The organism is Halobacterium noricense, assembly GCF_021233435.1.
GTDB classification, from domain to species: Archaea; Halobacteriota; Halobacteria; order Halobacteriales; family Halobacteriaceae; genus Halobacterium; species Halobacterium noricense.
Map to the genome: position 1 here is coordinate 277,871 of NZ_CP089469.1, position 90,769 is coordinate 368,639.

Genomic DNA, 90,769 nt, shown 5'->3' on the forward strand with positions numbered 1-90,769 from the left:
TCATTTCAAGTCCCCGAATGTGCCACTGATCTTTCTCTTCGCCTGCTTCCTCGGAATAGAGCATAGCCCCGAGAGGAGCATTAGGATCAAGCCGTTGGGCGAGGGGGTAGAGGTTCCGACGTTGCCGGCGACGGTCAAATTCGTTTGGAGCTGCCTTTCCACCTGGGTGAGTGTGGACAATCAGGAGTCCACCACCGTTGATGCTCTCAGCAGCTCGGCGAGCCCGGCGCTGGTATTCTGGCCGGTACTGCAGCCCGTGTTGCTTAGATTCGCTCGCAATCGGCTCTCCCTCACCGTGCATCGGCCCTCTCCCAGCCCAGTATGTATCGCCCTCGTGAGGCATGATAACGTCTTGAACGAGGTACGTCACTCGGTCTCGGCCATGGACTTGCGTGATTACACAAAATGCGCCTCGCTCGGGTTCCTCTGCGTTTGGTCCCCGCTTCTCTGAGAGTGCCCGCTCGAGGGCTTCGAATTGTTCTCCTGAAATCGCGAAATGGAATTCATCGGCCTCGCTGGGTCGGCTTGATCGTTGTATTGCTACACTCATGGCTTCCCGAGAGATATCGAATTCATCCGTGCTGGAGCATTTCAACCGCGAGGTCGTAGGCGTATTTCAAATCCTCGGGCACTTCCATCGGCACTCCCGGTGCATTGTTGGGATCCCATCCCCAGGAGTAGAACTCGACGGCCTGATCGATGGCCTCGGTGGTTTGCTGTTCGACGCCAGCATTCCAGTTCGAGTTCAGTTGAATCCCTCGATTAGACCGTTGGAGAGGCGGAGCCGTTCCAAACCCCTTGGCATTTTCCCCGCCCCACTCCGGCCAATTCCGGGGCAGTCGAGCAAACACCTCGACCTCGTCGTGGGTGTACTCTAACTCGTGCCCGTTCGTGTCCTCGTTGTACTTGCCGAGTCTGAACATCCCGAGACTGACCACTACGAAGTTCCCGACCCCGACCACGACCTCGATTTCCTGAAGGGGATGTGCATTTCGAAAGCTACCGAGCCCTTCCTGAAGCGGATCGGGGAGATCCCCTTCGTCGATGTCGTCTATCGTTACTGCCACACAGGACCACCCCCCTTGTCTCGAACCGCCTCGAACTCGTCGAAGTCGTCCAGAGGGACGTCTTGTTCGTTGTCCGGGTACCGAGCGTCGGCTTCCTCGTCTACCTCTGACGTATATGCCTCGATCGAGTACTCGGAGGCATCGTCGGGGTCGACAGAGTCTTCGATTAGTTCACCCGCCTTGACTGTTCTCGAGTCATAGAGTAGCGGGATACCGTTGACGCGGGCGAACCACTTGGACTGCTCGACCTGGATGTCTTCGACGTAGTCCTCGACGGCTTCGAGGGCCACTTGGTACTCCTCGAACTCCTCTGTGAGACCATTGGCCTGGTTCGAAATATTGTCGGCCTTGGCTTGGAGGAACTCGATCTGCGCAGGCGCAGCCGCGAGTTCAGTCACGTTGTCGGTGTCCTGTGCGTCGTCGACAGCCTCCTCGATCACGTCGAGGATATCCTCGATCTCTTCAACATCAGCAGCGAAAGTATCGTTGATGCGGTCCTCGATCGGGTCGAGCTTCTCTTTTGCTGTGTCGATTGCGCTCTCGAGCGGCTCGTAATTATGCGTCGGTTCGTCGTCGGAAGAGTCGTTAGCGTTTGTCATAGCGGATCATGCCCGATTTCGGCTCGAGCGGGCCATCGTGAGCAGATAGTCCCGATAGGTGTCCCAGGTCTGCTGAGGGGACCGGTCGAGGGTCTCCCCGCAGGAACCGACGCTGAGCGGGTCCACGTCGATTGCTCGTCCTGCGGCCAGGCAGTCACGCCCATACCAGTTACTAAGGCGATTCGGGGTATTAAAGTCTTTCGAGCAATTAGGGCTGTTAGAGTCGATTGAGTAACCACGGGCTTTATTGCTGGGAGAGTTGATAGAACAGATATAGCGATTGGATGAGCCATGACTGAGGACATACTCACGGACATCAAACAGGAGTTGGAAAGTGGCGGAAACTGGCCACTAGAAGCGGACGAACATACGATTTCGAAAAACCCTTTCTCTGAAACCTGGCCCGACAACCGGTTATTCACCGGATATGAGGACGAACTTCGCGAATTACAGAAGAACATACAACGAAATGTCAATACCTTCGTGACTGGCCCCTTCGGAACGGGAAAAACAATACTGTGCCGGGTGATGTACAATCTTCTCGCCGACATCGAGGGTTTTCACCCCGCCTTCATCCAGGTCCAGAAAGGCCGCTACAGCAAGGCCATGGCGAAGAATATTCTCCGGGAGTTGAACGAGGATGTCGACTCGTCAGCTAGTCAAAGTGAGCTGTATGACCAAATAATGGAGGTATTGGAGGAGCGCTATCAGAGTGGCACCCGAACCGTGCTGTTCTTCGACGAAATCATAGCGGGTAGTGAGGGAACGCTTCGTCAGATACTCCACCTTCAACGGGACGTCGACGATTGGGAGCCAGTGATGATTTTCAATGGAACTACCTATATGATGGACCGCATTCATGCGAAAATCGAACCTCTCTCAGATCGAATTGGTGACGAAATCCGTCTCACGGGATTGGATGCGGAAAGTACGATTGATTTGGTGAATAAACGGCTTCGATACTACTGTACCCAGAGCCAATGGAACAGCGGTGGCGGTTGTTCACACGACGACGGCGATGTCGCTCCCTTCACTCCAGATAGTATAGAACTTGTACATCAAGACGTCACCCCGTATCCTCGCCACCTCTGCCGGGAGTTCAATACGATACTCGAGAGAGCTGCAGAAGAGCAAGTTGAGACTATTGATTTTGACTTTACCAACGACATCTTGGCAGAATCGGCCAAAGAAAAAGTTGGCTCATTATCCGATGGCGGGGCTCTCGATATATTAGATTACCTTACCGAACACGGTCAGAGTAGCATCAACGCTCTGTCTGAAGGACTTGGGGTAAGCTCCTACAATGTTGAGGAAGACCTTGATATGCTCGAAAAGGAGGGATTGGTTCGTGCTACCGAGGTCGGACGAGGGATCCGCTATAAACTGACTGAGCAGGCGCGGAAAGAACTTAGCGACCGCAGGAAAGCCTAGAATGACGAACACCTCGAAATCTGAACTGGCACGACTACTTGGGGATGAGGAACTCGGGGAGCAGGCGTATCGCCTGAGTATCCTCAGCCGATGGCCCAGTCTTAGAGTCCTTGACTTTCTCTTCACTCAGGGACGTTCGACAACCGGTGAAATTGCCCGTGGGGTGAATATGGATATGCGTGAGATTCGTGATACGGTTGATTCACTCTCGGAGATTGGAGTCCTAAGGGAAGTCGACGATGGTGACACTATTTACTGGCTCCCGGCGAGCGAAGAGTTCTTGATTTCAGTCGAGAATCAGGATGGTCTCGAACTCAAACTAGAGACAGAGTCGTCTGATTCGGTCGTTCCCAAAAACAACGAAAAGACTGGCTCGCAGAGCGGGCTTTTTGCGAGCTTAGGAGCTCGCATAGACCGATTCATCGATTCTCTCCGGTAGAACCATCAATTCTAGTGGGTAAATCGACCTGATTCTCCCAATATTCTACGTCGATACGCACTGATACCGTCTCTATGCGTAATACAGACCCTGTGAAATTCACTCATCTTAGTGTGGTCTGTTTACCCCCTGAATGGGTGAGGGGACCACTGTAACAGCGGCTCTCCGGAAATGGTGGAAACATGGCAACTAGAGACATCTACGAAACTGGCTTCGACGAGGACGTCCAGGTAGACTCAAGTCCAAACCAGTGTCCCGAGTGCAACGGACGGGTCACTACGAACGCGGTCGAAACGGTCTGCGAGGACTGTGGGCTGGTCATCGACGAACAGCGTATCGATCACGGGCCGGAGTGGCGGGCGTACGACGACGAGGAGCGCGAGCGAACGGGTGCTCCACTCACTGCGGCTCGCCACGATCGCGGCCTGTCGACGGAGATCGGTCGCGGTACCGACGCGAAGGGGAACGAGATCTCCGGGCAGAAGCGACGGCGACTCGCGCGGATGCGCCGTGAGCAGACCCGGGGCCGCTGGCGGTCGAAAGCGGAACGGAATCTCGCCCACGGATTGGGCGAAGTGCGTCGGTTGGCGAGTGCCCTCGAACTCTCCAATTCGGTCCGCGACCAGGCGTGTCAGCTCTTCCGGAGCGCCCAGAACGAGAATCTGCTTCGTGGCAGATCCATCGAGGCCATCGCCGCGGCCAGCGTGTACGGGGCCTGCCGGTGCAACGGCCGCTCGCGGTTAGTGGACGACGTTAGCGAGATGGCCCGCGTCGCGGAGTCGAGAGTTACGAACGCGTACAAAACGCTGAATGAAGAGCTGGGCCTCCCGGCTGAGCCCGTCTCCCCCAGCATGTTCGTGCCGCGCCTCGCTTCAGACCTCGAGTGTCCGGACGAGATCCGACAGCGGGCCCGAGCCCTCGCAGAGCAGGCCGAAGAGCGCGGCGTGACGACGGGCGTCCATCCGGCCGGGTTCGCCGCGGCCTGCCTCTACAAAGCGGGGCAGGAACAAGGACAGTGGGTGACGCAAAGCGACGTCGCGGAGACAGGGAACGTCACGCCAACGACTGTCCGGACGCATCACGAAACGCTCGATGAACTCGCGGTCTAGACAGGCCAAGTAGGAAGCGACGGCGTCCCGTTCCCCCAGCGAATCGCCTCTACCGCCGCCGGGAACTGTTGGAGTCGGTCATCGAGGACAGCGAGCGGGTGCGCATCGAGAAACGTCGCGCTATGCCGGTCAATCGGCGTGTCTTCATGATTAAGTTGGATGTGACAGGGGCCAAGGTCCGGATGATCGGCGTCCTGGTGGAAACCGAGCATCAGATTCCGGTCCGGTTCGACCCAGTTGATGCGGTAGTATTCGTGGTCGACGCCGGCGGGGTACCAGAAGCGAACCTCGAGTCGTGCGGTCGTCGCATCGTAGGAGTCACTCAGGAACGTCGTCGGATCGACATCCGCGATAACGTACCGGGGGCGGCGTCGAGACGGGCGATAGCGTACGTCCTCACAACCCGGTTGATTCGTCAATCGGTCGTGAACGTCGCGCAGGAGGGTCCGTTGTGTATAGCGGTCGCGACCGGCGAGAAAGATCATTCTGGGAGAGAAAGGATTAGCTCGTGGCGCGGTCGGCCACGTCGGTCATCTGTTCGCGGGCGGCTTCGACGTCAGAGTAGAGTTCCAGTGCGTGTTTGATGAGGCGGCGATCCTCCTCGTTCTCGCGCCAGAACGCGATGACGTCGCGGCGCTCGCGAAGCTCGGCACTTGCGAGGTCACCGTCGGCGAGCGACTGTTCGAGCTCCTCCCACGTCTCGACGTCGTAGGTCGCCTGCCACTCCTCGATCTCCTCGGTGATCGCGGCCAATTCGCTGCGCAGCTCCTCGCGCGTGTTTTCCTCGATGAGCGTGCGGATCTCCTCGAAGAGCAGTCGCGTGTAGTCCGGCTGGTAGCGCGTGGTTTCGCCGGCCTCAACGCGGCGCAGCTGGCCCTGGTCGACGAGATCCTGGAGTTCCTCGTTGGTCGTACTCCAGGCGGCGTCGGCCTGCTCGCTGATCCAGTTGACCGACCGCGGTTCGCGGAGCGTCTCGGCGACCGCTCGAATACGGTCACGGGCACTCATCGACTCACTCCACGACTGGACCCCATCTCGCGAGGATTCGGACATGCTTGGCACCTCTTACGACAGTGTTGGCGCTGGACTCCCATATATGTTTGTACTCTCTCGCATAATCAAGAGTGCGTTGCGAGCGAAGGCGTCCGGACGTTGAAATACGATACCGACAGAAGCTATGAGCCAACCGATGCACAACCGATATTCTGACTTTGCAGAACTGCGGCCGACCGGCGAGGCGTCCCACATTCCGGACACGAGGCTGGACGACGGGGGCGAAGGTGACCCACGGCGGCAACGCGTCGCGACGAGCTCTGGTGGCTACCCTGATGCGCCGACGGCCGCCGATGGCGAGTGCCGGTCCTGTGGGGCGTCAGTCCCAGACGGCCAGACGAAATGCCGGTTCTGTCTCTCTAACCATCTCGGAAGTGACGCCACTAGCACGAACGAGACAGCGTCGACGACGTGCCTCGGCATCGTCCACCTGGTCGTCGAGTCGACCACGTTCTACGGCGCCGTCGCGAAGGGCAGCGCCGCGGCGAACCTCCTCTCCGCTAACGAGGCGGAGCCGGCCGTCGACGACTACACGCTCATCTACGATCTCGACGAGGCGCCGGCGCGCCAGCTGGTCGAGCAATGGCCCTCACTCCCCGACGCGGTACAGGTGTCGTCAGAGGTGGGAGAGCGGCTTCTCAGTGCCGCCCGTGACCGGACTGGGTGGCACGGGCAGGAAGCGTCGGAGCGTCAGGAGCAGCCCCCGACGCGGCTTTACGACCAGCGTGGGGATGGCATCCGCGATGCGTCGCGTCTCGACGCGGTCCTCGACGACGCCGACGACGCGGTGTGGCTGGTTCCAGCGATGGCGCTGACCGTATCTACTGGCGAAGCTGCGGCTGATCGCCAGGCGTCGTCGGTACCGACGACGCAGGAACTCGACTGTCAAACCTGTGGACGGGCAACCGACCATCGGTTCAAGACCCACGAGTCGGTCCCGGATGAGGCGTGGACGAGGCAACCGATCTGGGAGTGCCGAGTGTGTGGCTCGGCTCGCTACGGCCCCAGTCTGGAGTAGCGCAGAGCTGGAAGCATCGATTAACCAACACAGACAAGAAGTGACGAGTACGTTGGTTAATCGAAATCACTACTAGCGTCTCTTCAGTCAGCTCTGTAAATTAGATTTGGCTCAGCAAACAGATTGATCTTGATCTTCTGTGGGCCGGAGATACGTCTTCCCCCACTCCTCGAGTGAGTCGATGACTGGCTCTAAGGACTGACCACGATCAGTGAGCGAATACTCGACGGCGACGGGTTTTTCGCTCACGATCTCCCTGTCGACGAGTTCCTTCTCTTCTAAGTCCTCGAGGCTCTGTGAGAGCATCTTGTTCGTGATGCCACCGACTTCCTCGCTGAGCTCGTTGAACCGTAACGCTCCGTGTTGCAGGAGCCGGTGCACGATGACGGGATGCCACTTCTTGCCGATGATGTCCATCGCACACGTGACTGCACACCAGTCATCGCCCGCGCACCAGACCGCCAAGCACTCGTCTTCTGGGACTGCGTCCGAATCACTCATAGACGTATCTCGAACGGCTGGATTGAAAGAAGTATCTCTTCGATACGTCGTATACAAACGAAACCACGGTTTCGCACATGAAACGTCGTTTCGTAACACATACCTGATACTTATCTGCGGGGCGGCCGTTGGTCGAACTGCAATGACTGAAGTCAACATCGAATACTGTGTCCCGTGCGGGCTCCGTGACCACGCGGTGGAAACGCAGGAAACGCTACTCGACGAGTTCGGGCAGGATCTCGATGGCGTTCGACTGCAACCCGGACACGGCGGCGTGTTCAAAATCCAGGTCGACGACGACCTCGTCTGGGACAAAGACGAGCACGGCGGTGAGATTGACCTCGAGGCCATCACCGAAACCGTCCACGACCGGGTTCACGCCCACGCCTGAGCGCGCTAACTACACGGCCCTCCAGTCACGCAACCATGTTAGAACTCTACCAGGCAGAAGGGTGTGGATACTCAGCGAAGGTCCGCGAGGCGCTGACCGAACTCGGCGTCTCGTACGTCATCCACAACCCCCGCTCTGCCGCCGGCGAAACGCGCAACGAACAGACCCACGACCACCTCCGAGCGCTGGGCGGCGAGGATCAGATCCCGTTCCTCGTCGATCACGAGCGCGACGTGACGATGTACGAATCCGACGACATCGTCGAATATCTCCAGGAACACTACGCATGAGTGGTGCCGTCGAGGAAGACTGTCCGGTCTGTAACTCCTCACAGAGCGCAAAAGAACAGTTTTCGACGGCGAAGGTCGCCGAGCATATCAAGGAGAAAGCGCGCCGAGACGACACCCACCAAGCATGGGTCGAAGAACACACCACGAACGGCACGCTCTCTGAAATCCGAGAGGCACTGACGGAACATAGTCGCCCCCGGAATTGACCGATGAGCCACGAGACTGAGGAAACTGACCTCGCCATCGGACAGCACCTTCGGCCACTCCTCCGGTACGGAATGGCAGGGCTCCTGCTGGCCCCCGGCGCGAGCAAGTTCCTCACCTACGGAACATCGGTCCGGTTTTTCGAGTCACTCGGCCTACCGGCACCATCCATCCTCGTCCCGATCGTCGGCGCACTCGAACTCGGCGCGGCGGCGCTGTTCCTCCTCGATAGAGCCCCGCGAATCGCGGCGCTCATCGCGGTGCCGATCATGGTCGTCGCCGCGGGAACGGCCGGCCCGACGTGGCAGAATGTCGGCGTCCTCGCGGCCGCACTCGTACTGACTGCCCTCGACACTCCGGAGGTACGCCGGTACGCATGACCGCCTGCCGACCCCCTGACGCATCTCTCGACGGGTACCGTTTAAGTCCGGGTACGAATCGATCGGGTTTCCCACCCCGAGAGGGTTGCGTCACCACGGGATAACGTCGATGGCACCATTCTACGGACGACTTCAATCGCTTTCGCCCCTCGTCGAGGACTACCTCCTCGTCTGGGTTCTCCTCGCGGTCGTCCTCGGGCTCACCGTCACGGACCTTGCCGCCGTGACTGACTTCTCGACGGTCATTCTCGCGGTGATGATCGGGAGCATCTCGTTGACGCTCTCGGTTGAGCAGTTCAGCCAGATCGGCGGCCGGGCGGTCGCGCTCGTCCTGCTGGGTCACGCCGCGATGCCCGTTTTGGCGTTCGGCATCGCCCGTGGCCTCGGGCTGTCGCCCGAGTTGACTGTGGGGTTCGTCGTGCTCGGAGCTGTGACGCCGGAACTCGTGACGCCGGTGATGACCGAGCTCGCAGGCGGCGATACAGCGCTCTCGACGACGGCCCTGGTGGTCATCGGCGTCGGAAGTCTCGGGTTCGTTCCCGCGGTCGTCACCGCGCTCGCTGGAGGCGTGACCGTTCCGACGCTGCCGATCGTCGAACAGCTCGTCGTGGCGGTCGTTGCGCCCATGTTACTTGCCGTCGGTCTGCGAGCGCGGTGGCCCGAGCGCGTCGGCGCGTACGACGCTCACTACCCGACCATCTCTGCCACAATGGTGATCCTGATCATCGGCGGTGTCACCGCCGCGAACGCCGCCGTCATCCGCTCGAACCTGGGACTCTTGGGAAGTGTCATTGTAGGCGTCGTAGTCCTGAACGGGCTCGGATACGGCGTGGGCTTTCTCGTGAGTCACCGTGCGGAGCGAGCCACACGTATCGCGTCAGTTCTCTCCGTCGGGATGCGCGATTTCGCAGTTGCGGCCGCACTTGTGATCGCGGCCGGCCTCCCGACGATCGCGTCGCTGCCAGCGGTCGTCTTCGGCGTGGTGGAGATGACGACGAGCGCCGGGCTCGCGAAGTGGTTCGACCGGACAGAGTGAGTCAGGCTGATTCGACGTCCAGCCGGTCGACGAACCCGTCCTGGAACATCTCCGTCGTCCCGTCGGGTCCAGTGACGGTCAGAACCGTTTCCTCGTACGGGAGCGAGACGGCAATCTCGTATTCGGCGAACGAACAGCACTGCAACTCGTTCGACGTGAACGCAGCGAGTGCTTCGAGTGACTCGTCCGTTCCGTCGAAGCGAACGACGACGCCGTTCTCATGTTCCTCGTACCCAAGGTAGTGATCGATGAGGCGGGCCCGAACTTCCTCCCGCCGTTCCGCTTCTTGTTCCTCGGTGAGCGTGCACGCGACCTCGCGCTTGGAGTCGTTCTGACTCATGATGCGTTCATACTTTGAATACGGAACTATTTATGCTGTCAACTCCGAAGTATTGGACAAGGTCTGGTGAACGAAAGCTATGGCAGAAACCCCCGACTCAGCGACTGAAACGACCGACTCGTCGTCTCCCGACCACGACTGCCTCTGTCCATTGGGTGGTGTGATGGATCTCCTCAGCCGCCGGTACGCGATGCAACTCGTCTGCGTGGTCGACGCGATCGGCCCGGCCCGCTACGGTGACATCGAAGCGACGTTCGAGGAGGTGAGCAGCTCGACGCTCTCGACGCGACTCGAGGAACTCGTCGACGCCGGCATCCTCTCCCGTGAGCAATACGACGAAATCCCGCCACGGGTCGAATACGAACTCACAGAGACCGGTAAAGAACTGGGCCAGCGCCTCGAACCACTGCTCAGGTGGGCCGAAGAAATCGACGAGACGGAACTCGCTACTGGCCAGGAGTAAGGAGAGGTAACGTTACAGCGGAATCGTCACGTCACGGATTATGAGCAGCCCCGCTGTGAAGGCGAAGAGGACCGCTGGCACGGCAGTTTTCGATATTGGGTCGCCAGTACGGATGTGCGTGGCCACTGCGCCCACCATCACGCTACTCAGGAGAATTCCACCCGCCACGGTAAACTCGGAGAGCCACACCAGGCCCGCGAGCAACGCGAGACCGGCGCCAATCTCGATAAGACCGGTGAGAATTCGGAACCACGGTGGATATCCGAACCGCTGGAAGTCTTCGACCTGGTCCTCCTGATGGGTGACCTTCGCACCGCCGACGGCCACGCCCACGAGTCCGAGCACGGCCTGGGAGCCGACGAGCGCGATGCTCTCCAGGCTCATTGGGCACCCTCCGACGGAGCGGATGCCGTCAGTGCGGCGGCTATAGGAACGCCGGCGTCGAGGTGAATCCCGACCGTGGTGGCCGCCACGTCTTCCGCCCAGCGCTCGTAGTCCTCGCGAGTGTAGAACGCCTTCACGTACGGACAGACAGCGCCGTAGACATCGGGCGCGGAAGGCGTCTCGTCAGCGGGTACGTCGCTCTCGGTGGTCACCCCGAAGGACATGACCGCGTCTGGCGGCGTGACGTCGACACCATCCGCGGGTGACATCTGGATCTCGATCGGCTCCTCCGTGGGAGTTTCAGTCCGGATTTCGACGGGTTCGTCCACGAGATGCGCGAGCGCGATCCCGTCGTAGAAACACCGGAAGTAGTAGGTTTCGTCCGCCGTCTTCGCGTAGTGCGGGGTCTCGCCGTCGACGTGACAGAGTTCGTCGATAGCAATCCCGTCCCCCTCAACCACGGTGCGGATCGCCGCGACCATGTCGTCGAACGTGTCGATCGAGGCGCCGAAGAACCGGCTCATGTTGTCTGCGACGGGGGTCGGGAATTCTGCGGTCTTCACCGGTCGTGCTTCGATCCAACTGTCTGTTGCGGGGGTCTGTGCGTCACTCTCGCCAACCGAAGGGTCGGTGCAATTGCAGTCTTGGTTTGACATGCGCCTATACATCTATACTCGAAGTAATTATACTGTCAAGTCCGAAGTGTTGAATTCGCTTCGACCAGTCGAAGTTAGTGGCCAGACTAGAACAGACAGGAACCTTGGGGGCCTACACGAACTGAGAAAGCGATCTATTATTGCTGTTAATAGACGCAACGTTGAGTCTTTTCGCGCCGGCGAGCGGTGAGGCGCTTCCGATGGAGCAAGAGTACAAGCAGGGCTACCGGATGCATCGTGTACTCAGCAATCTCAACCGACTCGACGTCGACCGATTGGACGACGCGGATCGAGAGCGAGTCGAGACCGCGAGAGACCTCCTGGAAGAGGTGAGTCTGCTCTCCCAGACGGAACATAGCGGGGACGCCGATACACAGGTCGAGTCCTGAATAGCGTCGCAGGGCGGAATTCAGATGTCTCGTTCCGGTGGCTGTTTATTGCCCCCAGAAGGGGTGCGGGGGAGTGATCCCCGAAGCCAACCAGATGACCCACCTCACTGAACAATTCCATATTCCTGAAGAGTAACAACGAAGGTGAATCACAGATGAACGACGAGCTACGACGCACAGTTCGAATAATGAGGGCGGTGTCCTACGTAATGGGAATCCGCGTCAACCCCTTATTCTGGGGCCTTTGATAAGAAATATATGGAGCGTCGACAGGTGCTCAAGACAGCCGGACTTCTCGCAACAGGTGGCATAACTAGTCTCGCAGGATGTAGTAGTTCAGGGAACGGAGATGGTGGTGAGTCGGCCACGAGTGAGTCACAGGCGACCAGTAGCTCAAGCGGTTCGAATACAGTTATGATGGTTACCGAGGGTAGCAACTATTATTTCGATCCCATCGGCCTATTCGTTGAATCCGGGGAGACGGTCACGTTCGAAATTCAGAGTGGGAGTCACTCGGCGACTGCCTACAAAGAAGGAACAAGTTCGGCATCGGTAACTCGAATACCTAACGGGGCAGAAACGTTCAATAGCGAGATATTGAGTGAACAGGGTGCGACCTACGAGCATACGTTCGAAACTACAGGTACATACGATTACTTCTGTATTCCACACAAACCTATGGGGATGGTCGGTCGGATCGTCGTCGGCGAACCAGGGGGTCCTGCCGAAGGGAGGATGCCGCCGGACGGAGACGTTCCCGAGAGTCAGATCATCGTCGATCAAGAGAGCGTATCGTACAGCGAGTTCTCCGGGTAGATGAGTCGTCGCGGGTACAGTCACCGTTTCACCCCTCGTCCGCGGCGTTCACCTGCACTTGTTCGAACTCGATAGTGACTGGCACGTTCTCTCGAATCAGTTTGAGAATGTTACAGGAACGTTCCGTATGCGTGAGTACTGTCTCTATCTGATCGGCGGGCTGCTTAGTAGCAATCTGTATAGCGAGGTGAATCTCCTCGACGAATCCGGTCTTAGGCCGGGCGTTTGCGGTGATGTTTAAGTGGTTGAAATCGAAGTCGTGTTTCGAGGCTTCCGTGCGAAGCGTTACGGCAAAACACGCGCTCAACGACCCGAGGAGGTGATCGACCGGGGTCGGTGCCGTCGACGAACCACTTCCTCTGGCGGTTCATCGTAGTGCCAGACGTACTCACTCAGTTCAACTCGGCCCGATACGCCGTCTTCAGTCAGCAGCCGTGCCTGACGCCCTGGCATCTCCATCTCATCAAGCCGGTCATTCATATCAGGCTTGTTTGGTTGTTTCGTCGTTGTATCTTCGGGCCAGCGTCGGACAAATCAAGTTGACGTTCGCCCAGTGAGGGTTCGAGCGAACCGACATTCAGCTGGGGAATGTTTCGGCAGACAGTAGTCAATCACCATGCTCGGTTGGGCGAGCGTACGAATCCTCACTGAGAATATCGACGGTAACATGATTGATGTCGAATTCATCGTGGAGCAGTTCCGTGATCGCTCGCTTGAGTGCGTCACGCTCCTCGATTGTTTCGATGTCGCTAGTCACGTGAACTGTTGCCACGTCAAGCCTGCCTGAAAGCGACCAGACGTGGACGTCCGAGACCACAGTCACGTCGTCGATGGCTTCGATGCGTGCTCCGAGGTCTTCGACCGATATCGGGCTGCGCTGGAAGAAAATCGCGCCACTTTCCCGAAGCAGTTTGACCGCCGACCAAATGATGATAACAGCGATGAGCACTGCGGTAATCGGGTCCGCGATGTAGTAACCGCCGAACTCCACGAACAGCATCGAAACAATAACAGCGATAGATGCGCCTGCATCCCCGAGGAGGTGATAGAACGCACCACGCTCGTTCAGCGACATTTCACCGCCCTGAACGACGTACACGGACGCAAGATTCACGACCAGACCCCCAGTTGCCAGAAGAATGGTCATCCGAGGGTTGATGTCTACTGGTGAGAGGTAGCGCTGGTAGGACTCCCAGACCAGGAATAGTACCATCGGGACGAGTAACACGCCGTTCAGGAACGCTGCGAACGGTTCGACGCGGCTCAGGCCGTAACTCCAGTATTCGCCGGGTTCGGATTTAGTTCCGATGTAGGCCGCGATGAGTGCCATCACGTACGCCAGCGAGTCGAACAGCATGTGGAACGCGTCCCCGACGAGCGCGACAGATCCAAACGCCAAACCACCCAAGAGTTCAATAACGAAGCCGGCGAGATTAATAGCTGCTACCGCACCAAGAGTGCGAACACCAGCGTCCTCGCCGTGTTCGTGACTGTGACGCTCGGAATTCATACTCTACCTCGGGCGAGATTCCGGAACGCCTTCAACCCCACCGACAGAAGAAAGTTCGAACTCTTGCTGTGGTAATCGGAATGATAGTTGCGACTGGGCATCAGCAGTTAGTACCGCCAGCAACGAGGCGTTGTCTCAGCCGAGCGTACCGTAAGCAGCTGCGTACGCGATAGCACCAACGGTAACTGCGGCGAGTCCTGTCACGAGCGTTTCACTGCGTCTGTGGCGAGCGAAGGGATGGGCTGGAATCCCAACTCCGACGATGGCGAGCGCGAGAATACTGAAGACAAAGAGTAGAGCCGTGTGAATCGTCGGCGTAGGAATAACGAAGACAGCAGCCGCGTACCCGCTTCCGGCCACGGCACGCGGGCGAAGCAACCTACGGATCGAAATCCGCTGTAACCGCGTATACGCGACTATCGCTAGCCAAATCGTCCCGAGTTCAAGGAGGAACACGGCCAGCAAGTGCACCGTCGGGTCCGGATGCAACGCAATCCGACTGGTCACCAGCACGATGTCGAACGGATAGAGAAAATCGGCAGGACCGCCCGTGAATAGATCTCCGAACGGATGCGATACCAAGCCGATCAGAGCTGCACCAAACAGCCAGCCCGTCGAACTCCTCTTCCGACGTGCCCACTCCCCGATTGCGAGCCCTGTAGCTACGTACACGACTAACACTCCAGCGTTCACGAGGCCGTCGACGACCGCGCCGATAGCGATGATGGACAAGAAGCCCCCGACAGCAGCAATTCGGCTGACGCGCGCTGGAATATTCCATGCTGCGACCGCGGCAGCAAGAATCGCACCAATCACGATCGAATGCGTGGCTCCGCGATGAACCGTATTCGCAGTCCCCCAGAACACATCAGGAGACACCGTCTGTACGGACCGTGCAAGCAATCCAATAGGTGCGTACACGATATCCACGTCAGGGACGAATGCAAACAGTCCGGCGACGATGCCCAACTGTATCGCTCGCTCACGGCTACAGCCCGCCACCGTCGCTAGAAACGCAACGAGTGCGAACGCTCCGAGGCCGTGCCCGACGAACATGGACCTACTACTTCGCTGATAGCAATAAGTGGCGCGTGACACGCGAACACGCGAATCATTCCGGAACTGAGGTTGCCGCCTAAGCTATTTTGCACCCTCAGGACCCGAAAATGTGGTTCCTAGTCGTAATCGTGGAATCAGAACCGTTTCAAACCGCTGGACGATAGCACGAGATAACTGGCTGAGGGCTATGACAACTGTTCAAACTACAGTCCCGACGAACGACTCGCCCGAAGTCTGCCAATACTGCGGTGAGTCCTTCCCGACGGTGGATCGTCTTACCCTTCATCGAGGCCTCGAACACTGGGCTGACATCGATGAGGCAGAACGAACCGCCTTCCACGATGCACGAGCAGATGAACAAGATGCGTTGAGTTCATTCCGGCTACGGGCGCTTGCTTGCCTCGTCGCAGTATACTTCGGGTTCCTCTTCCTCTATGCCATCTTCGCCATTTAACACCGAGAATCCCGACGCCGACGAATCAACGCCGGAGACTGCCAACTCGGACGATGCCGGTTCGAGTATGGTGGGATCTTCCAGAATCCACTTCGGGGTACAAGTACTGGCTTGGGCAGCGATACTAACCGTTCTCGTCGATAGTACCGCCGCCGCAAACGGAATGACACTCTCCAAGCAGCCACGGGAAACGTTAGCCGTTCCTCGCTGGCTGTATCTGGCGACAGGGGGCACTACCATCGGTGCGTCGGCACTTCTCGCTAGTTTCGTCACCGATCGGGCATTCATCTACGCCATCCACTCATGGTCCGTCCGTCTTCCTAGCGTCCCAGCCGTCCGGCGTTGGGCAGGTAGACTCGGCCGACTGCTGGCTCTAACTACCCTCGGTTTCATCGTCTACGTGGGATACACTGGCCCGCAACTCCCGGCTGCGAGCCTCACAGTTCTCGTAACGTTCGTCGGTGTTCGTGGTGGGCTACCTGTCATCACGTATCTCATCGGGAATCTGTGGCCTGCGATCAACCCGTGGCGTGCTCTCACGACGTTCCTTCCAACTCGTTTCATCGAGTATCCCGACTCGTTCGCTCGCTGGCCGGCTGTCGTGGGCGTCCTCACGCTCGTCTGGGTGGAGGTCATCTTCCCGGTCAGTACCGTCCCACGAGTGCTGGCAACAGCAATCCTCGGCTATTCGTTGTACACAGTCACCGGGGCAATCGTATTCGGCTCTAACGCTTGGTTTGAGCACGCAGACCCACTAGCCGTCTTGTTCCGGTTCTACGGGGCGGTCGCACCGATTCAGGTATACGATGGATCATTTGAGGTGTCGCTCCCGGGGAACAACCTTGCAGACTCGGACGTCGTGACCGACGAATCTGACGTCGCCTTCATCATCGCCCTCGTTTGGGAACTCACGTACAGTGGATTCATCACGACGACCGCTGGTGCCCAGACTATCACGGCCGTCGTGGAGTCCCCACTTGGCGGATTGCTGCCCACTGTCCCCGTCGCTGTGATCGCTTATACGATTCTTTTCGTTACGGGGTACGTCGTGTTCCTCGTGGCTTACTGGTACGCTGGCACGGCCGCTCGGCGACTGACAAACACGTACGTTACCAGCCGGTCGATCGCATTACGACTCGCTCCACCGCTCCTGGCTATTGCTGCCGGCTATCATCTTGCTCACTACGCCGGTCTGGTCGTCTCTCTGAGCCCCGCGCTCACGATGGCTGTCGTTTCCCCGCTTACGCCGCCTGCAAATCCACTGGTGCTTTCGCCACCTGGCTGGTTCACCGGCCTTAGTATTGGATTCGTACTTATCGGTCACCTGCTCGCCATCTGGGAAGCGCATGCGTCCGCATACAATCTCTTCCCGAGCCGACTCGTTGCGATCCGGAGCCAGTACCCGTTCATCCTCGTGATGATCGGATATACTGTCATCAGCCTCTGGATTCTCTCACTCCCCGGCGCTACCCCGCCGTATCTCGCCTAGATATTGGCGGAAGCCATCAAGCTGTGAACTGGACGGCGGACATCTGCATGAATGCGGTTTCGTAGCCGTCGTGACGAGACACCTGTGGTGGTGTCTCAATTCGAACAGTGACGATGTCCCCGCGCTTGACTTCCTCAGCTATTGTCCCGTAGTAGTAGCCGAGATTGGGGTCGAGTGTGCCGTCCAGTTCCGTTTCCAGGACCGATTTCCCATCACGCTCAACTACCATCGAGAGCGACATTCCCGGGAGCAGAACGCGGTTATAGGGCGTCCGCGGAGATACGACAAGATACGGTCTATCTGTCCCCGGGAAGCGCTGTTTATTATCGACCAGACTCGCGCAGAACACAGCATCGTCAGCGGACGTCTCACCGAGTAGTCGTCCAGGGAGCTGGTCTTTCGGTGGCGCAACCGGGGCCGGTACACCGTCCATCTGCATCAGGTCTACTGTCCCGCGGGTGCCCGCCTTGCCACCGAGACGGCGAATCGGGAGGTCATACGTTTCTGATGGCTCAAAGGTGAACTGGAGTTGCGCGGTTCGCATCTCCGTAAATCGACCCTTGAACGGGCTGGTCCGTACTGCCTGAACGGGCGCAATCCGGACTGTCACCTCATACTCACCGCTCCCCGACAGTGCCACGTTATCCCCGTAGTGGAACCCCATATTTGGGGAGAGCATCGACCACAGATTCGTCGTTGAGACATTCCCCTCCTCATTTTGAATATCCACTGAGACTGCGGTCGGAAGTACCGTCCCGGACTCGACATCCCAGACGCTCGCCATCAAATGCAGCGAGTCGTCCGACGAGACAACGACTTTTGTTTTGTTCGTCCCGGTCACCCTCCAGAACCGATGGGGGAACGAGTGCATCAACGCGACGCCGATACCATCGACAGTCGTCGTTTCGTACACGCCCATCCCCTCAACAATCGCAGGGTGATAGACACCATCCGGTCGGTCTTCGACGAGCGGTGGATCTCGCCACGCGGACTGTGTCTCGAATCCGAGTCGCTGAAGACACCCGGAGATGCCAGCTACGCCGACCAGCCCACTCGTGGTTTTCAGAAACCGCCGCCGGTCCATGTATTGGAATGCTCTTGGAGGTTGAGTAGGTGTTGCGATTTTCGTTAGGCCGTCGCAATCATCCCTTGATATAAAGAAGACAGCGAGAGTCCCACGGGTCAGGTGACCCGTGGTTGTTTACTTCACGTGCGAATAGAGCTCCCGGAAGTGCTGAATCCCGGGGAAGCAGCAACATCAGCGGGGTCCGTTGGGTAACGTGCCAGCCTAATCAAATCAGAGTGACCTCGGCGGCTAGAATGTGTAATCCCACTCGTCTTCATCGTCGAACTGTCCCGGCGAATGCTGGGTGTCTTCAAGCTGCGCCAATACAGCTGGACGGACCGGATTTGCTCGTGGGGCTTCATCCACGACGCCCCCAAACCGAATCCCCGGCATCGTCTGCTGTAATTGCCGTATCAATTTGAGTGCCGGTGCTCGTGCCAACGTCGGTGCCCCAGCTCCACCGTCTGCGACCATCCCGACCGGTCCTGTCGCACGGAACGACCGTGAGAGTGACCCGTCACCGTCGGTGTCGATACCGGGTGCGCCCCGCCAGTAGTTCCCCTTCCAGACGTGTAACACGTTGAAGCGTGCGGTCTCGGCGTACCGCCGGTTATACGCGATGTCGTTGTCGGTGACGCGGTTCGTCGGAAATAGCGACATCGCTCGAATGCCGACCCGATTGAACGCCGCGACGTTCTCCTCATACACTGAATATTGGCCTTGCACGACGACGCCGTGCTGGTTATGCGTCACAACATTCTCCGCGACGTAGCTCGACCGCCCGAACACAAGAACGCCGTTCTTGCTGTTCGTGACGATATTCCCTGTCACAACGTTTCGGTTCGATCGGTCGTGGATGTAGACGCCGACGTACGTGTCCTCGATATCGTTGTCAGTGGCAAACGCGCCCTGCGCGAACACGCTGAACACGCCGATCATCATCCCCTCCATCGAGGAATCTCGAACAGTAAACGACTGCGTGTCGTGGGCAAACACACCGACTTTCCCACCGTAAAACGTCGAGTTCTGGACGAGTGCGGGCGCGCCAAGAATCGAGACCCCGAGGAACCCATCTTCCCAGTCTCGCGTTCCCCGAACCGTGAGGTTTGAAACGGTGAGATTCGGGCTATTCCGCGCAATAACACCATTTGCGCGCGTTCGTATGCGAACGTCAGAGACCAGCGACCGGGTAGACTCCTCGAAGACGATACCCGCGTCACCGTAGCCATGCGTCGTCCAGTAGCGTTCCCGGAACGACTCATTCCTGACCGGAACACCTGTAATGTTCGCTCGGTCGCGGGTCCGCACTGTGCCGATGCCGGACATCGAAAGATCCGTAATCGCAACGCGTGATGCGTTCACGTAGACGACACTACGGTTTTCGTCCCCGATGATGCGCGTCTGGTTGACCCCATCGCCACGAATCGTCAGGGGTTTGTCCACCGTGACATCGGAGACAGAGTGATTCCCGGCTGCCAGTTGGATGGTCGTGTTGGGCGCGGCACGCCGGATCGCTGCGGTCAGCGACTCGTTTGGTTCTACCGTAGTCGAAACCGGTCGTTCGAGTAGCGACCGCGCACGGGCGGCCGTTCTGTTCGCACGCTCGCTCCGTGCTTCACTCGTCCGCACCCATTCCGTTGAGCTACGGCCCGCACCGCCGACATCTAACTGTTGGACTGCATCCCACTGCTCGACTCGACCACCGTACTGTTGAACGAACGCGGTCGCGTCACTCTGCTTCGAGAAGGGCACCAACGCCTGCTCCCGCGTCGGAATACGGGCAGTACTGTTAACGACGAAGTACGCCGCACTGGCTGGCACCCACTCCGTATCTGCGTACCTCGGTGCTCTGAGCAACCCATCCTCTCCGACGTAGACGCCAGTGCCGGAGAAATCCGAGACGTACACTGCCATCGGCCGCCCAAATTCACGTTCCGTGCTCTCCTGCAATCCCGCGACCATGGATGTGATGCCGTAGTAGCCAACGGTGAATTTGAACTGGGAGAACGAGACCTGCCCGGTCGGCAACGCAATCGTCGAGTCGGCGGCTTGGACGACGACACTTTCCGGAACGCCCGTCGACTTCGTATCTGACATCGGAACCGCTGCTGCCTGCTGACTACCGCTGTTCATGGCAAACGGAGCGACGACCGTCGCGAGCACGAGGAGGGCAGCAGCAGCCACGTGCCAGAATTCCATAGACGGCGATACGGGGGGAGCCACAAAGAATGCTGGGGCAGTACACTTTTTCGCGTGGCACGGAAACCATAATACGTAATGGGTAGTCGTGAGGCACCTAACCGCGGTGACAACGATGCTGCGACGGCCGCGTCAGCCGTCGTCGAAGCGTCGGAACTCTCGAAATCATTCGGTGACGTCGAGGTTCTCTCGGGACTCTCCTTCTCAATTCCAGATGATGCAGTTACGGCGATTATTGGGCCAAATGGCTCCGGAAAGACGACGCTCGCGGAACTCATCACGGATGTGGACACACCGACAGCGGGCGAACTCACACTCTACGCCGGCGGGGAGCGCCCCGTCGGGTATCTCCCTCAAGACCCGCGGTTCCAGCCCTCGGCGACGGTCCGGGAGACGGTCGCATTCTACGCGGCACTGCTCGCCGGAGAGACCGACGTCGATGCCGCACTCGCTCGGGTCGGCCTCGAAGCCGCGGCCGACCGCCGAACGGATGCGCTCTCCGGAGGTATGCGCCGCCTTCTGGGAATTGCGGTGAGCCTCCTGGGGGCACCAGACCTAGTCGTTCTCGACGAACCGACGAGCGGCCTCGACCCGGAAATGACTCGCCACGTGTACGACGTGATTGCGGGGTTGACCGAGCGCGACCAAGCCGTCGTGTTGACGACCCACGACCTTTCGCGCGCAGCAGACGCCGATTACATCCTCGTGGTGTCCGATGGCAGCATCGTCTCGGCTGGGTCCCCAGAAGAAGTGCTTGCAGACACGGAGACGACCACCTTAGAGGACGCATTCGAGACAGCAGTGAGCGGTCGCACGGTCACATCCGAGGGGGGCAATAACCGTGAGTGACGCCACCCAGCAGTTTACTGCGGTCTTCGAACGAGAGTTGCGGGCACTCGCGCGCTCGCGGGCAGTCTGGCTGCTTGCCGTCGGGTTCTTCGCACTTATCGTGGCGATTGCAGTACTCGGCGGACAAGCCGGCTACGTGCCGCTCGTACTGGCGTTGCTCACGCCGGTCGAGGTCTTGGTTCCGGTGTTGGTAGTGGCGCTCGGGTATCGAGCGATTCTCGGCGATCGGTTGCGGGGCGAATTGAAAGTCCTCGATACGTTCCCGATAACTCCCATCCGGTACGGGCTCGGCGTCTACTGTGGCCGACTCGCAGTCGCACTCGGGATTATCGTCGTGACGCTGCTCGCAGCAGGGTTCGTTGTACCACTCTCGGGGGGGACGCCGAACGTGCTCGCACAATCAGGCGGATTAGACTCGCCAGTGTACTACGCGCGGTTCGTCGCGTTGACGATGGTATTCGCGGGCGTTGTTCTCGCCATCACACTATTGATTTCGTCGGTAGCTCGGTCTGCGCGTCGCGGGCTTGTGTCGGCGGTCGGCTTGTTGCTCGTAGTCGTCATCGGCTTCGACCTCGTCGTGATTGCTGGGGTCGGACAAGGCTGGATCGTCGAACGAGGGCTGGCCGGGGCACTCGCAGCCAGTCCGCTAAGTGCGTACCGTGGGCTCGTGATGACGTATGCTGTCGAGCCAGCCGTGACGATGCCGGTTCGTGCAGCCTCGCCGATTGCAAGCGTGTTCTCGCTGGCTGTGTGGACGTCCCTTTCCCTCCTCACTGCCTCAGCGCTGACCGGAATTGAGTGATTACCGAACGGCTCAGTGCTGACGAGGGCGCGTCAATCCAGCGGTAGTATGCAGTGACTGTAGAGAAGGTTAGGTGAACGTGAGATACGCGATTGCGAACTGGACGGCGTTGTACGTGCCGTGAACAACGACCGGCGCGAAGAGGTCGTCTGTCTGCTCGTACGTAGCTCCGAGTACGAGTGCGACTCCGAAGACTCGGGCGAGCGTGACGAGGATAGCGCCCGGTGTGGCACCCGTACCGCCGTACGCGAGGATGTGGCTGGCAGCAAACACGAACGACGCGGTGATAACGGCACTCCGACGTGAATACGCACCGTACAGGTACTTCTGGAGGGCATTTCGTGCGAGTAATTCTTCACCCGGTGCGACAACGACGAACGAAAGGACGATTAGCGGAAGCAGGATTTCGGGGGTTGTTTTTGCTGTCTCGATGAGGGAGTGGGATGTTTGTGGAAGTGAGAATACAGAGACCGTGGCAGCCATTATTGCATGTAGGGTGAAAATTGCGAGTATCCCAGCTGCTGCCATGACCAGGTCGCGCTGAGTCAGCGTGCTCACGTTGATGCTACTGTTAACAGATCTGATGAACACGACGCCAACGCCTGCGTAGGCGATGCTGGCGACGGCAGTGGAAACTGAAACGCGAACCACCGGCGTGGATGGTACAAGGGAAACGGCAACGCTGGTGAGGAAACTCCCAACGACGAGTGCGAGAGCGGACACGGAGAGAGCGAGGAGGGTTCGTCGCTCCCGGGTTTTGACTGCCGGTTGATTCAACCCGGTGATGGAAGCACCACCCGCTCCCAGCGCACCGAAGCCAGCCAGCAGCGAGATAATCGGTCCGAGGGATCCTGCGGTTTGGAGTTCAATGACAGCAGCGGCAGCTCCGAGTGTCAGAAATGCGGCGGCTATCGTTGCGACAGTATCAACCCACGATGGACCGTGTCCGTGACGACGGACAGTGAACGCCAGTACGGCGACCGCTCCGAAGCCACGAGTGGCCGGTAACGTGAGCTCTGCTGTTGCAGGCCACGAAAGGAACGTCCCGGCTAATCCGACCCCAGCGAGTACAACCCCGACTGTGTGCGCGTAGTTTTGCTTCACAAGATGAGAGTCACCGCTTTCTCCGGCAGCACTTAATCCCAGTATTCGTGTGTACCATTCTTGGTTAGGCGAGTCGGAGGACGAATCCTGTGAGGAATAGCGTAAAAACGATGCCTGCGAGAACCACCATCATGAGGGATTTGTCGTTCACGACCGGTCGTTAGGGCCGTATGTATCTCTTCTTTTCGAGATGGTGAAAACCGAGCCGTTTTTGCTGTTGTACGAAGCGCTCATAGAACTACCAACAGTTCTGGTCGCCTCAGAGTAAACGCCCCGGATTCCTTATACGCGGAACAGGCGCAATACCACGGTCTTCAGGCCGTGGATACGCGCCGTCACTCAGTGACAACAATCCACCGACAAATTGCAGAGTCGAGTTTCTAATCCATACGTTGAAGTGCTAAGAACCGCTATACGTCGGTAAGGTCAGGTCGGAACGGAGCGGATTCCGAACCTTCTTTGGAGGCGGCCTACCCGCCCTTGTAACGAGGCAGTATCCGAAAGACAGGCGGTGAACGCCACATTCTAGAAGAGTGTGGTCGCGTGCCGTCTGTTTCAGCAAGCCCACGATACCTCCAAGTCTGTTGACGCTGACTCGGCGTTCGCCGGGCACAAACAACCACGAACGCCGAAGACGCCGAGGATAGGAGTAACAGCCGCTTGGCACGGCTAGCCAGCCACCGACCACGACGACTGGGTTAAACGGGTTCCCGTGAAGTGGCGGCGTCCATGGTTGCGAACCTGGCACTCCCACCGCTCGGGATTCCTCCGCGTTCACGCGGAGGAGGATGTCAATCGTAGATGTAACTTGCAGAAGCTGAGGAGGAACCCCTGTTATCGGGGCGATGGGGGTCGGTCCCGAGACCGCTAGTGACTGACCCGGACCGCTACGAACTGGCACGGTATTCCCCGTGTTTCATTCCGAGGAAGAACGCGATGATCGAAAAGACGATCATCGAGGGTAAGACCATCATGAAGACCGTCGAGGCAGTCATTACAGACGTAAGTGCGACCGCAGCGATGGCGACGATAACGACGAGTGGGACTACCGAGCGCGGGAGGTCGAACTCCATACCTCTCGTTGTAGCCGGACAGGCAAAGTCGTTAAGGTGTCTGTAGCAAGGCCTGGAAACCGGGTTTTAATTATTTGTCTGGGAGGAATCGGTATGTCGCTGTGAAGACGAGCGCAAACACGAATAGAATCAAGGCTAGTGATTGCAGGAGGAAGATTGGAAATTGAGTTGGCCCACCGAAGACATAGAGGGATGCGGCGAACACAGTGAACGATGCCACACTTGCGATACTATACGCCCAATAGAGTCGTTTCATCTTGTTGCACCCTCTTTACCGATTAAGGGGAGTTTGAACAGGGCGACGAAAATTAGAATAAACGAGACCCAAACTGCTCCAACTAGCCCAACAAATAGGAGATTGCGCTGGAAGAACCCGCCAAAGACGGATTGTAACACTCCGAAGATGACGAGCGACCCGATAGTTGCCGCGCTATATGCCCCGTTGACGGGTTTCATTATACAAATCCAACACCTGCTGTACGGAAAAGTACATGGGCCAAGGTGAAGTGCCTCGGGGTCAAGCCCAGAGGCTTCCTGTTTCCACGACGCACTTTGCAGATTCCACGAGGGAATCCACAGGGGGCGCAGTCTCCGCAAGCGTGGGTTCGGCCTCTCCCCCGACCTACTTGGTGGCGACGGCGGAGCGTCTGACCATCCGTGTTTTTCGACTCTAAGCCGGACGCGATAAGTGCCGTCACACCTACCTGTTTTGCACTATTTCGACTTAATGGTCTGGTTCACTGCGTGCCGGCTTCATCCACGGGGTCAAGCCCCATGGCATTCGCTTCGTACCGCTTGTGAAATCCTATGCTCTCATATCATTCGCTTTCATCGATCTGCGCTTTCACTTTTCATGCGGTTAAACCGGTTTGGCAGTTACTGATTCAAGCCCACTAGTTTCGTTGTTGTCAGACGGTAGCGTCGTCATATCGACTAGCATGCGAGATAGCAAGAAGCCCGAGACCGAGAATCCCACCCACCGCAACCAATCCGAAAATTGCCAGATTTGGAGGGTTCAGTTCGAACACAATTGGGCCGATTTTACCGTACTGTACTGCTGGCCCACCGTCGGTAAGCGGTCCCGATGGCCCATCATTCCCGTAGACGATGATCCCCAGCACGTACCCGAAAATACCCGCCACGGCAACCGCGCTGAGATACATCCACATCACGACTCCGCGCCCATTAGTCACCTGGTTGTCTGCCATTCGTCTAGACCCATCGTCGGGTTCCAGGTGCAACAATAGCCCGTTTTCGGTGAACACTCAAGGGGACTTGTCGAGCGTCCCCCCCGAGATATTCAACCCGCTACCAAAAACAGGATCTTAGCGTGTTTCAGACGTTGACAGCATTAGGATGAAATAGATGTGTTTGAGGAGCAAGATTGGGGTGAGAAAAGCAAGCGACACACCAAGTGCGAGACTGCCGGTCTCTGCCCAAGCAACCTGTGCGATAGCGATACTGGGGATTAACACACCATTATACGCGAGGGCGTTGACGACAATACCCGTTTGCTCCGGCGACCATATGATTATGCTAACCCATCTACTGTCGCTCCGACTACTCTTGATCGCGGCCATAAGCCCGGCAGCTCCGACGAACGCCCAACCAAGCAGTCCGGTCACACTCACGTTAAACAACCAGGTAGCAGCGAGGATACCGGTGGTTGGAATTGTGAAAAAGAGCCTTCATCGTTGGTCGCTGTTGGCTGAAGTTCGTTTGCTCCGTTATTTTACACATTAGAATGACTAATCCCGATATCCGAAACCACGAAACAGTGCCGTCGTAGTTACGCCTGACTGTCGGTTGATTTCGTAGCTAAATCCCGAGTCACCATCACTAGAAGGATAACAAGTAGAGCAAGCAATACGACGATGCTGGCTACGACGAACATGCTAGCCAACCCACCTGCGGTATACCCTGGGTTCACGATATGTGTGATCGTAATAGCCACTAGTAGAATCAGCATCGTGACGACAATAGCATCTCCCAGCCTCTTTCTCATATTCGAATACGGATTAGGAGAGGCTATTGAAATGTTTGAGTCGGTGTCCTGAATTTTGGGAATCCGCTTCACACTCATTAGCTGAGACTGCATGTCCCTGAATCAGAGCCACCCAATTGTCGATGCCGAGCTATCCGCGCAACAGTGAAATTCGGGACACTCGTCAAAATGAGATGACAAAATCACCGCAAAATCAGGGCACGGGGGAACGATTAGTCTGCCCGGAGTGTGGTGGACAGATTCGTTATAATGATTCGCAGAGAGAGGCGGCGTGTCAAAGCTGTGGCCTAGTCACCGACGAACAGATGATCGACCATGGTCCAGAGTGGCGGTCGTTTACTGACGAACAACGACAGAATAAGAGTCGGGTCGGGGCACCGACGACGCCGTTGATGCATGATAAGGGCCTCAGCACGACTATCAGTTGGCAAGACAAAGACGCACGCGGACAATATCTGTCCAGTCGCAAACGAGAGCGACTGCAACGTCTACGCCGGTGGGACGAACGATTCCGCACGAAGGATGCCTCTGAGCGGAATCTCAAACAGGCATTCGACGAAATTGATCGAATGGCATCGGCTCTCGGCTTGCCTGAGGCAGTTCGTGAGACGGCGGGTATTCTCTACCGGCGTGCCGTCGAGGAAGGGCTACTTCCGGGCCGTTCTATCGAAGGTATGGCAACCGCTGCACTGTACGCGAGCGCGCGACAGCACCAAACTCCGCGATCCCCTTTCGTCGTCGAAACGGTAAGTCGAGTTGAAAAGAAACGGTTTCAGCGAGCATACCGCTACCTCTCCCGGGAGCTTAGCCTTGAAATCGAACCGGAATCCCCGGATCAACATCTGCCGCGACTCGCGTCGTCGCTTGACGTGACCGACGAGGCACTCCGACGTGCGCGAGAACTGCTCAGCGTTGCCCAACGCAACGCCGTCCACAGTGGGAAAAGCCCAGTAGGCATGGCGGCATCCGCGCTGTACGCAGCAACGTATCTTACAAACGAAAAACTCACCCAAGAGACTGTGAGTTCAGCGGCAGGCGTGAGCAAGGTCACGATTCGAACTCGCTACCAAGAACTTCTCGATGTCTACGCCGAGCACAAGTAATGAATAAGCATACGAGCCAAATAGAGACGGAAATCGTGGAGTTACTTGCTGGTGAATCAGGGACTCACGCGGTTGAAATTGCGGCTACGATAAATCGACACCCAGTGCACGTCGAGCAGGTATGCATCCAGCTTTGCGAACAGGGAGTTCTCAACTCGAACCGACGCGGATTCTACGAACTCACCGATGGTAGCTCCCAACAGTTCGAATGCCGGTAACTCGGATGCCGGTGGGCGATGCGCTACCAGTATGCGTATCAACCAGACTGCCACGAAAAGGCGAAATTATCGACTCACGGCGAACAGTTGCATATTGTCACGTGGAACGGCGGCCGGGAATCACACAACGTATCCCACGAAAAACCGAGGGATTCAGCATGGTGGATGATACAGCGACGTCGGACGATCAGCCATCCCCTGAACTCGTCCTCGACGCGCTGGATGATCCTGACTGTCAATCAATACTCCGCGAAACCGCCGATCCAATGACTGCTACCGAACTCGCCGAAGCGTGTGACATCCCCCGTTCGACGTTGTACCGGAAGCTTGAACAGCTCAGTGACGCCGCACTCCTGCGGGAACACGACAAAATAAACCCTGACGGCGGGCGAACGTCGTACTATCAGCGAAATTTCGAGAACGTGAACATCACGATTGACGAGGACGACACATTCTCCGTGACAATCGAACATGGACGGCAAGGAACTGACGAACGACTTCGAGATATCTGGTCGAAGATGGGTGACGAGCTATGAACGAGATCATGGCTGCGGTTGTCGCCGTGAAAGCGCTCATTCTGGGCCTTGGAGGTGCAATTACGTATATAGCGCACAGAGCGTACCGGCGGACGGGTGACCCCTCACTCGGACTGCTTCGGGTTGGATTCGGGATTGTGACGTTCGGTGCGCTGTTCACTGGTATTGCCAACGTGTTCTATTCGATATCGCTCGCGGTCGGTGTCCTCGTCAACAGCACCTTCGTGGCCGCCGGTCTTGCTGTAATTCTGTATTCGCTGTACGTCCAAGACTGACGACACTTACATACAATCATGCTCCAGGAACCTTTCCAAACCGAACGAATTACCGCCGTTACACAAAAACTGAACGAGGGGATTTCAACTCCCGCACAAAGTGGGGACAATCGAGGAACGGCTCGCTTCGGCTCGCTTCTCGCATTGGTCGTGCTAATAGTTCTGGCACAGATTCCGGTTGCATCAGCTCATGGCGGCGAAGGCCCGCTCGTTATCTCACAACAGGCGAGTATCGCGGTAACTCTCAGCGGAATTGGTCTTGTCGCTGGCTGTGCATTATTGAAGCGTCACGAACACGTCTCGCCCACAACAGCGCTATACGGAATTGGAGTGGGACTGTTCGTCACGGTCCTCGGGATCACCATTTTTAACGGGGTCACACCAGATCCGATCTATACAGCCAGTTCGATGCCGTTCCCCCGCTCGTGGTATGAAGTGCTCGGGCTCGGTGTCGGCGTCAGTGTTGTGATGGCGAGTTTCGGTATTGGGTTACGCCGCTGGCCGACTCGACCCCGGTACACGTTCCTTGGCATTCTCATGGGTTTATGGGTCTCGTATCCATACGTAATCCGTGGATCCGCGAGCTATACCCACCCGCTGGGATATCTCATCGTACTGGGTACACCGGTTCTCGTCACATATGTTATCTGGACGGATCGAGGGGATGTCGTCCGTGCTGCTCTCCAGGATCGTGTTGCACGTCACTTCGGAGCTATTGTTACACTTCTCTCTGGGATATTTTTCCTTTCGTCGAGTGGGTATCTCTCATTCTTCTGGGAGGAAGAATTGCCGCGTGAGCGCGTCATCACGGTCTTACCAGTCAATTATCAGCTTGTCCAGTGGGACACACTCGAAATCGTGCTCCCGCAGATTCCCCTGACGATGGCTCTCTCAATCGGGGTAGTTACGATTGTCGGGTTGTTGAGCGTCCTAATTGGAGTGAACGCCCTCCTGATTGCTTGGCAGTGGCGACTTGAGAAAGCCGCGGGGGTGGCCCAGGGAACAGCCGGTACAGGGTCTGTTATTGGTGCTTGCACGTGTGGCTGCTGTGGTCCGCTCGTCGCCAAAATCGCCTTGCTTGCAGCTGGTCCCTCTGTCGCAGCACCGCTATACTGGGTGTTCGTCGATTCATCGTCCCCACTTAGCGCGTTGTTTATCGTGGCTACGGTGGTCATCTTCACTGCCACGCTCATCCACTCAACTGAAAATATGAACCCGATAGTGTCCTAAACACGGCTTCCACCAGAACGCACTTACACCGAAAACCTTCCTCAACCCGACTGGTTCTTGTCCTGCCCCAGCATCCCTGAAATATGATGTAGGCAGTTAGCGTTCGGAGGTCAAGCATCGATGTGTTATGCCCCCTGCATGTCCATCGGTCGGAGCCAGTGGTACCACACGAATAGTATCATCCCACCGTAGCCCGCCGCCCAGACGATCTGGCCGAGCGTATCCGCGCCAATCTCGGAGAGGAAGTAACTAGCCACGCCTGGGATAGCGACACCTGCGAAGACAATTGCGCCGAATACGACTCGGTCGTCAAGATCCATTATGCGACACCTCGTTCTCGAATCAGTTGAGAGCCGATAATTCCGACTGTAATGCCGATACTCCCAGCGATCAACAGTGACACCCCGCGGAAGTTCGTATCATAGCGAAGTAGTAGCAGTCCTCCTGCTGCTGCAAGCGTACTCAGCATAGCAATCACACGAAGTGGTCGTGTAACATGCTGGGACTCCGTGAGAATCCCAGTAACAGAGCCAATAAACAGCAGCAATCCACCGACAGTTACTGGGCGCAGTCCGAACACAACACCTACCTCCGAGGTAACGAGCCCGAGCGCCACAAGTAGTGGCCACGGACTTGCGCGCGGATAAGCATCACTCAGGCCAGTTTCACTCATGCTGACACCTCGCCAGTACTCTCCTCAGTCGGCGTGATGCGGGAGAGCCGCATCGCGTTCCCGGTAACGCCAAGCGTCATTCCCGCGTCGCCAACGAGAACAGCCGCCCAAATTGGGACCAAACCGAAGGGAACGGCCGCTGCCATCGCGGCCTTCGCCCCAAGGCTTGTCCAGATGTTCTGACGGATGACACTGTTCGCGTCATGAGAGAGTTCGTAGAGATACGGCAGTCTGGCCAGATCATCGCTCATCAACGCAATATCCGCTGTCTCTAGTGCTGTGTCCGTTCCCGCCGCACCCATCGCAACTCCAACTGTCGCAGTAGCAAGCGCGGGTGCATCGTTGACACCGTCACCGACCATAGCGACGCCGTCGTACTGGTTGTTAAGCTCTTGAATCGCTGTGACTTTCTGCTCAGGAAGGAGTTCCGCGCGGAACTCATCGACGCCAACTTCCTCGGTGATCGCACGGGCGGTTCGTTCATTATCGCCCGTGAGCATAATGACGTGTTCCACACCGAGGTCGTGGAGACGTTCGATAGCGAACCTCGACTCCTCACGAATTTCATCGGCAACTGCAATTATGCCCTCCAACTCGTCTTCAGTACCAACGAGGACGACGGTCTTTCCCTCGTTTTGGAGGCCTGGGACAACGTCTTCAAGCAGGTCAAGACAGCTATTTCGCTCACAGAGATCTCGACTCTTCTGGGTGACAACACCACCATCAGTAGCAGCGTGGACGTGGTCCAGGTCGAAGCCGAGTTCCGCGAAGAACCCCGGCTTTCCTGCATAGTGCGTTGTGCCGTCTACGTCAGCACGGACACCTTTCCCGGGAATGCTCTCGAAGTCCGAGATCGACGGTTCGCCGGTAGTACGGCCCGTCGCGTGATCAACGATGGCATCGCCGATTGGGTGTTCGCTTCGAGATTCAAGGCCACGGGCACAACGAAGTACGTCTTCCTCGCTGTTGCCGTTCAGTGGCACAACGTTGGTGACGGTTAGTTCACCCATCGTGAGCGTCCCTGTCTTGTCAACGGCGACGGCTTCGATTTCGCCCATCGCTTCGAGGTGACTCCCACCTTTGATTAGCACGCCGTTCTTGGCGGCACTCGTAATGCCGGAGACAACGGAGACAGGCGTCGAGATGACGAATGCACACGGACACGCGAGCACGAGCAGGGTAAGTCCATAGACCAGCGACTGAGTCCACGAAACGCCGAATACTATCGGCGACGCCAAGGTAACGAGGACGGCAAACACAACGACTGCAGGCGTGTAGTACCCGGCGAATCGTTCGACGAACTGCTCGCGTTCGGTCTTGTTCGCCTGCGCGTCTTCGACCATGTCGATAATCCGCGAGAGCGTATTGTCGCCGGCCTCCGAGGTCACTTCGACTTCAAGATACCCCTGTTCGTTGACGGTGCCAGCGTACACTTCGTCACCAGGAACTTTATCGACAGGAACGCTCTCCCCCGTGATCGGGGCCTGATTGACCGCGCTTTCGCCGTCAAGAACCTCGCCGTCCATCGGAATCTTCTCACCAGGCTTCACCACGACGACATCACCCACACCAACCTCATCGACAGAAATCGTGACTTCCTCACCGTCACGGCGAACGGTCGCTTCGTCGGGTGAGAGGTCCATTAACTCTTGGAGAGAATTCCTGGCTTTATCCATCGAGTAGCGTTCGAGGAGTTCGGCGACGCTGAATAGGAAGGCGAGTGTCGCGGCTTCCATGTAGAGGGATTCGCCGAATCCAAGACTGACACCGACTGCGCCAGCAATAGCGATACTCATCAGCAGGTCGATGTCGAGATTACGGTTTTTCAGCGAGTAGTACCCACCGCGAATGATTTCTTGGCCGCCAGCGACGACTGCCGCGAGGAAAAAACCGTCAGCTGCTGAAAGGGTGAGACTGCTCGTCGCTATGAGTTCAGCGTTAAGGCCGGCGAGAATGAATCCAAGGAGAAGTCCGAGGGCAGTGAAGACGCCGCTAATCCACGTCTTGTAGGCGCGTGTACTCTGCCAGACGCTCTCAGTGGAGGCGACATCGGTTGTTTCGCTGCTCTCAGCTGTTGCTTCGGTTACTTCGTATCCTGCCCCCTCGATAGCGTCCGTGACGTCCTCAGGCGAGGTCCGCGTTCGGTCGAGCGTGGTTGTAATTTTACCAACCGTAGGATGGGTCTGGTAAGTGGTGACGCCATTAAGTTCGCTGATGGCGTTCTCGACTTTGCCCGCGCACGAAGCGCAGTCCATTTCCGGAGCGGTAAATTCCGCCGTGGTTTCACCGATGTCGGACTCGACACTATAGCCGGCCGCCTCAACGCGGTCAACGACGTCACCGGGAGTCGCGTGGTCTTTCTCGAAGGTAACTGTCAGCGTGCCTGTCGTAACCTCCGGATCGATTCTCTCTACCGCGTCGAGTTGTTTGACGCTGTTCTGTACTTTGCCCGCACACGACGGGCAGTCCATTTCAGGAACCGATAGCTGGAGGGTCGTGCTGTCGTCTTGGTTGTGTTCGGTGTCCTGGGTCGAGTTATGGTTGTTGCTGTGTTCATGATCGTGGTCGTGGGGGTGATCATGGCCCGTGTGTTCTTCCGGGACCTCGGTCATTAGGTGGCGGTAGAGACTACAGCGGTATTAATTCGGCTGTTAGTATACCGGTCTTTAGTACAAATGATTAATAAAAATTCTCACCTGAGTTATTAAAAAGTCGAGTGAGGCTAGATCTTCGTCCCGCTTTGCATAGGCTATGGCGAAAGCCGAGGGAAGGAAGAATGAGGCCAATCTGGATATGGAGGCCTTCAACGGGCATGTCGTAAGGAAATTCGAATTCGCCTAAGTTCAGACAGCACATTTACTATGTCGGACCATCGAAATTTTGTAAGAACGGTGTGTCGTTGGTCAATAGACGGGAACCCAGGTTTGTAGGTTCGAATCCTGCTGGGGGCATAACGGCGGTTCGGAGAGTACCGTCCTCAACACCATCCGACAAATGAGCGAAGAAATCATCACTTCCGGCATTCTCGGCACCGTCTTTGCAACGACCGGCGTGGCACTCCCGGTTATCGTAGCGCTCATCGCGTATATCGGCATTCGGCTAAAGAACGTTGCCCTCATTCCTCCGGCCGCTACAGCGTGAGAGGCATCTATTCGATTCGCAGTTCCACTTACCGATTTATCTACCCGGTTTCAGTACCCATCCCGAATAAAGAAGCCTCACTAGCAACTACTGTAGAGTTGTTCGTCCCCCGGGAGGGGTGCAGGGCGATCCAGTCGCGATCGCCCCGTGAGGTGATTGCTCCATGGGACACCGCGCACTCGTTGCGTACGAACGCACAGACGGACAGTACACGCTCCACTACAGCCACTGGGGCGCAGCGGACCTCAAGCTCAAGCACCGAATCTCGGCTGAGTCGCCGTTCGGTGGCGACGACACCGACTCCAAGTGGGCGAAACAGCTGCTGGCTGAACTGGCCGATGGCCTCGAGGCAGATGCGGTCGACGGCTACCTCGCCGGCGAGGATCGACCGTCGACGGTCGTCGAGCCGAAGCCCCGCGCCACCGGGCTCACCCTCGACGAGATCGTCGCGGACCATCTCGACTACCTCCACCACGAGGCGTTCTTCGTGGTGTCGACGACGTTCGAGGTGACCGCCTATCGGACGCTGTGGTTCGGGCTCCAGTACGACTCTGAGACGGTCGAACAGGGAGAGACGGTCGGGAACGGCGCGCTCGCGACGGTGCGCTGGTACGACGGCGAGCCGGTCGGCGACGGCCACCTGCAGGGCCAGTTCGCAGCCCTCAAAGACGTCGTCGGCGACATGCTCGACAAGGGCGTCTTCACGCCGTCGACGGCGAGACAGTACCTGAAACGGAAGCTCGCTGAGCGGGTCGGGGACCGACAGGAGCTGCTCATTCCGACCGGCGAGTCGCAGGCAATCCAAGCGGACTGAGTTGACGGTGTACCACGGTGAGAGAAGCTGGCCGGCCGCTACGCCTCCTCATCTCGAATGACCATCACCTTCACACGCCGAACGCCGTCGAAATCCCGGAGTCGGTAGGTGAGGCCACGAACCCGCTCAGCTGACCCGCGGCAGAAGAGCGACTCAAGACACCACTCCCCTTGGTGCGTGTGACTCGTGTTGAGAATCACGTCTTGGTAGTCGTGTTGGACAGCGTGGAGTTCTTGGATAACGTCGTGGTGTCGATAATCAAATCCGACGAGTGCGACTATCTCGCCGGACGTATCCTCGAGCCGAGAGTGGGCTTCGATATATTCGAGCATTGCCTCCCGAACGGCCCGGGAGCGATTCTCGAGACCCTCGTCCTGCCAGACGCGATCGAACTCTGCGACCACCCCGTCTGGGATATTGAAACTCGTTCGCATACATTCTCCCTCGCCACCAGCCCACAATAGTCCCCCGTCCCGTATGACGAATCCCCGGATTCGGTATTAACAACCGTTATTCACCTCGTTAGCCGAATGTCTCCTACGATGTTACACGGTGAAGCGCTCGGGCTCCTGGTCGGGGCAGTTCTCCTCGGTGCAGTCCACGGGATCGAGCCGGGCCACGGCTGGCCCGTGGCCGCATCGTATGCCCTCGATCAGACGAACAAATGGGTCTACGGGTTTGCGGCGAGTTTCATTCTAGGCCTGGGACACCTCATCAGTAGTATAGCGATGGTGGCGGTGTTCTTCTACGCGAAGGGATACTTCAATCTCACACAGGTCAACGAGCCGATTCCAGTCGATCTGTTTTCGACGACGATTTTCATCGGCGGGCCGGTTAGCCTCGTCGCTGGAGTGTTGCTGATCGCCCTCGGAATCCGCGAATACGTCCACGGCCACTCACACGGCACCCACGGTGAGGGTCACGGACACAACCACGACGACGACCACGAACACGACCACCCGCACGGGCACGACCACGATCATTCACACAACCACGGAGAAGATGGCCTTCTCGCCCGAGTGAAGGGCGTTATCCCGTTCGTGGGAGGCCACTCCCATTCACACGACGACGTCGATCAGGCTGCAGAACGTGGGCTCTTCGGCATCGCATGGTTCGCGTTCGTACTTGGGTTCGCCCACGAGGAAGAATTCGAGATCATCGCGCTGTGTGCCGGGTCAAACTACTGTCTCGAACTGATGAGCGCCTACGCAATCACCGTCATCATCGGCATCGTCGGGCTGACGATGCTGCTGATCGCCGGCTATCAGCACTACGAAGAGAAGGTCAAACAGTACACCCCGTATCTGCCGGCGTTCTCTGCGGCCGTGCTCATCATAATGGGACTCGGATTCATCACCGGATTGTTCTGAGCCTGCCCGGCAAGAAGGTCGCTATCCCCCAGGCGGACATTCAGTCTTCCCCCTCGACACCTGGCGATTACTGACGACCCTGTTTTTCCGGGGCACGAAGGGGTGAGCCCCACATAGGCTCGTGGTTTGATGACCAAAGACTCAGCTGAGGATCCATTCAACGACTGCGAATTAGACCCCGAGGCGATTCTCGGGACACGCACCTTCCACGATGTCCTGTTCACCGACGATACCGAGACGCCGGTAAACGTGCTCACCGGCGAGACGCCCGCACATTCGCACGCGACCGTCAAGGAAGCGAAAGCGTTCGCTGCGAGTATCGACACGGACACACCACAAATCGCGCTCCCGGCCTCTGTCGAGACGCAGATCGAAACCCAGAGCAAGCCCTACACCTCAGCTGCGTTCTTCCACTTCAAGGCGACGGGGTCACCCGAACGACACCGTGCCTACCACGCCGCGTACGACTCGGATGCGTTCACCGTCGACTTCGAGGCCGACTACGCGTCGGGCGATCTAACCATTACAGTCGACCGAGCGAACGAGTCCTAAGAATCGACCGCTAGATCGGGTTTTTCGAGCGCCGGCAATGGGTGCCGGCGCAGCAGGAGTGAGCGAGCAATCATTCCCGGTGCGTCGGCGCTTCGAGGTGTTCGAGATGCACATGGTGATTTACGCTCTGGTAGAAGAATCGACCCACGACGACGCACTGGCCACCGGAAAGACGGTGTTCGACCGCCTGGTCGGCGCGGACCCACATGCCAGCGCCGTCTTCGACTACCACGTGACGTTCGACGAGGAGGACACGTCCGTTGCGGGGAAGGCACGATGGGGTGAACTCCCGACGGCAGCCCCTGTCGACTCTGACGACGGCGAAGACCTGCTCGAGCGTGGCTGGGAGGCGACGAAGGAGGAATTCGAGCGTAATCTCGACCGGGTGAAAGAGGCCATCGACGAACTCTCCGACGAGGAGATCATGCGCGACGAGGACCTCGCCCGGCACGCCTTCCACAAGGTCGGTGCGTACGACGGCCCGACGATCTTCCTGTACACCGAACACGGAACCGGCATTCGCCACCGTGGCCAACTGGACCGACTCCTCGAGGAGAGTGAAGAGCTCTGGATCGTGCCCGCCGACGTCCATTTCTAAAGAATGTCCCGGATCACAAATTGGAAGCGCGAGAGTCGCACACCCACACTCGCATACCGGAATACCGAGACCGGCGCTCGGGCGGTCTTACACCGAGCCCCGGGCTCGTACCGGTACAAGTGGCGTGGCGCAATCCTCGTCGACGGCTACCCGGTGTGGTCGCGGGGGTACGAGACAAAAGACGCGAAATCGTTCAGGAACGTTCTCCGCGACCAACCTGCTCCCGAGATGAGTTGTCGGGAGTGTCTGAACGGCGACGTGGTCGTCGGTGATAAATCGGCTGACGGTGCGAAGGTCCAGCGCTGGTTCGAGTGTCGGAACTGTGGGTACGAAGCGGCCTCAAGGATTGTGTACGGCGCCGAACGTTGAGAGACATACCCACCCTTACCGTGTTAGAAATCGGTCTCAAATTCGTCTTCGTCAGGCAGCATCTCAAGTGCCTCCTCAGCAGAAACAGCTTCAGGAGACCCATTACCGTCTTCGTCTCCGGCTTCTCCGGCCGTGGGAGCGGACATACAAAACCAGATGCAGTATAGTCTGATAAACCTTTACCGGCAGTACAGCACCAATCAACATCCCTGACGACGAAATTCCTGAAAAGTGCGTGCACTCACTCAGACCAACGCCCAGTACAACACGGTCGTGATAGTTAGCAATTGAGAGTCGGATCTATTTTCAGCGGCATCGGTGGCGTTTATTTCTGGGCCGGAATGAGTGGCCCGTCTCAAGCGGGCCAGATCCACAGATGAGTCTGGAAGTTATCGACCGCCACAGCGAAGCACTGTTCGAGTTCCTCTGGTGCCCCGTCTGTGGGCACGAGATATTCAGTCACATTCCGTTCGAAGGGGTGTTCTGCAAGCACTGCAACACACAGGTCGAACTCCAAGAATCCCGAGAGACACGCGGCTACGAGGAGGCCGTCCTCGCCTGCTTCGATACAAGCACGACCTGGAACCTCCACGTCGACGAGAAACTGCGCCGCGACCTGCCTGATGGGTCGGCGCGCGTGAAGATCCTCGGCGCACCGGGCGCCTACAAGGTCGACTGGTGGAGTCCAGACCCGGGTGAGGACTGGCAGCCGGTCGAACGTGGTGAGTTCGACGACGTCGATGAACCTGCAGACGTATCCCATCTTGCGTAGGGAAAATCAGTCCCTGTGGTTGTTTTTCACCCCCTGAGGGGTGCGGGGGTGCTCGAACGAGCAGCTCCCGAACAGACCGATGAGTAGAACTAGCGACACACATTCGATCGAACAGTCACGCCCACCGAACGACTGCGACATCGCCTACGTCGGGTATCGGCAGAGCGGGCAGGCTATCGTCGAGAAACGTCCCGGCCAAGAACGGCTCACACCAGAGCGGAGTCTCGCGCTGGTGAATCACAGTCCCTCGGGATTCGAATGGGGATATGGTGGTAGTGGTCCGGCACAACTCGCGCTCGCACTCCTCCTCGACTACACGGGAGACGAGGCGTTCGCCCTCGACCACTACCAGGAGTTCAAAACCGAGGTCGTGAGCCAGCTGGACTGTGCTGGGTCTGCTGGACGCTGGCGACTCACGGGACCCGAGATCGACGCAGTCCTTCACGAAACACCCGGTGAGCCGGTCGCACCGTCCATCTGAACTAATCACCGAGAGTAACCATGTCAGAACACACCCCACCATCTCGTGTAGATGACGAATCGACCGAAGCCAGTGAACAGCCGACACGAACGGAGTACGTCGAACGCAGTGACGTCGGCGTCTCCCTCACCGTGAAGCTTACTCGCGGGACTGGCACCCGTGATCAGGACAAGATTACGGCCAAAGTGAAGGGCAAGACCCTCGAAGACGCTCGCGAAGACATGGAAACCCTCCGCGAGTATATCCACGACCTCGCTGAGGATACTCGCCAGATCCAACCCGAGGAAGAAGACGGGTAACGGCGAGGGCTGTTTTTTGTCGCCTCAGCAGTGGCGGAGGCGATTATCAGTGAGCAATCCTGACGGTCAATCAACTGACGTAAGCGAGCTTTCACCAGAACAACGGCTCGAACCCCCGAATACGCGACTTCTCAACGCTGGTATCGTGACGATCAACGATATGGAGACGTTGCGAGCCTGCGTCGCCTACGAGAACGCGAATCAGCAACGAATCCCGATTCTTCGCCGGCTCGAACACCGGGCCAACAAGATTCGCGCTGAGGAGGAGTGAGACGACGGTCGTGGGCAGTTTTTCGGAGCCTCCAGTGGGTGGAGGCTCGATTCACATGAACCATCGACCAGAAATCGAAATTCAACAGCAGACCGCGTTCGGAGACGATGGCCAGCTCGAAGTGACTGAGACGAGCGTCGAAACCTCGCTCGAGGACTTCGGTGCGGACGTGGATCACCGCGAACGCGACTCGCGGCTTGATCGGCCAGAAGCGAGTGAGTTCGGCGTCGACGACCGTCCAGAGGTAGAACGATCATCCGAGGGTGATCAGTCGAACCTCTTCGCCGATACTGCCGAGGATCAGCAGACCCTTGCCGGCGATGACGCGGCCGATCGCTGTCTCTTCGTGGAGTAACCAACAGCCAGTTCGTTCGACTGTCCATGTTGGTTAATCGTTGGTGAGAAGTGCGCTATCAACTCGCGAGACCAGTCAATACCCGAATCAAGCGACTGCGAGCCTCCCGAACGCGGGGGCATCAGTACCCATGCCACGAATCACAAATTGGACGAGAGAGAGCCGTACCCCGAAGCTAGCGTATCGAAATACAGAGACCAACGCGCACGCGGTGCTTCACCGAGCGCCGGACTCGTACATCCACAAGTGGCGTGCCGCGATTCTCGTCGACAACTACCCGGTGTGGTCGCGCGGATTCGCGACGAAGGAAGCGAAATCGTTTCGCGACGAACTCCGAAAGCGCCCCAGGCCTGAACTACCCTGTCCAGAGTGTCCGAACGACGACGTCGTCGTCGGCCAGAAGAGTGCCGACGGCGCGAAGGTAGAACGGTGGTTCGAGTGTCGAGACTGCGGCTACGAAAGCCGCTCAGCAATTATCTACGACGCCGAGCGCTGATTCTCAACTGTTAGAGGAAACGACGGAGCATTCAATGGAATCAAATTGATCGGTGGGTTCAAGTCGCTGCGTAAGGAATTCTTACGTAGAACTGCCAATGAGTACTGACGACCCTGAAGTCACGACGGTTACCTCGAAGGGACAGATCACGATCCCGAGTCGGCTTCGCGAACAGTTCGGCCTCGAAAAGGGCACGAAGCTGATGGTCGTCCCGACAGACTACGGTCTGGTCTTGAAGAAACTCGAACTCCCCTCAGTCGAAGAGTTCCAACAGCGGGTCGAGGAGCGATCGGAAGAGGTCGATCTCTCCATGGATGAAGTCACCCAGTTGGTCCACGACGCGCGGAGCGCCGATGAATGAGAGCTGTTCTCGATACGAACGTCCTTATTTCGAGCGTCATCTCAACGGGTGTCCCCCACGACGTGGTCGTCAAGGGGTTCACTAGCGAGTACGAGATTATCGTGTCCGTCGCGACGCTGACTGAGTTTCGAGACACGCTGTTGAAATACCCGGAGAAGTTCCACATGGACGAAGAAGACGTCCAGCAGGAGGTCGAAACAATCCGGTATTACGCGGAGTTCGTCGACCCAGACGAGGACATCACAGCGGTTGACGATGATCCCGATGACGACAAATTTCTTGAGGCCGCCGTAGCGGGTCACGTGGACTATCTCGTCTCTGGCGATCGGCATCTGCTCGATATCGACTCCTTCCAAGGGATCGACATTGTCGACCCGAGAACGTTCTACGAACGACTCACCGCCCAATAGTCAGCGTGTACTGCTGTCGGAGACCTACGCCGCCGGAGAGCAATCGCGTAATCCACGTGCTCTGATACAGCGGGGGTGAAATACTGGTGTTGACCACTCTATAGCCGAACCCACCGAAACTCGGTATATTACCGTCTTATGTAGCGTCGCTGAATTCGTCAAACAGTGCGCTGACGCGCTGTTCGATCTCATCGCGAATCTCGCGCACTCGCTCCATGTCTTCTCCATCGGGATCGTCGAGCGCCCAATCGCGCACCTCGACGTCACTCCCGACCTCTCCAACATCAAGGGTCGAGCACCCCATCGTCGCGACGTACTCACACGATTGGAGGTCGTCAATCGGGATTTCGCGCGGCGTTCGATCGGAGAGGTCGAACCCCACCTCGTCCATCACCTCGATTACTTCCTCGTGGACGTGGTCGGCCGGATGCGTCCCGCCAGTCAGAATCTCGACGCGGTCGTCGAGACCACGGCGGTCGCGTTCTCGCTCTGCGAACGCCGTGGACATCTGGGAACGGCCAGCGTTCTGAACGCACATGAAGGCGATTCGAATCGGTTCAGCCGGATCAGTATTCGTGGACATTGGCTTGTGTGGTGATTAGTCGTCGTTCGTGGTCGGTTCAGGAGCGGATGGGCCGGAACTTCCAGTCTCGGAGTCAGCCCAGTCGAATTTCCGCTGGAAATAGAGCGCGACGTTGACCAGCGCGAGCAGTACTGGAACCTCAATGAGCGGGCCGATGACGGTCGCGAAGGCAACACCGGAGCCGACGCCGAACACCGCGACGGCGACCGCGATTGCCAGCTCGAAATTGTTCGAGGCCGCCGTGAACCCGATTGCGGTCGTCGTCGAGTAGTCTGCACCGATGCCCCGGCCCATGCCGAAGCTCACGAAGAACATCACCACGAAGTAGATCGTCAGCGGCACCGCAATCAACAGGACGTTTGCGGGCGCGGCGATGATGTTCTCGCCCTGCGTGGCGAACATCACGATGATGGTGAACAGCAGCGCGACAAGCGTCAGGGGGTCGATCTTCGGTACGAACACCTCGTCGTACCACTCCTCGCCCTTGGTCCGTGTCCCGACATAGCGGGTGAGAAAGCCTGCGGCGAAGGGAATCCCGAGGAAGACGACGATTGCCTCGAACACTTGCATCGGCGTGATGTCGAAAGTGGTAATCCCGGCGACGAGTGTCTCCATGCCCAGTAGTGGGGGCAGGAACAGCGCGAAGAACCAGACGTACACCCCATAGGTGATGATCTGGAACAGGCTGTTGAACGCGACCAACCCGGTTACGTATTCGGTCGAACCCTCGGCGAGTTCGTTCCAGACGAGCACCATCGCGATACATCGAGCCATCCCGATGAAGATGAGTCCAAGGAAGAATTCGGGGCGAGCCGGCAGGCCGGGAACGAGCCCGCTGAAGAAGACGACTGCGAGCGTGAACATCAGCGTCGGGCCGATGAGCCAGTTCTGGATGAGACTCAGCCCGAGCACCCGCCAATTGCTGAATACGGTCGTGAGCTGTGAGTAGTCCGCCTTCGCCAGCGGTGGGTACATCATCACAACGAGGCCGATTCCCACGAGGTGGAGATTCTGAATCGGTTGGGTTACCGACGGCGCGACATAGCCGAGTCCGACGCCAATGGCCATCGCGCCGAAGATCCAGACGGTGAGGTACTTGTCGAGGAAGTCCATCGACCGCGGGTCGCCACAGCTCTCACAGTCGCAGTTCGGTCCGTGCTCGTGGGCGTCGACGTTACTCATCGCTCACGCTCCCTTCGAGGACGGTGACGAGGGCGACTGCGCGGTTGGTCGCCCGGTACTTCTTCCAGCGGCCATCCTTCCGCCCGTCGACGAGGCCCGCGTCGACCAGCGCCGAGAGAGCATGGCTGAGCCCGCTCTCACTCACGTCGACGACCGCGTGCAACTCACAGACACAGAGTTCCTCCTGGGCCGCGACGAGAACACGGACGAGCGTATAGCGGGTCTCGTTGGCGAGTGCCGAGAGGACATCGAGTTCGGCGTTTACCTGCGCTGCCCCAAGTGCTACTTCGAGCGTGCCGAGTTCGTCGAGCCGACGTTCGACGTCCTCGCTGCGACACTCCCCGAGTTCGTCGTCGAGATAGCGTCGTAATCGATCTGTGGCTTGTGCCATTAGCACCTAGTTGAGAGACGACTCAATTAGTGGTTTCGATTACGAGCGAGCAGACCCGAACGAAGAGCGCCAGATAACCATATTTGGGCGTTTGATTGAACACCGGTCGAACTAAGTTAGTTGAACAACGAGACAACTAACACATGGCGAGCGAATCAACCACCCGGACCCGTGTCGTCTCGCGTGCAAGTGGCACCACTCGCAAACAACGCGACGGAACCGATTTTACGGGCGCATTCGGCCAGCGAACCGGTGATTCGGATCTCCTCTTCGTCGAGGGGCAGCTCCCGGAACGGGATGGAACGGTGGCAGGCGATGACTCTGCGTCGAGGCAGCTGGAACTTTGCCTGGAGAACCTCGAATCCGTCCTCGCCCAGCATGGGCGGACCGTTGAGAACGTCCTTCAGGTTACGCTCTACCTCGCGGATATGGACGCGTACGAGCAGGTGAACGAGACGTACGAGCAGTACTTCGAGGAGACGTATCCCGCGCGGACAACGGTCGGCGTCTGTGAACTCCTGGGCGGTGCCGCAGTCACCGTTGACGCAGTCGTCGCCGTCGAATAACGACAACAGACGGCTGCGAATACCATACGAGACTGTTTCTACCAATGAAGAGTGTCGTCAGGGTAACGATATCGACGACGTCACGGTGTTGTTCGAGGGCGAAAGAACGCCTGAGTACTGCATTTGAAAGCGGGGATTCAGACGATGAAGACGTTGAATACGACACCAACGACGATCCCAATCGTGACGACGGTACCAGCGTAGACGAACAACAGCCGGCGCTCGAAGAGCTTATTCAGCAGAATCAGGTTCGGGATGCTCACGCCCGCGCCACCGACGACGAACGCGAGGACGGTCCCAATAGCAATCCCCTGTTCGCTCAGGGACGCCGCAATGGGAAGCATCCCGCTGAGGCTGATATAGACCGGTGCACCGGCCACCGCCGCCAGCGGCACGGCCAGCGGATTCTCCGAACCAAGGACGGTGTGGAGAACGTCGACGGGAACGACACCGTGAATCAGTGCCCCGAGCGTCATCCCGAGAATCAGGTACGGGAGCGTATCGACGAAGAACAACCACGCTTCACGTGCGGCCGTCTCGACGTGCTGTCTGTGCGTCTGGTTCGCCGTAACTGGACTACCTGCACAGCAGTCAGCCGTCCCACCGTCCGTTGCGACGGCCTGATTCGTCTCTTCGACGACACGGACATCTTTGACGTGCTCGGCCAATCCGAGCCGTCCGATGACGATGCCACCGATGACAGCGGCAACGAACGTGATGAGGACGTAGTAGATAGTGACTTCAATTCCGAAGAGGCCGATAAGCAGGAGAATAGCGATCTCGTTGACGAGCGGCGATGCGAGCAGGAACGAAAACGCCAGCCCGAGCGGTGCCCCTGCCTGCAGTAATCCGGCGAGGACGGGAACCGTCGAACACGAGCAGAACGGCGTGACAGCTCCTAATCCAGCGGCAGCGACGTTGCCGGTTCCCTCATCGTGGCCGCGGAGCTTGCGCTCGACTTTCTCCGGTGGGAGGTACTCTTGGGCGAGGCCCACGAGGAACGATGCCCCGATGAATAGCGGGACGAGAATGACGGCGAGGTGGAGGAAGTAGTCCCAGGAATCGAGCAGCGCCTCGCCAAGACCTGGTGGAAGCATCTCAGGCGTCCTCCTGGATTGCGTGGGCGAGGTCGAGTAGTTCGAAGACCGCGGTATCGGCGATACGGTAGTAGCTCCACTTCCCCTTCTTGCGCGATTTCACCAGGCCTGCCTCTTTCAACTTCCGGAGATGCGTGGCGACCGTTGATTGCGGGGCATCGAGGACGACCTGTAATTCACAGCCACAGCACTCCGAGTCGCGCAGCGCCTCGAGAACGCGGAGCCGATCTTCATTGCCGAGGGCCTTGAAGACAGCCTCCTGACCGGCGACATCGTGGTCAGATGGCCGAACATCCTGCAAGGCGGCAATCCGGGCTGCTGGATCATCGTACAGCCGTTCAAGTGCATCCTGGGCATCCTCCGGCGGTGACTCTGTTTCAGACATATTGGAATTGTACGGTTTGGTTTATTCGCAGCAGGGTTCCGACTCGGACGCTGCGGAGTCAGATTGGGCTTCTTCGATAGTGGGCCCGCAGCAATCCGCCTCATCATCCTGATCGTACCGGTCAACGAGCCGATTCCAGATGCGACCGAGGGTACTCTGAGCCATCGTCATCATATTGTATTTCCTCGATTCGTCTTAAAGATTGGGACTCACTCCCCGAGCGGGGGTCCGACGAACACGCAAGTCTGTCGTGACGGTCGAAAGGGTGTTGGTTGAATTAACCAACAAGAGACCGTTTCACTACTAGCGTTGGTTAACACTAGGTGCGACTGGTGGTTTTTGAGCGCCCGAGAGGGGCGCGGGCGCGACCGAACGTGCCCCCAGAGGTGACCAGAATGGACGATGTAGACCAGACGACAGCGTATCGGCTGACGATCACCGTTAACGGCGTCGATGAGGAAATGCGCCATGCACTCCTGGACGATCTTCGCGTAGCAGTCCGTGACCGACTCGGGGAGCGCCACGGCGTCGAAGTGGACCAGGACGACATCACCGTCGCGACGGGCTATCGGTATGTACAGGTTCCGGCAGAGTGTCCGCTCTGCAGCGAGCGTCTCGATCTCCTGAGTGTCCATCTGAACAACGAGAACGGCGCGTACGCAAGCGCGATGTGTTCCAGCGACCACTGCGAGTGGAGCGGCGACGCCGTCTATCGCATCATCGACCTCGACCCAGGTGACACGTTCGAGGTGGAGAAAACCTTCCCCGAGGTCTCCCCCGACGATTACGATGCGCTCGTCGTTCCGGGTGGCTCCGTCGGAGCGGACCAACTCCGCGCGGACGGCGACGCAGTGGATTTCGTCAGGGAGTTCATCGAGGCAGAAAAGCCCGCAGGAGTCATCTGCCACGGCCCGTGGACGCTGGTCGAGGCCGACGTGGTCGAGGGTCGGACGCTGACTTCCTTCCCCAGTTTACAGACCGACATCCGCAACGCGGGCGGCGAGTGGGTCAACGAGGAAGTCGTCGTCGACGAGGGACTGGTGACCAGCCGCAAGCCCGACGACATCCCCGCCTTCTGTGATAAAATCATCGAGGAGTTCGAGGAAGGTCGCCACTAACGGCGCGGTAGCGCGAAAGGGTCCATCGCCACGTCCGGCGTTCGTGAACGAGATGTGAGATTCGTCTTTGCTGCTTCTGTCTGTCCAATTTCAGATGTTAGGGGAGTTTGGCCTCCAGTACGTCGACTTCTTCTATCTCCGGCGGTTCTGCGAACAGCTCGTCCGCGTTTTCCTCCAAGGCAGCAGCGATTTCGCCCGAGAGATGCGCTTCCCGACCGGATTCATCCGGAAAGGTGTCGAAGATGCCGAACGTCGAATCGTCCATGCGGAGCGCGAACCACGTGGTGGTGTCCGGTTCTTCCTCGGCCATCGGCAGTGCCGAACGGAGGAATTCCTCGACATCGGATTCTTTGCCGGACTGTGCTTGGAGTCGAACGAGGAGGGCGACGTTTGCGTCGGTCATACCCAGTCCGTAGGTATGTGCGCAACTCACATAACTATTTATGCTAGACGCTCAGGTGCTGAGGAGTACTCGGGTGAAACGCAGAGCCTTACCCGCTGCTTCCTCCTTCCGATTCTTACGCCGCCTGAGTTACGTGATCTTCTTTCCGGGGCGGTAGCGGCTGTGTCGAGGACTCACCCAACACCTGCTCAAAGCTAAATGAGCCGTGGCGGTGAGCGAAGCTCTCCGCCGGCTCGCCGTTTGTGAACGTCGACATCGATTCACGCAGCGCCAACAACGATGTACGCGCGCGTGCCGCATGGCACCGCGCGTACGGGACTCCAAGGCCGTATTTCAGCCGCCAGTTCCCCCCTTCGATTGCATTCGTACTCACTGGCCCATTGAACTCTTCTTCGTCCTCGTCCCAGAACGATGGGTGCTCCTCACGGAGTGTCGCCACTATCTCCTCGTACGCAGTCTCGTACTCGTCTTCGAGATACTCCCGCAACTCCTCTAACTCGCCCGCCTCGTGCAGTTCGGACACGCGCTCGTCGCTGCGAGCGCGTGTCCGGAGCTTGTGGACGAGACACTTCACCCGATCCGGCAAGATGTCGTTGTAGCAGTCGTTGTCGTCGGTGAGCCAATAATCCACACCCAAGAGCGGGAAGACGAGCGCGAGCGCCAGCGCTCGCGCGAAGGCGGTGTTCCGACACTGGAGTCCGGCGAAACAACCCAGCTGAGTCAGATAGGAACATCCGACAGTGAACCCTTCCGGCCACTTCTTCGGGTTTTCTCCCTCCTGTTTCCGGCGCATATTTTCCTCGTAGAGGTCTTTCTTTGCGCCCTTCTTCGCCGGATAGGTCTCGTCGGCGACCCCGACGAGACCGTCGATGTCCTCGGCAGCGAGTTCGTCGGCGAACTCGGTTTTGAGTTCGTCAACGGTGCTGTCACCGAACAACAGCGAGAGGAAGTTCATCGAGAGGATGCAGCCGGCAATCGTGACGCTGTGCTGCTCGGCGACTTCGTCGCCGAACAGCTCGGCATAGCGTTGGATCGTATCGCGGTCAACCTGGAGACCGTACTGATTCTGAAGAATCCGTTCGCACGCGTGGAACGGATTCTTCGCCGCATGGAACAGGCAGAGATCAACGACTGGTTTGGCGTATTCACAGTCCTCGTAGAACAGCTCCCCGATATCGCCATCGTAGGAATGTCTGCACTCGGAGCACTGATACCGCTGAATCTCGACAGTGATCTCGTCGAAGCCATCCTCGGTGATGAGGATGGCGAAGAGCCGATCCGTTCGGTAGCCGTTCTTCCAGACCGTGGTTTCACCGCACTTCGGACAGGGCCGCGGGTCTCCGACCCGCTGGCCCTGAAACCCGCGAAACCAACTCTGAAACGCATGAATTAGACCGAGTGGTACGAGGCTGTTCAGCGTCTTTTCTTCGGTTTCGTGCATGAGTAGTGGCCAGTAAGAGAGGGTGGTATTTCACTCCCGTTGCAGACACCACCCCAAGAGGGGCACGAGCGTATTCTATGACAGGGTGCGACGGAGTCACTCCGTAACCCTGAGCGGATTCTTCCTGCCGGTGTGACGCCGTCGTCCAGTTTTTCGAGCCCCCGAAGAGGGCGAAGGCTCGATAACGAGTCTTCAGACTGAGGTGAATTCCCGTGAGTCAACAACAACGTGTGAACGACGTCTCGATCGATGCGATTCCAGTCGATATCACGAACACACAATCCGGCGAGGTCGAGCCCGCCGAGGTACCCGAGGAGATCCGGTCAATCACTCGTGGACTCGCCGGCGATCAGCCACCGACGAATCCCCTCGTCGTCTTGAAAGCGGCTCGCTGGTGGTACATCCACGGGAAGGGCGGGACTGATCCCGCGTTCCAGTGGGCCACCGAGTGGGCGCGACACCTCGCGACCGACACGCCCAGCGACGTGGAGCAGTTCGATGAGTTCCTCGAGTACCTCGTCGCGGTCGGCTTCGCTGACGAGAAAGCAGTCCTGCGGTGACCGCCGCCGCGAGTTTTTTGTGCGCCCCAAGGGGTGCGGCGCGTCCTGAACTGACGCAATCGCCGTGAACTCGATTCGGTGAATATTATGGCTACGACCAGTGACTCGTCGGTCTCGTTCGAGGAGACCGACGCCCGACACGACGAGATGCACAGTACCATCGAAGACTGGATCGACGACCTCGTTGCAGACGTCGAGGACGCGCAGTCCAGCTCAGAGTTCCAGGAGTGGCTTGATGTTCAATCCCGGTTCCACGACTATTCGCACCGGAATACACTCCTCATCAATCTCCAGTGCCCTGACGCGACGAAGGTCGCGGGGTACAACACCTGGCGGAATGAGTTCGACCGGCACGTCCAGGAGGGCGAGCAGGCGATCTGGATCTGGGCCCCGATCATCACCACGCAATGTCCTGAGTGCGAAAATTCGCCCAGCTACCACGAGCAAAGCGGCTGTGAGTACGACGAGACGGCGCCGGACGAGTGGTCGAAAGGGCTTGTCGGGTTCAAACCAACGGCTGTCTTCGACGTGTCCCAGACCGAGGGTGAGCCGCTTCCCGAGTTGGAGACAGAGGCGACTGGCGATGCCGACGACCTCGTGCCCGCACTCGAGGATGCAGCCGCTGATATCGGCGTGACGGTCCGTATCGTCGACGCTGTCGACTGGGAGCATGGCGACGCCAAGGGCGTCTGCAAATACCGGAGTAAGCGTGATCTCCAACCAGTCGTCGAGGCGAAAGCCCGTACGAATCAGGCTGATCTCGCCGTGACACTCATCCACGAGTACGCTCACGCGCTCCTCCACGCAGACGTCACCGACGAGACCGAGCGGGCGAAACGCGAGGTTGAGGCCGAGGCAGTCGCCTACATCGTCGGGCGGTATTTCGAACTGGATACGAGCGGGTCCGCGTTCTACCTGGCCGCGTGGCAGGACGACGACGCAGACGCAGTTCAAGAACGGCTTGGTCGAATCGGATCGACTGCGAAGGAACTCATCGAAACCGTCGATGGGTAACGAGTCTGTGTCTCTCCGGCAGACGAAGTAGCGGAGGTATCCGCGCTGGCGCGTTTCAGGAGTTGTTTTTTCCGCCGACGAAGAGTGACGGCGTGACCGAGTTCGTCACGCCGGACAGACCCAGACCAATCCATGTCCGGACGAAATGAGACAAGCGAGACTGAAGAGATGGATCGAGACGAACACGAACGAGATGGATTAGCCGCCGATGGCGGCGTTGTTGCTGCCACCTCCACGACCACGACTCCCGGAGGAGATTTGCAGCAGCCGTCGGTTAGCGATGAAGACCACCAGGAAGACAGCGAACCCCGTACCGAGCGCGCTCGAACTGAGGAGATAGACGTCTCATTGCTCAGGAAAGGTGGTGTGTACGAGGTGCAGTCGGCGTCGGGGAACACCTACGAGGTCGACGTCGCGAGCAAGACGTGTACGTGTCCAGACTTCACGAAGCGCCGGCCGAGCGGTGGCTGTAAGCATCTACGGCGGGTCGACATCGAGATTCGGAGCGGAACCGCCCCACGTCCTGATGGACGGCTTCCGGCGACTGGAGACGTGACGGAGCAGCTTTCGGAGCGGATTCTCGAACTAGAGCAGGAAATCGACGAACGAGAAGCCCGGCGGAGGGAACTCGAAGCAACAGTAGCGGTTCTCGAAGAGCTCTCGATTCGATAAATACCCAGGTTAACCAACAGCACTAAGATTCCAGTGCCAGTGTTGGTTAACACGCCGTGATCCATGTCTTTCTCGCCACCATCCCCACCGCAAGAAATCCCCGACGACGTCGTGGAGATGCTCAATGAGCAATCATCGGAGGTGCTCCAGCATATCGCCCAGTACGCCGAGGGGCTCGCCGAACATCGCGAACGCGAAGCCCGACTAGCCGAACAGGACGAGGAAGAACAGATCGAGGAGCGACCGGAGGATCTTCCGGACGACGTCCCCTCGAAGGCTACAATCACGATCAAGGAGATCAACGACAACCGCTACTACTACTGGCAGTGGCGGGAAGGCGAGAAGGTGCGCTCGCAGTACAAAGGACCGGTCAGTCCAGACGATTAGCTAACTTGGTTCTCTCGAGAACAACCCCCCTAATTCGAAGTGAGCTTGTTCACTTCTCAGAAGATTTGACACCCCTGATTCGGAATGAGCTTCAGCAGAAGGGTTCTAGGTAGAATGAACCCTCATGATGCTTAATCAAATCTCGTAGGTGCCGTTGTGAAGTTCTGAAAGCCGTTCATCACTCTCTACAACTGCCTTCATCACTACATCTTTGTCCTTGATAAGCTGGTGTTCCAGGTAGACACCCTGTTTGTGTCCGCCACCGACCTGATGTGACTCAGAAATCCCCATTAGCGCGAGCGTGCTGAGAATTTGGCTCACTCGATCATATGAGAGAGGATCAGCACCGACGTCGCCACAGGTCGTCTCGTATTGACTGTAGATACCAGAGGTGCGGAAGCGGCGATTATTCGAGCCAGTCAAGCGACCGAGAGTGTAGAGAACGAGTTTAGACTGGGGTGAGGTGCTCTCGATCGTCTCCTTGACTCGATTAACCTCTGCACGCTTGACCGCTTTGTCGACATGTTCTGGACTAACGACCTCTGCATCGGCGTCGTCAGCGATATCGCCAGCAATCCGCAATACATCGACTGCCTTCCTTGCATCACCGTGTTCATCCGCCGACCGGTCGGCAGTCTCGGTTATGACGCCGTCTTGAACGACACCATCATGGAACGCGTCTCGTCGATACTCCAGGATCTGCTCGATCTGATCGCTTTGGTATGGTTCAAAGACGAAGTCTGTTGTCCGCATCGAACTCTGAACGCGTGCGTTGAGTTTTTGTCCAAAATCGATGTCGTTGCTGATAGCAATGATTCCGATATAGGCGTCGGTGTGACCAGCTTCTCGAGCCCGCGAGAGTTCATGGAGGAGCCCCTCAGCGTTATCAACCATGTCGATTTCGTCAAGGATGACAATGAGCCCATCGTAGTACTCGTCAATGATTTCGTAGGCGTAATCGTAGTACTCGGCGGAACCTAAACCGATACGAGGGATATCTATATCAGAACCAGATTTGTCGCTTAGCGCACGAGCGATTGTTCGGGCCACTCGTGTTTCGGTATTATTCTTCTTGCACTCAACGTAGACGCTAGCAGCGGGAACGTTACGTGCCGTGGCAGTATCAACGAGACGGTCGGACACGTGACGGCTGACAAGTGATTTTCCAGTTCCGGTTTCGCCATAAATGACTACATGGTTTGGTTGTGATTCGTGAATGAGGTGTCGGATTTCTCCAGCAACCGATTGGATTTCCGTGTCACGACCGACGATGCGATCAGGGCCAGGAACTGTTCCAATTGAGAGTAAATCTCGATCTGCCCAGATGTGAGTTGAAGAACCGTCTTCATCACCTTCCCGAACGAACAACGGGTCATTTGCCGGATCGTTCGAGTCTTGTCGTTGGATTTCCTCCGAGGACGACGAGATTCCAGAAGCAGAACTGCCCTCTCTGTTTGTATCGAAATCATCCAGCTGCTGGTCCGTGATAGACGAGTCACCGCCACCATCTGGTTCCTCGTTGTCTGTCATAGATTCATCCTGGAAAGGAACCTACTTAGTCGTTACCCCCCTAGTTCGGAATGAGATTCGTTGGATATCGGCGCTAAACAGCGGAAAATCGATAGGTGACACCGCCATACCCGATGATACCCGATTCAGAGTGAGCTGTCGTTCAAATCTGCGTCTTCTGATGACCTCACCCTCCTGATTCGGAGTGAGCTATTTCCTAGAACGAGAGGATTGTCAGCAGCTCAAATGATCAGCGGGGTTCAGATAACCCCCCTCGTTCGGAATGAGGTAGTACGAGTTGGTCCATCAGCCAAGAATCGGGAATGCTATAGAGACCCCCCTGATTCGGAGTGAGGTGTTCACCGAACTAATGGACGATATTGATGCCAGCTTAACAGGATGGATGTAGATTGGAGCTGGAGGGACACACCCCCCTGATTCGGAATGAGATCCCGTAAGACTGACCGTATGGGCGCGATCTTCCAACAACCAACTAGGCGGTTCTTAACTAGGACGAGTCATTCTCTCCAAACCGCAAGATAGTGTAGACTTCCAAGGATCAATTGTCTAGTTATAACCCTAGCTTTATTACCTAGCTACTCTAAAAGTTCACTAAGTGAAATACGGTACTAGTTAGAAGTATTCGTGAATACGCCTAACACTGGAAGTACAGCTATTCTATCCTTTGAATTGAAGCAGTAGACCATACGTCGAGGGCGTATAACCGACGAATCCATTACTGCAACCTTCTCATCGGGTGGAACCGTGGCCTCTAATCAGGTGGTATGGAGGGTATAATCTCATTCCGAACGAGGGGGGTGTGTGGTTCCACCCGCATCTTGTTGCAACCACAGGGTCAGAACGAGGTGATCTTAGTCGTTCGTGTCTTTGCCAACCTTCGTCGAATATCCGACCGACTCCATCCAAGCGGCGAGACGACACTCTCGACAGCTCGGACCAGCCGCGTCTCGTAGTACGATGGATCATACTGGTCCGTCTCTTCGTGAGCAAGGGCGACACGCTCTCGTGACGTCTTCTCGTCGTCGACGACCACATACTCGACATCCTGTCCGGGATGGACAGCGAGGTCCTGGTCACGAGCACGCTCGAGTGCCGCCACGTTCTGGGTGTACTGCGTGTACGCCTCGACAGGCTTCGAGACTCGGTTCCGTTCAACGAGTTGGTCGGAATCGACATCTCCAGCGTGAAGTTCCGAAATCGCCCGCTCCAAGCGACTGATAACCGCGTCTGGAGATTGCGTTTGACCGAGGATCTCGAGACAGTCGCGCTGGACGTCTTCAATGAACTCCGGCGTGGATCGTTGTCGGGCTTCGATGCCGCGTATCTTGAACTCATCCTTGCCCGTAACCTTCCCGAAATACTTCGTCAGCGCGCCGGCGTCGCTCTCGCGCTGGGGAACGAACGCCACCCACTCGTACTCGGCTTCATATTCGAGACGGATCTCGACGGTGTCCGTGATCTCGGCGGCCAACGTCTCCAGTGATTCTCGTTCGTCGTCGCTGACGTCCGGGTCTGGCGTCACCCAGATCGAGTCGACGATCCCGTGAACGACACGCCATCCGCCCGCCTCCAACCGCTGTTTCGCAGTCAATAGGATCTCCCGAGCGAACGCGTTGATTGCTTCGTGGCACTCGATCCGCCCGAATTTCGCGTTACTGAATCCCTGATATCCAAAGCACGCGACGAGAATCCACTTCAGCGCGGCCGACCGCCCCTCCAGTTCGTCGAGACGGTTTTGGTCAGGCACCTCTCGCTGCTGTTCGCGACGAATATCGGTCTTGATCTCATCGCGATCGTCGACTAGCGGTTGGAGGACGTCGACGAGGTAACCCTGTTCATCGCAAATCGAGTAGCCGAGGCCGAGAACGTCCTCGCGATCACTGTGGCAATCACACCGAATGACGTCGGGCGAAACGTTCCGCGTGCAGATGATATTCGGATACAGGCTCGAGAAGTCGAGTTCGTGGACGTTCTCGTGGAGGCCAACCTCGGGCGCGAAGATGAACCCGCCGCGGTCGGCGTCGTGGAGCGTCCCCATCGGCTTGTAGAACTCGTGGCGCCAGGAGTTCCACGGGACGAGGACGCCGCGGTCGTGGGCCTCGCAGATCTGGATCGCAGTGAGCACGTTCCCGATTGACGCCCACGCGAGCTCCTGGACGGGCTTGTTCGAGCGCGACACGAGGTCGAGGACGCCGTCGAGGTTGGTCTCCCCGTAGAAGAACGTGTTCGACTCGTCGATGATCGCCCGGCCGGGCACGTTGTACCGCGCCGGTGAGTGACCGACGCGACCGTAGCTCGAGTACGTCGATCGGCTCGCAAGCTGCTGGTAGTCGACGTCCGGCCACCGACTCAGCGAGAAGTCGCCCACGCCGGCGTCCGTCGCCATCTCGTAGAGCGTCGGGACGATCTCGCTCGTCGAGCAGACCAGGACGTCCGGATCGTGTGCTTCGAGCGTCCCCTGGACGGCGGTCAGGAGATCCGTCGGCGAGCCGGTGACGGTGTTGCCGGCGACGGACAGTTCCTCGTAGACGTCGTTGCTCGTTTCGGTCACCGGAACACTAAGCCGGAGCGTCGACAGCTCGCTCGCCGGCGTCGGATCGGCGCCGGTCTCCAGACAGTACCGGAACTCTCGCGAGAAATCGACATTGAAACAGGCAAGATCACCGACTGGATAGGCCGACAGCTGGCGCGCTTGCCGGGCGAGTGGGGTGACACGGTCGATATGGGCGACGTCGACGGCGAGGACTGTCTCCTCGTCTCGTCGAAAGCCCGGCTGTCGCGCAACCAGTTCGGTCGCGACGACATCCGGGTGCTGGTCGTACACCGACTGGAGTGTCGTGAGGTTGAGGTCGGTCGCTGGGTCGTGAGCGGCGACGTAGAAGCGTGGGGTGTAGTCATCGCGCTCGGTCGCGACGGCGCCGACGGCGGTTGCCTCCCACTCCAGAACGCGGCCGTCGTTTAGGAAATCGATACTGAACGGCATCTACGTCTCTCTGACGTTCGAGTCGCCGATAAGCGATGGCGTGTCGTTTCCGGATTTCGACGTAGGGTCCCCAAGGACGCCTCTACTGGTGTTTTCTGGCCGTTTGTCTGTACTTCCTCACTTCCGGAGCGATTTCCGGGATCCTCTCGGATTACGACTTCGTGATGTCCTGTCGCCTCTTCGTTCGGATCATCGTTAGTCATAGGTCCTCGAAGTGGTCGTCAATCGCAGATTCGGTGAATTCCTCGCGGAGCTCGCACTCCTTTATTTTCACCTGCGCATCGAGTGTTCCCGCCAGTTGGTGTGCTAGTGTTCTTGATTCGTCATCAAGGACGTCGCTCATTCCGGAATCAAGTTTCTTGATGATGGCTTCTCGAGCATCGTTTGCGGCCTCGTGGTTGGTGAAGACACCGTATGGATAGGATCCCGACGGACCATCTGTATACACGACGAACGCTTTCGTGTTCGCCATCGATTTCACCTACCTTGTGGTCGTCGCTATCTGAGCACTCGCTCGTTTCTGGAGTATTGGCGGGGAGCCGGAGGGAGCTATTCCCGACTTTCCGTAACGTCCTATCGCCGCTTTCTTCTAGGTCATTCATGTAAGCGTACGCTGTTCGGTACCTGCGGCCGGCAGTGTCCGCCCCTCCTTGTGAGTGGTTAACTCAATGAGAGTTCTCATGCAGACTCCTAAAAGAAGCTTGCACTAAATGGTGCTGGTCAGGGGAGTAAGCGGACCGCTTACCGGGTAAAGCGGGGATTGTTTCCGAGTTATTAGACAAGTCGTCACTAGATCCTAGCTGCGTACTCAACGCACATCTCTTGGCCAGTTTCCAATTAGAGTGAACGGGTAGAGATGCTAAGTACAGGGCTAAGGGACACCCGCCCTAGAATCAGTTATTGTCCGAGAGGTTATCCGCTATCTCAGTCAGAGAGTTTTTGCTGAGCCAGTCTTCCCGCGGTAATACTTCACGTTCGAGAGCCTTCTGGCGTTCGGTGACACCAGTGTAGGTGTCTAATCTGAATATACTGTTAAGCGTCCCGTAGTTGGATGCTCGCTGAATTGCAAAGGCTGCCGAATCGTTCTCCATTTCGAAGATAGGTGTTACCCGGTCATCGGCATATTCGTTGAAAAGATCGAACCCCTCTGTTCGTCGGTCACACGGAATCACTGTGTAGTCCTCGTAATCCTGAGCCCCGTACTGTCCGCCCGAGATTGCAGCATCCAGACTTTCGAACTCCACAAGAGCCCACCAATTTTGATCGGCGTCGACGAATATGTCGATCTCTTCAGCTGGCTTATCGTTGAGTTGTGTTACATGACCGATTGCGACACCGACACGGGCCTCGTTTTGCTCACCAACAATTACTGTCGGCCAATTATCCTCCGTCGTTTTGACGACTTCCAAATCCTCGAAGTCCAACTGTAGAAACGTAAATGAGTCCTCGTAGTCCGTATAACGCTCACCGTACGGTCCCCATGGAAGATTGACACCATCCACAAATTGTTCACTCATAGCATGCGATATTCTCCCTAATAACAAAGACTTGACTCCGATCTAGCTATGTAACATTCGAGAAACAGATTTATTATTTAAACGACACCATCTGATGTCTATAATGAGGATGGCTGCTCTGCCACAATCGATGTGCAATGGGTAAGATGGCGCAAAATACGGATACAGACGAAGTCTATGGTGTGCAGCTTGCTCGGGCTCGGGACGCTCCAACGCGGTTTGCGTTCGCAATACTGACGCTAAGTACCCGATTGTGGGCAGCGCTCGTTATCGGGTTGCCGCTCGCGTGCCTCCTGCTATCCCCAGTTCACGACGTGTTTATCACGGCTGCCGCTGGGTTACCGTTCGGCATCTCATTATTGCTTCTATGGCTTAGCCACGAGTTCGCAAACTCGCAATTACGCGTCGATACTGCTGAGCGAACGGTAGTAAAATCGAAACCATACGGTATGGGCCAGTATTCCCCGGTTGATGCTGATGATGTCGGTCACGTCTCAATTATCCAGCTTTCCGACGTTGCCCTCGTGAATCTACACTATACTGGGCCGATATTCTCTAAGCCGCCGGATGCAACGATCACTGCAGCACAGATCGACGACGTCAAATCACAACTCGAAGAGATGGGCCTTGAAGTCTCCATTCAGAACGTCACACCTCAATTAGTTCCACTTGACCCCATTCTGGCGCGAATCGTCGTCACGCCGATTGTACTTCTCGGCACGCTCCTTGTTGTTTGGTTCGTGTATGGAACCGAGCCATTTCTCAGCAACTCCGTGATCGTGCCGACAATCGTGCTAATTGGCTATGGACTCTACGGCGTGATCTGGCGATACCGTCTTCGCCACTCCAACTCGGAAAACAGGCCGGATTCTCGCTGATAGGCCGGGCAGAGTATTTCCTGTTCGAGTAAGCGGAAACGACCCAGTTGTACGGTATCCTCACTTACTGAGCAGCTGGTTCACTCCCAGCCGGATGGTGGTATTCTGCCTCAATAGGTTGAGCAGCTTCGATAAGTACAGCCCCTATACTCAGTACATCACAAAGCCGCTTAGTTAGAACGTCTGCTTGCTGAAGGTGTGTCTACGACCCAGCAAGCAGACAGTGAGATTCACGAGGACCAGCTTCTTAACTTTCTCGTCAACACCCTTGAGGAGGAAGTTCCGCTTTCCTTAGCCAATAACGCTGAAATCACTACTGAGGGCATCTATGAGGTCCTCGTCGGCGCTTGCGCCGACGGGACCTCTGTCTCTACGCTCTGTGCGTCGAGTCAGAACGGCCCCGCTGCCAACACGATCCTCTACCATCTCCGGACGAAGTTCGAGCCCAAACGGCTCGAACGAGTCGCTAACACGCTTCTTCGACGAGATATCGTCGAACTGCTTCCTGAGCAGGTGGAGGTCTGCGCAGACCTCCACCTGCGGCCCTACTACGGTGATGAAGACGACACGGAGAACCTCTATCACTCGGAAGCCAAGCGTGGAACCACCGCATTCCACGCCTACGCCACACTCTACGCGCGTGTGAAGAACAAACGATATACGCTGGCGGTGCGCCGTCTCGAAGACGGCGACACCGCCAGCAGTGTCCTCGCTGAGTTTCTTGGTGTACTCGACGGCCTTGACGCCGATGTCAAGGCCGTCTACCTTGATCGCGGATTCTACGACAGCAAGTGTCTCACGCTGTTGCAGGCGCACAACTACGCCTACGTGGTCCCGATCATTCAGTGGGGGAAGACGATTCAGCAGGAACTTGCGGAAGGGTGGAGTCGCGTCATTCAACACGATCTGACGGGGAAACTCGACGGTCACAGCTGGACCGTCGAGTTTCCCGTCTACATCGACTGTACGTACCTGAACGGACGGTACGACGACCACGGTGTGGCGCGTCACGGCTACGCCGCTGACGCGCCGTTTATCGAGACACCACGCCAGGCTCGATACCATTACTCGAAACGCTTCGGTATCGAGTCAAGCTATCGCTTGTCCGAGCAAGCGATAGCGACGACAACGACGCGAAACGCGACGGTGAGACTTCTGTACGTTGTGGTGAGTCTGCTCTTGCAGAATGCGTGGCGGTATCTGCACTACGAATACGTGGCGACGCCGCGCCGAGGCGGGCGTCGCCTCTGGTGGTGGCCGTACAAGGAGTTCGTGAATATGGTTCGGCGGGCTGCGTGGACGGCCCTCGCGGTGCGTCGGGCCGTCCCCGCGAATCGGCCACCTGACGACCGGTTCCACCGGTAGTCACCGACCGAGCAAGCTCCCTTCAGGAGTGGCAACGCTGTCGCGTCGGCGGCTGACTGCCGCCGACAGCGACAGCTCCCTCTTCGATCAGCGTTGCTCGACCGTTACTGACGACTCATCACAACAGAACAGATGGCTCAGGTCAGGCTAACTGGCGATGCTTTGTGAGGTACTGATACTTAGCGAAACCAGTCACGACATCGAAGCCGTCCTCCTCCAGATAATTCGGGTTGAAACCGCCACTCACTAGGTGTGCTTTATTAACTGTCGGTGTCGTCGGTCAAGTCTGGGAAGTCCTCGGCGGTGGCATCCGGGTCGTGGAGGTATTTTCTCCCCTTCTCTGTAATTGCGTAGTAGTCGTTGCGGTCGGGGTCGCGCTCAACAAGCCCGTTTTCTTCGAGTTTCCAAAGCCGCCGATTCACTTGTGAATAGGACACAGACGTCTCAAGGTTCGCATGAAGGACTTTCGGCGTGACAGCAATATCTTGCTCGTCAAGCCACTCAAGGACAATATCGTCAACCTTGCTAATCCATGGGACGTGGGGCCGCATATTCCGTATCGTCAATGGAGAGGTCCATAATGACGGTGGCAGATTTCATCATATCTGTGGGAATATGCTCGCTATATATTGGTAGGCCCATAGGTGGCTTACCAGAATGAAACACGCTAGCTGTGCAGCCCTGCTGAGCGGCTGTTTCACTCTGAATCCACGCTATGAAAACCCGCCTTGATGTGGTGAGTGGTTTCGATACGTACAGAGGATTTAGTGAACGCACCTCCGTGTGCGAAACAGCGCAGGTTCAGACCACACACCCCCCGCTTGCGAAATGTAGATGACCTACTGAGCGCCTTCAGCCGGTACTAAGTCTTGATGACGAAACGAGATTGGGAGCTCTTCGTCTGTTTCTACGTCTTGAAGAATATACGAGTATCCATCTGTGGTTCGTCCGGTTTCCGTCCCAAGGTCGTCGGTTAGAACTTCAACAATCTCACAAACGACACCGTGATAGCGAGAGTCAGGATCGTCAGAGCCGGTGTAGATTTGCACCCGGTCACCGACCGAATATGAATTACTCGCCGGTTGCGGGATGTCCTCCATTGATTCGTTTTGCGTCGACAGACCCTATCAGTCCATCGTTACATCCGCAGTCTCACTGGACGGTTGTTCCAATTCGGTTGTTCGCGAACCCACTCCTCGTGACTGTTCGCATAACACCCTCGACAGGGTGACAGCTCACAGCCGATACCTCGCCGTCTCGGAACTGCCATCGATTTCGTCGAAGGGCGAATCGAGACTCTGTGGGAACTTCAGTAAGCAGCCAGGTGAACAAAATGCTGTCCCACAGATTATTATACTGTCCCAGCGTTGTTTGGCATATCATGTCCGAGGAGATGGCCCCGGCCGATCGAATGATTCCGGATGGCGGGACCGAACATCGCAACGTAAACGATGTCGTCGAAGAAGAATGGATTGAGGAGACGACGCCGTTTGAACGAGTGTACGAAATCATCCGTACTACCTACGACCCTGCGTCCGCCGGAGAGATCGCCGATCGCGCCCGCGTCTCGGCAACCACGGCGCGAAAGCACCTGCGAACGCTCGAAAGCGCTGGCGAAGTGACACCCTCCCAAGACGGGCAGACGACGTGTTACCGACGATCGGAAACGGCGATTGTCACCGAACATGCACAGTCGCTGCTCGCGGAACTGTCCCCGGAAGAGATCGCGTCCGGTATTGCTGATATGAAGGGACAGATACAGGAATGGCGTGAGGAATATGGTGTCGATTCACCCGAAGAATTCGCCCGTGAACTAGACGTCGACGACGTCGATAGCGACTACGGTGCGCTCCTCACGGAATGGCAAACGACGCGACGCAACCTCGCACTCGCACAAGCAACACTCGCAATCGGTGAAGCAAGCAATACTGGCCACCTGACTGGCACAGATACCGACGATGAGGGCGATAGCGATGCATCCATCGTCGTATGACCAACGACGAGACCCCTTCTCAACAGTCTCAGCCGGTCGAGCAATCAGAGGTATTTGGGCCTATCGACGCCGGGGCGTTACGTGAGATTCGAGACCTGATCATGGAGCAGGAGCCGCTGGCCGAGACAGCATCACTAGACGACCCATTGAATCCACAGACGCTCTCGGTCGAACTGTCCGATGGAGTCGGTGCAGCGTCAACTGCTCGGATCGACATCCGGTGGAGTCTAACCGAAAACTATGCGATCCACTACACAGACGACCGGAATCAGAATTTCCGGTTCGATTGCCACCCAAAACCGGACGCGCCGAGACGACATTTCCATCCACCACCCGACGCTCCGAGTCGTCCCGTAGAGGAATCCTGCATTGCTGTGTCTGAGACCGGCCTTGTGACGAGAGCGATTCTTCAGCGATGGAGATACGCCTATGCTCACGAGACGTTCAAGGGAATCAACGACGCCGAGAACCCGCCATAGCTCGAGTCCTTGACGAGAGGCGTGTCCTCCTTGCTCAACTGGCGGGGGACTCGTGTTTTCGGGATGGATACAACTTGCTCTCAGACGATTGGTTCGAGTGACTTCATCGAGAAGTCCGACTTCGAACAGTACCGTTCTGCGAGCTCCATCAACGCTCGAGTCCGTCGGACATCGGCGACGTTGTGGATGATGAGTGGCTCGTAGGTGCCCTCCTCCCACGCAGTCACTGCCTCACTACTGTCGGTAAATGGATCAAGCTCGTTCATTCCAGCGCCGATCAGTTCCTCGTAGACGCCACTCAGCGTGTCTTCGCTGGTATTGAAGCGTGTCTCGAAGACATCCATCACGTCGACGTATGGCAGCGTTCCGAAGGGCCACTCGAGCCCGTGCGTACAGAGGCGAGTCCGGAGAAACGGCAAGTCAAATCCGCCGTTCCACCGTTCACCGTTGTACGCGACGAGCTTTGCATCACGTTGGGTGAGTGTCGACGTGACGAACGTCGCCAGTTCGTTCAGGAGATCCTGTTCGCTGTCATGGAGTGAGAGCTGTATGGGTGTCTGGAGGGTGTTGTTGAGCCGCGCTGCTAGGGCTGCGGGAGGTGACGTTCCATCTATATTGAGAAGCACTCGCGACGAGACCGCCGAGTCGAACCCAACTACTGTGAGTTTGTCACCGGTCTCGAACCCCGTTGTTTCGATGTCGAAGGCGATTGTCGTCAACTCAGTCATTCTACACCTCCAGTGTCACCTTCGGCGGGCGATTGCTGTTGCTCGCCCCCAGCTTTCGAAAGCCGTTGCTCAAGCTCTGTCAGGCGTTCCTCGTGGTCGTCGAGGCGAGATTCTTGTTCGAGATCGATGCTGAGCAGCGCCGGCAGCAGCGGATTCTGATGGTTCAACAGCCCGCTCGCGTCGGCGTGGTCGCGGGCGTACTCGAACAGCCGGTCGAAGCGCGGCTGGTCGCGACGCCGCAGTGCCCGGCGGAACTCCGCCCACCGCTCTTCGATGGCCCGGAGCGCATCCCGGTACGTCGGGTTTGTGCGCCCCATCGCTATCGGCCTCCTGTCCCGGTCGCGGTCCACGCATCGAGCAAGGGGTCCGCAGTGGCCGCCACCGTCTCACCGTCAGCGGTGACGCCTGTCCCGACACCCTCCGGAGTCGGCGTCGACGGCGCCGGCGTCGTCGGTTCCACGCCGACCTGCGTGGCGCGTGCCGCGAGCAGCTGCCGCCAGTACGCGAACGTCGTTTGGTAGTACGCGCCGTCGTCGACGGGGTAGACGAGCGTCTCGAAGTCCTCGCCGACGACCCGTGGGCCCATCCGGGTCTGCTCGCATTCCAGGTGGTGGTCGGCGGCCGTCGCGATTGATTCGGTGAATTCGTTTCGTTCGTTTCGCGTAACGAGCACCGGGATGTCGTACCCCTCGGCGTAGGTCGCTAACCGGGCGAGAGTTCGGGTCTGGAGGGTTTTCGCGTGGGTCTCGCCAAGTGTATCGTCGGCGCGATACTGGGCGTCGACGGCCGGCGCGACGATGAGGGCGGGTGTATGGGGCGACGTGTCCTCGTCGCGACCTGGCGCCCCTCGACCGGCTGCCCGGGCGTTGGCGGTGGACGTCTGGATTACTTTGTTCACCGCTGACGGGAGATCACAGACGGCGCCGTAGTGCTGGTAGGCGGTGAATCCGCGGGCAACGTGAATTCGGTTGAGCAACCGTTGACTGGGCGAGATTTGGGCGAGTGTCGTCGTCGTCGCGTGGCCGTTTGCGTCGACCCAGAAGGCGGGCCCGTCGTACAAGAGGAGATGGTCGAGTACGAGCGACTGCAGGATCGGGACGCCGCGGCCTCCCTCGACGTCGAGCAGGGTGATGCCGTCGTCGAGCTGCGGCAACAACATCCCGTCCGTGGCCGGATCGGCCTGGTCAGCGAGGGACCGATTGCGGTCGGCTCCCCGTGTCGGCTGGTCCACCGCCAATCGGTTCGACGTTGAGTGTTCTCCCATATTCGATTAGTTGTCTACGTTCCCGATAAGCCGCGGCGTGTCGCTTCCGCGTTTCAGGGAACTCGACTTGATTCCCTCCAATCCCGGTACGGTCCCGAGTAGTCTCCGTTTGGATCCTGTTTCCGAGAATAGTTCCTGACTTGAGCGTACTTCGTGTTAACCAACACCCGGCCGTATTGACGGCGGTGTGTTGGTTAAACCTACCCAGCTGCAGTCTCGAGCCTGCCTGCTCGGAATGTTAATGCTCAACGCCACGTTGGAAGAGGTGCTCTATGAGCTACCCACGAATCCACGTCGACCACCGAAACCCCGATCACCACGAGTCAATGCACCCAACTCGAAATATCGTGAACGCCCACGTTGTTGCCGGGGAATTTCTCACTTCGCGGTACCACGAGGCGCTTCAAACTGTTCTCCATCCCCTCGGCGAGTCTCTTGACACCAAAGACCAACATGCGCTCAACGATCTTGGCATCGTCCATGTTACTGGTTCCTTGAACGAGCTTTCTCCTATCGTTCGCACATACGTCGAACTCGATGAGTATTGGACACGTACCCATCGTACTGCGCTCAACGAACTATTCGCTGATCGACGTGCTCACGTCCTGAGTTGCTGTACGCGGTTCCTTTCTGAGTTCCCTCGACACACTCTTGAAGCCGAATCTGGCCGTTCCGGAACTGCGCTGGATACTACCCTTGCTCCGCTTCTCGAGTGCGGATTTCTCTCACACACAGATGATGAGAAAACCCCATACTCTGTTGATGAACACCACGCGCTATATCGACCGACTGAACGGCTCTTCGACGCACTTCTTGAACAAGCAGCTGTTCTCTGTAAGCTTCTGCCGCCGACCGAGCTCTAATCGACGATTCAGAGCCGTTCACATTTCCAGATACGTTGAAGACTCTCCCGGCCGGACCCGGATGTATGTGTGGCCGGAACTCGCTCTTCATCGACCAAGCAGACCTCGAGGCCCGCTTCGACGCCGAGGTCGTCGCGGACGGCGGGTACACCCCCCGATACAACATCGCGCCTGGCGACGACCTCCACATCATCACGAACGAGGCTCAAGACGAGATCGACGCCTACCACTGGGGGCTGATTCCGTTCTGGGCGGACGAGCCCGAGGAGGGCATCATCAACGCTCGCTCCGAGACTGCCGACGAGAAGAGCGCGTTCAAGCGGGCATGGGAATCACGTCCCTGCCTCGTCCCCTCGTCAGGGTTCTACGAATGGAAATCGCCGAACGGCGGGTCGAAACATCCCTACCGGATTCACCGCGAGGACGACCCCGCGTTCGCGATGGCCGGACTCTGGGACGTCTGGGAGGGCGACGACGAGACGATCTCGTGCGTCACGATTCTCACGACGGAGCCGAACGACCTGATGAACTCCATCCACGACCGGATGCCTGTCGTCCTTCCACAAGACGCTGAGTCCGACTGGCTCGCCGCAGATCCGGACACCCGCAAGGAACTGTGCCAGCCGTACCCGAAGGCCGATCTGGACGCCTACGAAATCTCGACGCGGGTCAACAACCCCGGCAACGATGATCCCCAGGTCATCGAGCCGTTGGACCACGAGCAATCCGGCCTCGGCGAGTTCAGTTCCTGATAGCTGACGGAGTCACGGTCACTGCATCGGCGACGCCGCCGCTGAATCGACGAGCGAGTACTCTCGGTCTCGGCTCGTCCCTTCCGCCTCGAGGAGGTTGTACTGCTCCATCTTCGAGAGGTACGTGCGGATAGTCCGCTTCGTCCGTGGATCATCGACCTCCTCGGAATATCGCTCGTGGATTTCGCTCGGCCCGACCGGGCCGTACTCGCGAACGATGTCGTAGACGACGCGCTGGTGCGGCGTGAGCGAGTCGAGGCTCTTCTGCTTGATCTGGGCCCGAGCATCCTCGGCGGCATCCAGGAGAATGTCGTCGGTGATGCGCTCGTGGTTCTCGCGATCTGCTTTGCCGGCGGCCGTTCGAATGATGCCGATTGCGAGGCGGGCGTCGCCGGCGGCCGCGTCGGCGATCCGGTAGAGCTGGTCGTCGGTGATGACGTCCTCATTGAGTCCCCACTTCGCCCGCGCATTCAGAATGTCGTACAGCTGCTCGTCGTGGTACTTGTCCATCCGGACGTGTTCGCTGGAGCGCAGCCGGCTCACGAGGCGGTCGTCGACGCGGCTGAACAGCTCCTCTTCCTTGTTCGCGATGCAGATGATCGCGAACTGCGGGAGGCTGTGGAGGTCGTAGATGACGCTGGGGTCTTCGAGCTGGTCGACCTCATCGAGGATGACGACGGTTCGCGGGCCGTCATGCTGCTGGAGGCGATCAACGAGTTCGTCGTGCGGCGTCGACTGCCGGTGGATGTCGATGGTCGCGCCGAGGTCGTCGAGGATCTGGTAGAGCGTGCGGAACCGGGTGTAGTTGCGCCAGCAGTTGACGTAGATGGCCTCGACGTCGAGGACCTCTTCACGTAGTCGTTCCGTGACGAATTTCGAGATGCACGTCTTGCCGGCGCCGCTGGGTCCGGTGACGATAGCCGTGTCGGCGGGTTCACCGTTCGTGATTGGCTCGAGGACGCTAGAGAGATGGTTGACTTCGGCGTCGCGATGCTCAACTTCCCGAGGGACGAACCCGGCGCGGAGAACGCGAGCATCGCGGATCATCTTTGCTTGATAGACTGGTTTTAGGTCAGATAATAAAAGCCTGATCGGGTTGTTTCCGGAAAGCAGCCTGAGCAGTAAATCGAGAGGCAATATCCGCGCGCTGTGTGTTGGTTTGACCAATAGAAGCATAGGATTTCCGGAACCATCTGATCTCACATTCCATTTCAGTCGGAATTAACGGTCATTCTATGTGATAGGGTTATCTCGGTGGATGTCTGGTAGCTACGTTTTCAATAATATCGAACAATCGCATTCAATTCCTGTGTCACTCTCACTTCGCCAGGATTCGCAGTCATCACAGTGAATTACTTCGAAGATTTTCTCGAAAGCCTCTATGTTTGACTGAAGTTCGCCTTTAGTGAATGACGCAGCCTCTGGCTCAGAATAGTGGACATTCTTATTCATTCCCCAGAGATTCTGATCGATAAACATCTGCATGTTGCCGATCGTATCGAGCAAGTCATCAACTTCTCCATCATTTAGTGTAGTCTCGTCGTCTGTTTCCCCCTCTCTTAGTCGATCGGAAAGCACGGGCATTAGCGAATTAAGATAGTCACTTAGCGAAAGATTTCGTATCTTGTCGAATCTAACTTCTACATTGAAATTCTCGCATCCCCTCGCAACATAGTATTCGGACATCTTCCGTGCCCAAGCTGCTGCTGCCGTTAGATCATTATTCTCGAGATGGTATTCGATATTTTCACGAGGCTGGGTGATATCGATGTGCTGGTGTACGCCAGCGTGGTAGCTCCAGCTACTCAAATGAACTACGTTTTCCTCACTGTCGATGTGATCGCTGCGTCGGAGATGGCGGCTCCAGACCAAATCGTGAGTCGTGAATAGGAACTGAAACTCGTCCCCGTATTCAGAATTTAGAATGCGGGCCACGTTTGCTCGATGATCGGCATCAACGGAAGAAAGAACGTCATCCAGTAGCACAAGATCAACCGACTCCGGGGTGACGGCACGGGTCATTGAAAGGAACAGCGCTAACCCAATGATGTCCTGCTGACCCTCGCTGAACAGCAGGTTCGGACGATGTGTCTCGCCGTCGTGGAACGGGACTCGGAACTCAACTCCGGCATCTGTTGATTGAAACGTCCCGTCATCCGGATCTACCATCAACTCACTGGAGAAAGTATCGAGGAGAGATACGAACTCATTGTATATTTCAGACAGCGTGTCGTCCATAAGCTGCTGTCGGACGCTCTGAAACTCTGTGAAGACCGTTTCGGCGATCCTATGGAGGCGCTCTTTTTCATCAAGAGTTTCTACAGTCTGCTTGTATTTCTCGTAGCGCTCGGTCGCTACTGCAAGCGTTCTATAGGCGGCCATTTGATTATCGGGTTCTTCAACTTTCTCGGAAATCCTCTGGAGATGATTGAGCGTCTCGTTGATGTCTGCTGGAATCAACGAAGCTTCGAGTTCTGTAGAATCCACTTCTATGTGGGGAATATCAAGGAGATCCCCTGAGGTGAGTTCATTCCGTGTCTCTGCCAGCTGTTCGCTGAATTCTACCAAGCGTTCCTGTTCTGATATGATGGGCTCGTAATCTTCTGGAATCTCGTGTTCAAGATCTTTGATAAGCGACTCCAGAGGTCGCTCCAGATCACGAAAGGCGCTCTGTAGATTGTCAATCCGTTCGCTAATATGGTTTCGCAGATGTTCAGCCTCGGTAACATTTTCACGCCGATCATCTAGTAACCCCGCCAAGTCGCGGTCGCTCCAGTCATCCAAGCAGAGTGGACACTGGTCGGTATCGTCATCAACGAGCTTCTGTCCCTGCTGAATCAGGCTTTGTGCCTGGATATCCCGTCTCAGTTTTGGGCGGGAATCCAGCTTCTCAATTGTGCCTATCAAATCCTCGAAGGGTTCTATTATATCCTCTCGGATATCGTCTACGCCTGAAGCGACGTCACCGAGCCTGTCGACGGTCTTGGTGCGGGCAAGTGGATGAACGGAGGGTTGGCTCGGTTCGGTGATTCCGTCGGTGAACTCTATCGTCCCAAGATCATCTATTGGATCTGCGTCGTACTCGGCTCGAAGTGCGTTTACCACCTCCAGCGCAGTCGTGTCGGAAGCCACGGCAGGAGCTCCTTTGCCGAGAATTTCCTCTGCTCCCGTTTCTAATTCGTCATAAAATTCTCTACGCGCCTCGTCCATTTCCTCTTCAGTCTGACTCCGTTGGCTTTCGAAGTCTCCTTCGGCCCGTTGGAGCGTTTTCCGGTACTGATCAATCCTGTCCAGCCGGAGCATTTCGTTTAATGCCTCTCCTCGCTTGCTGTCTGGAGCATCGACGAATCTTAGCAAGTCCTCACGAGTCAGGAAATTCAGCCTGCTTTTCGTCGCTGCCTGAAGAGTTCGAATAGATTGGGGGAGTCCTTCGTCGTCTTTCTCGTCACTTCTGGATACAAGTGTGAGTTCACCGTCTTCAAGACATCGCTGAATACAAACTTCGATATCTTCTGTTTCAAAGGTAGCGGTTACTTCACACTCCTCTGGACTAGCTTCTCGATGGTGAATGTCATCAGTTGGTGACTTGCGGCCAGTTCCGGTGCCCGTTACGTTCGATACTTCTCCTGTGAGTAGGAACTCAATCGCCTGAATGATGCTACTCTTACCGACTCCATTCGGTCCATAGATGAGAATTCCGTCGGAGGAAAAATTGATATCAAGACAGCGGATTCCCCGAAATTCTCTGATCTTAAGACTACTCAGTCTCATCAGTAATTCCCTTACTTACTGCGGATTTTACGAGATCGACCGATTCTAGTCCTAGGTCGTCTTCGTCTTGTAGAGCAGCGATAACGGCATCTGGAATATCCTCATCGTTCTCAATTCGTCGCTTGAACTCCGAGAGAATCTCCCTATGTAGGCTATTGAGTTCTTTCGTCATAGATTCACTTGGTGATTGCTAAGGGTATATTCCTTTTCCAACCCAGCTGTAATGGGGTTGTTCGAAGGTCTCAATAGTGAGTCAATCATCACCGATGACTACATCTACACACTGATAGAGTTAATCGAGATCTATCTCTGTAGGATGGTAAATCAAAAATTGGGGCATCACTCGCTTTAGACTAAGTAAAGGTTATAACATTCCCGTCAGGTGATGTGAGTATCCAGATGACTCAGAAGACAATTGGACAGAACACCGGCCAATCGGGTCGGGTGAATCTGTCGGGCCCTGAACTCGACCAATTTGATGCGGAGGTTGGGGACGCTATCAAGGTCGATGTCGCGGAGTCGAAGGGGATCGCCAAGGCGATCATCGAGAACAGCACGGAGTGTGAATTCGTAATCGTATCCAAACCAGAAGCTGATTCCTCACCCACGGAGGAAATCGATGAGTAGTGAGTATCCCTCTCTCTTCGAAAGCTGTCAGCCACGAGACGACGTCTTAGACGGCTCGCTCCAGGAGGAACAGTTCGCTGCGAAACTCTCGACTGTCGTCCACAACCCTGAGAAGGCAGCACCAGTCTATCGAGACCCCGACTCGTTCTACGATATGACCTATCCCACGGAGGGTCTCCGCACGCTGCTCTCCAATCTCACGGGGCGTTTCTTGGCGACCACAAAGTACGACCCCGGCTCGTATACTTCGAGCATTCTCTGTCTCGACACACGGTTCGGTGGTGGGAAAACGCACGACCTTATCGCCTCTTACCATCTTGCTGAGAACCCCGTAGATATTGACGACCTCTCGCACTACCTGCTGGACGGCGACGAGGAGCTTGCGGCCGACTATCAAGATGCGGTGGCAGAGGGCCTCGATATTGCGACGGGGGTCTTCATCGGAACGAAGGCTGATAGCAAGGATGCCCGCCATGCCGACGACGATCCGGATGCTCCGAATACCCGGACAATGTGGGGTGAACTCGCGTACCAGCTCTATGGGCTCGATGGCTACGAGTACCTCAAGGACTACGACCAAGACCGGGACGCCCCCGGTGAGGGGACGCTCTCGAAACTCTTCGCTCAGCACGACCAGCCGGCCCTCATTCTGATCGACGAAATCGCCGACTACATGAACAAAGCCGCGGGCACGCCTGTCGGCGACAAGACGCTCGCCGATCAGACGCTTTCGTTCGTGATGGCGCTCCTCGAAGCGGCTGCCGAGTCGGAGCACGTCACGGTCGTCTACTCTATCGCGGATACGGCGTTTGGTGAGCAGGCTGACCGGGTTCGTGATGGCGTCCGTGATCACATTGAGGAGGTCAACGAGATCGGCCGGCGGCAGCACAAGACGGTCACACCGACCGACGAAAACGAGATCGGACAAGTCCTTCAACACCGTCTCTTCTCGGAAGTTCCAGAAAACGCCGCGAGCGAAGCCGCTGACTCATACTTCCAATTCTATGATCAGGAAGACCGGCAGTATCCACAGGAAGCCACCGACGCTGGCTACGTGGATGTCCTCGCTCGCGAGTACCCCTTCCATCCCTCCTTAATCGACGCTCTCACGGACAAGATCGATACAATCCCTCGATTCCAGCGCACGCGTGATGCCCTCCGCTTGCTTGCTCGAGCCGTCTACTACCTCTGGAATCACCAGCCCGACAGTTACGACCGCCACTGGATTCGGATCTACGACCTCACAGTCGCTGATGACGATCCTGGCGGTGGGATTCAGACGATCCTTCGTGAGCGCCTATTCGACTTCGTCGATCTCGGTCCCGCAGTGACCGCCGACATCTACGACGACGATGGTACCGCGCACGCCCAGCTTGAGGACCGAAAATGGACCGAAAACGGTCTCCCACCTCTCGGTACCCATCTGACGACGACAGTTCTCTGGCACAGCCTTGCATACGGAGAACAGGCTGCAGGCCTAACTCACGCCGATCTGAACCTCGCTATCGGCCACCCCGATCTGAACTTCGACGACTACGATGCCGCCCTATCCGCACTCCGGGGCGACGATATGGACGTCGCGTGTTACTTCCTCTACGAGGAAGAGCGCCTCCGATTCAAGCAAGAACCAAATCTGATCCGGATCATCGACCAGCGGATCGAGTCTACCCCCGAAGCAAGCGCTCATTCGCGTTTCCAGAACCGTCTCACCTCGAAGGAAATCGGCGATGGTGGCTTCCAGCCGGTGGAGTTCCCTGAATCGCCGGCGGACTTACCGGATACCCCGGATACGCCGAAGCTCGCGGTGATGCATCCGGACACCGCTGCTGTCGAAGACGGCGGCGATACGCCGCCAAATCGTGTGACTCAGCTCTACGAGCAGCAAGCTGCAAAACACGAGGGAGAGACTGAGACGCGAATCTACAAGAACTACGCTCTGTTCCTCGCCCCTGACGCTGATCGAATGGATGCTGCAATCGACGAGGCTCGGCGTCTCGAGGCTATAGAGGCTCTGCTTGATAGCCCTGAACAGAAAGCCGACCTCTCCTCGGAACAAATCGAGGAGCTTCGAGAACGGAGCGACGAGGCACAGCTGATGCTCGGAGAGCTCGTTCGGAACGTCTACCGGCACCTCTACTACCCTGACCGGGACGGGCTTACTCACATCACCATCGGTGCGACCGAATCCAACGGCGGGACGACACTGGTCGACGCTGTCCAGACAACGCTCGAGGATAAGATCGTGAAACGCGACGCCGGCGCTCGTGGGTCCGCTCACGTCCAACAGAAACTCTGGCAGCAGACCCAGGACGCTATGTCCACCGAAGCGCTGGTCAACCAATACGCGAAGAAGCCGGGGCTGGACTACCTCTTCAGCACAAAACCGATTCGGGAGACTGTCTCCTCCCTCGTTAGTGACCACGGGTACGCATACTGGGATGGCGAGTCTGGGACAGCGTACTGGGTCGGGACAACGGAGCCTGAAACGTGGCCGCATCCGGAACCGTTCGCGAAATCTCCCGATGTCGAGACCTCGATTCGGGACAGCGATGTCCAAATCGGGAGTGCCTTCGTCGTTTATCGAGATATCGACGCGCTCGTCGATGACCACCTCGACGAAATCGACCGGCCAGAACAGACGGTTGCTACCTGTGCCGAGTGTGGGGCGGAGGTTGAAAACCCAGAAGGAAGCGAACCCTACTACTGTGAGGAACACCAGTCCGATACGACCTGTAGCTCCTGCGGAAAAGAGGTCGCTAGCGAGCAGCTGCTGGACGCACGCGGACGCTGCGAGGAATGCCAGCCAGACGAATCCTGGGAAGCGAGCAAGAAGATGATGTCCGCTTCGCGGGCGTTCTCAGAGGTTCGTCGCGATGCGGAATCGAAGGCCGGAACTGACCGGACGCCGCTGCTTGAAGAGGTGACCATCCAGGTCGGTGGGGACGAACCTTTCCAAGCGGCCAAGTTCATCAGTCAGCGCCCCGGATTCAAAGCCCGCGAAGACTCGGTGACGGTTCGAATGCAGTACGAAACCCGGACTGACGACGGGACGTACAGCGCGGAATTCACGGGGTCACCGAGCCGATTCCGGGACGTGATCGACCAGCCCGGCTCGTTCGGCGATGATCGAGAAACCATCCAGTTCCGCTTCCAGTTTGACGAGCCCGAACCGATTACTGACGAGGGTGACGACCTTCTCGCTGCCCTCGATAATGACCTCGATGCGGGCAACATCGACGTTCGGGTCGAAGGGCGTGGCCCGATTCAGGCGAGCTCGGAGGTGACGGTCTGATGGCGAGTCGCGGTTCGGAATTTGAGACCTCACCCGCCGAGGGGACAGAGGAGGATCGGCTGGTTCGCTACGGGACGAGTATGTTCGGTGGCCGCCCGACGTTCACGCTCGTCCGACGAGAGACAGACGGTGGCGGCGAGTGGACGCTCCACGAACTACTCCCTCGTGAACAGGCTGAAGCCCGCCGTGATCGCCTAGAGCGAGATGGTCGTTCGCTGAGTATCACACCAGTCGAGGATCTCGTCTCGGACATCGCTGGCGACGACCTCCTTTCCAAGCTCGATGGTTGGACGTGGGATGAGTGGGCCGGCGCAAAGGTCGCACGGCTTGACCCGACCCGCGTCCGTGCGCTCCAGGACGTCGTCCGGGAGGCGATTGAAGGCACGCCAGGAGATTCATCAGAAGTTCTCACTGGCGGGGCTGGGTTCGTGTTCCTACCCGAAACGGCAGGCGTCCGGCTTGCTGTTGCCTTCCGTGGCGTGAAGCCGATCCAACGTATCGACCGGATGCGGTCGCTGGCTCGCGGCGTTGCACGGATGAGCGATGAGGAGTGTTACTACTGGTACGCAAAGTGTCGGTCTCCGTCGAGTCCGAACGGCGAAAAGGCCCTTCGAGTGTTGCTGACGGACCATATTGAGTGATTTAACGATGAGCCAAAATCCCGAAAGCCAGGACAGTGATTCGGAGCTGAAGCGTGTCGCAATTGAGGGGAACCTCCCCCTGAAGGCGGTTGGCATCGAGAATCTGAAAGAGGCTAACCCCTACTTTATGCCGCCTCATCGGTATCTTCACCCGTGGTTTGCACGTCGTCCAACTCCAGCTTCTAGACTGGCTATCCTTGCGTCCATACTTCCTCCAGAGGTGGACGCCAACACGCTGCTGGATTGGATGCAGATCAAGCCTCGTGACGAAATCGACGTCGATATTGAGGAATACGTGGCAGAAAAGAAGCGTACTGAAGATGATCGGGATGGAAACTTAGAGGACCACTACGGATATCCTCGCCCGTACACTCGGACACCGACTACAGATGAGAAATCGGAGATGCACGAGTTGCTTCGGGAGCATTGGGACGGAGAGCTACCTACTGTCTTAGACCCGACTGCCGGTGGGGGCGTTATTCCGTTTGAATCTCTGCGCTATGGCCTACCGACAGCAGCGAACGAACTCAATCCCGTCCCGACTGTGATGCTTAAGGTTCTTCTTGAGTATGCGCCGAGTGTTGGTTCTCTCCAGAGCGAACTCAATCGGTGGGGTGACCGAATTGATGAACTCGCTGAGGAGGAGCTTGAACCTTATTTCCCCAGCGAGGGTGAACGTCAGACCCCCTCACACTATGCTTGTACCTATGCAGTAGACTGCCCGGAGTGTGGTTGCGATATCCCTATGGCAAAGAAATGGTGGCTACAGAAGCGATCCTCCTCGAAAGGAGTTGCAGCACGTCCTTCCGTATCCGAGGACGGGACTGAGATTGAGTACGAGGTCGTTAGGCTACCGGACGATGTCAAGAAATCTGAGTACAATCCGCAGGACGGCCCCCATACTCGTAGTGGTGCTGAGTGCCTGAATTGTGGAATCGTGATGGAATCGGATGCAATACAAGACAGAATTCGCGATTCCGAATTCAGATACGAGATCTATGGGGTAAAATATGAGAAATCATCCGGTGGAACTGCTTGGCGAGCACCCACACAAGCAGACTACAAAGCACAATCTAAAGCCGCAGATCGTATTGACACAGACTTTGAGCTAAGCACACTCCTTGACGTCAAGCGATATATTGGCGATGAAGATAGAGCAGGTCCTTACGGCGTTACAAAGTGGAGAGATGCTTTCACTCCAAGACAACTTGTAACCCAGTATGAATATCTCCAAGCATACAAGCAGTGTCAGGAGGAGATACTCAACCAATATGATGAACAGAAAGCTGAGGCGGTGCTCACAATACTGTCCTTGGTAGCTAGCAAAGTCATCGACAGAAATACACGATTCTCGCCCCTAGACACAAGTAATGGGCTTCTGGGCGATGCATTAGGTGGTAAGCACTTTACTCTCCAATGGGCTTTCGTAGAGAACAATCCTGCTGCAGGCAACCAAGACCACCAGGACCATCTCGATCGTGTTCGAGACTCTTACGAAGAGATAGCTACATATCTGGAAGATGAAGATGCTGATGATGTTCAAATCTCACAGAGGGACGCGGCAGATCTACCGATAGACTCGGATTCTATCCAATCCATTATTATTGACCCCCCATACTACGATAGCATCATCTATTCTGAAATGTCTGATATGAGCTATGTTTGGCTCAAAGAGTATCTCCAAGATATTCATCCAGAAGTATTCACTGACGACCTTACTGACAAAAGCCAAGAGGCGGTTGCCAATGTGGCCGAATACGAGGAGGTCGCTTCGGATTCCAAATCTAAGTCCGAATTAGCTGCCGAGGACTACGAGAACAAGATGGCGGAGATTTTCCAAGAACTCTACCGTGTTCTCGAGCCCGGCGGTGTGATGACTGTCATGTTCACTCACAAGGAGTCTAGTGCCTGGGACACTCTTACAAAGTCGCTGATTCGATCTGGGTTCACTATCACATCAACCCACCCGATCACTAGCGAGATGCCCCAGCGGACCGACACCCGTGGTGGAGGTTCAGCTGACAGTACTCTGCTGCTCACAGGGAGAAAACCGCACGATAGTAAGACGGAATCTGAAGCGGTTCCAACCCTGTGGAGCGATGTCCGTGCTGAGACCCGTGAAGTAGCGAAAGAGGCAGCGAGAGACCTGCTTGATGCTGGCCTCTCTCTGACGAAAACAGACGTCATCATTTCGGCGTTCGGGCCGACACTGCAAGTTTACGCAGATGCCTATCCTGTCGTCGACGACCAAGATAATGAGATTCCTCCACGGCGAGCTCTAGAAGAAGCACGCGAGGCCGTAACGCGAGTCCTCGTCGAGGAATATCTTGAAGGCGAGCGACTAGACGACTTGGATGACATTACAGAGTGGTATATCCTCTCCTGGCTGGTTCACGAATCCGACACCTTCCATTACGATGACGGCCATCAGCTGGGGCTCGGTATTGGTGTCGACATTGACGATATTAAGCGCTCTACGAAAATTTGGGGGAAGAAACGTGGGGATATTCAGCTGAAAACTCATGAGGACCGCGTCCAAGATATCACTCTGCCACCCGAAGAGAGATCTAACCGGACGCCCGTCGATCCTGAAGCGCTGTCCTACACGATCGCCCTCGATGCGGTTCACGCCGCTATGCACGTCTACGAGAAACAGGGCGAGGACGTCGCGATCGATTGGCTCAAAGAACGCAACTTCGACACAGACGCGGGCTTCAAGGCAACACTGAAAGCTCTCCTGCAAGTTCTTCCCCAGAGGAGTTCGGAATGGGAAGCCGCTCGTGACCTCGCCTTAGGTCGGACCCACGACGCACTTGGTCTCGAATTCACCCCCACTGATTTCACTGACGTCTCAGAAGACAGGGCCGAACAGACCGAACTCGGTGACCATGCCTAACTCGAAACTCCTCTAGTATGACTAATCTACGTGACCGCGAGTGGCAGTCAATCTACGAGAGCAAACCCGAGCAGGGACGCGCCCATCTCGTCAAGGACTTCTACGAGCCCGCATTGGAACGCAGCCAGCAATACGACCGGATTGCGGGCTACTTCTCCAGTACGGCACTCGCGGCTGCTGCCAACGGCATTCACGCCCTCGTCGAGAACGATGGTGAAATGCGTCTCATCGTCGGCACCGAACTCTACGAGTCTGACCGTCCGGTTCTAGAGACGCTCACCGACCGCCTCGAGGAAAACCTCGAGGACCTCGATGACGAACGCCTGGATGCGAACCTCCGTATTCTCGCGCGTCTCCTCCGCGAGGGCCGGATCCACATCAAGGTCGCCTATCCACGCTCTCCCTCTCACGATTGGGAGATCTTCCATCCGAAAGTTGGACTCTTCCACGATAGCGACGGAAACACGATTTCGTTCGAGGGCAGCGTCAACGAGACGGTCGGCGGCTGGGCTCGCAACTATGAGCGGTTCAAAGTTCATCGGTCGTGGGTTCCTGAACAGGCGGACTACGTCGCCGGCGATGAGGAGACCTTCGAGCGATTGTGGAGTGATGAACACCCCTTCGTCGAAGTGTATGACCTCCCCGAGGCGATCGAAGAGGACATCATCGACTGGAAAGCCCCAGACACCGAGAACGATCTTCAGGAAGCGATTCAGATCGCGAACGGTACAGCTCCGCCGACGGAGCGCGACAAAGCGAACATCATACAGGATGGACCGCTCTCGCCGGGTGGGCTCGCACTGGCCGAGGAAGCGAGCACGATCACGCCGTGGCCACATCAACGAGTTGTCTCGGACACACTCGTCAATACATATCCACAGAGCTTCTTGCTGTGTGACGAGGTGGGGCTCGGGAAGACGATCGAGGCCGGTCTTACACTCTCCCGGCTTGGACTCACCGGGGAGCTTGAAACCGGGCTGTTGCTGGTTCCGGCGAGTCTGCAGCGGCAGTGGCAGGAAGAGCTCTGGGAGAAGTTCAACATCAACGCCGTCCGATTCGACCGGGATACAGCGGGCGATCACGTATTCCGGGACGTCCGCGGTCGCGACCACTATCCACCATCGGCAACGGACCTCGACCTCACTGGGGAGCACGAATGGGCGGACAGCCCCATCTGGCGGTTCCTCTACGAACAGCAGTCGACTGATGCCGATGCATCGTCGCCGCTGGATGGGCCGACTGTCGTCATTATGTCCTGGCACACGGCTCGTCTCGACGACCGGTGGGATCAGGTCGCTCCCTTAGACCGGGTATCCGACCGGTCTCGGAACGTCATTCCGGCAAGCTGTCGCGGACGCGACCACGATACGGAAGACCGGATGGGCGTGTGGGACGCCGTCATCGTCGACGAGGCGCACAACGCCCGGCGTGGCAGTAATTTCTACGCTCTTCTCGAACAGCTTCGCGATTATACGCACGCCTACTACCTCTTGACGGCTACCCCGATGCAATTGCACTCTGGCGAACTCTACGATTTGATGCAGTTGCTGGATCTTCCAGGTGGTTGGGATAACCGGGATACCTTCATGGAGTTCTTCGAAACCCGAGACGGGCTGTCGCAGGCCCTCAACGAGGTTCTCGACAACCCTAGTTCAGAGTCCGACGAAGCGGAGGCTTCCTGGGACACGCAAGCCACGCTCGATGGACTGGAACACCAAGACCGGCTCCCGACGGACCGACCATTCTCCTCAAAAGTCTTCCAGCACCTTGCAGACGAACTCGAGATCAATGAGGACAGACAGGACCGTGCCATTGCCAAAGAGCGTGTGCTGACCGCGTGCCGGCTCGCACGAGCCTATGGAGACGCCTACGACGGCTATCTGGACCATGTCGACGACGCGATGGCAGATTATGACATCGACCGCTTCGAGGCGAGCGAGGATACGAAACTCAAACGGCTCCTCTATCCTGAAGACGCCGACGAGTGGTTGATGGCGTCCCGCAGCGACCGACAGGACGCACTTGACGAACTTTCCCCGGGCGGTTGGCGAGTCATCTGCGATGTTCTCGCAGAGTCCACGCCCGTCGACGCCCTCATCCACCGGAATACACGGGATACACTCCGGAAGTACGAGGCGGTCGGTCTCCTTGATACGACCGTTCCGAACCGAAATCCCGAACAACGGAAAATCGAACTCACCGAGGAGACACGGGCGGTCTACGACCAGATCGACGAGTACACACGTGAGTTCTACAAGCGAGCCCAACAGACTGACGAAGCCCAAACACGCGCCATCGGGTTCGTGATGACCACGTACCGACAGCGACTCACGTCGAGTGTCTATGCGATCAGTCAGAGCCTGAAACACCGGCTTGAGACACTTCGGGCTCAACGAACCGTGCTTGCCGGACGGGAACGCGCTCGTGATCGGGACTATGGTGATGCGGAGCAGGTCGTCCTCGAAACGCTACAAAACGCGGACCTCGACGACGGGGACGTTTTGGATGAACTCGACGCTAGTAGCGACGACCTGGACCTCTCTGAACTCATCCCGAGCGTGACTGAAGAGGGGAAACAGCTTATCGAGGAAGAAATCGAGGCCCTGGAAGCGTTCGTCAACGACTTAGACTTGGTTGATACAGACCCGAAGATTCAGCAGCTGTACAACGACCTCGATGAGCTGGACCGGGCTGGTCACAACCGGGTGATTGTCTTCACGCAGTACGCGGACACAATGGACTTCATCCGGGACAGTCTCGCGGACCTTCTTGGAGCGACAATCGCGACGTACTCTGGTCGTGGCGGCGAGCTGTACGACCCCGATTCTGAAACGTGGGAGCACGTCGGGAAAGAGCGCGTGAAGCGTGAATTCTCACGTGATGATGGGCAGGTCGATATCCTCGTCTGTACCGACTCCGCGAGTGAGGGGCTAAACCTCCAGGAGTGTGGGGCGCTCATCAATTACGACCTGCCGTGGAATCCGATGCGAGTTGAACAGCGTATCGGTCGGATTGACCGCATCGGCCAACGATTCGACGAGATTCGCATTCTCAACTACAGCTACGAGGATACGGTTGAGACGGACATCTACGATCGCCTTGACGACCGGATTGGCCTCTTCGAAAACGTCGTCGGTGAGATGCAACCCATACTCTCCGGCGTCAGCCAACAGATTCGGGATGCGACCTTGAACGCCGACAGCGCTGACGACCAGTCTGCGGTCGAATCAGCTGACCGCGAGTTCTCTGAAGAACTCGAAGAACGCGATCAGGGCGACCGCGTCGATGTCGGAGAGTCACTCGAGGACGTCGACGACCTCGTCGCTCAGGACGTCGTCGACGAAGCAAAACTTGATGCGTGGCAGTCCTACAGTCACCCGGATCTCGTCGACGTCGGCGAGGAGGAGTACGAGTATCAACCTCCGTTCGAGACACCAAGCCTCCAGTCAGTATTGGTCGATAACGACGCTCTCGCCGACGCCGGTGTCGAATTTACCCCGGTTCACGAGATTGACTTCGAGTACGATGACGGGGACTTTGACTTTGCGGACAGTACATATCGCCTCTCAGTAGGTGACGCACCGATTGAGGTCACAGCCGGGGATGGGGAACAGACGATTGCACAGTCAATTGCGACTGCTGCTGATGAAGTGGCGGTGACGTTCTCAGCTGTGTGTGCTGACGAGTTCCCATCAGTGCAGCATCTTGCGCCAGGTCATCCACTCCTAGGACAGCTCCTCACAGTACTGCAGGATGTGAGTGAGGAGCCGTCGCGATTCCAACAGCGAATCGTGACCCGACCCGACCAAGACCAGGAGCCAGTAGTGTGTGCGTGGGGACGAGACGGCGTGTTCACCCGGATTGCAGGCGATGGAACAGTAACTGAAAACGGATCGATGGATTCCCTTCCGACGTGGTGTGATCAATTCCTCACCAACCGAGAGAAATCAACAAAGAAGTCATAATTGTAGACGGGATCGGTTGCCCCATCTATTATAAGCAAAGCCGAGAAGCATTCTGTATGACAGAAGATACAGTAGAGGTCACATTTTCCATCGATGAACAAGCCGTCGAATTCGCCAAGGAATTAGACGATGATGGTCTTATTGGACTAATTGACCTGTTTGAGGATCTAAAACTGCTCTTTGTCGAACTACGGGAGAATGGCCCTGTCGAAAGAGAAGACTTGGCTCAAAAGATGGGAGAACAAACGTCGCTTCACAGTGCTTCTTGGCCAGGCGTCTTTGATGCTCTTCATGATGCCGGTTGGATTGGTGTGGTTGAGGGCCAACAGACAGGCTTCGTTTTGAATACAGAATCTGGTGACAGCGACGATAGTGGCGTCACTATGCTTTAGTCGTCACATCGATATCGTTCCATTTCAATTGTTTCGACTGCTCCGACGGTCACAGTCAGTGACCCTCGATAAATTCGCCAGTGTACCGCTCAGGCAGATATATTTATGAAATACGAATGTCTTGTTAGGATTAATCCGTGTCAGTAGATCCCCTTGATCCTGATCCTGAACTGGTTTCAGAACTTGAACCTCGCCCGTTATGGTTTCTGGAACGACTCTATGAAGTGTTTGCTGACGAGTCGATCGACGCCAATCGATCGACATTGAGAGAAATCCTCGCAGATAGACACGCAGATCAGGTGGAACAGTTTCTCGAGGATTATGAGAGGTTGAGTGACCGAGATGTGAATCGACGATATGCCGAGGAGTACCTCAACAAATCACTCGGGATAAGCCGAGAGGAACTGGATGTCAACGGGCGATATGAACTCCTTCTGGTGCTCTATGAGACTGGGTATCGCGACAAGTTGCAGTCTATGATTATCCGCTCTGAACTCTTCGCTGTCAAGAACGAACGCGAGTTCTTACTCGATCAGGAACTCAATATTGAGGGTGTAGAAGAACGTGTGCGGGAATTTCTCCGAAAGGCCAACGTGGAGGAGCAGAATCTTGACCCAATCCGTATCTCCGTCGACGAAAATGAGTCATCCATAGCAATAGATATCCAACAAGAATACGGACGAAAGTATAGAAACGAGTTCGAGTTCAGACAGTCCCTCGGTAATCAAGACGCTCCAGTCAATCCATCTATTGGTGGCACATCGTTCTATCCGTTGCGAAACATCAGTATAGGTGTCGAGCCTGAGGATGGTAAAACCGTTATCACGTTCTCCAAATCGACGGATAACTGGGAAGATACACTCTCAGATTTGTTTTATGATGTTTTCGGAGTCGAAGATTTGTTTGACAAACTTGAGGAGAAGCGTGCTCCCGGTGTGGAAGAAATCCAGCAGGATACTATGGCCGCGGTAGAAGATGAGTCGACAGATACGGCCGACACAGTTCACGAAGCGGTGGAACAGCGGAAGGAGGCTGCGACTAAACAGATAGAAGAAATAGACGAGGCGGACGAGGCGAAAGAGGATCTCAAACAGCGGGCTGAGACATTCAGACTGGTCGGGTACTCCATTTCGAACGACCAAGCTACCAGCACCGATGAATTCACAATTATCGCAGATAACCTGAACGATGTATTCGGCACTATTGAGGGGATAGAACTCAGCTTTGAAGACTACCTGGAGAAGGCAGAAGAGGATAACATCCAATTGATCTTCAAGATTCAGAACGAACTGGTGCAACTGAATGCTGGTGACTGGGAGCCGCTTCGTGGCTCGCGAATCACGGCCGGGAACAAGGAAGCTCTTGAGATCCTTCTCAGTGATATGAATGACCCAGACGCTGATTGACCCACTCCACTCATTCATTGAATCCGGTCAACCAGTACGACGTGAAGAGGTCCCGGACCAACTGGAAGGCACTGACTACGTTAAGGAGCGACTGATTGAGCCGACTGAGTGTCCGACCTGTAATAATGGGATAATCATCGTTGACGAGAGTGAAGACACCTATGAAATTCGATGCCACTCGAACCATTTTCGAACGGTCGAGAAGTCCGATCGGATCCGATATCTCCCGTCATTTCACCGATTTTTACAGGACATCGCTGGCAAACTGAAAACCGATCTCATCACGACAGACGATAGTAATCTTCCGCGGTACGTCATCGGGGAGACTTCACGCGATCTCCTCGTTTACCTCGTGTACTCACCGCGTCACTACGAGGATACCGTCAAGGACATCTATGAAGATGCGATCGAGCGGGGAAACCCATCAATCCTCATCACGCCGAAAGATACTATCTCAGACATCGTGGAACTTCAGTTTCTTTTCTCCACGGGCCACCTTGTGCAAGCTGTTCCTTTCAAAAAGATGGATGAGAGCGGACTCCTTTCCGACTACGCCGACACCGCTCTACAAGTTGAACAGCTTGACGAGAACGTTATGAGGCGGCGCTTCGGGGAGGACGTGGAAGAACTGCGGAAAAAAGTCAAGGCAAATCCAAAATACATCCTCTCCATCCTCTCGAACATTAGAATGCTTCGGGAGAACGGGGAGATTGGTCGCGGGAGCGGTGAACTCCTGGAGAACACTGCTGAGGCTGTGTTTATGCATCTCTTTCCGACCCAGCCAGAACGTGGGGGAGAAGCTGATTCCGGCGCAAATTTGCCAGATAATGTGTTCTATCTCTGGGAGGAAGGGAGCTACGGGCATATTGACTATGAGCCGATTCTTGGTCTAGTCGACACTAAGTCTGGACAGGAGGCGAATTTTGGCCAGGAGAAAGTCCGTGGGAAGCACGATGACTATGTGGAGGGAGCTCGGAAAATATCATTCAAGCACGGTTCTGTGGGGCATATCTTCTTGGTCTTAGATATCGATGGCCAACAAGAGATCAAGTTCTACGACCGGATGCAGGACGATTACGAGGAAAATATGTACATGATCGTCCTGACGCTAGATGCTCTTATCACGATATTTTCCGCCTATCTCTCAAGCGTCGTGTCGAACGAGTTAAAACTCAATGCTGCCAGCTTCAATCGCGCTATCTATCCGCTCTTCCATCGAGATACGTATAATTCCGAGCCGTTCGTGCATCTTCGTCGTGTGTTCAGGGAAGTCGGCCAGCAGCCAGAGGAATATAGGATGAAACTCCTCGAGCGTCCAGGTCTGATGGTTATCAACCGGGACGTAGTCATCGAACATTTCAACACCCTCATCGAGGGTCCAACAGAGCTAGAGGAGATCTTGAACAGGTATTTTCAGTAGAGGTTCTTTGTGAGTGTCATCGGTAGTGATCTGCGAGAATTCTGGCCATTGTCCCCTCTGTTGATCGGTCTTCATTTCGGTAAACCATCGGTGTGAGAAGGCTCCATTCGAGTTTGGTAGATGGAGGTGATTTTGAAAGCCAAGTTCTGTTTTTCACCCGTTCGCGATGGCATAACCCTCCAAACCCAAAAATCTGATCTATGACAGAGAATCCAATTGACGTATTAGACGACCTGGCTGACCAGGTCGCCGAAGAATTCGAGGCGTACAGACAGCCGGACGAATTCAAAGACGTATCGCTTGTCATCGACAACAACGATCCAGACCAGCTAACACTGATCGTACACGTCGATAGAGAGGACGCCGATACGCTGGCCGATGAGATCGAGGACTTCCTGCAAGAACGGGGTGCTCGAACTCAGCGTGAACGACACTCGGATACAGATGTCCGGGTGCTAGCTACCGTCGGCTGACTTCTCAGTCCTCTCTGATTTATTTTGGCCGCTCTCGGTAAGCCACTCCTAAGCTGTCAGTCTCGCCAAGAGTGAAGTGAGACCGATATCTTGGTAGGGAGTGTTCGATGGATTCAACGCTTCTCACCGGCCCGAAACACGCCCGATTGGAACGACGGGCATTTCAGCTGGCGGATGACATTGCCACCGACTCGCTGGGGAGTATTCTCTACATAACGCGGAACGACGCTCGCCGGAGTATGGTCGAGGACAACTGGGCCGTTTCCCACGAACCTCTCCGTCTTCGTGCCGAGACGCTTGACGCGGTCGTTCGGGAGTGGTACGAGCATCTCCACGGTCCGATTCAACCCCTCGCCGGGCAGCTGAACCGCCGGCTGGCGGAGTACGCTCTGGACAAATCGACAGCCGAGACAGATGGCGCTCTCGCCGGCGAACCTGCCTCTGCCGCTCTCGCTGATTCGTTCAGTAGCCGCTTCTCGCTCTTCGACGACGCCGGCGTCGGTACCGCTGACGCGCTCGTAGCGGAGTTCGAGGGTTCAGCCCTCGATGACCGTATTGCGAAAGCCACTGTCGACGCGTACCGACACTACCGGAATCTCCACGCTGACTACGTCGACGAGTGGGTCTGTACCCGGGGAGAAATGTTCGACGCCGTCGCGACGGCGGAGCAGTCACTATCGGAGCTCTCCCCGGAACTGGATGTCGTCGTTCTCTCCGGGTATCACGAGTTCCGTCCCGTCGAACGCCGCCTCATCGAACGCCTCGCCGACGAACTTCCGATGATCGCACTGCTGCCACTCCACCAGGATGGCCGGAGCGGAGTCGACGCCGTTGCGGAGGACGCCTTGGATGTCTACGAAGCACTTGACTTTGAGGCAGTAGAACTCGAGCCCGTCGACGAGTCAGGGCGGGCCTTTGGAACGATCACCGAGTCGCTCTACCGCCCGGACCCCGGTACCGCCCCTGTTCCAGACGCACTCCGGTGGCGGGAACTCCCGACGCCCGAGCGCGAGATTCGATTCGTCGCTCGCGAGCTCCGAACTGAGTTGGCCAATGGTCGCGATCCCGACGACCTGGCTGTCGTCGTCCCGGGGACCGAGGCCTATTCGGGGTACGTCGAGGACACGTTCGATACGTTCGACATCCCGCACGTCACGACCGCCGCCTCACAGCTGAACCGGACGTTCACCGGGAGCGTTGTACACGACCTCCTGAACCTCGCCGAACCGGATCCGCGGGCCGAGGACCTCACATCGCTGCTTTCGAATCCACTGGTCGACGTCGTCGACACCGGCCAAGCCAACGCCGTCACGGCAGCTGCTCGCCGGCGTGACACGGTTTCTGTGTCACCCCTGCTCGATGACGTCGACGGCGAGGCGGCGGCGCTGATCGAGGAGCTGCTGGCCACGCTGGAGACGCTCCGGACAGGTGAGATCGTGGATGCGACCGAGACGCTCCGACCACTGTTGGACGAACGGTTCGACCTGGAGGGGGCGACGGAGGACTACGCCAGCGGCGCCGAGCAAGCCGTCGAACAGCGAGCCTACGACCTCGTAGACGAGGTCCTCTCCTCGTTCGAGTCGCTGGCGGCGGTCAATAGCGATCTCTCCCCGTTGGCACTGTTCACCCGTGCGTTCGATGGTGTTCCGATCCGGGTTCCGCAGCGCGCTGCTGGCGGTCACGTCGAAGTGATGGGGTTGCTCGACGCCCGGATGCGCTCGTTCGAGAAGGTGTTTCTCGTGGGACTGACGAGCGAGCACTTCCCGGTGACGCCGGAACGCCCGGCCTTCTTCGAGGAGATGACCGACGCCCATCCGCGATTCGACACCGGCGACGAACGACTCCGTGGCCGCTATCTCTTCGCGACGCTGCTCGCGAATGTCGACGAACTTACGATCACCACACCAGAGACGGGCGACGACGAGTCCGCCGTCGTCCGGTCGCCGGTCCTCGACGAACTCCAGCGCGTGACCGGCATCGAACCCGAAGACGGCGTCGACGACCGCGTGGGCTCTCGCGAAGATCTCCAGCGCCACGTCGCTGCAACGGCCGACCGGCGTGCGGCAGTAAGCCTCGCCGGCGACCGAGGTGACCTCTCACCCAAGCAGACCAAGCGCACGGATCGGGGACTCCACTGTGCGGACAACAGGGGAACGGCTGGCCTCTCCGAACACGACGGGGTGTTAGAACCTGGGACAGTCGATGAGGTATACCCTCTGTCGGAGCGGGAACCCTACAGCGCGAGTCGAATCGAGCGCTACGTCGAGTGTGGGTTCAAGTTCTACGCTGACGAAGTGCTCGGAATCGAGGATCCCGACGACGTTGAGGTCGTCCCTACGCCCCTCGAAACCGGATCGTACGTTCACGACGTTCTCGAACGATTTTTCGCGGATCTGCAGGACGAGACCGAGGATGGTTTCGATCTCACGGAGTTTAACTGGGACGACCTGGCGACGCACCTTCGCGAGATCGCCGTTGACGAACTCCGGGAGGCTGACTTCGAGTACGACGGCCTGTTCTACGAACGGTGGAAGGCGGAGCTGTTCGCGGGTCTGGGTGACGGCGTGAGCGCTCCGTACGAGGCTGGGAGCAAACCTCACGACGCACCGGAACAGGGGTTGTTCGCTACGTTCCTCGACAACGAGCTCTCGCGGGACGGCGCCGGCCGCCCACACCTGTTCGAAGCCCCATTCGGCGAGGGACTTCCCGACTCGGATGCTGGGCCGTTCACAGTTGAGCGACCGGACGGCTCGACTGTCTCGATTCGGGGTTACATCGACCGCGTTGACGTGAACCGGGATGGAGAACAACCGACGCTCACGCTCTACGACTACAAGACTGGTCGAGCACCGTATATGACGAAGACGACCGGCGGCACGAAGTTCCAACTCCCCATCTATCTGCTCGCTGCCGCCGAGGTCGTCGACGGTGACCTGTTCGAGCAGGGATCGCTTTCAGCGACGTACTATCAGGTTCGACCGCCAAACGACCTCAAGGTTCCACGCGGCGTCGAATCGAAGTTCGATTCAGAGGCCGAACTCCGCCGGTTCCTGAACGATGTCGTTCCGGAGTGGTTAGGCCAGATCGACGAGGCGATCGGCAACGGTCGGTTCCACACGACCCTCCTGTCCGCTCGGGGTGCGAACTGCCGATACTGTGACTACCGTCGGGCGTGCGATGTCCGCCATCACCGCAAGCGGCAGTTCGTCGACGAGGTCCACGAGGACGACGCCGCGTACGTTCCGCTCCGTGTTCGCGACGACGAGGACATCGAGGCGGTGATGAGTGATGACTGAGGATCCCGAGGAGATTCAGCTCACAGAGGAACAGGAGGACGCGCTCGTCCAAGGCCGGAACGTCGCGATCACTGCCGGCGCTGGGACGGGGAAAACGACAACGCTCACCGAGCGGTACGTGACGATACTGGCCGAGAACCCGTCACTCACGCCGGAGAACATTGTCACGATCACCTTCACGCGAAAGGCCGCTGCCGAACTGACCGAGCGCGTTCGGGAGGAGGTGTACGACCGGCTCGAGGCTGTCGACTCACCAAAGGCCTACCACCGCTGGCGAAACGTCCTCGACGACCTGGAGGATGGCTACGTCCACACCATTCACGCGTTCTGTACGCGGCTCTTGCGAGAACGGGCCGTCGAGGCTCCGGTCCCGCTCGGCTTCGACGTGCTTGACGAAGACGGCGCCGCGACACTCCAACGCGAAGTCGTGACGGAGTTCCTCGAACGTAACCAGGACGATGATGACGTCGCGCTCCTCGCGCAGCTCTGGGGTCATGACCAGCTGGTCGATGTACTCGCTGGATTACTCGATGAGCGCCCACAGAGCGAGGCGGTCCTCGAGGAGTGGCGTGATGCGGAGGTCAACGACTACGTCGATATCTGCTGGGAGGTCGTTTGTGATCTCGACGTCGCCGACGCCCGACAGACGCTGTATGCGGACGGACTCCTTGAGCAGCTACGCACGGTTGCGGGCCGTGTCGACCGCGAGGGCGCTATCGCCGACGAAGACGGTCTTCGAGTCTACCGGACCTTCACCGAAGTCGCGACCACACTCTCGGCCGACCCGGAGGAAAGCGATCCTCGCGACTGTCAACGGGCAATCCTCGACCTCTACGAGGCCTGTGAGAAGAAGAACGGTGGCCTGTACAGCAGTTCGGGGTACGTCGTCGGTGATCGGGACGATTGGGGTGAGTACGGTGACGTCTACGACGATCTGAAAGACGCCATCGACACGGTCATCGATGCCGTCGAACCGCACGCGGATGCGGTCGAGACGACACCCGGTGAGCTTGAAGCAAACAGCGCCCATTACGCGCTGGCTCTGATACGGGTCTTCGACGACGTCCTCGCAACCTACACCGACGAGAAGGAGCGCCGCGATACGCTCGACTTCCCCGACGTGATCGAGACAACGCTTGAGTTCCTGCGAGCGAACGATGCCGTCACGGAGCGGCTCCGAGAGCAGTTTGCGGCCGTGATGGTCGACGAGTTTCAGGACACGGACCCGCGTCAGTGGGAGTTGGTCAAGCTCCTCACGGGCGTTGACGAGCAGGCGGCGTCGAACGTCTTCCTGGTCGGCGACGAGAAACAGAGCATCTACGGATTCCGTGGGGCCGACGTGACGACGTTCGGGGATGCGCGCAGAGAACTCCAGACCGTCAACGAGGCTCGTGGGGTTGACGACGTTCCCGACAGCGATGCCGAGAGTCCGACCGCCCTCGAACTCTCCGGGAACTTCCGGACGCTGGATGAGCCGCTGTCGTTCCTGAACGAGCTCTTCGAGTACCTGTTCCAGCCGGAGGGTGACAGCCACGAGCCCCACGAAGCGCCACCGCAGGAGTTGACCACACAACGCGACCGTATCGAGGACATCGGGGGACTGTCCGGGAGTGTCGAGTATCTCGCTGTCCCCGACGACGCTGACACGGCGGCAGAGCTCTTCGGCGACGACCATCCGGTCGCCGAAGGTGCGCTGGACCACACCATCGAGGCCGAGGCGCAAGCGCTCGCTGCTCGACTGACCCACCTGTTCGATGATCCGCCGCAAGTCCAAGACCCCGATACGGGTGCTCATCGCGACGCTACGCCGGACGACACGGCAATCCTCCTCCGCCGGCGAACCCATTTGGATCGGTATCAGCGCGCTCTCGAGGAGTACGACATCCCCTACACTGTCGTCGGTGGCGTCGGGTTCTACGATACGCCTGAGGTCCAGGCGCTCACGAACCTGCTTCGAGTACTCGGTGATCCACAGGACGACGTCTCTCTCTACGGGGTGCTTCGGTCGCCGCTGTTCGGATTCGCGGATGATCGCCTCGCACCGGCTGTCGCAGAAGCTGATTCAGTATGGGATGGGCTCGCCGAGGCGGACGATCCACACCTCGCGGACGCGTTCGACCTCCTTACGACGTGGCGGACCCTCAGCGGCTGTGCGACGCCGTCCGAAGATGGCGTCCTCCCGTGGAACCGCCTGCTGTCCCGAGTGATCGATGACACGGGGTATCTGGCGAGTGTGAGTGCTGATGAACGCGGTCGACAGGCCGTCGCGAACGTCGAGAAGTTCCGCGACCAGGTCCGTACCTGGAGCGAGAACGGTGTTCACACAGCTGCCGGGTTGCTCCACCGGATCGACCGCCAAGCCGAGATCGACCCTCGTGAGGGGGAGGCAGATATTCCCGGTGACGCCGAGGGCGTCCGGATTATGACGATCCATTCTGCGAAGGGACTCGAGTTCCCGATCGTCACCGTCCCCGATCTCGGGAGTGACCTCAACTTCGGTCGCTCCGTCGACGACCATGGCTACGTTCGACTTGTGGACGGAACTGATGACGCGCCGCCGGTCCCGGCGGTCGGCGGGCCGAATCCGGGCGATGCGTTCTCCATCGAGAAGACGGCCGTCCACGAGTACGCCGACCGACGGTCGCGTCCACAGGAGCGGGCGGAGTCGAAACGCCTCCTCTACGTAGCGTGTACACGAATGCGGGATCACCTCCTTCTCTGCGGCACGCACGACATTGACGTCGACGAGTCCGATACAATCGAACTCGGCGAGCCTGCAGCCTTCGACGACGCAGACCGGTGGCGCGACTGGTTACAGCCAGCCCTCCTCGACGGAGCACTCGTCGCCGAGGCGGTTCGTGACGGACAGGCCCGTTGTGAGATAGATGGAGCCAGCTATACTGTTCGCAGGCCGCCGCGCCCAGTAGACTGGGACACCGACGACGATGCTGTTGATTCAGCGCCGGAGATATCGATCCCCTCACCGCCGTCGTTAGCGCCGGCGAAACGGATCGCGGCGACGACTCTCGTGAATGCGGTGGCGGATGCGTCTCCAGACGGTCACAGTTACTCTCAGCGTGAGGAGTCGGCCGGCCTGAGTCCAACGACGTTTGGGACGGTCGTCCACCGGATCAACGAACTTCGTCCACCGAGAGACGAGTGGACCACCCTGATCCGTCGTTTGAGTCAGATGGCTGGTGAGGAGCCGACAGAATCGGACCTCCGTGATGCTGTCAACCACGCTGCTGATGCAGTCGAATTTGTTGATCACATCGAGTCTGATACTCAGCCTCAGGAGGTTTACGACGAGTACTCTGTTGTCGCTCGAATCGATGAGTCGCGGATTGTCGGTGATATCGACCGGCTGCTCGTCACGCCAGACGCATTCCACATAATCGACTACAAGACCAACGAGCTCTCAGCTACGACATCGGATGAGCTCGCGGAACACTATCGACCGCAGATGCTCGCGTACGCTCTCGCTCTCCTCCAACATGACCGGAATCGTGACGTACGATCTTCACTCCGGTTTACTGACGAGGGGATAGAGGAGCGGTTCCATTGGGTGTCGGATCAGATGACGGAGATGGAATCTGAACTACGCTCAATGGTGGATTTGGTGGATTAAGCCTCTGTTTTCGCCAATTCACCCACCTTGCGATAGGTCAGGACAAGCTCTTGGTGGCAGCCTTCGAGAAACGAATAGAACGAACGAAACGAACTCAACGAGAGTATTTCGAGTAATGAATGAATTTACTGGAACGAGCCGAACCGACGCCGGAACTGAGAGCGCTCGGTGAACGTAACGAACAAAACGAGCAAAACGAACAATATGATGGAAATGAACGCATTCACTTCAACGAGTGGAACGAACAGTTGGTTTTAACATCGTAGTAATCCTCTCACCGAGTGAAACACCCTCACCGAACGCACCGAACT

General features: G+C 57.4%; 95 protein-coding genes and 1 pseudogene (1 of these 96 only partly in view). 55 read left to right on the plus strand and 41 right to left on the minus strand.

The window, feature by feature from the left end:
• The 3 genes from LT974_RS16960 to LT974_RS16970 form a co-directional block, all read right to left on the minus strand.
• On the minus strand, positions 1-64 hold the beginning of the coding sequence (locus LT974_RS16960) for a ThiF family adenylyltransferase (protein WP_232590426.1). It extends 1,220 nt beyond the left edge of the window; only the first 64 of its 1,284 coding nucleotides appear in the window; its start codon is at positions 62-64; the stop codon falls past the left edge of the window.
• Between the two features lie 508 nt (positions 65-572).
• Complete coding sequence (locus LT974_RS16965) at positions 573-1,067, minus strand: hypothetical protein (RefSeq protein ID WP_232590428.1); 495 nt, start codon at positions 1,065-1,067, stop codon at positions 573-575.
• Entirely contained in the window at positions 1,058-1,666 is a 609-nt protein-coding gene (locus LT974_RS16970; protein WP_232590430.1) for a hypothetical protein, read from the minus strand. Before LT974_RS16970 ends, LT974_RS16965 begins: the two co-directional genes overlap by 10 nt.
• A 291-nt stretch (positions 1,667-1,957) precedes the next feature.
• On the opposite strand from LT974_RS16970, the gene LT974_RS16975 reads away from it, so the two are divergent.
• The 3 genes from LT974_RS16975 (at position 1,958) to LT974_RS16985 (ending at position 4,645) form a co-directional block, all read left to right on the plus strand.
• Positions 1,958-3,097: an AAA family ATPase gene (locus LT974_RS16975; protein ID WP_232590432.1), complete on the plus strand. Its 1,140-nt coding sequence runs from the start codon at positions 1,958-1,960 to the stop codon at positions 3,095-3,097.
• 1 nt (position 3,098) lies between these two features.
• Complete coding sequence (locus LT974_RS16980) at positions 3,099-3,536, plus strand: hypothetical protein (protein ID WP_232590434.1); 438 nt, start codon at positions 3,099-3,101, stop codon at positions 3,534-3,536.
• Positions 3,537-3,718: 182 nt separating this feature from the next.
• Positions 3,719-4,645 carry a transcription initiation factor IIB gene (locus tag LT974_RS16985; RefSeq protein ID WP_232590437.1) on the plus strand — a complete coding sequence of 309 codons (927 nt, stop codon included), beginning with the start codon at positions 3,719-3,721 and terminating at the stop codon, positions 4,643-4,645.
• Here the strand turns inward: LT974_RS16985 and LT974_RS16990 are convergent.
• Positions 4,642-5,130, minus strand: a complete 489-nt coding sequence (locus tag LT974_RS16990) for a hypothetical protein (RefSeq protein WP_232590439.1) — start codon at positions 5,128-5,130, stop codon at positions 4,642-4,644. The genes LT974_RS16985 and LT974_RS16990 overlap by 4 nt on opposite strands.
• A 16-nt stretch (positions 5,131-5,146) precedes the next feature.
• Positions 5,147-5,698, minus strand: coding sequence for a DUF7342 family protein (locus LT974_RS16995; protein ID WP_232590440.1), 552 nt, complete (start codon positions 5,696-5,698; stop codon positions 5,147-5,149).
• A 136-nt stretch (positions 5,699-5,834) separates the two neighbouring features.
• On the opposite strand from LT974_RS16995, the gene LT974_RS17000 reads away from it, so the two are divergent.
• Positions 5,835-6,716, plus strand: coding sequence for a biosurfactant protein 1 (locus LT974_RS17000; RefSeq protein WP_232590729.1), 882 nt, complete (start codon positions 5,835-5,837; stop codon positions 6,714-6,716).
• Positions 6,717-6,827: 111 nt separating this feature from the next.
• Here the strand turns inward: LT974_RS17000 and LT974_RS17005 are convergent, their stop codons facing one another.
• A complete protein-coding gene (locus LT974_RS17005; RefSeq protein ID WP_232590441.1) occupies positions 6,828-7,217 on the minus strand; it encodes a winged helix-turn-helix transcriptional regulator in 390 nt (129 codons plus the stop codon).
• Positions 7,218-7,359: 142 nt separating this feature from the next.
• Between LT974_RS17005 and LT974_RS17010 the strand changes: the two genes are divergently transcribed.
• From LT974_RS17010 to LT974_RS17030, 5 genes are all read left to right on the plus strand, one after another.
• Positions 7,360-7,608, plus strand: a complete 249-nt coding sequence (locus LT974_RS17010; protein WP_123124761.1) for a SelT/SelW/SelH family protein — start codon at positions 7,360-7,362, stop codon at positions 7,606-7,608.
• Between the two features lie 35 nt (positions 7,609-7,643).
• On the plus strand, positions 7,644-7,898 hold the full coding sequence (locus LT974_RS17015; RefSeq protein ID WP_232590442.1) for a glutathione S-transferase N-terminal domain-containing protein: 255 nt from the start codon (positions 7,644-7,646) through the stop codon (positions 7,896-7,898).
• Positions 7,895-8,104: a hypothetical protein gene (locus LT974_RS17020; RefSeq protein ID WP_232590443.1), complete on the plus strand. Its 210-nt coding sequence runs from the start codon at positions 7,895-7,897 to the stop codon at positions 8,102-8,104. Before LT974_RS17015 ends, LT974_RS17020 begins: the two co-directional genes overlap by 4 nt.
• Positions 8,105-8,107: 3 nt before the next feature.
• On the plus strand, positions 8,108-8,482 hold the full coding sequence (locus LT974_RS17025; RefSeq protein ID WP_232590444.1) for a DoxX family protein: 375 nt from the start codon (positions 8,108-8,110) through the stop codon (positions 8,480-8,482).
• Positions 8,483-8,591: 109 nt separating this feature from the next.
• Complete coding sequence (locus tag LT974_RS17030; RefSeq protein WP_232590445.1) at positions 8,592-9,518, plus strand: bile acid:sodium symporter family protein; 927 nt, start codon at positions 8,592-8,594, stop codon at positions 9,516-9,518.
• 1 nt (position 9,519) lies between these two features.
• Here LT974_RS17030 and LT974_RS17035 read toward each other — a convergent pair whose 3' ends face one another.
• Positions 9,520-9,858, minus strand: a complete 339-nt coding sequence (locus LT974_RS17035; protein WP_232590446.1) for a hypothetical protein — start codon at positions 9,856-9,858, stop codon at positions 9,520-9,522.
• A 163-nt stretch (positions 9,859-10,021) separates the two neighbouring features.
• Here LT974_RS17035 and LT974_RS17040 point away from each other — a divergent pair, with 163 nt between their 5' ends.
• Complete coding sequence (locus tag LT974_RS17040) at positions 10,022-10,321, plus strand: winged helix-turn-helix transcriptional regulator (RefSeq protein WP_232590447.1); 300 nt, start codon at positions 10,022-10,024, stop codon at positions 10,319-10,321.
• Positions 10,322-10,333: 12 nt separating this feature from the next.
• Here LT974_RS17040 and LT974_RS17045 read toward each other — a convergent pair whose 3' ends face one another.
• Both LT974_RS17045 and merB read right to left on the minus strand, forming a co-directional pair.
• A complete protein-coding gene (locus LT974_RS17045; protein WP_232590448.1) occupies positions 10,334-10,705 on the minus strand; it encodes a DoxX family protein in 372 nt (123 codons plus the stop codon).
• Positions 10,702-11,229, minus strand: a complete 528-nt coding sequence (gene merB / locus LT974_RS17050) for an organomercurial lyase (RefSeq protein ID WP_232590450.1) — start codon at positions 11,227-11,229, stop codon at positions 10,702-10,704. Before merB ends, LT974_RS17045 begins: the two co-directional genes overlap by 4 nt.
• Positions 11,230-11,561: 332 nt before the next feature.
• Here merB and LT974_RS17055 point away from each other — a divergent pair, with 332 nt between their 5' ends.
• Together LT974_RS17055 and LT974_RS17060 are read left to right on the plus strand one after the other, a co-directional pair.
• The gene (locus tag LT974_RS17055) at positions 11,562-11,750 is read left to right on the plus strand and encodes a hypothetical protein (protein ID WP_232590451.1); all 189 of its coding nucleotides are present in this window, start codon (positions 11,562-11,564) and stop codon (positions 11,748-11,750) included.
• A gap of 258 nt (positions 11,751-12,008) precedes the next feature.
• Positions 12,009-12,566 carry a plastocyanin/azurin family copper-binding protein gene (locus tag LT974_RS17060; RefSeq protein WP_232590452.1) on the plus strand — a complete coding sequence of 186 codons (558 nt, stop codon included), beginning with the start codon at positions 12,009-12,011 and terminating at the stop codon, positions 12,564-12,566.
• Positions 12,567-12,594: 28 nt separating this feature from the next.
• Here LT974_RS17060 and LT974_RS17985 read toward each other — a convergent pair.
• The 3 genes and pseudogenes from LT974_RS17985 to LT974_RS17070 all read right to left on the minus strand — a co-directional run.
• Positions 12,595-12,906 (minus strand): annotated as a pseudogene (locus LT974_RS17985) (OsmC family protein); the annotation flags it as partial.
• Between the two features lie 267 nt (positions 12,907-13,173).
• Positions 13,174-14,076 carry a cation diffusion facilitator family transporter gene (locus LT974_RS17065; protein WP_232590453.1) on the minus strand — a complete coding sequence of 301 codons (903 nt, stop codon included), beginning with the start codon at positions 14,074-14,076 and terminating at the stop codon, positions 13,174-13,176.
• 135 nt (positions 14,077-14,211) lie between these two features.
• Positions 14,212-15,132, minus strand: coding sequence for a metal-dependent hydrolase (locus LT974_RS17070; RefSeq protein WP_232590454.1), 921 nt, complete (start codon positions 15,130-15,132; stop codon positions 14,212-14,214).
• A gap of 524 nt (positions 15,133-15,656) precedes the next feature.
• On the opposite strand from LT974_RS17070, the gene LT974_RS17075 reads away from it, so the two are divergent.
• On the plus strand, positions 15,657-17,078 hold the full coding sequence (locus LT974_RS17075) for a hypothetical protein (RefSeq protein WP_232590455.1): 1,422 nt from the start codon (positions 15,657-15,659) through the stop codon (positions 17,076-17,078).
• Positions 17,079-17,094: 16 nt separating this feature from the next.
• Here the strand turns inward: LT974_RS17075 and LT974_RS17080 are convergent, their stop codons facing one another.
• Complete coding sequence (locus LT974_RS17080; protein ID WP_232590456.1) at positions 17,095-18,162, minus strand: iron transporter; 1,068 nt, start codon at positions 18,160-18,162, stop codon at positions 17,095-17,097.
• Positions 18,163-18,393: 231 nt separating this feature from the next.
• Positions 18,394-20,343, minus strand: coding sequence for a NosD domain-containing protein (locus tag LT974_RS17085; protein WP_232590457.1), 1,950 nt, complete (start codon positions 20,341-20,343; stop codon positions 18,394-18,396).
• A 78-nt stretch (positions 20,344-20,421) separates the two neighbouring features.
• Between LT974_RS17085 and LT974_RS17090 the strand changes: the two genes are divergently transcribed.
• Both LT974_RS17090 and LT974_RS17095 read left to right on the plus strand, forming a co-directional pair.
• Entirely contained in the window at positions 20,422-21,192 is a 771-nt protein-coding gene (locus LT974_RS17090) for an ABC transporter ATP-binding protein (RefSeq protein ID WP_232590458.1), read from the plus strand.
• Positions 21,185-21,994, plus strand: coding sequence for an ABC transporter permease (locus LT974_RS17095; RefSeq protein ID WP_232590459.1), 810 nt, complete (start codon positions 21,185-21,187; stop codon positions 21,992-21,994). Before LT974_RS17090 ends, LT974_RS17095 begins: the two co-directional genes overlap by 8 nt.
• Before the next feature lie 69 nt (positions 21,995-22,063).
• Here the strand turns inward: LT974_RS17095 and LT974_RS17100 are convergent, their stop codons facing one another.
• The 3 genes from LT974_RS17100 to LT974_RS17110 form a co-directional block, all read right to left on the minus strand.
• Complete coding sequence (locus LT974_RS17100) at positions 22,064-23,098, minus strand: CPBP family intramembrane glutamic endopeptidase (RefSeq protein ID WP_232590460.1); 1,035 nt, start codon at positions 23,096-23,098, stop codon at positions 22,064-22,066.
• An 887-nt stretch (positions 23,099-23,985) separates the two neighbouring features.
• Complete coding sequence (locus tag LT974_RS17105) at positions 23,986-24,171, minus strand: DUF7333 family protein (RefSeq protein ID WP_232590462.1); 186 nt, start codon at positions 24,169-24,171, stop codon at positions 23,986-23,988.
• Positions 24,172-25,079: 908 nt separating this feature from the next.
• Positions 25,080-25,379: a DUF7520 family protein gene (locus LT974_RS17110; RefSeq protein ID WP_232590464.1), complete on the minus strand. Its 300-nt coding sequence runs from the start codon at positions 25,377-25,379 to the stop codon at positions 25,080-25,082.
• Positions 25,380-26,298: 919 nt separating this feature from the next.
• Between LT974_RS17110 and LT974_RS17115 the strand changes: the two genes are divergently transcribed.
• The 4 genes from LT974_RS17115 to LT974_RS17130 all read left to right on the plus strand — a co-directional run bounded on the left by LT974_RS17115 (position 26,299) and on the right by LT974_RS17130 (position 29,538).
• Entirely contained in the window at positions 26,299-27,279 is a 981-nt protein-coding gene (locus LT974_RS17115; RefSeq protein ID WP_408611733.1) for a transcription initiation factor IIB, read from the plus strand.
• A 319-nt stretch (positions 27,280-27,598) separates the two neighbouring features.
• The gene (locus tag LT974_RS17120; RefSeq protein WP_408611734.1) at positions 27,599-28,033 is read left to right on the plus strand and encodes a helix-turn-helix domain-containing protein; all 435 of its coding nucleotides are present in this window, start codon (positions 27,599-27,601) and stop codon (positions 28,031-28,033) included.
• On the plus strand, positions 28,030-28,308 hold the full coding sequence (locus tag LT974_RS17125) for a DUF7521 family protein (RefSeq protein WP_232590468.1): 279 nt from the start codon (positions 28,030-28,032) through the stop codon (positions 28,306-28,308). The genes LT974_RS17120 and LT974_RS17125 overlap by 4 nt, the downstream gene beginning before the upstream one ends.
• 18 nt (positions 28,309-28,326) lie before the next feature.
• Complete coding sequence (locus LT974_RS17130; protein WP_232590469.1) at positions 28,327-29,538, plus strand: hypothetical protein; 1,212 nt, start codon at positions 28,327-28,329, stop codon at positions 29,536-29,538.
• A 125-nt stretch (positions 29,539-29,663) separates the two neighbouring features.
• Here LT974_RS17130 and LT974_RS17135 read toward each other — a convergent pair whose 3' ends face one another.
• From LT974_RS17135 to LT974_RS17140, 3 genes are read right to left on the minus strand one after another with little or no spacing between them, the layout of a single operon-like run.
• Complete coding sequence (locus LT974_RS17135) at positions 29,664-29,858, minus strand: hypothetical protein (RefSeq protein WP_232590470.1); 195 nt, start codon at positions 29,856-29,858, stop codon at positions 29,664-29,666.
• A complete protein-coding gene (locus LT974_RS17990; protein WP_408611735.1) occupies positions 29,858-30,211 on the minus strand; it encodes a DUF7541 family protein in 354 nt (117 codons plus the stop codon). Before LT974_RS17990 ends, LT974_RS17135 begins: the two co-directional genes overlap by 1 nt.
• Positions 30,208-32,823 carry a heavy metal translocating P-type ATPase gene (locus LT974_RS17140; protein ID WP_232590471.1) on the minus strand — a complete coding sequence of 872 codons (2,616 nt, stop codon included), beginning with the start codon at positions 32,821-32,823 and terminating at the stop codon, positions 30,208-30,210. Before LT974_RS17140 ends, LT974_RS17990 begins: the two co-directional genes overlap by 4 nt.
• Before the next feature lie 382 nt (positions 32,824-33,205).
• Between LT974_RS17140 and LT974_RS17145 the strand changes: the two genes are divergently transcribed.
• Both LT974_RS17145 and LT974_RS17150 read left to right on the plus strand, forming a co-directional pair.
• Positions 33,206-33,352 carry a hypothetical protein gene (locus tag LT974_RS17145; RefSeq protein ID WP_232590472.1) on the plus strand — a complete coding sequence of 49 codons (147 nt, stop codon included), beginning with the start codon at positions 33,206-33,208 and terminating at the stop codon, positions 33,350-33,352.
• Positions 33,353-33,515: 163 nt separating this feature from the next.
• Positions 33,516-34,166, plus strand: coding sequence for a DUF6735 family protein (locus tag LT974_RS17150; RefSeq protein WP_232590473.1), 651 nt, complete (start codon positions 33,516-33,518; stop codon positions 34,164-34,166).
• Between the two features lie 38 nt (positions 34,167-34,204).
• Here LT974_RS17150 and LT974_RS17155 read toward each other — a convergent pair whose 3' ends face one another.
• Positions 34,205-34,600, minus strand: coding sequence for a CopG family ribbon-helix-helix protein (locus LT974_RS17155; protein WP_232590474.1), 396 nt, complete (start codon positions 34,598-34,600; stop codon positions 34,205-34,207).
• 108 nt (positions 34,601-34,708) lie between these two features.
• On the opposite strand from LT974_RS17155, the gene LT974_RS17160 reads away from it, so the two are divergent.
• The 4 genes from LT974_RS17160 to LT974_RS17175 all read left to right on the plus strand — a co-directional run bounded on the left by LT974_RS17160 (position 34,709) and on the right by LT974_RS17175 (position 37,055).
• Positions 34,709-35,536, plus strand: coding sequence for a hypothetical protein (locus LT974_RS17160; protein WP_232590475.1), 828 nt, complete (start codon positions 34,709-34,711; stop codon positions 35,534-35,536).
• Between the two features lie 129 nt (positions 35,537-35,665).
• Complete coding sequence (locus LT974_RS17165; protein ID WP_232590476.1) at positions 35,666-36,088, plus strand: hypothetical protein; 423 nt, start codon at positions 35,666-35,668, stop codon at positions 36,086-36,088.
• A 106-nt stretch (positions 36,089-36,194) separates the two neighbouring features.
• Positions 36,195-36,686 carry a hypothetical protein gene (locus LT974_RS17170; protein WP_232590732.1) on the plus strand — a complete coding sequence of 164 codons (492 nt, stop codon included), beginning with the start codon at positions 36,195-36,197 and terminating at the stop codon, positions 36,684-36,686.
• Between the two features lie 3 nt (positions 36,687-36,689).
• Positions 36,690-37,055, plus strand: coding sequence for a DUF7568 family protein (locus LT974_RS17175; protein WP_232590477.1), 366 nt, complete (start codon positions 36,690-36,692; stop codon positions 37,053-37,055).
• Positions 37,056-37,078: 23 nt separating this feature from the next.
• On the opposite strand, the gene LT974_RS17800 is transcribed toward LT974_RS17175, so the two are convergent.
• Positions 37,079-37,201, minus strand: a complete 123-nt coding sequence (locus tag LT974_RS17800; protein ID WP_255246173.1) for a hypothetical protein — start codon at positions 37,199-37,201, stop codon at positions 37,079-37,081.
• Between the two features lie 230 nt (positions 37,202-37,431).
• Here LT974_RS17800 and LT974_RS17180 point away from each other — a divergent pair, with 230 nt between their 5' ends.
• The 8 genes from LT974_RS17180 (at position 37,432) to LT974_RS17215 (ending at position 40,500) form a co-directional block, all read left to right on the plus strand.
• A complete protein-coding gene (locus LT974_RS17180; RefSeq protein WP_232590479.1) occupies positions 37,432-37,827 on the plus strand; it encodes a DUF7567 family protein in 396 nt (131 codons plus the stop codon).
• Positions 37,828-37,906: 79 nt separating this feature from the next.
• Positions 37,907-38,308 (plus strand): DUF6166 domain-containing protein, encoded by a 402-nt coding sequence (locus LT974_RS17185; RefSeq protein ID WP_232590481.1) that lies wholly within the window; start codon positions 37,907-37,909, stop codon positions 38,306-38,308.
• A 20-nt stretch (positions 38,309-38,328) separates the two neighbouring features.
• The gene (locus LT974_RS17190; protein ID WP_232590482.1) at positions 38,329-38,607 is read left to right on the plus strand and encodes a DUF7389 domain-containing protein; all 279 of its coding nucleotides are present in this window, start codon (positions 38,329-38,331) and stop codon (positions 38,605-38,607) included.
• A gap of 49 nt (positions 38,608-38,656) precedes the next feature.
• Positions 38,657-38,878: a hypothetical protein gene (locus tag LT974_RS17195; protein WP_232590483.1), complete on the plus strand. Its 222-nt coding sequence runs from the start codon at positions 38,657-38,659 to the stop codon at positions 38,876-38,878.
• Positions 38,879-38,933: 55 nt separating this feature from the next.
• Positions 38,934-39,233 carry a hypothetical protein gene (locus LT974_RS17200; protein WP_232590484.1) on the plus strand — a complete coding sequence of 100 codons (300 nt, stop codon included), beginning with the start codon at positions 38,934-38,936 and terminating at the stop codon, positions 39,231-39,233.
• Between the two features lie 130 nt (positions 39,234-39,363).
• Positions 39,364-39,729 carry a DUF7568 family protein gene (locus tag LT974_RS17205; RefSeq protein ID WP_232590485.1) on the plus strand — a complete coding sequence of 122 codons (366 nt, stop codon included), beginning with the start codon at positions 39,364-39,366 and terminating at the stop codon, positions 39,727-39,729.
• Positions 39,730-39,826: 97 nt separating this feature from the next.
• Positions 39,827-40,090, plus strand: a complete 264-nt coding sequence (locus LT974_RS17210; protein ID WP_232590486.1) for an AbrB/MazE/SpoVT family DNA-binding domain-containing protein — start codon at positions 39,827-39,829, stop codon at positions 40,088-40,090.
• On the plus strand, positions 40,087-40,500 hold the full coding sequence (locus LT974_RS17215) for a putative toxin-antitoxin system toxin component, PIN family (protein WP_232590487.1): 414 nt from the start codon (positions 40,087-40,089) through the stop codon (positions 40,498-40,500). Before LT974_RS17210 ends, LT974_RS17215 begins: the two co-directional genes overlap by 4 nt.
• A gap of 136 nt (positions 40,501-40,636) precedes the next feature.
• Here the strand turns inward: LT974_RS17215 and LT974_RS17220 are convergent, their stop codons facing one another.
• From LT974_RS17220 to LT974_RS17230, 3 genes are read right to left on the minus strand one after another with little or no spacing between them, the layout of a single operon-like run.
• Entirely contained in the window at positions 40,637-41,083 is a 447-nt protein-coding gene (locus tag LT974_RS17220; RefSeq protein ID WP_232590488.1) for a low molecular weight phosphatase family protein, read from the minus strand.
• A 15-nt stretch (positions 41,084-41,098) separates the two neighbouring features.
• Positions 41,099-42,265: an ACR3 family arsenite efflux transporter gene (gene arsB, locus LT974_RS17225; protein ID WP_232590489.1), complete on the minus strand. Its 1,167-nt coding sequence runs from the start codon at positions 42,263-42,265 to the stop codon at positions 41,099-41,101.
• On the minus strand, positions 42,258-42,656 hold the full coding sequence (locus tag LT974_RS17230; protein ID WP_135536529.1) for an ArsR/SmtB family transcription factor: 399 nt from the start codon (positions 42,654-42,656) through the stop codon (positions 42,258-42,260). Before LT974_RS17230 ends, arsB begins: the two co-directional genes overlap by 8 nt.
• A gap of 143 nt (positions 42,657-42,799) precedes the next feature.
• On the opposite strand from LT974_RS17230, the gene LT974_RS17235 reads away from it, so the two are divergent.
• Positions 42,800-43,222 (plus strand): RidA family protein, encoded by a 423-nt coding sequence (locus tag LT974_RS17235; protein ID WP_135536527.1) that lies wholly within the window; start codon positions 42,800-42,802, stop codon positions 43,220-43,222.
• Positions 43,223-43,359: 137 nt separating this feature from the next.
• On the opposite strand, the gene LT974_RS17240 is transcribed toward LT974_RS17235, so the two are convergent.
• Together LT974_RS17240 and LT974_RS17245 are read right to left on the minus strand one after the other, a co-directional pair.
• Positions 43,360-44,319, minus strand: coding sequence for a permease (locus LT974_RS17240; RefSeq protein WP_135536525.1), 960 nt, complete (start codon positions 44,317-44,319; stop codon positions 43,360-43,362).
• A 1-nt stretch (position 44,320) separates the two neighbouring features.
• The gene (locus LT974_RS17245; protein ID WP_135536523.1) at positions 44,321-44,704 is read right to left on the minus strand and encodes an ArsR/SmtB family transcription factor; all 384 of its coding nucleotides are present in this window, start codon (positions 44,702-44,704) and stop codon (positions 44,321-44,323) included.
• Between the two features lie 395 nt (positions 44,705-45,099).
• Between LT974_RS17245 and LT974_RS17995 the strand changes: the two genes are divergently transcribed.
• A complete protein-coding gene (locus LT974_RS17995; protein WP_135536520.1) occupies positions 45,100-45,822 on the plus strand; it encodes a type 1 glutamine amidotransferase domain-containing protein in 723 nt (240 codons plus the stop codon).
• Between the two features lie 97 nt (positions 45,823-45,919).
• On the opposite strand, the gene LT974_RS17255 is transcribed toward LT974_RS17995, so the two are convergent.
• Positions 45,920-46,225 (minus strand): putative quinol monooxygenase, encoded by a 306-nt coding sequence (locus LT974_RS17255; RefSeq protein WP_004054295.1) that lies wholly within the window; start codon positions 46,223-46,225, stop codon positions 45,920-45,922.
• 115 nt (positions 46,226-46,340) lie between these two features.
• Entirely contained in the window at positions 46,341-47,666 is a 1,326-nt protein-coding gene (locus LT974_RS17260; protein ID WP_232590491.1) for a hypothetical protein, read from the minus strand.
• A gap of 212 nt (positions 47,667-47,878) precedes the next feature.
• Here LT974_RS17260 and LT974_RS17265 point away from each other — a divergent pair, with 212 nt between their 5' ends.
• The 4 genes from LT974_RS17265 (at position 47,879) to LT974_RS17280 (ending at position 50,299) form a co-directional block, all read left to right on the plus strand.
• Entirely contained in the window at positions 47,879-48,226 is a 348-nt protein-coding gene (locus LT974_RS17265) for a hypothetical protein (RefSeq protein ID WP_232590493.1), read from the plus strand.
• Between the two features lie 87 nt (positions 48,227-48,313).
• The gene (locus LT974_RS17270) at positions 48,314-49,240 is read left to right on the plus strand and encodes a M78 family metallopeptidase domain-containing protein (RefSeq protein ID WP_232590495.1); all 927 of its coding nucleotides are present in this window, start codon (positions 48,314-48,316) and stop codon (positions 49,238-49,240) included.
• Between the two features lie 132 nt (positions 49,241-49,372).
• Entirely contained in the window at positions 49,373-49,912 is a 540-nt protein-coding gene (locus LT974_RS17275) for a hypothetical protein (RefSeq protein ID WP_232590497.1), read from the plus strand.
• Between the two features lie 63 nt (positions 49,913-49,975).
• Positions 49,976-50,299, plus strand: coding sequence for a hypothetical protein (locus LT974_RS17280; RefSeq protein ID WP_232590499.1), 324 nt, complete (start codon positions 49,976-49,978; stop codon positions 50,297-50,299).
• Positions 50,300-50,434: 135 nt separating this feature from the next.
• On the opposite strand, the gene LT974_RS17285 is transcribed toward LT974_RS17280, so the two are convergent.
• The 4 genes from LT974_RS17285 to LT974_RS17300 form a co-directional block, all read right to left on the minus strand.
• Positions 50,435-51,829 carry a Cdc6/Cdc18 family protein gene (locus tag LT974_RS17285; RefSeq protein ID WP_232590501.1) on the minus strand — a complete coding sequence of 465 codons (1,395 nt, stop codon included), beginning with the start codon at positions 51,827-51,829 and terminating at the stop codon, positions 50,435-50,437.
• Positions 51,830-52,664: 835 nt separating this feature from the next.
• Positions 52,665-54,812, minus strand: coding sequence for a type B DNA-directed DNA polymerase (locus LT974_RS17290; RefSeq protein WP_232590504.1), 2,148 nt, complete (start codon positions 54,810-54,812; stop codon positions 52,665-52,667).
• 199 nt (positions 54,813-55,011) lie between these two features.
• Positions 55,012-55,284: a hypothetical protein gene (locus LT974_RS17295; RefSeq protein ID WP_232590506.1), complete on the minus strand. Its 273-nt coding sequence runs from the start codon at positions 55,282-55,284 to the stop codon at positions 55,012-55,014.
• Between the two features lie 421 nt (positions 55,285-55,705).
• Positions 55,706-56,329 (minus strand): hypothetical protein, encoded by a 624-nt coding sequence (locus tag LT974_RS17300; RefSeq protein WP_232590508.1) that lies wholly within the window; start codon positions 56,327-56,329, stop codon positions 55,706-55,708.
• Between the two features lie 137 nt (positions 56,330-56,466).
• Between LT974_RS17300 and LT974_RS17305 the strand changes: the two genes are divergently transcribed.
• Together LT974_RS17305 and LT974_RS17310 are read left to right on the plus strand one after the other, a co-directional pair.
• Positions 56,467-57,207: a hypothetical protein gene (locus tag LT974_RS17305; RefSeq protein ID WP_232590510.1), complete on the plus strand. Its 741-nt coding sequence runs from the start codon at positions 56,467-56,469 to the stop codon at positions 57,205-57,207.
• Positions 57,208-57,405: 198 nt separating this feature from the next.
• The gene (locus tag LT974_RS17310; RefSeq protein ID WP_136361172.1) at positions 57,406-58,572 is read left to right on the plus strand and encodes an ISH3 family transposase; all 1,167 of its coding nucleotides are present in this window, start codon (positions 57,406-57,408) and stop codon (positions 58,570-58,572) included.
• Positions 58,573-58,832: 260 nt separating this feature from the next.
• Here LT974_RS17310 and LT974_RS17315 read toward each other — a convergent pair whose 3' ends face one another.
• The gene (locus LT974_RS17315; protein WP_232590513.1) at positions 58,833-59,123 is read right to left on the minus strand and encodes a winged helix-turn-helix domain-containing protein; all 291 of its coding nucleotides are present in this window, start codon (positions 59,121-59,123) and stop codon (positions 58,833-58,835) included.
• Between the two features lie 830 nt (positions 59,124-59,953).
• Here LT974_RS17315 and LT974_RS17320 point away from each other — a divergent pair.
• Both LT974_RS17320 and LT974_RS17325 read left to right on the plus strand, forming a co-directional pair.
• Entirely contained in the window at positions 59,954-60,565 is a 612-nt protein-coding gene (locus LT974_RS17320; protein ID WP_232590515.1) for a winged helix-turn-helix domain-containing protein, read from the plus strand.
• Positions 60,562-61,044 (plus strand): hypothetical protein, encoded by a 483-nt coding sequence (locus tag LT974_RS17325; protein ID WP_232590516.1) that lies wholly within the window; start codon positions 60,562-60,564, stop codon positions 61,042-61,044. Before LT974_RS17320 ends, LT974_RS17325 begins: the two co-directional genes overlap by 4 nt.
• Before the next feature lie 80 nt (positions 61,045-61,124).
• On the opposite strand, the gene LT974_RS17330 is transcribed toward LT974_RS17325, so the two are convergent.
• The 4 genes from LT974_RS17330 to LT974_RS17345 form a co-directional block, all read right to left on the minus strand.
• Complete coding sequence (locus LT974_RS17330) at positions 61,125-61,772, minus strand: ribonuclease H-like domain-containing protein (protein WP_232590517.1); 648 nt, start codon at positions 61,770-61,772, stop codon at positions 61,125-61,127.
• Positions 61,769-62,089, minus strand: a complete 321-nt coding sequence (locus LT974_RS17335) for a hypothetical protein (protein WP_232590518.1) — start codon at positions 62,087-62,089, stop codon at positions 61,769-61,771. The genes LT974_RS17330 and LT974_RS17335 overlap by 4 nt, the downstream gene beginning before the upstream one ends.
• 2 nt (positions 62,090-62,091) lie before the next feature.
• A complete protein-coding gene (locus LT974_RS17340) occupies positions 62,092-63,036 on the minus strand; it encodes a hypothetical protein (RefSeq protein WP_232590519.1) in 945 nt (314 codons plus the stop codon).
• Positions 63,037-63,359: 323 nt separating this feature from the next.
• Entirely contained in the window at positions 63,360-63,518 is a 159-nt protein-coding gene (locus LT974_RS17345; RefSeq protein ID WP_232590520.1) for a hypothetical protein, read from the minus strand.
• A 446-nt stretch (positions 63,519-63,964) separates the two neighbouring features.
• Here LT974_RS17345 and LT974_RS17350 point away from each other — a divergent pair, with 446 nt between their 5' ends.
• Positions 63,965-64,651 carry an SOS response-associated peptidase gene (locus tag LT974_RS17350; protein ID WP_232590521.1) on the plus strand — a complete coding sequence of 229 codons (687 nt, stop codon included), beginning with the start codon at positions 63,965-63,967 and terminating at the stop codon, positions 64,649-64,651.
• 18 nt (positions 64,652-64,669) lie between these two features.
• Here the strand turns inward: LT974_RS17350 and LT974_RS17355 are convergent, their stop codons facing one another.
• From LT974_RS17355 to LT974_RS17365, 3 genes are all read right to left on the minus strand, one after another.
• Positions 64,670-65,698 (minus strand): Cdc6/Cdc18 family protein, encoded by a 1,029-nt coding sequence (locus LT974_RS17355; RefSeq protein WP_232590523.1) that lies wholly within the window; start codon positions 65,696-65,698, stop codon positions 64,670-64,672.
• A gap of 222 nt (positions 65,699-65,920) precedes the next feature.
• A complete protein-coding gene (locus tag LT974_RS17360; protein ID WP_232590524.1) occupies positions 65,921-68,422 on the minus strand; it encodes an AAA family ATPase in 2,502 nt (833 codons plus the stop codon).
• Complete coding sequence (locus tag LT974_RS17365; protein WP_232590525.1) at positions 68,409-68,594, minus strand: hypothetical protein; 186 nt, start codon at positions 68,592-68,594, stop codon at positions 68,409-68,411. The genes LT974_RS17360 and LT974_RS17365 overlap by 14 nt, the downstream gene beginning before the upstream one ends.
• 227 nt (positions 68,595-68,821) lie before the next feature.
• Here LT974_RS17365 and LT974_RS17370 point away from each other — a divergent pair, with 227 nt between their 5' ends.
• The 11 genes from LT974_RS17370 (at position 68,822) to LT974_RS17420 (ending at position 90,458) form a co-directional block, all read left to right on the plus strand.
• A complete protein-coding gene (locus LT974_RS17370; RefSeq protein ID WP_004594467.1) occupies positions 68,822-69,049 on the plus strand; it encodes a hypothetical protein in 228 nt (75 codons plus the stop codon).
• Complete coding sequence (locus LT974_RS17375) at positions 69,042-72,341, plus strand: ATP-binding protein (protein WP_232590526.1); 3,300 nt, start codon at positions 69,042-69,044, stop codon at positions 72,339-72,341. The genes LT974_RS17370 and LT974_RS17375 overlap by 8 nt, the downstream gene beginning before the upstream one ends.
• Positions 72,341-72,982 (plus strand): DUF7680 family protein, encoded by a 642-nt coding sequence (locus LT974_RS17380; RefSeq protein WP_004594464.1) that lies wholly within the window; start codon positions 72,341-72,343, stop codon positions 72,980-72,982. Before LT974_RS17375 ends, LT974_RS17380 begins: the two co-directional genes overlap by 1 nt.
• Positions 72,983-72,989: 7 nt before the next feature.
• Positions 72,990-75,878 carry a DUF1156 domain-containing protein gene (locus LT974_RS17385; protein WP_232590529.1) on the plus strand — a complete coding sequence of 963 codons (2,889 nt, stop codon included), beginning with the start codon at positions 72,990-72,992 and terminating at the stop codon, positions 75,876-75,878.
• A 17-nt stretch (positions 75,879-75,895) separates the two neighbouring features.
• A complete protein-coding gene (locus tag LT974_RS17390) occupies positions 75,896-79,843 on the plus strand; it encodes a helicase-related protein (RefSeq protein ID WP_232590530.1) in 3,948 nt (1,315 codons plus the stop codon).
• A gap of 56 nt (positions 79,844-79,899) precedes the next feature.
• Complete coding sequence (locus LT974_RS17395; RefSeq protein ID WP_232590531.1) at positions 79,900-80,235, plus strand: hypothetical protein; 336 nt, start codon at positions 79,900-79,902, stop codon at positions 80,233-80,235.
• Positions 80,236-80,372: 137 nt separating this feature from the next.
• The gene (locus LT974_RS17400) at positions 80,373-81,641 is read left to right on the plus strand and encodes a hypothetical protein (protein ID WP_232590532.1); all 1,269 of its coding nucleotides are present in this window, start codon (positions 80,373-80,375) and stop codon (positions 81,639-81,641) included.
• Positions 81,622-83,061 carry a hypothetical protein gene (locus LT974_RS17405; RefSeq protein ID WP_232590533.1) on the plus strand — a complete coding sequence of 480 codons (1,440 nt, stop codon included), beginning with the start codon at positions 81,622-81,624 and terminating at the stop codon, positions 83,059-83,061. The genes LT974_RS17400 and LT974_RS17405 overlap by 20 nt, the downstream gene beginning before the upstream one ends.
• A gap of 200 nt (positions 83,062-83,261) precedes the next feature.
• Positions 83,262-83,534: a hypothetical protein gene (locus LT974_RS17410; protein ID WP_232590534.1), complete on the plus strand. Its 273-nt coding sequence runs from the start codon at positions 83,262-83,264 to the stop codon at positions 83,532-83,534.
• A gap of 239 nt (positions 83,535-83,773) precedes the next feature.
• Complete coding sequence (locus LT974_RS17415; RefSeq protein WP_232590535.1) at positions 83,774-86,830, plus strand: PD-(D/E)XK nuclease family protein; 3,057 nt, start codon at positions 83,774-83,776, stop codon at positions 86,828-86,830.
• On the plus strand, positions 86,823-90,458 hold the full coding sequence (locus LT974_RS17420; protein ID WP_232590537.1) for a UvrD-helicase domain-containing protein: 3,636 nt from the start codon (positions 86,823-86,825) through the stop codon (positions 90,456-90,458). The genes LT974_RS17415 and LT974_RS17420 overlap by 8 nt, the downstream gene beginning before the upstream one ends.
• Positions 90,459-90,769 lie beyond the last annotated feature (311 nt).

Bases quoted from the DNA above. Each gene is read 5' to 3' on its own strand.
- LT974_RS16970 (WP_232590430.1), bottom strand. From the start codon at position 1,666: ATGACAAACGCTAACGACTCTTCCGACGACGAACCGACGCATAATTAC.
- LT974_RS16975 (WP_232590432.1), top strand. From the start codon at position 1,958: ATGACTGAGGACATACTCACGGACATCAAACAGGAGTTGGAAAGTGGC.
- LT974_RS16980 (WP_232590434.1), top strand. From the start codon at position 3,099: ATGACGAACACCTCGAAATCTGAACTGGCACGACTACTTGGGGATGAG.
- LT974_RS16985 (WP_232590437.1), top strand. From the start codon at position 3,719: ATGGCAACTAGAGACATCTACGAAACTGGCTTCGACGAGGACGTCCAG.
- LT974_RS16990 (WP_232590439.1), bottom strand. From the start codon at position 5,130: ATGATCTTTCTCGCCGGTCGCGACCGCTATACACAACGGACCCTCCTG.
- LT974_RS16995 (WP_232590440.1), bottom strand. From the start codon at position 5,698: ATGTCCGAATCCTCGCGAGATGGGGTCCAGTCGTGGAGTGAGTCGATG.
- LT974_RS17000 (WP_232590729.1), top strand. From the start codon at position 5,835: ATGCACAACCGATATTCTGACTTTGCAGAACTGCGGCCGACCGGCGAG.
- LT974_RS17005 (WP_232590441.1), bottom strand. From the start codon at position 7,217: ATGAGTGATTCGGACGCAGTCCCAGAAGACGAGTGCTTGGCGGTCTGG.
- LT974_RS17010 (WP_123124761.1), top strand. From the start codon at position 7,360: ATGACTGAAGTCAACATCGAATACTGTGTCCCGTGCGGGCTCCGTGAC.
- LT974_RS17015 (WP_232590442.1), top strand. From the start codon at position 7,644: ATGTTAGAACTCTACCAGGCAGAAGGGTGTGGATACTCAGCGAAGGTC.
- LT974_RS17020 (WP_232590443.1), top strand. From the start codon at position 7,895: ATGAGTGGTGCCGTCGAGGAAGACTGTCCGGTCTGTAACTCCTCACAG.
- LT974_RS17025 (WP_232590444.1), top strand. From the start codon at position 8,108: ATGAGCCACGAGACTGAGGAAACTGACCTCGCCATCGGACAGCACCTT.
- LT974_RS17030 (WP_232590445.1), top strand. From the start codon at position 8,592: ATGGCACCATTCTACGGACGACTTCAATCGCTTTCGCCCCTCGTCGAG.
- LT974_RS17035 (WP_232590446.1), bottom strand. From the start codon at position 9,858: ATGAGTCAGAACGACTCCAAGCGCGAGGTCGCGTGCACGCTCACCGAG.
- LT974_RS17040 (WP_232590447.1), top strand. From the start codon at position 10,022: ATGGATCTCCTCAGCCGCCGGTACGCGATGCAACTCGTCTGCGTGGTC.
- LT974_RS17045 (WP_232590448.1), bottom strand. From the start codon at position 10,705: ATGAGCCTGGAGAGCATCGCGCTCGTCGGCTCCCAGGCCGTGCTCGGA.
- merB (WP_232590450.1), bottom strand. From the start codon at position 11,229: ATGAGCCGGTTCTTCGGCGCCTCGATCGACACGTTCGACGACATGGTC.
- LT974_RS17055 (WP_232590451.1), top strand. From the start codon at position 11,562: ATGGAGCAAGAGTACAAGCAGGGCTACCGGATGCATCGTGTACTCAGC.
- LT974_RS17060 (WP_232590452.1), top strand. From the start codon at position 12,009: ATGGAGCGTCGACAGGTGCTCAAGACAGCCGGACTTCTCGCAACAGGT.
- LT974_RS17065 (WP_232590453.1), bottom strand. From the start codon at position 14,076: ATGAATTCCGAGCGTCACAGTCACGAACACGGCGAGGACGCTGGTGTT.
- LT974_RS17070 (WP_232590454.1), bottom strand. From the start codon at position 15,132: ATGTTCGTCGGGCACGGCCTCGGAGCGTTCGCACTCGTTGCGTTTCTA.
- LT974_RS17075 (WP_232590455.1), top strand. From the start codon at position 15,657: ATGGTGGGATCTTCCAGAATCCACTTCGGGGTACAAGTACTGGCTTGG.
- LT974_RS17080 (WP_232590456.1), bottom strand. From the start codon at position 18,162: ATGGACCGGCGGCGGTTTCTGAAAACCACGAGTGGGCTGGTCGGCGTA.
- LT974_RS17085 (WP_232590457.1), bottom strand. From the start codon at position 20,343: ATGGAATTCTGGCACGTGGCTGCTGCTGCCCTCCTCGTGCTCGCGACG.
- LT974_RS17090 (WP_232590458.1), top strand. From the start codon at position 20,422: ATGGGTAGTCGTGAGGCACCTAACCGCGGTGACAACGATGCTGCGACG.
- LT974_RS17105 (WP_232590462.1), bottom strand. From the start codon at position 24,171: ATGGAGTTCGACCTCCCGCGCTCGGTAGTCCCACTCGTCGTTATCGTC.
- LT974_RS17110 (WP_232590464.1), bottom strand. From the start codon at position 25,379: ATGGCAGACAACCAGGTGACTAATGGGCGCGGAGTCGTGATGTGGATG.
- LT974_RS17115 (WP_408611733.1), top strand. From the start codon at position 26,299: ATGCCGAGCTATCCGCGCAACAGTGAAATTCGGGACACTCGTCAAAAT.
- LT974_RS17125 (WP_232590468.1), top strand. From the start codon at position 28,030: ATGAACGAGATCATGGCTGCGGTTGTCGCCGTGAAAGCGCTCATTCTG.
- LT974_RS17130 (WP_232590469.1), top strand. From the start codon at position 28,327: ATGCTCCAGGAACCTTTCCAAACCGAACGAATTACCGCCGTTACACAA.
- LT974_RS17135 (WP_232590470.1), bottom strand. From the start codon at position 29,858: ATGGATCTTGACGACCGAGTCGTATTCGGCGCAATTGTCTTCGCAGGT.
- LT974_RS17990 (WP_408611735.1), bottom strand. From the start codon at position 30,211: ATGAGTGAAACTGGCCTGAGTGATGCTTATCCGCGCGCAAGTCCGTGG.
- LT974_RS17140 (WP_232590471.1), bottom strand. From the start codon at position 32,823: ATGACCGAGGTCCCGGAAGAACACACGGGCCATGATCACCCCCACGAC.
- LT974_RS17145 (WP_232590472.1), top strand. From the start codon at position 33,206: ATGAGCGAAGAAATCATCACTTCCGGCATTCTCGGCACCGTCTTTGCA.
- LT974_RS17150 (WP_232590473.1), top strand. From the start codon at position 33,516: ATGGGACACCGCGCACTCGTTGCGTACGAACGCACAGACGGACAGTAC.
- LT974_RS17155 (WP_232590474.1), bottom strand. From the start codon at position 34,600: ATGCGAACGAGTTTCAATATCCCAGACGGGGTGGTCGCAGAGTTCGAT.
- LT974_RS17160 (WP_232590475.1), top strand. From the start codon at position 34,709: ATGTTACACGGTGAAGCGCTCGGGCTCCTGGTCGGGGCAGTTCTCCTC.
- LT974_RS17165 (WP_232590476.1), top strand. From the start codon at position 35,666: ATGACCAAAGACTCAGCTGAGGATCCATTCAACGACTGCGAATTAGAC.
- LT974_RS17170 (WP_232590732.1), top strand. From the start codon at position 36,195: ATGCACATGGTGATTTACGCTCTGGTAGAAGAATCGACCCACGACGAC.
- LT974_RS17175 (WP_232590477.1), top strand. From the start codon at position 36,690: ATGTCCCGGATCACAAATTGGAAGCGCGAGAGTCGCACACCCACACTC.
- LT974_RS17800 (WP_255246173.1), bottom strand. From the start codon at position 37,201: ATGTCCGCTCCCACGGCCGGAGAAGCCGGAGACGAAGACGGTAATGGG.
- LT974_RS17180 (WP_232590479.1), top strand. From the start codon at position 37,432: ATGAGTCTGGAAGTTATCGACCGCCACAGCGAAGCACTGTTCGAGTTC.
- LT974_RS17185 (WP_232590481.1), top strand. From the start codon at position 37,907: ATGAGTAGAACTAGCGACACACATTCGATCGAACAGTCACGCCCACCG.
- LT974_RS17190 (WP_232590482.1), top strand. From the start codon at position 38,329: ATGTCAGAACACACCCCACCATCTCGTGTAGATGACGAATCGACCGAA.
- LT974_RS17200 (WP_232590484.1), top strand. From the start codon at position 38,934: ATGAACCATCGACCAGAAATCGAAATTCAACAGCAGACCGCGTTCGGA.
- LT974_RS17205 (WP_232590485.1), top strand. From the start codon at position 39,364: ATGCCACGAATCACAAATTGGACGAGAGAGAGCCGTACCCCGAAGCTA.
- LT974_RS17210 (WP_232590486.1), top strand. From the start codon at position 39,827: ATGAGTACTGACGACCCTGAAGTCACGACGGTTACCTCGAAGGGACAG.
- LT974_RS17215 (WP_232590487.1), top strand. From the start codon at position 40,087: ATGAGAGCTGTTCTCGATACGAACGTCCTTATTTCGAGCGTCATCTCA.
- LT974_RS17220 (WP_232590488.1), bottom strand. From the start codon at position 41,083: ATGTCCACGAATACTGATCCGGCTGAACCGATTCGAATCGCCTTCATG.
- arsB (WP_232590489.1), bottom strand. From the start codon at position 42,265: ATGAGTAACGTCGACGCCCACGAGCACGGACCGAACTGCGACTGTGAG.
- LT974_RS17230 (WP_135536529.1), bottom strand. From the start codon at position 42,656: ATGGCACAAGCCACAGATCGATTACGACGCTATCTCGACGACGAACTC.
- LT974_RS17235 (WP_135536527.1), top strand. From the start codon at position 42,800: ATGGCGAGCGAATCAACCACCCGGACCCGTGTCGTCTCGCGTGCAAGT.
- LT974_RS17240 (WP_135536525.1), bottom strand. From the start codon at position 44,319: ATGCTTCCACCAGGTCTTGGCGAGGCGCTGCTCGATTCCTGGGACTAC.
- LT974_RS17245 (WP_135536523.1), bottom strand. From the start codon at position 44,704: ATGTCTGAAACAGAGTCACCGCCGGAGGATGCCCAGGATGCACTTGAA.
- LT974_RS17995 (WP_135536520.1), top strand. From the start codon at position 45,100: ATGGACGATGTAGACCAGACGACAGCGTATCGGCTGACGATCACCGTT.
- LT974_RS17255 (WP_004054295.1), bottom strand. From the start codon at position 46,225: ATGACCGACGCAAACGTCGCCCTCCTCGTTCGACTCCAAGCACAGTCC.
- LT974_RS17260 (WP_232590491.1), bottom strand. From the start codon at position 47,666: ATGCACGAAACCGAAGAAAAGACGCTGAACAGCCTCGTACCACTCGGT.
- LT974_RS17270 (WP_232590495.1), top strand. From the start codon at position 48,314: ATGGCTACGACCAGTGACTCGTCGGTCTCGTTCGAGGAGACCGACGCC.
- LT974_RS17275 (WP_232590497.1), top strand. From the start codon at position 49,373: ATGTCCGGACGAAATGAGACAAGCGAGACTGAAGAGATGGATCGAGAC.
- LT974_RS17280 (WP_232590499.1), top strand. From the start codon at position 49,976: ATGTCTTTCTCGCCACCATCCCCACCGCAAGAAATCCCCGACGACGTC.
- LT974_RS17285 (WP_232590501.1), bottom strand. From the start codon at position 51,829: ATGACAGACAACGAGGAACCAGATGGTGGCGGTGACTCGTCTATCACG.
- LT974_RS17290 (WP_232590504.1), bottom strand. From the start codon at position 54,812: ATGCCGTTCAGTATCGATTTCCTAAACGACGGCCGCGTTCTGGAGTGG.
- LT974_RS17295 (WP_232590506.1), bottom strand. From the start codon at position 55,284: ATGGCGAACACGAAAGCGTTCGTCGTGTATACAGATGGTCCGTCGGGA.
- LT974_RS17300 (WP_232590508.1), bottom strand. From the start codon at position 56,329: ATGAGTGAACAATTTGTGGATGGTGTCAATCTTCCATGGGGACCGTAC.
- LT974_RS17305 (WP_232590510.1), top strand. From the start codon at position 56,467: ATGGGTAAGATGGCGCAAAATACGGATACAGACGAAGTCTATGGTGTG.
- LT974_RS17315 (WP_232590513.1), bottom strand. From the start codon at position 59,123: ATGCGGCCCCACGTCCCATGGATTAGCAAGGTTGACGATATTGTCCTT.
- LT974_RS17320 (WP_232590515.1), top strand. From the start codon at position 59,954: ATGTCCGAGGAGATGGCCCCGGCCGATCGAATGATTCCGGATGGCGGG.
- LT974_RS17325 (WP_232590516.1), top strand. From the start codon at position 60,562: ATGACCAACGACGAGACCCCTTCTCAACAGTCTCAGCCGGTCGAGCAA.
- LT974_RS17330 (WP_232590517.1), bottom strand. From the start codon at position 61,772: ATGACTGAGTTGACGACAATCGCCTTCGACATCGAAACAACGGGGTTC.
- LT974_RS17335 (WP_232590518.1), bottom strand. From the start codon at position 62,089: ATGGGGCGCACAAACCCGACGTACCGGGATGCGCTCCGGGCCATCGAA.
- LT974_RS17340 (WP_232590519.1), bottom strand. From the start codon at position 63,036: ATGGGAGAACACTCAACGTCGAACCGATTGGCGGTGGACCAGCCGACA.
- LT974_RS17345 (WP_232590520.1), bottom strand. From the start codon at position 63,518: ATGGACGATGCCAAGATCGTTGAGCGCATGTTGGTCTTTGGTGTCAAG.
- LT974_RS17350 (WP_232590521.1), top strand. From the start codon at position 63,965: ATGTGTGGCCGGAACTCGCTCTTCATCGACCAAGCAGACCTCGAGGCC.
- LT974_RS17355 (WP_232590523.1), bottom strand. From the start codon at position 65,698: ATGATCCGCGATGCTCGCGTTCTCCGCGCCGGGTTCGTCCCTCGGGAA.
- LT974_RS17360 (WP_232590524.1), bottom strand. From the start codon at position 68,422: ATGAGACTGAGTAGTCTTAAGATCAGAGAATTTCGGGGAATCCGCTGT.
- LT974_RS17365 (WP_232590525.1), bottom strand. From the start codon at position 68,594: ATGACGAAAGAACTCAATAGCCTACATAGGGAGATTCTCTCGGAGTTC.
- LT974_RS17370 (WP_004594467.1), top strand. From the start codon at position 68,822: ATGACTCAGAAGACAATTGGACAGAACACCGGCCAATCGGGTCGGGTG.
- LT974_RS17375 (WP_232590526.1), top strand. From the start codon at position 69,042: ATGAGTAGTGAGTATCCCTCTCTCTTCGAAAGCTGTCAGCCACGAGAC.
- LT974_RS17380 (WP_004594464.1), top strand. From the start codon at position 72,341: ATGGCGAGTCGCGGTTCGGAATTTGAGACCTCACCCGCCGAGGGGACA.
- LT974_RS17385 (WP_232590529.1), top strand. From the start codon at position 72,990: ATGAGCCAAAATCCCGAAAGCCAGGACAGTGATTCGGAGCTGAAGCGT.
- LT974_RS17390 (WP_232590530.1), top strand. From the start codon at position 75,896: ATGACTAATCTACGTGACCGCGAGTGGCAGTCAATCTACGAGAGCAAA.
- LT974_RS17395 (WP_232590531.1), top strand. From the start codon at position 79,900: ATGACAGAAGATACAGTAGAGGTCACATTTTCCATCGATGAACAAGCC.
- LT974_RS17405 (WP_232590533.1), top strand. From the start codon at position 81,622: ATGACCCAGACGCTGATTGACCCACTCCACTCATTCATTGAATCCGGT.
- LT974_RS17410 (WP_232590534.1), top strand. From the start codon at position 83,262: ATGACAGAGAATCCAATTGACGTATTAGACGACCTGGCTGACCAGGTC.
- LT974_RS17415 (WP_232590535.1), top strand. From the start codon at position 83,774: ATGGTCGAGGACAACTGGGCCGTTTCCCACGAACCTCTCCGTCTTCGT.
- LT974_RS17420 (WP_232590537.1), top strand. From the start codon at position 86,823: ATGACTGAGGATCCCGAGGAGATTCAGCTCACAGAGGAACAGGAGGAC.